The sequence below is a fragment of the Streptomyces sp. SDT5-1 genome (assembly GCF_052245995.1).
Classification (GTDB): domain Bacteria; phylum Actinomycetota; class Actinomycetes; order Streptomycetales; family Streptomycetaceae; genus Streptomyces.
Genome location: NZ_CM125963.1, coordinates 2,569,129 through 2,682,485 on the forward strand (window position 1 = coordinate 2,569,129; position 113,357 = coordinate 2,682,485).

Below are 113,357 nucleotides of genomic sequence, written 5' to 3' on the forward strand. Positions count from 1 at the left end.
CGCGCTGCGAGAACGCGGTCAGCATCAGGACAGGGGCGATCGACTCACCGGCGATCTTCTCCGCCGCGCTGATGCCGTCCATCTTCGGCATCTTCACGTCGAGGATCACCAGGTCGGGCTTGTGCTCACGGGCCAGCTCGACGGCCTGCTCCCCGTCGCCGGCCTCGCCCACGACGGAGTAGCCCTCTTCCTCGAGCATCTCTTTGAGGTCGAGGCGGATCAGGGCCTCGTCCTCGGCGATGACGACACGGGTCGTCAGCGGCGGGACGTGCGACTTGTCGTCGTCGACTGCGTCGGGCTGGGGCGACTCGGGGGCGGTCATCGCGGGGCGCTCCTTGGTGAGGCAGGGCGGGGGTACTGCTCCCAAGAGCCTACCTACCTGCGATATGGTGGTCGGGCGGCGGGTCGAGGTAAACCTTCGATTCTGCGGGCCCCGGTAGCCCAATTGGCAGCAGGCAATGGATTCAAAACCCATACAGTGTCGGTTCGAGTCCGACCCGGGGCACTTTTCCTTCGATTCGAAGGTTACCAGCCAGAGGCGGATGCTCACGTTCTCGTGAACATCCGCTTTTTGCTGCGTGTCGCGGCCCCCGGTCACACAGAGTGCCCACATGTACGACATGGGCACACGCAAGCGGGCGCTGGATCTGGTGGCGCAGGGGCGCAGCCTCAACTCGGTGAGCAAGGAGACCGGAGTCTCCAGAGCCGCACTCCGCGCCTGGCAGACCCGTATCGAGCCACTCCCCCGCATGCTGTCCCAGGCCGCGCCGTGCGTCCGATGCGGACCGGAGCCCGGGCCGCCTGCCGACGCGGCGGCGTACAGCTACCTGCTGGGGCTCTACCTCGGCGACGGCTGCATCAGCGCCGGGGCGCGCTCCGGATATTTCCTCCGGATCGCATGTGCGGACGCCTACCCCGGGCTCATCGAGCTGTGCTGCACCGCCATGCGATCCATCAACCCGAGCGGCCGGTGCGCCCGGGTCCAGGCCGTCGGATACACCTCCGTCGTCGGCTACAGCCGGCACTGGCCCTGCCTCTTTCCCCAGCACGGGCCCGGCAAGAAACACGAGCGGGCGATCGACCTCGAACCCTGGCAGCAAGAAATCGTCGACGCTCATCCGTGGGAGTTCGTCCGAGGGCTCGTCCACTCCGACGGATGCCGGGTCACCAACTGGACGACCCGGATCATCGGCGGAGAGCGCAAGCGCTACGAGTACCCGCGGTACTTCTTCACCAACACGTCCGCCGACATCATCCGGCTCTACACCAGCACCCTCGACCGGCTCGGCATCGAGTGGAAGAGCCTCGGCCAGAGCCGGGCCGCGGTCACCATCTCGGTCGCCCGCAAGGGATCGGTCGTCCTCATGGACGCCCACGTCGGGCCCAAGGACTGACGGTTACTTCGGGCTGTCGTCCTCGCCGATGTGGTGGACGCGGACCAGGTTCGTGGAGCCGGGGACGCCCGGAGGGGAGCCGGCCGTGATGACGACCGTGTCGCCCTTCTTGCAGCGGCCGATCTTCAGGAGTTCTTCGTCGACCTGCGCCACCATCGCGTCGGTGGACTCGACGTGCGGTCCGAGGAAGGTCTCGACGCCCCACGTGAGGTTGAGCTGCGAGCGTGTCGCCGGGTCCGGGGTGAAGGCGAGGAGCGGGATCGGCGAGCGGTAGCGGGAGAGGCGGCGGACGGTGTCGCCGGACTGCGTGAAGGCGACGAGGAACTTGGCGCCGAGGAAGTCGCCCATTTCGGCGGCGGCGCGGGCGACGGCGCCGCCCTGGGTGCGGGGTTTGCTGCGTTCGGTGAGCGGCGGGAGGCCCTTGGCGAGGATGTCCTCTTCCGCGGCTTCCACGATGCGGCCCATGACCTTGACCGTTTCGATGGCGTATTTGCCGACGCTGGTTTCACCGGAAAGCATGACGGCGTCCGTACCGTCGATGACGGCATTGGCGACATCGCTGGCTTCGGCGCGCGTGGGCCGGGAGTTGTCGATCATCGAGTCGAGCATTTGGGTCGCGACGATGACGGGCTTCGCGTTGCGCTTGGCGAGTTTGATGGCGCGCTTTTGGACGATCGGGACCTGTTCGAGGGGCATTTCGACGCCGAGGTCGCCGCGGGCGACCATGATTCCGTCGAATGCGGCGACGATGTCCTCGATGTTGTCGACGGCCTGGGGTTTTTCGACCTTGGCGATGACGGGGAGGTGGCGGCCCTCTTCGCGCATGATGCGGTGGACGTCTTCGATGTCGCGGCCGCTGCGGACGAAGGAGAGGGCGATGACGTCGGCGCCGGTGCGCAGGGCCCAGCGGAGGTCGTCCTGGTCCTTTTCGGAGAGGGCGGGGACGGAGACGGCGACGCCGGGGAGGTTGAGTCCCTTGTGGTCGGAGACCATGCCGCCTTCGACGACGCGGGTGTGGACGCGGGGTCCGTCGACTCCGGTGACTTCGAGGGTGACCTTGCCGTCGTCGACGAGGATGCGTTCGCCGGTGGTGACGTCTTCGGCGAGGCCGTCGTAGGTGGTGCCGCAGGTCTGGCGGTCGCCTTGGACGCCGCTTTCGACGGTGATGGTGAACTCGTCGCCGCGTTCGAGTAGTACGGGTCCTTCGCTGAATCGGCCGAGTCGGATCTTCGGGCCTTGAAGGTCGGCGAGGATTCCGACGCTGCGGCCGGTCTCGTCGGAGGCCTTTCGCACGCGCTGGTAGCGCTCCTCGTGTTCGGCGTAGGTGCCGTGGCTGAGGTTGAAGCGGGCGACGTCCATTCCGGCTTCTACGAGTGCCTTGATCTGCTCGTACGAGTCGGTGGCTGGGCCCAGGGTGCAGACGATCTTTGCTCGGCGCATGCTTTCGACCCTAGACCTTACCGGCGGGTAGAGAATTGGTCGGTCATGACTACTCAACAACCTTTGCGTGAAGGGCTATTGACAAGGGTTGAATTTGGGCGACGTTGCGCTCTGATGAGCGGCCGGGGTGGTTCACAGAGTGGGTGGGTGCATCGTAAAGCGGGCGTTGACCTCGGCTCGTACGCGCTGTCGTTGGGGTTCGAGGTCGAGTGCGGGGGCGGGTTCGGCGCCGGCTCCGGCGTAGGCGGCCATGCGGGCGCCGGGTGGTGGCGGGAAGCGGTCGGCCGTGGTGGGGGCGTCGGCGCCGATGTCGGCGATCTCGATGAGGGCGGCGAGGGTGGTGTCGAGGGCCTCGGCGTATTCGCGGGCGCGTTGCACTGCTTCGCGGACGGCCTGTTGCCTGGCCTGGGCGTGGACGGGTGAGGTGGGGCGCAGGGACCACCAGGGTCCGTCGACGCTGGTGAGGTCGAGGTCGGCGAGGCGGGTGGTGAGTTCGCCGAGTGCGGTGAAGTCGGTGAGGTGGGCGGTGATGTGGACGCGGCCGTGGTAGGTGCGGACGCGTTCGCCGCGGCCGCGTTTGGTGAGTTCGGGGGTGATGGAGAGGGCGCCGGTGGCGATTTTGTCGATGGCGTCGCCGTAGCTCTTGATGAGGTCGAGTACGTGGGTGTTGCGGCGGGTGAGGTCTTCGAGGGCGGTGCGGCGGTCGGTGCCGCGGGCGGAGACGGTGATGCCGATGCGGGCGAGTTCGGGTTCGGCTTCGATGTGGGCTTCGCCGCGGACGGCGATGCGTGGGGCGTCGGGGGTGGCGGTGTGCTGGTGGTCGTTGGCCATGCGCCCACCTTGTCATCATCGAAACGAAACCTTGTGAGGCTGTTGCGAGTTGGGGTTGGTGAGCAAGAATCTACGCGCGTCGCTATGGCGTACACGTAGACGAGGAGACGTCGATGTCGTTGGACCGTAGATCCTTTCTCGCCCGTTCGGCCGCGTCCGGTGCCGGGGTGGCCCTGACGGGTGCGGTGGCCGCGCCTGCTTCCGCGGCGGGGGCGAAGCCGGAGAAGCCGAAGAAGCGGTACGCGTTCACGGTGATGGGGACGACGGATCTGCACGGTCACGTCTTCAACTGGGACTACTTCAAGAACGCGGACTACGCGGACGCGGCGGGCAACGCGCAGGGGCTTGCCCGGGTGTCGACGCTGGTGGACCGGGTGCGTGAGGAGAAGGGTCGGGGGAACACCCTGCTCATCGACGCCGGGGACACGATTCAGGGCACCCCGCTGACGTACTACTACGCGAAGGTGGATCCGATCACGGCGTCGGGTGGTCCGGTGCATCCGATGGCGCGGGCGATGAACGCGATCGGGTACGACGCGGTGGCGCTGGGCAACCACGAGTTCAACTACGGCATCGAGACGCTGCGGAAGTTCGAGTCGCAGTGCGACTTCCCGCTGCTCGGGGCCAACGCGGTGGACGCGAGGACGGAGAAGCCGGCGTTCCCGCCGTACTTCATGAAGCGGCTGCGCACCCCGCACGGCAAGGACGTGAAGGTGGCGGTCCTGGGTCTGACCAACCCGGGGATCGCGATCTGGGACAAGGCGTACGTGCAGGGTGTGCTGAAGTTCCCCGGTCTGGAGGAGCAGGCGGCGAAGTGGGTGCCGAAGCTGCGGTCGATGGGCGCGGACGTGGTGATCGTGTCGGCGCATTCGGGGGCTTCGGGGCAGTCGTCGTACGGGGATCAGGTGCCGTACGTGGAGAACGCGGCGGCGAATGTCGCGAAGCAGGTGCCCGGCATCGACGCGATCCTGGTGGGCCACGCGCATGTCGAGATCGAGCAGCAGCTGGTCACGAACGAGAAGACGGGCAGGACGGTCGTCCTCTCCGAACCCCTCTGCTACGCCGAGCGGTTGACGCTGCTCGACTTCGAACTGGTGTGGGACAAGGGCCGTTGGACGGTCGAGTCGGTGAAGGCGTCGCTGCGGAACACGAACACGGTGGCGGACGACCCGGAGATCTCGAAGCTGCTGGGTGAGCAGCACGAGGCGGTGGTGGCGTACGTCAATCAGGTCGTGGGGACGGCGAAGCAGACGCTGACGACGGTGGACGCCCGGTACAAGGACGCGCCGATCATCGATCTGATCAACAAGGTGCAGGCGGACGTGGTGGCGAAGGCGCTGGAGGGGACGGAGTACGCGTCGCTTCCGGTGCTGTCGCAGGCGTCGCCGTTCTCGCGGACGTCGGAGATTCCGGCGGGCGATGTGACGATCCGGGATCTGTCGAGCCTGTACGTGTACGACAACACGCTGGTGGCGAAGGAGATGACGGGTGCGCAGGTGCGGGCGTACCTGGAGTACTCGGCGGAGTACTTCGTGCGGACGGCGGCGGGGGCGCCGGTCGACGTCGACAAGCTGACGAACGCGAACAACCGCCCGGACTACAACTACGACTACGTGTCGGGGTTGTCGTACGACATCGACATCGCGCAGGCGCCGGGGTCGCGGATCAAGAACGTGACGTTCGACGGGAAGCCGCTGGACGACGCCGCGCGGTTCGTGTTCGCGGTGAACAACTATCGGGCGAACGGCGGCGGCGCGTTCCCGCATGTGGCGGGGGCGAAGGAGCTGTGGTCGGAGTCGACGGAGATCCGGACGCGGATCGCGGAGTGGGTGACGGCGAAGGGCGTCCTCGACCCGGCCGATTTCGCGTCGGTGGACTGGCGGTTGACGCGGGACGGGACGCCGGTGTTCGCGCAGTAGGTGGCGGGTCAGTCCTGGAGCCTGACCATGGTGCCGCGCTCTCCTGTCTGCTGTCCGGGCAGGGGGGCGCGGCGGTCGGGTGCGGTGAGGCCGAAGGTGGTGAAGGCGGTGCGCCGCGGCTGGGGGTAGGGGTTCTTGCCGGTGAGGCTGTTGAGGATGGTGGCGCTGCGCCAGGCGGCGAGGCCGAGGTCGGGGGCGCCGACGCCGTGGGTGTGGCGTTCGGCGTTCTGTACGTAGACGGCGCCCTGGACGCGGGTGTCGAGGACGAGGCGGAAGTGATCGTCGATGCGGGGGCGTTCGGAGGCGTCGCGGCGGAGGTAGGGGTCGAGTCCCGCGAGCATGCCGCTGAGGGGGCGTTCCTTGTAGCCGGTGGCGAGGACGACGGCGTCGGTGGTGAGGCGGGAGCGGGTGGCCTGCTGGCGGTGTTCGAGGTGGAGTTCGATCTTGGTGGCGGCGACGCGGCCCGCGGTGCGGACGCTGACGCCGGGGGTGAGGGTGGCGTCGGGCCAGCCGCCGCCGAGGGTGCGCTGGTAGAGCTCTTCGTGGATGGCGGCGATGGTGTCGGCGTCGATGCCCTTGTGGAGTTGCCACTGTGCGGGGACGAGGCGGTCGCGTTCGGCTTCGGGGAGGTGGTGGAAGTAGTGGCTGTAGTCGGGGGTGAAGTGTTCGAGGCCGAGTTTGCTGTACTCCATGGGCGCGAAGGCCTCGCTGCGGGCGAGCCAGTGGATCTTCTCGCGGCCCGCGGGGCGGGCGCGGAGCAGGTCGAGGAAGATCTCGGCGCCTGATTGTCCGCTGCCGATGACGGTGACGTGGTCGGCAGCGAGGAGCCGGTCGCGGTGGGCGAGGTAGTCGGCGGAGTGGATGACGGGGAGGTTGGGCGAGTCGACGAGCGGCTTGAGCGGGTCGGGGACGTAGGGGGCGGTTCCGACGCCGATGGCGACGTTCTTGGTGTAGGTGCGGCCGAGGGCCTCGGCTTCGCCTTCGGCGTCGAGCTGGGTGTAGTCGACTTCGAAGAGGGAGCGTTCGGTGTTCCAGCGGACGGCGTCGACCTGGTGGGAGAAGTGCAGTCCGGGGAGGTTCTCGCTGACCCAGCGGCAGTAGGCGTCGTATTCGGCGCGCTGGATGTGGAAGCGCTCGGCGAAGTAGAAGGGGAAGAGGCGCTCGCGGGTCTTGAGGTAGTTGAGGAAGGTCCAGTGGCTGGCGGGGTCGGCGAGGGTCACCAGGTCGGCGAGGAACGGGACTTGGAGGGTGGCGCCCTCGATGAGGAGGCCGGGGTGCCAGTGGAAGTCGGGGCGCTGTTCGTAGAACGCGGTGTCGAGCTCGGTGAGGGGGTGGGCGAGCGCGGCGAGCGAGAGGTTGAACGGGCCGATGCCGATGCCGACGAGGTCGCGGGGTGCTTCGTTGCGCGGTGTGGAGGGCTTGCGGGCGGGCGCGGCTGTCATCGGGGGGTGTGTCCTTCCACCAGGTCCAGGAGGGCGGTGAGGTCTTCGGGGGTGGCGTGCGGGTTGAGCAGGGTGGCTTTCAGGTACAGCCGGCCGTCCATGCGAGCGCGGCCGAGCACGGCGCGCCCTTCGGTGAGGAGGCCGCGGCGGATCGCGGCGACGGTCTCGTCGTTCGCGTCGCTGGGCCGGAAGAGGACGGTGGTGAGGGTAGGAGTGTCATACAGCTCGAACCGCGGGTCGGCGTCGACGAGTCGGGCCAGGTGGTGGGCGAGCGCGGTGACGTCGTCGACGAGGGCGGCGAGTCCGGTGCGGCCGAGGGCCTTGAGGGTGACGGCCGTCTTGAGGACGTCGGGGCGGCGGGTGGTGCGCAGGGAGCGGCCGAGGAGGTCGGGGAGGCCGGCTTCGGTGTCGTCGTCGGCGTTGAGGTAGTCGGCCTGGTGTCCGAGTGCGGTGGTCTCGGTGGTGTCGCGTACGGCGAGGATGCCGGCGGCGACGGGCTGCCAGCCCAGCTTGTGCAGGTCGAGGGCGACGGTGTGGGCGCGGGCCAGGCCGTGCAGCTTGGGGGCTTCGCGGGGGCTGAAGAGGGCGCCTCCGCCGTACGCGGCGTCGATGTGGAGGCGGGCGCCGTGCCGTTCGGTGACGTCGGCGATCTCGGGGAGCGGGTCGATGAGCCCGGCGTCGGTGGTGCCGGCGGTGGCGGCGACGAGTTTCGGCCCCGGTACGTCGGTGAGCGCCTCGTCGAGGGCGGCCGGGTCGAGGGTCCCGGCGGGGGCGGGCACGACGACCGGTTCGGGCAGCCCGAGCAGCCAGGCGGCGCGGACGAGGCTGTGGTGGGCGTTGGCCCCGACGAAGAGGTGCACGGGTTCGCCGGGGGCGGCGGCCTCCCGGGCGAGCAGCACGGCGAGCTGATTGGCTTCGGTGCCGCCGGTGGTGATGAGGGCGTCGGGGGTGGGGCGGGCCTGGTCGGGGCGGCCGGCGTCGGGGGCGGGGTGGGCCCGGTCGGGCGTGGGGCGGGCCCGGTCGGGGCGGCCGGCGTCGGGGGCGGGGTGGGCCCGGTCGGGCGTGGGGTGGGCCCGGTCGGGGTGGTCGGTGTCGGGTGTGGGGGTGGGGTGGCCGTGGGGCCCGAGTGTGAGGCCGGACCGGGCGAGGCCGTCGTGGGGTTCGGGTGTGGGGGTGGCTGGCTGGGTGCTGTCGTCGCCGCCCGCGGGGGCGTGTCGGCCGTAGACCTCGTGGGCGAGGGTCGTGGTGACCAGGGTTTCGAGGGCGGAGGCGGCGGGGGCCTGGTCCCAGGAGTCCATCGACGGGTTGAGGGCGCTCGCGGCGAGGTCCGCGGCGGTGGCGACGGCCAGCGGCGGGCAGTGCAGGTGCGCCGCGCAGAGCGGGTCGGCGGGGTCGGCGGCGCCTTCGGCGAGGGCCGTGACGAGGGTGCGCAGCGCCTCTTCGGGGCCCGTGCCGTGGGTGGGCAGCAACTCTCCTACGTGATGGTGGAGTTGCGCCGTCACGGTGGCGGGGCCCCCGGCGGGGAGGGGGCCGCCTCGGTGGGTGGCGCCCTTGTGCAGGGCGTCGAGGACTGTGGCGAGCAACGGCCGCAGGGCGTCGGGGCCTTGTACTCCTCCGGCGAGGGGCGGCGTGTTGCGCATACGGGTCCTTCTGGTCGCGGACGTACGTGGGGCATCAGCTTTGCGTTTTGGGTGGTGGTACGTCGCCGGTACGGCGGAAGCTGACCCGAAAGGGGTATGGGGTGGTCGGGTGGGTTCTGGTGGAGCGGGGGCGGGTTGGCCGGGGCGGGGTGCGGGTGTGGTGGCGGTTCGCCGGGGCGGGGCGAGGGTCGGTGTGGGGTGGCGGTCCGCCGGGGGTGGGGTGGGTTCGCGGCGACGGGGTGGGGTGTCGTCAGGTGTCGGGTGGTTCGGGGGCTGGCCTGTTCCTGGCCCATCCCCTCCGGGGGGTTTCGGCCGCCCGGGGCTCGGCCGTTCCTCGGCCCGTGCCGTGGTCGGCCCCTGGGGCTTCGCCCCAGTTCCCCCCGGGCGTCCTTCGGGCTGGTCCTCAATCGCCGGACGGGCTTGGGCAGTCCACCGTCGGGTCGACTGTGCGCCGGGGCGGAACTGCTCCTCCTCCCCCGCCCCCGTGTGGACGAGCGCGATGGTCCGGTTCGGTGCGGCGAGTGGCCCTGGTTGGCCGGTGCCGCCTGCCTCGGCTTCCGCCGCCTACTCCCCACCCACCCGCCCCCTCCAGGGGCTTAGGCCCACGGGGCCCCGGCATCGAGGTCGCTTGTCGTTCTCCTCGCCCCCTCCCGGGTCGCGAACGCAGGGCCATGGCCCCGGCCCGTGTCACGTGTTGCGCGGGGAAGGGAGTGTGGGGGGGCGTGCCGTGGTGGGGGCAGCCCCGGGGGCCGAAGCTCCCGGAGGGGCAGGCGGTGGAGAAGTGGGCGGAAGCCGGGGCAGGTAGCGGCGGCAACCGGGGCGGGCGGCGCCGGACATCCGGGACGCCGACCACGGCGCCGTACCGAAGCGCCGGGTCCGTGTGGGGTCCAGGGAGGGCATCGCCACGGTGGCCGCGTTCGCTGCCCGGTGCAGCGTGAGAGGGACGGCGAGGTTTGGCACGGGGCAGCCCCCCCCCCGAACCCGAAGCTCCCGGTGGAGGCGGGCGGGTGGGAGAAGGGCGGCGGAACCGGGACAGGCGGCGCCGGGCAACCAGGCCGGGGGACGCCGGGTATCCAGGACGGGCCCCGACAAGTGCGCTACACCGGAACCCCCGCTCCCACGCAGGGCCCGGGCCATCACCACGGTGCCGCGTCCAGGTCCCGGTGCAGCGCGAGAGAACGTGCGAGTTGCGGGACAGGCGCAACCTCGTGGGGCCGAAGCCCCCGGAGCGGGCGGGCGGGCGGGAGATGAGCGGCGGAAGCCGGGGCGGGCGGCGCCGGGCAACCAGGGCAGGCACCGGCCACCGCGGCGTACCGGAACCCCGGGCCCGTGCAGGGCCCGGGGGCATGAGCCACGCTGCCTCGCCCCGGCGCCGCCGGACCGTGGAACCGGTGGCCCCCGGAGGAGGCCCCTACCGGTTGCGGACCCGGAGGGCTCGGGTGAGGTCGTCGAGCTGGTCGATGAGTTTGCGGCGCAGGGACGGGGGCGCCGTCGGGACGTGGGACTCGGCCTCCCGGAGCGTCTCCGGAGTGATGGCGTAGACGGGGAACGCGTCGCGGCCCGCCGCGACGGCGATCGCGGGGCCCCGGCGCGCGGCGAGCGCGGTGGCGTCGGTGAAGTAGCGGGGGACGTAGTCCCGCAGGAGGTCGGTCTGTTCGGGCTGCCAGAAGCCCTGGGCGGTGGCGGTGAAGAGGTAGTTGGAGAGGTCGTGGGCGGGGTCCGTGGTGAACATGGCCGCCCAGGCCTCCGCCTTGGTCTGCGGGTCCGGCAGGGACGCGCGGCAACGGGCCGCGCCCTCCTGCCCCGTGGCGCTGGGGTCGTGGGCGAGCTCCGCCTCGATGACGGCCTCGTCGACGGCGCCGAGGACGCTGAGCCGGCCGAGGATGCGCCAGCGCAGCTCGGGGTCGAGTTCGGGCCCGCCGGGCACGGCCCCGGAGTCGTACCAGTCGCGGATGACGTCGGCGTGCCGTGCGGCGTCGATGAGGTGTCGTACGGCGGTGAGACGCAGTCCGGGGTGGCCGCCGTCCTCGGTGCGGCGGATGAAGTCCTCGCAGAGGGCGGTGATGAGGTCGAGGGCCTCGGGCCGCTCGGCTGGGTCGGTGTAGCGGTCGGCGACCTGGGTGTGGGCGAAGGTGAGGACGCCCTGGACGAGGGCGAGGTCGCTCTCCTCGGGGAGGTGGGCCGCGACGGTCGCCAGGTGGTCGGCGGGGGCGAGTTCGCCGTCGCGGACCATGTCGCGCAGCGCGTTCCACACGACGGTGCGGGTGAGGGCGTCGGGGATGCCGGAGAGTCCGCGGAGGGCGGCTTCCTCGGAGGCGGCGTCGAGGCGGATCTTGGCGTAGGTGAGGTCCTGGTCGTTGGGGACGATCAGGGCGGGGCGGGGGCCGTGGAACGTGAGGCTCTCCCCGGGGATCTCGACGTGGAGGCGTTCGCGGAGGACGAAGGCGCGGGGGTCGGTGGGGGCGCGGTCGTAGAGGGCGACGGCGATGCGGTGCGGGCGGCTGCCCGTGCGGTCGACGGTGAGCGTCCAGGTGTCGTCGGTCTCGGTGACGTACGTGGTGAGGGTGTCGACGCCGGTGGTGCGCAGCCAGGCGTCGGCCCAGGCGTGGACGTCGCGGTCGGTGCCGGAGGCGAGGGAGTCGATGAAGTCGGCGAGGGTGGCGTTGCCGAACCTGTGGCGCTTGAAGTGGGTGTTGATGCCGGCGAGGAAGTCCTTCTCGCCGAGCCAGGTGACGAGCTGGCGGAGCGCGGAGGCGCCCTTGGCGTAGGAGATGCCGTCGAAGTTGAGGAGCGCGGAGGCCGTGTCGGGCACGGCCTCGGGGGCGACGGGGTGGGTGGAGGGGCGCTGGTCGGCGTCGTATCCCCAGGTCTTGCGGGCGACGCCGAAGTCGATCCAGGTGTCGGTGTACCGGGTGGCTTCGGTGAGGGTCTGGTAGCCCATGTACTCGGCGAACGACTCGTTGAGCCAGATGTCGTCCCACCACTTGAGGGTGACGAGGTCGCCGAACCACATGTGGGCCATCTCGTGGGCGATGACCATGGCGCGGGTCTGGCGTTCGGTGTCGGTGACGGCGGAGCGGTAGACGAATTCGTCGCGGAAGGTGACGAGCCCGGGGTTCTCCATGGCGCCGGCGTTGAATTCGGGGACGAACGCCTGGTCGTAGGAGTCGAAGGGGTAGGGCTCCTCGAACTTCTCGTGGTAGCGGTCGAAGCACGCGCGCGTGGCGTCGAGGATCTCGTCGGCGTCGGCGTCGAGGTACGGCGCGAGGGAGCGGCGGCAGTGCAGGCCGAAGGGGAGGCCGCGGTGTTCGGTGCGGATGGAGTGCCAGGGGCCCGCGGCGACGGCGACGAGGTAGGTGGACAGGAGGGGCGTCGTGGCGGCGCGCCACGTGCCCTCCCCCAGGTGTTCGGTGACGCCGTTGGCGAGGACGGTCCAGCCTTCGGGGGCGGTGACGGTGAGGTCGAAGCGCGCCTTGAGGTCGGGCTGGTCGAAGGCGGCGAAGACGCGCTGCACGTCCTCCATGAACAGCTGCGTGTACGTGTACGTCTCGCCGTCGGTGGGGTCGGTGAAGCGGTGCATGCCCTCGCCGGTGTGCGAGTAGTGCATGGCGGTGTCGACGCGGAGCTCGTGGGGGCCGGGGGTGAGGCCCGTGAGCGGGAGCCGGTTGTCGGTGAGGGTGGCCGGGTCGAGGGGCTGCCCGTCGAGGGTGACGGAGCGGAGCTCGGCGGGCTTGAGCTCGACGAAGGTGTCGCCTTCGGCGCGCGCGGTGAACCGGATCGCGGTGCGGGAGTCGAAGGTGTCGGCGCCGGTCGTCAGGTCCAGGGCGACGGTGTAGCTCTGGACGTCGATGAGCCGGGCTCGGGTCTGCGCTTCGCTGCGCGTCAGTACGGGCATGCGGTCATGCTGCCGTACGCCTCCGGCGGGGGCCAGGGTGGATCATTTCGGGTCACCGTGGTTGCGGTCGCGGGGCGCTGCCCCGGACCCCGCTCCTCAATCGCCGGAGGGGCTTGATTTGCCGAACCGGGCCTAACTTGCCGGACCGTCGGTGGAGCTGGACTCAGCTGCGATCTGCTCGTGGTGGCGGATGACCTCGCTGATGATGAAGTTGAGGAACTTCTCGGCGAAGGCGGGGTCGAGTTTGGCGTTCTCCGCGAGTTGGCGGAGGCGTTCGATCTGGCGGGACTCGCGGGCGGGGTCCGCAGGGGGGAGGTCGTGTTCGGCCTTGAGGTGGCCGACCTGCTGGGTGCACTTGAAGCGCTCGGCGAGCATGTGGACGACGGCGGCGTCGATGTTGTCGATGCTGTCGCGCAGGCGGCCGAGCTCGGCGCGCACGGCCGGGTCGACTGCCGACTTGTCGTGGGGCTTGCTGGTGGTCATGACGGGTCAGCCTACGTGGAGCATGGGTGGGTCGTCGGGGTCGGGGATCTTGTCGGACCAGCCGCCGGGGACGGCGCGGCCCTGTTGTTCGCGGAAGCGGACGGGTGCGGTGCCGACGCGGCGGGTGAAGAGGCGGGAGAAGTAGGCGGGGTCGTCGTAGCCGACGCGGCGGGCGACGGCGGCGACGGGGAGTTCGGTGGCGGCGAGGAGTTCCTTGGCGCGGCCGAGGCGGATGCCGAGGAGGTAGTCCTTGGGGCTGCATCCGGCGCCGCGGCGGACGGCGGTGCGCAGTTCGGCGGGGGTCATGCCGTGCCGGGCGGCGTGGGCGGCGACGGACAGCGGTTGGAAGGCGTCGCGGGCGAGGGCCTGGAGGACGGGGTCGCCGTCGGGGGCGAGGTCGGCGCGGGCGCGGCGCAGGGCGACGAGGAGTTCGTGGACGGCGGCGCCGGTCTCGACCTCCAGCAACGGATTTCCGCGGCGGGCGGCGCGGGCGATGCGGCCGACGGCGGCGCGGGCCTGGGCGGCGTCGGAGAGCGGGACGACGGGGCGCTCGGGTTCGATGTAGCCGAGTTCGGTGTACGTGGTGGTGGCGGGGCCCGTGAAGTCGACGAAGCACTCGTCCCAGCCGGTGTCGGGGTCGGCGCCGTAGTGGTGGGGTCGTCCTGGGGTGAGCCAGATGAGGGCGGGGGCGGTGACGGTGCGGCGGTGGCCTTCGGGGTCCTGGTACCAGCCGCTGCCTGCGGTGACGACGACGGCGACGTGGTGGTCGAGGGTGCGCGGTCCGACGGTCGGCAGGAGGCCGTGCTGGAGGCCGACGCCGAGGCAGACGAGGCCGAGGCGGTGGTGGGCCGGGCTGGGCGTGAAGTACCGCATCCAGGTGTGGTACGTGGGCATTTTTCCCCTCCCGTGGTGGTGCGTGCGGGCGTCCCCGTCCAACACCGGCCGATCTTTGTCCATGGACCCCGTCGGCCGCCAGAGGTGAGGGTGGCGGCCGGTGGGTGATGCGGCCCATCTGGCACGGAGGAGCACGTGATGACGGATTTCTGGGTGGGCGAGGACGCGTTCGAGGTGGACGGGCGGCCGGTGCGGCTGCTGTCGGGGGCGCTGCACTACTTCCGGGTGCACGAGGAGCAGTGGGGGCACCGGCTGCGGATGCTGCGGGCGATGGGCCTGAACTGTGTGGAGACGTACGTGCCGTGGAATCTGCACGAGCCGCGCCCGGGTGAGGTGCACGACGTGGGGGCGTTGGGGCGCTTTCTGGACGCCGCCCGGAGCGAGGGGCTGTGGGCGATCGTGCGGCCGGGGCCCTACATCTGCGCGGAGTGGGAGAACGGGGGGCTTCCGCACTGGCTGACGGGTCGGCTGGGGGCACGCGCGCGTACCAGCGATCCGGCGTTCCTGGCGGCGGTGGAGCGCTGGTTCGGGGTGTTGTTGCCGCAGATCGTGGAGCGGCAGGTGGACCGGGGTGGTCCGGTGCTGATGGTGCAGGTGGAGAACGAGTACGGCAGTTACGGCTCGGACCGGCGCTATCTGCGGGCGCTGGCCGATCTTCTGGTGGGGCTCGGGGTGAGTGTGCCGCTGTTCACGTCGGACGGGCCCGAGGACCACATGCTGACCGGGGGTTCGGTGCCGGGGGTGCTGGCGACGGTGAATTTCGGGTCCCGCGCGCGTGAGGCGTTCGAGACGCTTCGTGGGCACCAGCCGTCGGGGCCGTTGATGTGCATGGAGTTCTGGTGCGGCTGGTTCGACCACTGGGGTGCGGAGCGCGTCGGGCGGGATCCGCGGGAGGCGGCGCAGGCGCTGCGGGAGATCCTGGAGTGCGGGGCGTCGGTGAATCTGTACATGGCGCACGGCGGGACGAGTTTCGGTGGCTGGGCGGGTGCGAATCGGGGTGGTGGCGCGCTGCACGACGGGCCTCTCGAGCCGGATGTGACGTCGTACGACTACGACGCGCCGATCGACGAGTTCGGCCGGCCCACGGAGAAGTTCTGGCTGTTCCGTGAGGTGCTCGCCGGATACGCGGAGGGGCCGCTGCCGGACGTGCCGCCCCAGCCGGCGGCGCTCGCGGGGCCGGTCGCGGCGGAGCTGACGGCGTTCACGGCCCTGGGCGGCGTACTGGAGGCGCTGGGCGGCCCGGAGGCGGAGTACGCGGTGCCGCCGTCGTTCGAGGACCTGGACGTGGACCGTGGCCTGGTGCGGTACGAGGTCGTGGTGCCGGGGCCCCGGCAGCCGTATCCGCTGCTTGCGCGCGGGCTGCGGGACCTGGCGGTCGTGTACGTCGACGGGGTGCGGGCCGGGATGCTCACGGAGGAGGAGCCGATGCTCGCCGAGCCGGTGCCCGGGCACGCGCGCGTGGAGTTGTGGGTGGAGTCCCTGGGGCGCGTCAACTATGGGCCGCGCACGGGTGAGCCGAAGGGCGTCACGCGCGGGCTGCTGCACGAGCGGCAGTTCCTGCACGGCGTACGGGCACAGGGGCTGCGCCTCGACGCCGTCACGGCCTCCGCGGTGGCCGCGCTGCCGTCCGATGTGCCGGACGGGGAGGGCCGGGGCCTGCACCGGGGGTCGTTCGAGGTGTCGGCGCCCGGTGACGCGGCGCTCGAACTGCCGGGCTGGGGGCGGGGGTTCGTGTGGGTGAACGGGTTCTGCCTGGGCCGCTACTGGTCGGCGGGCCCGCAGCAGTCCCTGTACGTGCCGGGGCCGGTGCTGCGGGAGGGCGTGAACGAGGTGTGGGTCCTGGAGCTGGACGGGGCCGGGGAGCGGCGGCTTCTGCTCCGGTGAGGTCGCCCGAGGGCCCGGGGCGCTCCCCCGGGCCCTCGGGATCCGCTCAGTCGGCCTCGGTCACCTCGAAGGCGTCCAGCGTGAACTCCGCCGTGCCGTCGTCGCCCGTCTTGCGCAGGCCCACCCATGCCTCGCCCTTGTCCGGAGCCGTGAACTCGTAGGTCAGCGCGGCGGGTTCGGTGGCCACCGGCAGCGCCTCGCGGGACAGTTCCTTGGCCGCCGGCTCGTCGACCGCCGTGATCCAGGCGTACTGTCCTGCCTTCTCGTTCTCGTAGCGGAAGGACACCCGGTACCGCTTTCCCGGCTCGAAGCGGGCCGTGTGCGGGACCGTGCGGTAGACCAGGCCGGTGTTCTCGCCGCGGGACTTGAGGGACTGGGTGCCGTCGACGACGTCGTCGATCGCCTTCCCGTTCCAGCCGCGCTGGGTGTACGGGGCGTGCCGCTGGGCGATGTGGGTGCGGGGGTCGGTGGAGCCGCCCGCGTCGCCCTTCACGAACGGGCCCCAGCCCTGGGGGACGTGCTCGAAGTCCTCGTGAACCACGGTTCCGGCGGGCGGCTTCGGTGCGGGCGATGCCACGATACGTACATTGTCGAAGCGGACGCGGGCCGAACCGGCGGCGGTGCGCAGGGCGAGGGTGACCGGGCCGCCGCCTTCGGGGACGGTGAAGTACGTCGTCATGCGCTGGAAGCGGGTGCCGTGCTTGCGGTCGGCGGCCACGTAGTTGCCCGCCGTGGAGGTGTCGGTGCGGTTCGTGGCGGTCACGCCGTCGGCCGTACGGACCTCCAGGGTCGCCGTGCGCCGCTCCCCCGCCTTGGCGCCGACCTCGACCTGCACCGACGCGGCGTAGGAGCCGGGGGCAAGCCTGGCCAGGCGCTGGGAGACCGTGGCGGCGGCGCCGGGGCCCACGACGAGTTCGTAGTCGCCGAGGTCACTGAGCTCGACCGTGGCGGGCCCGGAGACCGTCCAGCCCTTCAGGGAGCCGGAGTTGAAGCCGGGGTCGTGCAGCGGCGTGCCCTGACCCCAGTCGGGCGCGCGGTCGAGGTCGGTGCGGGTCCGATAGAGGACGTAGGGCTGGTCGGCGTCGGCCTTCAGCGTCACCTTGCCGCCGGACACGGTGACGTACGAGACGAAGACGCGGCCCTGGTCGGTGAGCCGGTACAGGGCGACCCGGCCGCTGCTCTCCCACGCGCGCGGGAGGCGCCAACTCGTGCTGCCGCCCTTGGGGTTGTAGTGGTACAGCTTCGCCGGGTCGGTGGCGCGGCGCGGTTCCCACGGCAGCAGGTAGGTGCCGTCGTCGTAGACGAGGCGGTCGTCGGTGGTGATGCGGCGGGCGCCGGACGTGTCGGTGACGCTCGTGCGGGTGGCGCCGGAGAACGTGATCTCGTGCGCGCCCCACGTCCTGATCGGCTGCGCCTGGAGGTACTTGGCGGGCAGCGAGTGCGTCCAGATCAGGCGGTAGAAGTCGGCCCAGTCGGTCTTTCCGGTCCAGCCCTCGAAGTTGCCCATGCGGGCGATGCCGAGGAGGGTCGGCCACTTGTCGGCGAAGACGTCCTTCTGGTGGTTGCGGATGAAGCGGATGAGCTGCGAGTTGATGCCGCGCGAGGTGTCGGGGCCGTAGTCGGTCTCGGTCGCCCAGTGGGACCACAGGGACGATCTCTCGAAGCCGTGGCCCCATTCGGAGGTGACGTTCCAGCCCTGCTCGCGGAAGGTGCGCTGGAGGCGGTCGGAGGTCCAGCCGGACTCGCGGAACACGTCGATGTAGAGGGTGTTGAGCGCCGGGTCGGCGTCGCGGCGCAGGTCGGCGAAGCGCTTGACGATGTCGCCGGAGACGAGGTCGCGGCGCTGGTCGATGCGGTAGCTCTGGTCGAGCCAGTCCCACTGCTCGTTCGTCTTGTCGACGAGGGTCTCGGAGAAGGCGTTGGCGACGGGGTACGACTCGGTGGCGTTGACGTGGACGCCGAAGTCGCTGTTCCACTTCTTGCCCTCGCGGACCAGGGTGTTGAGGTCGTCGAGGCCGCCCGCGCGCGTGTTGTAGTTGCCCGCGTAGTCGGGGTGCGCGGAGTCGTGGCCCTCGGACTGGTAGCCCTTGAGGAGCGTGTACTGGCGCAGCCCGTCGGTGGCGAGGTGGATGCGCTTGACGTTGTCGAGGGTCGCGAGGAACGGGTTGGTGGCCTGCGAGGCGAAGTTGAACGGGATGTGCGGGACGACCCGCAGGTGCTGCTCGTCTGCGCCGCGCGGCGTCACGGCGATGTCGCGGAAGGCGATGGCGGCGTCCTGCCAGTCGACCTTCCCGTCACCATTGCGGTCGCCGGTGATGACGACGGTCGCGTACGGGAGGGGTTCGGTGGCGTCGACCGGGGAGGTGGCGGCGCGGTGGGTCCACTGGCCCGGGGCGATGCGGGCGGCGGTGTGGCCCTCGCGGCGGACGGTCTCGCGCCAGAGGCGGCCGTTCTCCCAGGTGGTTCCGGCGGCGCTGGTCGGCTTGTCGTAGCTGGTGTTGGTCTCGACGGCGCCGGCCAGCTTGTCGTGGGCGACGACGGCGTACGCGCATCCTGTGGGCGCCTGGGCGGGGCTGTCGGCGGTGGGGGTGACGAGGGTGTCGCCGCTCTTGGCCTTGTCGAGCTGCACGGTGGCGGCGAGGAGGGCGGCGCCGGGCTGGTCGCTGCGGACGGACAGCAGGGCGAGGCCGGGGATCTGGAGAGTGCCGACGCGCAGTTGCGCCGTGTCGCTAATCTTCGTGACGCGCCAGTCGACCTGCTTGCCGTCGACGGCGATGCGGATGTCGATGGTCGTGCCGCCCGACAGCGCGAGGCGGTAGTCGGCGTGGTCGGCGGCGGGCGCGCACGTCACCTTCGGGGTGTGCTCGGTGCCGTCGATCAGGAGCGTGGTGACCGGGTCCGGCTGGGCGTGCAGCACGGCGCCGGTGGCGCGGTCGGTGTAGGAGACGACGACGGGGAAGGCGGTGCTGACGCGGACGTCGAGGTCCTTGGACCGGAGCACGGCGACACCGTCCGCGGCGGGTGCGGTGGTCGCGGCGCGGGCCGTGCCGGTGAGGCCGAGGCCGAGCGCGGCGGCCGCGCCGCCGACCGCGCCCGCCGCGACGAGGGTCCTGCGGGTGGGTCCTTGCGACACCTCCCCGTACCCCGAGTCCTCCGCGTTCTCCCGGTTCTCCGACGGCTGGCCTTGGGGCTGCTCGGGCACGGCGCACTCCTTCTCACGGCGGCTTGGCGTGCCGATCACGATGCGCCGGGCGGGGTGCGGCGGCCCATGGACAAAGGGGCGGCAGGTCTTGGATTAATGGCCGTACTCTGGAGTCGCCGGGTCCCGGCCCGGCCGACCCTGGGGGTGCGCGCGTGGTGGACGGCGGACCGGTGGTGCACGGCTATCCGCATCTGGAGACGGTGCGGACGGCGATCACGGCTCTCTACCGACGGATCTCGTACGACGCGGTGCACTCGTTCGCGCCGAGCGTGGCCCCCGCGGACGTGGCGTTCGCCGACGACGACGATCTGTATCTGGGTGTGCAGCGGGTGGCGCGCGAGCTGGTGCGGCACTATCGGCTGCCCGACGCGCGGATGATCGTGAGCTTCCGGGAGATGCGGCACGCGGCGAGCGTCGAACTGGCGGCGGGGCCCGAGTACTTCATCGAGCTGAACGACCGGTTCCGTACGCATCGCCGGGACATCGGCGCGGCGCTCGCGCACGAGATCATGCATGTGTATCTGCACCGCCTCGACCTGTCGCTGCCGGGGACGCGGGACAACGAGATCCTGACCGACACGGCGGCCACCTATCTGGGGGCGGGCTGGCTGCTCCTCGACGCGTACCGGGAGGACGCGGCGTCGTCGCAGAAGCTGGGGTATCTGACGCCGGAGGAGTTCGGGTACGTCCTGGCGAAGCGGTCGCTGGCCTTCGGCGAGGCGCCCGAGACGTGGTTCACGAGCCCGCAGGCGTACACGGCGTACGAGAAGGGGCTCGCACAGGCTCGGCGCGACGAGCGGCAGCCGCCACTGTCGGCCGCGGGCTGGGCGGGGCGGCGGCGGTACGCGAAGGACCGCAGGTACGCGCAGGACCACGGCCCGCGCGGCCTCGCCCCCGGAGGCCCCTACGCCTTCTCGGCGGGGGAAGGACCGCAGGGGCGGGGCGGCGGGCTGCGGGTGGCGTTCGCGTGCCCGACGTGCCATCAGCGGATCCGGGTGCCGGTGCGGGGCCGGGTGCGGGCGCGGTGCGGGCTGTGCCGGACGGTCCTGGAGTGCGACACGTAGGCATCCCGCGACCGCCCGGTTCGGCGGGAGAGCGCGGCCGGGCCCCGCTGCCATTCGGTCCCGGCGTCAGGACGCCCCGTACACCGCTCCCGGCACCTCCGCCCTCGCCAGCAGTTCGCGGGCGGCCTCCCCCGCGCCCGCCGGGGTCCACCGCTCCTCCTTGTCGACGGTCGGTCCCGGGCGCCAGCCCTCCATCACCGTGATCCGCCCGGCCTCCACCTCGAAGACCCGGCCGGTCACCCCGTCGGCCGGGGCGCCGGAGCCGAGCCAGACGACGAGCGGCGACACGTTCTCCGGAGCCATCGCGTCGAAGGTCCCGGCGCCGGGTGCCGCCATGGTGTCGGCGAACGTGGCCTCGGTCATCCGGGTGCGGGCGGCCGGCGCTATCGCGTTGACCTGCACGCCGTAGCGTCCCATCTCGGCCGCCGCGACCAGGGTCAGGCCGAGGATGCCGGCCTTCGCCGCGCTGTAGTTGCCCTGCCCGACCGAGCCCAACAGGCCCGCCCCGGAAGAGGTGTTGACGACCCGGGCCGTCGGGGTGCGGCCCGCCTTCGACTCGGCGCGCCAGTACGCGGCGGCGTGCTTGAGCGGAAGGAAGTGGCCCTTGAGGTGGACGCGCATGACGGCGTCCCAGTCGTCCTCGTCGAGGTTGACGAGCATCCGGTCGCGCAGGAACCCCGCGTTGTTCACCAGCGTGTCCAGGCGGCCGAAGGTGTCGACGGCCGCAGCGACGAGCGAGGCGGCGCCCTCGGCCGTGGCGATGTCGCCGCCGTGCGCGATCGCGTCGCCGCCGGACCTCCGTATCTCCTCGACCACGTGGGCCGCGGGGCTGTCCGGTGCGGGGGCGCCGTCCAGGCCGACCCCCAGATCGTTCACGACGACCTTCGCGCCCTCGGCCGCGTACGCGAGGGCGTGTGCGCGGCCGAGGCCGCGTCCGGCCCCCGTGACGGCGACGACCCGTCCCGCGCACAGTCCCTCGCCTGTCGGCTGTCCGCCCGGTCCGCTCGACGTACCGTTCGTCATCTCACGCCTCCTTGTTGACCGTTGCCGCGTTCAGGAACGCGGGGAGTTCGCCACCGCCGTGCATCAGCAGGCTCGCCCCCGTGATGTACGAGGCGGCGTCCGACGCCAGGAACACGGCGGCGTCGCCGACCTCGCGGGGCTCGGCGAGGCGGCCCATCGGCACCGTCGCCCCGACCGCCGCGATGCCGTCCTCGTCCCCGTAGTGCAGTGCGCTCAGCTCCGTGCGGACCATGCCGAGCACCAGCGTGTTCACCCGGATCTCGGGCGCCCACTCCACCGCCATGGACCGCGCGAGATGTTCGAGCCCCGCCTTCGCCGCCCCGTACGCGGCGCTGCCCGGCGAGGGGCGGCTGCCGCTGACGCTGCCGATCATGACGATGGATCCGCGGGCTGCGGCGAGCTTCTCGCGGGCGGCGAGCGATGCGGTGAGCGCCGCCGTCAGGTTCAGCTCGAGCACGCGCGCGTGCCGGGCCGCGTCGGCCTCCGCGAGCGGCCGGTACGGCGTGCCCCCCGCGTTGTTCACCAGCACGTCGACCCGGTCGAGGCCCGCGAACAGCTCCTCCACGGCCGCCGCGTCCCGCAGGTCGACGGGGAGGAACTCGCAGCCGTCCACCGGCTGTTCGGGAGGTCTGCGGGCGCAGGTGATCACCCGTGCACCGGCCTTCGCGAAGGCGCTCGCGATGCCCGCGCCCACTCCCCTCGTACCGCCCGTGACGACGGCGACCCGGCCGCTCAGGCCCATCCCGATCCCCTCTCCGACCCCTTCGGGTCCACGTGCCCCGACCGCTGCCCGCACCATTCCGCTGCTTCCCGCCGCCTGCTACCGTCATCGACGTACCAAACAAACGTTAGGTGGAAAGGTAGCTGAACGCCATGGGTGTCTCCACCTCCTCACCCGAAAAGGGCATCGCCGTCGTCACGGTGGACTTCCCTCCCGTCAACGCGCTGCCGGTGCGCGGCTGGTACGAGCTGGCCGACGCCGTGCGCGCGGCGGGCCGCGACCCCGATGTGCGCTGCGTCGTGCTGACCGCGGCCGAGGGCTCCCGTGGGTTCAACGCGGGGGTGGACATCAAGGAGATGCAGCGCGAGACGGCCGCGGCGGGCGGCGGGCACAGCGCCCTGATCGGGGCCAACCGCGGCTGCTACGAGGCCTTTTCGGCGGTGTACCAGTGCGAGGTTCCGGTCGTCGCGGCGGTCGGCGGCTTCTGCCTGGGCGGCGGCATCGGGCTCGTGGGGAACGCGGACGCGATCGTGGCGAGCGACGACGCGACGTTCGGACTGCCCGAGCTGGACAGGGGCGCGCTCGGCGCGGCCACGCACCTGGCCCGCCTCGTCCCCCAGCACCTGATGCGGGCGCTGTTCTACACGTCGCGCACGGCGACGGCCGCCGAGCTGCACGCGCACGGCTCGGTGTGGCGGGTCGTACCGCGCGCGGAACTGCGCGGGGCCGCGCTCGAACTCGCCCGCGACATCGCCCGCAAGGACGGCTGTCTGCTCCGCCTCGCCAAGTCCGCGCTGAACGGGATCGACCCCGTCGACGTGCACCGCAGCTACCGCTTCGAGCAGGGCTTCACCTTCGAGGCGAACCTCAGCGGCGTCGCCGACCGGGTCCGCGACACCTTCGGACAGGAGACCGACCGATGAGCACACCGGACACGACCGACAAGACACTTTCGCCCGACGAGGTGGTCGGGCGGCTGCGCAGCGGCATGACGATCGGCATCGGCGGCTGGGGCTCGCGCCGCAAACCAATGGCGCTCGTGAGGGCGTTGCTGCGCAGCGACGTCACGGACCTCACCGTCGTCTCGTACGGCGGTCCGGACGTCGGGATGCTCGCGGCGGCCGGGAAGATCCGCAAGCTGGTCGCGGCGTTCGCGACGCTCGACTCGATCCCGCTGGAGCCGAACTTCAGGGCGGCGCGCCAGAAGGGCGCGTTCGAGCTCATGGAGATCGACGAGGCGATGTTCATGTGGGGGCTGCACGCGGCGGCGAACCGGCTGCCGTTCCTGCCCGTGCGCGCCGGGATCGGCTCGGACGTCATGCGGGTCAATCCGGGGCTGCGGACGGTGACGTCGCCGTACGAGGACGGGGAGACGTTCGTCGCGATGCCCGCGCTGCGGATGGACGCGGCGCTCGTGCACGTGAACCGGGCGGACCGCGCGGGCAACGGCCAGTACCTGGGCCCGGACCCGTACTTCGACGACCTGTTCTGCGAGGCGGCGGACAGCGCGTACGTGTCGTGCGAGCAGCTGGTCGACGGCTTCGGGGCGGACACGGTGCCGCAGACGCTGCTGGTCAAGCGGCACTCCGTGACGGGGGTCGTGGAGACGCCGCACGGGGCGCACTTCACGTCGTGCGTGCCGGACTACGACCGGGACGAGGCCTTCCAGAAGCTGTACGCGAGCACGCCCTGGGAGGAGTTCGCCGAGCGGTTCCTGCCGCCCGGCGGTGACGAGAAGCAGTACCAGTCCGCCGTTCAGGCCTGGCACGAGGAGCAGAAGTGAGCGTCACGACGACAGAGGTGACCCGCGCCGAGTACTGCGTGATCGCGTGCGCCGAGGCCTGGCGGGACAACGGGGAGGTGCTGGCCAGCCCGATGGGCCTGATCCCGTCGGTGGGGGCGCGGCTCGCCAAGCGCACCTTCTCCCCCGGGCTGCTGCTGACCGACGGTGAGGCGCGGATCGTCGGGCTCGACGGCGAGGCGGAGGGCTGGCTCCCGTACCGGCAGCATCTGACGATGGTGACCGGCGGGAAGCGGCACGTGATGATGGGGGCGAGCCAGCTCGACCGGTTCGGCAACCAGAACATCTCCTGCATCGGCGACTGGGAGCGGCCCGACCGGCAGCTCCTCGGGGTGCGCGGCGCGCCCGTCAACACGCTGAACAATCCGGTGAGTTACTGGGTGCCCAGGCACAGCCGTCGCGTGTTCGTCGAGAAGGTCGACATGATCAGCGGTGTCGGCTACGACAGCGCGGCGGCGGCCGGCCCGTCGGCGACGCGGTTCCATCGCATCCCGCGCGTGGTGACGAATCTGGCGGTCCTCGACTTCGACACCGCGGACCACGCGATGCGGCTCGTGTCCGTGCACCCGGGCGTCACGGTGGCGGAGGTCCAGGAGGCGACCGGGTTCCCGCTCGTCCTCCCGGAGGGCGGCGAGGTGCCGGCCACGCGGGAGCCGACGGCCGAGGAGCTGCGGCTGATCCGGGAGGTCGTCGACCCCGGCTCCCGGCGGGACCTGGAGGTCGAGCCGGTATGACGCCGCCCTCCGAACCGGCCCCCGACTCGGGCGCGTTCACCCTCCCCACGGCGCTGACCCGGCTGACCGGTGTGCGCCATCCCATCGTGCAGACCGGCATGGGCTGGGTCGCCGGGCCGCGCCTGGTGTCGGCGGCGGCGAACGCGGGGGCGCTCGGCATCCTCGCGTCCGCGACCATGACGCTCGATCAGCTCCGGTCCGCCGTACGGGAGGTGAAGGAGCGCACGGACCGGCCGTTCGGCGTGAACCTGCGGGCCGACGCCGGGGACGCCCGCGAGCGGGTCGAGGTGATCGTCGACGAGGGCGTGAAGGTCGCCTCGTTCGCGCTCGCGCCGTCGAAGGAGCTGATCGCCGAGCTGAAGGACGCGGGCGCCGTCGTCATCCCGTCCATCGGGGCGCGCCGGCACGCCGAGAAGGTCGCGGCGTGGGGCGCGGACGCGGTGATCGTGCAGGGCGGGGAGGGCGGCGGGCACACCGGCGAGGTGGCCACGTCGGTGCTGCTTCCGCAGGTCGTGGACGCCGTGGACATACCGGTGGTCGGGGCGGGCGGCTTCCGCGACGGACGCGGACTGGTCGCCGCGCTCGCCTACGGGGCGGCGGGGGTCGCCATGGGGACGCGGTTCCTCCTCACGTCCGACTCGACCGTGCCGGACGCCGTGAAGGCGAAGTACCTCGCGGCGGGCGTCAAGGACGTCACGGTGACGACCGCCGTCGACGGGCTTCCGCACCGCATGCTGCGTACGGATCTCGTGGACTCGCTGGAGAACGCGGGGCGCACGCGCGCGCTGCTGCAGGCCGTGCGGCGCGCCGCCGGGTTCCGGAAGCTGTCCGGGCTGAGCTGGCCGCAGATGGTGCGGGACGGGCTCGCCATGAAGCACGGCAAGGACCTCACCTGGAGCCAGGTGCTGCTGGCCGCGAACACCCCGATGCTGCTGAAGGCGTCCATGGTCGAGGGCCGCACCGATCTGGGCGTCATGGCGTCCGGGCAGGTCGCGGGCCTCATCGAGGACCTGCCTTCCTGCGCGGAGCTGGTCGACCGGGTGATGGCGGAGGCGCGCAAGACGTTGGAGGCGCTGCCCACGCCCGCCTGAGCGACACCGGACACCGGCACTCCGTTCCTCGACAACTGTCCATCCCCGACCGGAGGTTCACGTATGTCGCACGCGTACAGAACGGGGCTCACCCGACGCCGCGCACTCGGCGGGGCGCTCGGCGCGGTCACGGCGCTCGCCGCGGCCCCCGTCTCCGTGGCCGCGCCGGGCGCGCCCGCCGCCGGGGGCATCCGGCGCGTGCCGCTCGACGGCGCGGTGAACGTCCGGGACATCGGCGGGTACCGCGCGCGGGGGCACGGCCGGGTCCGGTACGGGGCCGTGTACCGGGCCGACGCGCTGTGCGACCTGAGCGACGCGGACGTGGCGCGGCTCGGCGGGCTGCGGCTGTCCGAAGTAGTCGATCTCCGGGTGCCGTTCGAGGTGCGGACCGACGGGGCCGACCGGCTGCCGTCGGGGCTCGCGGTGACCTCGCGGGCCGTGTCGGACGGGGGCCAGTACGAGCAGTTGACGGCCGCGATCGGGTCCAAGGATCCGGTGGTGCAGCGGGAGGTGCTCGGGGACGGGAGGGCGGCCGCCGGGATGCGGGCCACGTACCGGATGTTCGTCACGGACGCGGACAACCGCGCGCGGTTCGGGGCGACGCTGCGGGACGTGGCGTGCGGCAGGCCGGTGGCGCTGCTGTACCACTGCACGTCCGGCAAGGATCGGACGGGCTGGCTGACGTATGTGACGTTGCGTCTGCTCGGTGTGTCCGAACGGGACGCGGAGGCGGACTACTTGGCGTCGAACACATTTCGCGCGGCCCACGACGCGCGGGTCCGTGAGGGGTTGCGGCAGGCCGGGCTGATGCGGGAGCCGGAGTTGTTGATACCCGTGCAGGAGGTGCGGATGGAGTATCTGGACGCCGCGCGGGGGCTGGTGCGCAGGGAGTTCGGGGGGCTGGGGCGGTATGTGGGTGAGGGGCTCGGGGTGGGGCGGGGCGTCGTGGGGGCGCTTCGGCGACGCCTCTTGGTGTGACGTGTCCCCGTTGCGCCCCACCGTGATCGGCGTCGCGGGGCTCCGCCCCGGACCCCGCGCCTCAAACGCCGACGGGGCTGGATTTGCCTGCCCCGCTACGCCGCCTGGCGAGGCCCCCTGGGGCCGCCTCGGCCGCGGCCGCCGCGGCGGCGGGGGGTGCCCGAGGAGGAGCCGGAGGGCTGGGCGTTGCCGGTGCCGCGGGAGCGGCGCGGGCGGCGGGGCTTGGACGGGGCCGCGGGGGTGGGTTCGGGGACGGCGATGGTGACCGCGACGCCGGACGGTTCGCGGGCGCCCGTGATGGTCGTCAGGGCCTCGTCCGTGGAGCGGACCTGCGTCGTGCGCGGCTTGATCTTCGCGTCGCGCATCAGACGCTGCACGTCGCGCTTCTGGTCCGGGAGGACGAGCGTGACGACGCTGCCGGACTCGCCGGCGCGGGCGGTGCGGCCGCCGCGGTGCAGGTAGTCCTTGTGTTCGGTGGGCGGGTCGACGTTGACGACGAGGTCGAGGTCGTCGACGTGGATGCCGCGCGCCGCGACGTTCGTGGCGACGAGGGCGGTGACCCGGCCGTCCTTGAACTGCTCCAGGGTGCGGTTGCGCTGCGGCTGGCTGCGGCCGCCGTGCAGCGGCGCCGCGTACACGCCGTTGGCGAGGAGCCGCTTGGCGAGCCGGTCGGCGGAGCGCTTGGTGTCGACGAAGAGGATGACCCGGCCGTCGCGCGCGGCGATGCGGGCGGTGACGGCCTTCTTGTCGGTCTCGTCCTGGACGTGCAGGACGTGGTGCTCCATCGTCGTCACCGCGCCCGCCGACGGGTCGACGGAGTGCACCACCGGGTCGTTGAGGAACTGCTTGACCAGGCGGTCGACGTTCTTGTCGAGGGTCGCGGAGAAGAGCATCGTCTGGCCGCCCGGCTCGACCTGCTTCAGGAGCGCCGTGACCTGCGGCATGAAGCCCATGTCGGCCATCTGGTCGGCCTCGTCGAGCACCGTGGTGCGCACGGAGCCGAGCTCGACGTCGCCGCGCTCGATGAGGTCCTTGAGGCGTCCGGGCGTCGCGACGACGACCTCGGCGCCGCGGCGCAGCGCGCCCGCCTGCCGGGAGATCGACATTCCGCCGACGACGGTCGCGAGCCGCAGCTTGAGCGCGGCGGCGTACGGGGTGAGGGCGTCGGTGACCTGCTGGGCCAGCTCACGCGTGGGGACGAGGACGAGCGCGAGGGGGGACTTCGGCTCGGCCTTGGCGCCGTACGTGTGGGTGAGCAGCGGCAGGCCGAAGGCGAGGGTCTTGCCGGAGCCGGTGCGGCCGCGGCCGAGGAGATCGCGTCCGGCGAGGGAGTTGGGGAGCGTCGCGGCCTGGATGGGGAACGGGTCGGTGACGCCCTGTTCGCCGAGGGTCTTCAGGAGGGCTTCCGGCATGTCCAGGTCCGCGAAGTCGGCGACCGGCGGCAGCGCGGGAGTGGTGTTCTCCGGCATGGTGAACTCGGCCGGCGGCGTCGGCTGCTGCCTGCGGCGCTGCTCGGGCGCGCGGCGCTGCCCTGCGGCTGCGGGGCGGGGGCTGCGGCGGCGGGACGGGCGGGCGGGACTGGCCATGCGGCGATGCCTTCCGGGACGGGACAGCAGGAACCGGGGCCCGCACCGTCGCGGTGCGGGCCCCGGCCCGGTGATGCTCGATCCGACGCCTGCCGGGTGGGACCGGCGGCGTCGGTGAATCTACGAGCGGAGATTGGTCAGGCGGGGACGATGTTCTCCGCCTGCGGGCCCTTCTGGCCCTGCGTGACGTCGAACGTCACCTTCTGGCCCTCCTGCAGCTCACGGAAGCCGGAGGCGTTGATGTTCGAGTAGTGGGCGAAGACGTCGGCGCCGCCGCCGTCCTGCTCGATGAAGCCGAAGCCCTTTTCCGAGTTGAACCACTTCACGGTACCGGTGGCCATGTTGTTCTCCTTGAACAGGTAGCAGCTCCCATTCCGAGAACACCTCGGTAAAACAATAATGCGCCTGAGGAACATTCCCGTCAGGCGCACATAAAGTCTATGGGTACCAAAACTGCAACGCTGCCACTCTAGCACGCACCATCAACGCGCGGCGATTCCGTCCAGAACCATGGACAGATACTGGCGCGCGATCTCCTCGGGGCTGTGCCGGCCGCCGGGCCTGTACCAGGACGCGGCGACCCACACGGTGTCGCGGACGAACCGGTACGTGAGCCGGATGTCGAGGTCGGCGCGGAACACGCCGTCGGCGACGCCCCGCTCCAGGGTGGTCAGCCAGCTCTCCTCGAAGCGCCGCTGGGACTCGGTGAGGAACGCGAAGCGGTCCTGGGCGCCGAGCACCTTCGCCTCCCGCTGGTAGATGGCGACGGCGGGGCGGTGCCGGTCGATCTCCCTGAAGGACTCGGTGACCAGTGCCTCCAGCGTCTCGCGGGGGCCGAGGTCGGCGTCGAGCACGGCGTCGTAGCCGGTCCACAGCTCGTCGAGGAAGCCGCGCAGGATCTCCTCCAGCATCGATTCCTTGGAGTCGAAGTGGTAGTAGAGGCTGCCGGCGAGCATGCCCGCGTGGTCGGCGATCTTGCGGACGGTGGTGGCGTTGTAGCCCTGCTCGGCGAAGACCTCGGCCGCGGTGTGGAGCAGTTCGCTGCGGCGCTCGGGGGCGGCGTTGGTCGAAGGGGACTTCTTCTTGGCGGGCTTCGTGGACTTCGTAGGCACGGGCCCATTGTCGCGGGCGTCACAGCCACTGGGCGAAGTGGTCCACGGTTTCCCCCGGCGCGGTCCCCGACGTGCCGCCGCAGGACGCGGCGGTGCTACGCGCCCGGGTGCCACGCCTTCGGCCAGTCCGTGCCGCGCAGGCGGGCGTCGAGGCCGCCGTCGGCGCAGAAGACGGAGCCGACGCAGTACGCGGACTTCGGGGAGAGCAGGAACTCGACGAGTTCGGCGATCTCCTCGGGGCGTCCCGCTCGGCCCGCCGGGATCGAGGCGAGGAATTGGCGGATGCCCTCGGCGGTCGCCGGGTCGTCGGCGGCGGCGCGGGTCATCGGGGTGTCGATGTAGCCGGGCGCGACCGCGTTCAGGCGGATGCCGTCGGCCTGGAAGTCGGCGGCGCGGGTGCGGGCGTACCAGGCGAGGGCGGCCTTCGTGGCGGGGTAGGCGCCGAGGCCGCCGTCGCCCGCGCCCGCCTCGTCGGCGACACGGCGGGCCTCGGTCTCGTCGCCCGCGAGACAGGCGTGGGCGACGTGTTCCGGCCAGTCGGGCTGGGTGGTCGTCGAGTTGGAGGACGCGAGCACGACGGACGAGGTCCCGGCGGCGCCGAGTGCCGGGCGCAGGCCCTCCACCAGGCGGATCGCGCCGAAATAGTTGACCGACACCAGCAGGCTCGACGGGCGGCCCGCGCCGCCCGCGAGCCCGGCGAAGGGCAGCAGCCCGTCGAGCCGGCCGTCGCAGAGCCGGGTGATCTCGGCGACGGCGTGCTCACGCCCTTCGGGGGTGCCGAGGTCGGCGGTGACGTCGGCGTTCTTGAGGTCGACGCCGATGACCGTGTGGCCCTGGGCGCGCAACCGCTCGGTGAGCGTGGCGCCCATGCCGGATCCGGCTCCGGTGACGGCGATCGTGGGCATGTGCTCCTCCAGGTGTCCGAAGTCGTCGGTGCTCGCCGGTACTCGTCAGTACTCGACCTGCACATGATCCGTCGTCGGCAGCGGGACGAGGGAAACGGCCTCCCGGGCGACGGAGTTGACGAGCTACCAGCGCGGCGCCGACCGGCAGGGGGGCGGTTCACTTCTCGTCGGCTCCCTCGCCCCTGCCGCCTCCGCCGCTCGGCGTCGACACGGGCATGCGGCCGGCCGACGCGCCCCCGTCCGCTGCGACCTCGGCGCCGGTGAGGTACGAGGCGTCATCGGAGGCCAGGAAGGCGACCAGCCGCGCGACCTCCTCCGGCCGTCCGATACGTCCGAGCGCGGCGGCGGGGTGCTCGCTCGTCCCCAGGTGCGCGGTCATGGCGGTGTCGATGGCGCCGGGGAGCACGGCGTTCACGCGGATGCCGTCGCCGCCCAGCTCCAGCGCGGCGGTCCGGCTCAGCCCCCGCAGCCCCCACTTCGCGGCGCCGTACGCCCCGTGCGCCCAGATCCCCTGCACCCCGGCCTGCGACGAGATGTTCACGATGGCCCCGCCCCGCGCCCCGGCCTTCATGGCGGGCACGGCGGCCTGTATCCCGAGGAACGGCCCGACGAGATCCACCTTGAGGATCCGCTCCAGCTGAGCGGGGTCCTCGTCGAGGATCGGTGAGGTGGTGTAGATGGCGGCGTTGTTGACGAGGACGTCGAGGGTTCCGTAGGTGTCGAGGGTGAGGGTGACGGCGTGGGCCCAGGAGTCGGGGTCGGTGACGTCGAGCGGCACGAACCGGGCGTGCTCGCCGAGATCTTCGGCGACCTTCCGCCCTTCGTCGACGAGAACGTCACCGAGCACGACACGGGCCCCGCGCCGCACGAACTCCCGGGCGATGGCCTCCCCCATTCCACGGGCGGCCCCGGTCACCAGGGCGACCGTCCCTGCCAGTTGCCCTCGCGGCGTCTCAGTCATCGCGGCGCACCTCCCACTCCGTCGCTGTTTCGGACTGTTCTCCGGCCGGGCGGTGCGCTCAGAGCCGCTCGATGATCGTGACGTTGGCCTGGCCGCCGCCTTCGCACATGGTCTGGAGGCCGAACCGGCCGCCGGTGCGCTCCAGTTCGTGCAGCAGGGTCGTCATCAGCCTGGTGCCGGTGGCGCCGAGCGGGTGGCCGAGGGCTATCGCGCCGCCGTTGACGTTGACCTTCTCGGGGTCGGTGCCGGTCTCCTTGAGCCAGGCGAGGACGACGGGCGCGAACGCCTCGTTGATCTCGACGAGGTCGATGTCGTCCATGCTCAGCCCGGTCTTCTTGAGCGCGTAGGCGGTCGCCGGGATGGGCGCGGACAGCATCCGGATGGGGTCCTCGCCGCGTACGGAGAGGTGGTGGACGCGGGCCCGGGGCGTGAGTCCGTGCTCCCGTACGGCCTGTTCGGAGGCGAGCAGCATGGCGGCGGCGCCGTCGGAGACCTGCGAGGAGCAGGCGGCGGTGATGGTGCCGCCCTCGACGACCGGGGTCAGGCCCGCCATCTTCTCCAGGGTCGTGTCCCGGCGCGGCCCCTCGTCGACGGTGACGTCCCCGTAGGCGACGGTCTCCTTGGCGAAGCGGCCCTCGTCGATGGCGCGCAGGGCCCGCTGGTGCGAGCGGAGCGCCCACTGCTCCTGGTCCTGCCGTGTGATGCCCCACTTCTCGGCGATGAGTTCGGCGCCGTGGAACTGGTTGACGGGCGCGTCGCCGTAGCGGGCGCGCCAGCCCTCGCTGCCCAGGTAGGGGCCTTCGGTGAGGCCGAGGGGTTCGGCGGCCTGCCGGGAGGCGAAGGCGATGGGGATCATCGACATGTTCTGCGTGCCGCCCGCGACGACGAGGTCCTGGGTGCCGGAGAGCACGCCCTGCGCGGCGAAGTGGACCGCCTGCTGGGAGGAGCCGCACTGCCGGTCGACGGTGACTCCGGGCACCTCTTCGGGGAGCCCCGCGGCGAGCCAGCAGGTGCGGGCGATGTCGCCGGCCTGCGGCCCCACCGTGTCGAGGCAGCCGAAGACGACGTCCTCGACGGCGGCGGGATCGACGCCGCTGCGCGCGACGAGCTCCTTCAGGACGTGGGCGCCCAGGTCGGCGGGGTGGACGGCGCTGAGCCCGCCCCTGCGCCGCCCGACGGGGGTGCGGACCGCGTCGACGATGTAGGCCTCGGCCATGGCACTTCAACTCCTGTCTTGTTGAGCATGGTTGGGTCGGGCTATGCCGTCGAGCACCATCGCCAGGTACTCGCGGGCGATCTCCTCGGGGCTGTGCCGGCCGCCGGGCCGGTACCAGGACGCGGCGACCCACACGGTGTCGCGGACGAACCGGTACGTGAGCCGGATGTCGAGGTCGGCGCGGAACGCCCCGGCGGCCACGCCTTCCTGGAGCGTGGTCAGCCAGGTCTGCTCGAGCTTGCGCTGCGACGCGGCGAGGAACGCGAACCGCTCCCGTGCGGCCAGCGCCTTGGACTCCTTCTGGTAGATGACGACGGCGGGCCCGTGCCGGTCGATCTCCCGGAACGACTCGGTGACCAGGGCGCGCACCGTCTCCCGCGGACCGTGTCCGGCGGCGAGCACGGTGTCGTAGCGGTCCCACAGCTCGTCGAGGAAGCCGCGCAGGATCTCCTCGACGATGGAGTCCTTGGAGTCGAAGTGGTAGTAGAGGCTGCCCGCGAGCATCCCGGCGGCGTCGGCGATCCGGCGCACGGTGGTGGCGTCGTAGCCGTGCGCGGCGAACACCTCGGCCGCCGTGGCGAGGAGTTCGCGACGCCGCTCGGGCGAGGGGCTCATGCGCGCTGGCTGCTGACGGAGACGGTCTCGCCGGTCATGTACGAGGAGTAGCCGGAGGCGAGGAAGACCATCACGTTGGCCACCTCCCAGGGTTCCGCGTAGCGGCCGAAGGCCTCCTTCTCGGTCAGCTCGGCGAGGAGTTCCTCGGAGGTGACCTTGACGAGGTGGGGGTGCATGGCGAGGCTCGGCGCCACCGCGTTGACCCGCACGCCGTACTCGGCGCCCTCTATCGCGGCGGTCCTGGTCAGGGCCATCACTCCGGCCTTGGCCGCGGCGTAGTGCGCCTGTCCCGCCTGGGCGCGCCAGCCGATGACGGACGCGTTGTTGACGATCACGCCGGTGCGGCCGGTGTCGCGGAAGGCGCGCAGGGCGGCCCGTACGCAGCGGAACGTCCCGTTCAGCGTGACGTCGAGGACCTTCGTCCACTGCTCGTCGGTCATGTCGACGAGCGCCGAAGTGCCGCCGAGTCCCGCGTTGTTGACGACGATGTCGAGGCCGCCGTGCCGCTCCGCGGTGTGCGCGAAGAGGGCGCGCACCTGCTCCTCGTCGGTGACGTCGCAGGCCGGCGCGGAAACCCGGTCGGCGCCGAACTCCTCGGCGAGCGCCTGCTCGCTCTCCTTGAGGCGGCGGGCGTGCGCGTCGCTGATGACGACGCGGGCGCCCTCCTCCAGGAAGCGGCGCGCGGTGGCGCCGCCGATGCCCGCGCCGGCCGCGGCGGTGATGACTGCGGTGCGCCCCGCGAGCAGCTGGTGCCCTGGCACGTAGTCGGGAGCCGCTGAACTCATACCCGCACCTCTTTCGGGAGGCCTCGACGCTGTCCACGCCCATAAGCTAACCTACCAAACACTTGTTAGGGAAGGGTGTCCGATGCCAACAGTCCTTTACGAGCTCAGGGGCCGGGTCGTGTACGTGACGACGAACCGGCCGAGGTGCCGCAACGCGCAGAACTCCGTGACGAAGGAGGCGGGCACGCGGTGAACCTGGACTTCACGCCGGATCAGGACGCGTTCCGGGAGGAGGCGCGGGCGTGGCTGGCCGCCCATGTGCCCGCCGATCCGCTGCCGTCGCTGGAGACCGCCGAGGGCTTCGCGGCCCACCGCGCGTGGGAGGCGGAGATGTACGCCGACCGCTGGTCCGTGGTGTCGTGGCCCGAGGAGTTCGGCGGCCGGGGCGTCGACATCGTCAAGTGGCTGATCTTCGAGGAGGAGTACTACGCGGCGGGGGCGCCGGGCCGCGTCTCGCAGAACGGCATCAACCTCCTCGCCCCGACCCTCTTCGACCACGCCACCGACGAGCAGCGGGCGCGGGTGCTGCCGTCGATGGCGAGCGGCGGGACGATCTGGGCTCAGGCGTGGTCGGAGCCGGAGGCCGGCTCGGACCTGGCGTCACTGCGCTCCCGGGCGGTCCGCACGGACGGCGGCTGGCTGCTGCGCGGCCAGAAGACGTGGTCGTCGCGGGCCGCGTTCGCGGACCGCGCCTTCGGCATCTTCCGCACGGACCCGGAGGCGGCGAAACCGCACCACGGGCTCACGTACCTGATGTTCGACCTGCGCGCCCCGGGGGTCACGGTCCGGCCGATCGGCCGCATCGACGGCAAGCCCGCCTTCGCGGAGCTGTTCCTGGACGACGTGTTCGTGCCGGACGAGGACGTGATCGGCGAGGTCGGCAACGGCTGGCGGATCGCCATGTCGACGACGGGCAACGAGCGGGGCCTGATGCTCCGCTCCCCCGGCCGCTTCCTCGCGTCGGCGGACCGGTTGCGCGCGCTGTGGCGGGAGCGGGGCGCGGATCCGGCGCTGCGGGACCGGGTGGCGGACGCGGTGGTCGGGGCGCGGGCGTACCAGCTGTTCACGTACGGCAACGCGTCGCGGTTCGCGGCGGGCGAGAGGATCGGGGCGGAGTCGAGCCTGAACAAGGTGTTCTGGTCGGAGTACGACATCGCGCTGCACGAGACGGCGCTCGAACTGCTCGGCCCGGACGGGGAGTTGGCGGACGGCGAGTGGGCCGAGGGGTATGTGTTCTCGCTCGCCGGTCCGATCTACGCGGGCACGAACGAGATCCAGCGCGACATCATCGCCGAGCGGCTGCTCGGCCTGCCGAAGGGACGCCGCTGATGAGGTTCCTCCTGGACGCGGAGCAGGCGGAGTTCGGCCGCACGCTCGACCGGATGCTGGGCGCGGCGGACACGCCCGCGGCGATCCGGGCGTGGGCGGGCGGCGACGCGGGGCCCGGACGGGCGCTGTGGGGGCGGCTCGCGGAGGCGGGCGTCTTCGCGCTGGCCGTCCCGGAACCGTACGAGGGGGTGGGCCCGCTGCCCGTCGAGCTGGCGGTGTCGTACGTGGAGCTGGGCCGGCACGCGGTGCCGGGGCCCGTAGTCGAGACGGCGGCGGTGGCGGCGCTGCTCGACGGGACGGAGGCGGCGAAGGAGTGGCTGCCGCGGATCGCGGCGGGGGACGTGGTGGTGACGCTGGCCTCGGGTCCGTACGCCCTGGACGCGGACACGGCGGACGCGGTGTTCGTGACGGACGGCGACGGCACGGTGCGGCTGGCCGCCGGGCACGGTCCGCTTCGCGGGTCGGCGGATCCGGCGCGTCGGCTGTTCGTGCCGGACGGGGGCGGGGAGGTGGTGGCGCGGGGCGCGAAGGTACGGGAGGCGGCGGACCTGGCGTCGCTGCTCACGGCGGCGCAGTCGCTCGGGGTCGGCCTGGAACTCCTCCGCCGCACGGTCGAATACGTACGTCAGCGCGAACAGTTCGGCGTCCCGGTCGGCACGTTCCAGGCGGTGAAGCACCGCCTGGCGGACGCGCTGGTGGGGTTGGAGTTCGCCCGCCCGCTGCTCTTCGGCGCGGCGCTGTCGATGACGTCGTCGGACATCGCGGCGGCGAAGCTGGCGGCGGGCGAGGCGGCCTACGCTACGGCGCGCGCCGCGCTCCAACTCCACGGCGCGGTCGGCTACACGGAGGAGCTCGACCTGTCCCTGTGGCTCCGCAAGGCACGCCCTCTGCGGGACGCGTGGGGCACCCCGTCGGCGTGCCGCGACCGGGTCCTCGGGTAGCGGCCACGGGGCCGGAATTCCAGCCCCTGCGGCGTTTGAGCAGCGGGGTCCGGGGCGGAGCCCCGAGGGCGTGACGCCGGTTCCGCGCAACAAGGACACCGGTCGCCCAGTCGCACAGACGCTCGCTTAATCTGTGCCGCATGAAACGCGCGGGCTGCCTGCTCCTCTCCTTCGTCGCCGTGGCCCCACTCGCCACGGCCGCCGTCTACTTCCTGTCGCCGGACGACAAGCAGGACGACGGGGCGGGCACCCGCCCCACCGCCTCCGCCCCGGCCCACCCCGGCAACCAGTCGGAAGCGGAGCGCGAGGCCGACGACAAGGTGATCGCGAGCCTCCCGCCCGGCCTCGCCGCCCCTGCCAAGAAGGAGCTGGCCCAGCGCATCGTGGCGAGCGCAGAGAACTCGACGCTCAACTGGCGGGACCAGTACGGCTACATCGAGGACATCGGCGACGGCCAGGGCTACACCGCCGGCATCATCGGCTTCTGCACCGGCACCCACGACCTCCTCACCCTGGTCGAGCGCTACACGAAGTCCCACCCGGACAACGGACTGGCCCGCTACCTCCCCGCCCTCCGCAAGGTCGACGGCACCGACTCCCACAAGGGCCTCGACCCCGGTTTCACGACGGCGTGGAAGCAGGAGGCGAAGCGGAAGGCGTTCCGCGACGTCCAGGAGAAGGAGCGCGACCGCGGCTACTTCGACCCGGCGGTCCGCCTCGCCAAGCTCGACGGCCTGGGCACGCTCGGCCAGTTCATCTACTACGACGCGATGGTGCTGCACGGCCCCGGCACGGGCCCGAACGGCTTCTACGGTCTGCGCGAGGCCGCGATGAAGGAGGCGGACACCCCGTCCCAGGGCGGCGACGAGAAGGCGTACCTCGACATCTTCCTCGACCTGCGCCGCAAGGCGATGAAGTCGAAGAACGCGGACCGCGACACCACCCGCATCGACACGGCGCAGCGTCAGTTCCTCTACGACGGCAACCTGTCGCTCAAGACGCCACTGACGTGGAAGGTCTACGGCGAGACCTTCCACATCCCGGCTTGAACGGGCCGAACGCACCGCGACGCCCGCCCAGGCGTCCGGTCGGGGACTGTAGGGCGAGCGTCGCGCTCTGTTCCGTACGCCGTTGTACGGGACGTCTCTAGCGGCGGACCGTCACACGGCCAGCGCGCGGTCCGTCGGGCGGATCGGAGCCGGGAGCTCGGAGGCGCCGGTCAGGTAGCGGTCCACACCGCGGGCGGCCGAGCGGCCCTCCGCGATGGCCCACACGATGAGGGACTGGCCGCGGCCCGCGTCACCGGCGACGAAGACACCGGGGACGTTGGTCTGGAACTCGTCGTCGCGGGCGACGTTGCCGCGCACGTCGAGCTCGAGGCCGAACTGGGAGACGAGGCCGTTCTCCTGGTCGGTGCCGGTGAAGCCCATCGCGAGGGTGACCAGCTGCGCCGGGATCTTCCGCTCGGTGCCGGGCTTGTTGACGAGCTTGCCGTCGACGAACTCGACCTCGGAGAGGTGCAGCCACTGGACGTTGCCGTCCTCGTCGCCCTCGAAGTGGGTGGTGCCCGCCGAGTAGATGCGCTCGCCGCCCTCCTCGTGCGCGGAGGTGACCTTGTAGAGCATCGGGAACGTCGGCCACGGCTGCGTGGTCGTGTCCCGCTCCTCGTTGGGCCGCGGCATGATCTCCAGCTGCGTCACCGAGGCGGCGCCCTGGCGGTGGGCGGTGCCCACGCAGTCGGCGCCGGTGTCGCCGCCGCCGATCACGACGACGTGCTTGCCCTCGGCGGTGATGGGCGGCTGGACGTAGTCGCCCTCCTGCACCTTGTTGGAGAGCGGCAGGTACTCCATGGCGAAGTGGATGCCGTTCAGCTCGCGGCCCGGGACCGGGAGATCACGGGACACGGTCGCGCCCGCGGCCACGACCACGGCGTCGTACCGCTTGCGCAGGCCCGCCGCGTCGATGTCGCGGCCGACCTCGACGCCGGTGCGGAACTTGGTGCCCTCCGCGCGCATCTGCTCGATGCGGCGGTTGATGTGGCGCTTCTCCATCTTGAACTCGGGGATGCCGTAGCGGAGCAGGCCGCCGATGCGGTCGGCACGCTCGTAGACGGCGACCGTGTGGCCGGCCCGCGTCAGCTGCTGGGCGGCGGCCAGACCGGCCGGGCCCGAGCCGATGACGGCGACGGTCTTGCCCGAGAGGCGCTCGGGGACCTGCGGGGCGACGTCGCCCGTGTCCCACGCCTTGTCGATGATCGAGACCTCGACGTTCTTGATGGTGACCGGCGGCTGGTTGATGCCGAGCACACACGCCGACTCGCAGGGAGCGGGGCACAGGCGGCCCGTGAACTCCGGGAAGTTGTTCGTGGCGTGCAGCCGCTCGGAGGCGGCGGCCCAGTCCTCGCGGTACGCGTAGTCGTTCCACTCGGGGATCAGGTTCCCGAGCGGGCAGCCGTTGTGGCAGAACGGGATGCCGCAGTCCATGCAGCGGGACGCCTGCTTGCTGATGATGGGCAGCAGGGACCCGGGAACGTAGACCTCGTTCCAGTCCTTGACGCGCTCCTCGACCGGGCGGGTCTCGGCGACCTCGCGCCCGTGGTTCAGAAAGCCCTTGGGATCAGCCATTGGTCGCCGCCTCCATCATCTTCTCGGTGATCTCGGTCTCGGAGAGACCGGCTCGCTCGGCGGCGTCCTTGGCGGCGAGCACTGCCTTGTACGTGCTGGGGATGATCTTCGTGAACCGGGTCAGCGAGGTGTCCCAGTCGGCCAGGAGCTTCTCGGCGACGGTGGAGCCGGTCTCCTCCTGGTGGCGGCGCACGACGTCGTGCAGCCACTGCTTGTCGGTGTCGTCGAGGGGCTCGACGGCCGACTTGTTCCCGGCGTTGAGGTTGTCCGGGTCCATGTCGATGACGTACGCGATGCCGCCGGACATGCCCGCCGCGAAGTTGCGGCCCGTCTCGCCGAGGATCACCGCGTGGCCGCCGGTCATGTACTCGCAGCCGTGGTCGCCCACGCCCTCCGAGACCACCGTGGCACCGGAGTTGCGGACGCAGAAGCGCTCGCCGGTGCGGCCCCGCAGGAACAGCTCGCCGCCCGTCGCGCCGTACGCGATGGTGTTGCCGGCGATCGTCGAGTACTCGGCGAGGTGGTCGGCGCCGCGGTCCGGGCGGACGATGATCCGGCCGCCGGAGAGGCCCTTGCCGACGTAGTCGTTGGCGTCGCCCTCCAGGCGCAGCGTCACACCGCGCGGCACGAACGCGCCGAAGGACTGGCCCGCGGAGCCGGTGAAGGTGATGTCGATGGTGTCGTCGGGCAGGCCCGCGCCACCGAACTTCTTCGTCACCTCGTGGCCGAGCATGGTGCCGACCGTGCGGTTGATGTTGCGGATCGCGACCTGGGCGCGCACCGGCTGGGCGTCCGTCTGGTCGTCCGCGGCCAGGGCGTCGGCGGCGAGCTTGATCAGCTCGTTGTCGAGCGCCTTCTCCAGGCCGTGGTCCTGCTCGACGATCCGGTGACGGACGGCGCCGTCGGGCAGGTCCGGCACGTGGAACAGCGGCTCGAGGTCGAGGCCCTGCGCCTTCCAGTGGTTCACGGCCCGCTCGGTGTCGAGGAGTTCGGCGTGGCCGACGGCCTCCTCGATGGAGCGGAAGCCCAGCTCGGCGAGGAGCTCGCGGACCTCCTCGGCGATGAACTGGAAGAAGTTGACGACGTACTCGGCCTTGCCGGAGAACCGCTCGCGCAGCGTCGGGTTCTGGGTGGCGATGCCGACCGGGCAGGTGTCGAGGTGGCAGACGCGCATCATGACGCAGCCGGAGACGACGAGCGGCGCGGTCGCGAAACCGAACTCCTCGGCGCCGAGCAGCGCGGCGATCAGCACGTCGCGGCCGGTCTTCAGCTGGCCGTCGGTCTGCACGACGATGCGGTCGCGCAGGCCGTTGAGCAGCAGCGTCTGCTGGGTCTCGGCGAGGCCGAGCTCCCAGGGGCCACCGGCGTGCTTCAGCGACGTGAGCGGCGAGGCGCCCGTGCCGCCGTCGTGGCCGGAGATCAGGACGACGTCCGCGTGCGCCTTGGACACACCGGCCGCGACCGTGCCCACGCCGACCTCGGAGACCAGCTTCACGTGGATGCGGGCCTGCGGGTTGGCGTTCTTGAGGTCGTGGATCAGCTGAGCCAGGTCCTCGATGGAGTAGATGTCGTGGTGCGGCGGCGGGGAGATGAGGCCCACGCCCGGCGTCGAGTGACGCGTCTTGGCGACCCACGGGTAGACCTTGTGTCCCGGCAGCTGGCCGCCCTCGCCGGGCTTGGCGCCCTGGGCCATCTTGATCTGGATGTCGTCGGAGTTGACCAGGTACTCCGAGGTCACGCCGAAGCGGCCGGAGGCGACCTGCTTGATCGACGAGCGGCGCGCCGGGTCGTACAGGCGCTCCGGGTCCTCGCCGCCCTCACCGGTGTTGGACTTGCCGCCCAGCTGGTTCATGGCGATGGCGAGGGTCTCGTGGGCCTCGCGCGAGATGGAGCCGTACGACATGGCTCCGGTCGAGAACCGCTTGACGATCTCGGACGCGGGCTCGACCTCGTCGATGGAGATCGGGGTGCGGCCCTCGGACTTGAAGCCGAACAGTCCGCGCAGCGTCATCAGGCGCTCGGACTGCTCGTTCACGCGGTCCGTGTACTTCTTGAAGATGTCGTAGCGGCGCGAGCGGGTCGCGTGCTGGAGGCGGAAGACCGTCTCCGGGTCGAACAGGTGCGGCTCGCCCTCGCGGCGCCACTGGTACTCGCCACCGATGTCGAGCGCGCGGTGCGCGGGCGCGATGCCGGAGGCGGGGTACGCCTTGGCGTGCCGGGCGGCGACCTCCTCGGCGATGACGCGCAGGTCGGCGCCGCCGATCTTGGTGGTGGTGCCGTTGAAGTACTTCTCGACGAAGGCCTCGTCGAGGCCGACGGCCTCGAAGACCTGGGCGCCGCGGTAGGAGGCGACGGTCGAGATGCCCATCTTGGACATGACCTTGAGGACGCCCTTGCCGAGCGCGTAGATCAGGTTGCGGATCGCCTGCTCGGGCTCGATGTCCTGGAGGAAGGTGCCGGCGCGGACCAGGTCCTCGACGGACTCCATCGCGAGGTACGGGTTGACCGCCGCGGCGCCGAAGCCGATGAGCAGGGCGACGTGGTGGACCTCGCGGACGTCACCGGCCTCGACGAGCAGACCCACCTTGGTGCGCTGCTTCGTACGGATGAGGTGGTGGTGGACGGCCGCGGTGAGCAGCAGCGACGGGATCGGCGCGTGCTCGGCGTCGGAGTGCCGGTCGGAGAGCACGATGAGGCGGGCGCCGGCCTCGATGGCGGCGTCGGCCTCGGCGCAGATCTCGTCGATCCGGGCGGCGAGTGCCTCGCCGTCGCCGTGCACCCGGTAGAGGCCGGACAGGGTCACGGCCTTCATGCCGGGCATGTCGCCGTCGGCGTTGATGTGGATGAGCTTGGCCAGCTCGTCGTTGTCGATCACCGGGAACGGCAGGGTGACCGCGCGGCACGTGGCGGCCGTGGGCTCCAGGAGGTTGCTGCCGGGGCCGAGCGGCGAGCGCAGCGAGGTGACGAGCTCCTCGCGGATGGCGTCCAGCGGCGGGTTGGTGACCTGCGCGAACAGCTGCGTGAAGTAGTCGAAGAGCAGCCGCGGGCGGGCGGACAGCGCCGCGATCGGGGTGTCCGTGCCCATCGAGCCGATCGGCTCGGCGCCGGCCTTGGCCATCGGCGCGAGGAGGATGCGGAGCTCTTCCTCGGTGTAGCCGAAGGTCTGCTGGCGGCGCGTGACGGAGGCGTGCGTGTGCACGATGTGCTCGCGCTCGGGGAGGTCGGAGAGCTCGATCTCGCCGGCCTCGAGCCACTCCTCGTAGGGGTGCTCGGCGGCGAGGGCGGACTTGATCTCGTCGTCCTCGATGATGCGGTGCTCGGCGGTGTCCACGAGGAACATCCGGCCAGGCTGGAGGCGGCCCTTCTTGACGACCTTGGCCGGGTCGATGTCGAGGACGCCGACCTCGGAGCCGAGGACGACGAGGCCGTCGTCGGTCACCCAGTAACGCCCTGGACGCAGACCGTTGCGGTCGAGAACGGCGCCGACCTGGGTGCCGTCGGTGAAGGTGACGCAGGCCGGGCCGTCCCAGGGCTCCATGAGGTTGGAGTGGTACTGGTAGAAGGCGCGCCGGGCCGGGTCCATGGAGGCGTGGTTCTCCCAGGCCTCCGGGATCATCATCAGGACGCTGTGCGGCAGCGAACGGCCGCCGAGGTGCAGCAGCTCGAGGACCTCGTCGAAGGACGCGGAGTCGGAGGCGTCCGGCGTACAGACCGGGAAGATCCGCTCGAGGTTGTCCGCGCCGCCGAAGAGGTCGGAGGCGAGCTGGGACTCGCGGGCGCGCATCCAGTTGCGGTTGCCCTTGACGGTGTTGATCTCACCGTTGTGGGCGACGAAGCGGTACGGGTGCGCGAGCGGCCACGACGGGAAGGTGTTCGTGGAGAACCGGGAGTGCACGAGCGCGATCGCGGACGCGAAGCGGCGGTCGGACAGGTCCGGGAAGAAGGGCTCGAGCTGGCCGGTGGTCAGCATGCCCTTGTAGACGATCGTGCGGGCGGAGAGCGACGGGAAGTACACGTCGGCCTCGCGCTCGGCGCGCTTGCGCAGCACGAACGCCTTGCGGTCGAGCGCGATGTCCCGACAAGCAGCAGTGCTGCCGTCCGCGACGAAGAGCTGGCGGAAGGCCGGCATCGTCGAGCGGGCCATGGAGCCGAGCATCTGCGGAGCGACCGGGACCTCGCGCCAGCCGAGGACGTTCAGGCCCTCCTCGGACGCGATCGTCTCGATCTTCGAGACGTAGTCCTCCGTGCCCTCCTCGGGCAGGAAGGCGATACCGACGGCGTACGCACCGGCCTCGGGGAGGTCGAAGTCGACCACCTCGCGCAGGAAGGCGTCCGGAACCTGGGACAGGATGCCCGCGCCGTCGCCCGAGTCGGGCTCGGAGCCGGTGGCACCGCGGTGTTCCAGGTTTCGCAGAACGGTCAGCGCCTGCTCGACCAGCGTGTGGCTCGCCTCGCCGGTGAGGGTGGCCACGAAACCGACGCCGCAGGCGTCGTGTTCGTTACGCGGGTCGTACATGCCCTGGGCAGCAGGGCGAGCATCCATGTGCGACCAGGTCTGGCCGCTGTTGGAATGCTGGGACGGCTGGCGCGAGGTACGCATCGGCTCTCCCGTCGTCGTCGTGGCAAGGTACGTGCCGAGGGACGACGTTGGCCCTCTGCGGAGAAGTGCAGCTCAAAAAATTTCGTGCAGATTACATGATGGGGCGGTTCTCGGGAACCGGATACTTCGTTCCAACATGCGGACACCGCGGGTGGCGGCGGGAGAGGCCTCGCCGGGCAGATCGTTGACCGAGGGCCGGGGTGGTGCAGGGTGCGCCGCGGGCCTCATTGCCCCCAGCGCTTACGGCTCATGCCCCGTGGTCAAGTAATCGAAACCGCGCGGTAACGACTACTTATGCAAGGCGCTGTATAGGCATCTTCAGGCCACGGCCCCGACCCGTCAACCAGCAAAAGTCCCGAAAACCGTTCCCAGGAGATACGTCACACCCGCCGCGGCACCACCGAGAGCCAGCTGACGCAGCCCGCTGAACCACCAGGAGCGCGCCGTCACCTTGGCCACGACGGCCCCGCAGGCGAACAGGCCGAGGAGCGCGAGCACCACGGCGGGCCACAGCGCGCTCGCCCCGAGCAGATAGGGCAGCACCGGGATCAGCGCGCCGAGCGCGAACGATCCGAAGGACGAGACGGCCGCGACCATCGGCGAGGGCAGATCGCCCGGGTCGATGCCCAGCTCCTCGCGGGCGTGTATCTCCAGGGCCTGCTCGGGGTCGCGGGAGAGCTGCATGGCGACCTCGTGCGCGAGCTTCGGCTCCACACCGCGGGAGACGTACAGCTCGGCGAGCTCCTTCTCCTCGTCGGCCGGGTGCTTGCGCAGCTCGCGGCGCTCCACGTCCAGTTCGGCCTCGACCAGCTCGCGCTGGGAGGCCACCGACGTGTACTCGCCGGCCGCCATGGAGAAGGCTCCGGCGGCGAGGCCCGAGAGGCCGGTGATGATGATCGTCTGCTGCGAGACGGCGCCGCCCGCGACACCGGCCATCAGCGCGAAGTTGGAGACGAGCCCGTCCATCGCGCCGAAGACCGCGGGGCGCAGCCAGCCACCGTTGACGTCGCGGTGGGTGTGGTTGTCCCGGTGGGCGTCGTGCAGATCCGCCCCGGTCTCGATGATGGCCATGCTCGTGTACCCCGCTCCCCTTCGACTGCTGTTCTACGCATCCGAAAGTACGCGCGGAAAATCTTCGCTGCCAGCAAGGAAGGCCGTACTTACCTGCGGTTTTGCACCCTGCGCAACGCTCTGACCTCCCTCTTCCCGAAGCGGCCAGTGACCTGGATCACATGAAACGCGCGTTGACGGGCGGGTGACGAGGGAGCACCATCCGTAAACGTTTCCAGCTACGGAAAACGTTTACAGCAGAGGGGGTGGAGCGCGGTGCCGAAGGCGACCACGGGGGCCGGACAGCCGACGATCATCTCCATCGCCGAGCGCGCGGGCGTCTCCATCGCGTCCGTGTCCCGCGTCCTCAACGGGATCGGCGCCCGCCCCGCGACCGTCGAGAAGGTCGAGCGCGCCGCCGCCGAACTCGGCTACGTGCCCAACGCGGTGGCCCGCTCCCTCAAGGACGGCCGCACGCGCCAGCTCACCTTCGCGATGCCCGACATCGGCAACCCGGTGTACGTGGCGATGGTCCGCGCCATCCAGTCCGTCGCGAAGGCCGCCGGGTACCGCCTCCTGCTGCACTCCACGGACGCCGTCGCCGAGGACGAACTCGCGGTCCTGCGCAGCCTCGGCGACCGCACGAGCGACGGCCTGATCCTGTGCCCCATCCGCATCACGGACGCCCACGTGGAGGCGCTGCGCACGGCGTCAGGACCGGTCGTCGTCATCGGCTCGCTGCCCAACGGCGTGCCGGTGGACAGCGTGCGCGCCGACTCCGTCGCGGGCGTCGCGCTCGCCGTACGGCACCTGTACGAGACGGGCCGCCGCCGCATCGCCTTCGTCAACGGCCCCGCCGACACGGTCCCCGGACGCAAGCGCGGCGAGGGGTTCCGCAAGGCGCTCGCCGCCTGCGGACTCGACCTCGACCCGGACCTCGTGGTGCACACCGACTTCGGCATCGAGTCGGGGGCCGCCGCCACCGAGGCGCTCCTCGACCTGAAGCCCGACGCGGTGTTCGGCGCCAACGACCAGCTGGCGCTCGGCGCGGCCCGCGCCCTGCACGCGCGCGGGCTGCGGATCCCCGAGGATGTCGCCGTCGCCGGCATGGACGACAGCGTGCTCGCGCAGGCCGGCTGGCCGCCGCTGACCAGCGTCGACCTCGGCTCCACCGAGCGCGGCCTGCGCGCTGCCGAACTGCTCCTGCACCGCCTCGAATCCGCCGCGTCACCCGACTCCCCCGCCTCCCGCACGGCCCGCACCACCACCGCCCCTCCCCGCCTCGTCGTCCGCGCCTCCACGGGCCCGGCGGCGACCGACCGTTGAGACATCGAGGACTGCCATGAGTCTCACCGCGCCCCGGGACAGCGCCGTCCCCGGCAGCCGCGGCACCCCACCGCCCCGTACACCGGGACAGCGCAAGCGCGCGCTGGGCCTGGACAGGGGCGCGTGGTTCCTGCTGATGCCCGCGCTGATCCCGATCCTGATCCTCAGCGTGGTCCCGCTCCTGTACGGCCTGTCGCTCGCGTTCACCGACTCGCAGGCCGGGCGGACCTCCCCCACACAGTTCATCGGCCTGGACAACTTCCTCGACCTGCGCCACGACGCGCTGTTCTGGGAGTCGTTCCGCATCGGCCTGGTGTGGGCGGTGAGCGTCACGGCCCTCCAGTTCGTGCTGGCGCTCGGCCTGGCGCTGCTCCTCGACCAGGACCTGCGTTTCCGGTGGCTGGCCCGGACCCTGGCGCTCGTCCCGTGGGCGATGCCCGAGGTCGTCGTCGGCATCATGTGGCGGCTCGTCTACCACGCGGACGCGGGCGTCCTGAACAAGACGCTGACTCAGCTCGGCCTCATCCACGAGAACGTGGACTGGCTCGCCGACCTCTCCTACGCGCTGCCCGCCGTGATCGTGGTCGGCGTGTGGGCGGGCATGCCGCAGACGACGGTGGTGCTGCTCGCCGGGCTCCAGAACGTGCCGGTCGAACTGCGGGAGGCCGCGCAGCTGGACGGCGCGGGCCTGTGGCGCCGCTTCACGGCCGTCACCTGGCCGGCCATCAGGCCGGTGGTCGTCGCGATCACCGCGCTCAACTTCATCTGGAACTTCAACTCCTTCGGCCTGGTCTACGTGCTGACGCAGGGCGGGCCCGGCGGCCAGACCCGGCTCCCGATGCTGTTCGCGTACGAAGAGGCCTTCAAGTACGGGCAGTTCGGGTACGCCGCCGCGATGGGCCTCGCGATGGTCGCGGTCATCGCGGTCCTGCTCACGCTGTTCCTCCGGAAGAAGCTCAAGGAAGACGCAGAGGGTGCGGAGGCGACGGCATGAGCGCGAGCACGACACTCCCCCGCGCGGCGGGCCGAGCGGGCCAGTACGTGGCACTGCTCTGCTACATGGTCTTCCTCGCCTTCCCGTTCCTGTGGCTGCTCTCCACGTCCTTCAAGTCGCCGCAGGAGCTGGGCTCGATCGACCCGAGCTGGCTGCCCCGGCATCCGAGCCTGGACAACTACCGGTCCGCGTTCGACGCGCAGCCGCTGCTCCGCTCGGCGCTGAACAGCCTGGTCGTCGCGGTGAGCGCCTCCGTGATCTCGGTGGCGATCGCGGTCCCGGCGTCGTACGTGATGGTCCGCTACCGGACCCGTGTGAGCCAGGCGGGCACCGGCTGGATCCTGGTCAGCCAGATGTTCCCGTTCGTGCTGGTGATCATCCCGCTGTTCCTCGTCCTGAAGAACCTGCGCCTGATCGACAGCATCCTCGGCCTGATCATCGTCTACGTCGTCTGGAACCTGCCCTTCTCGCTGTGGATGCTCCAGGGCTACGTGAAGGCGGTGCCGCGCTCCCTCGAAGAGGCCGCGGCGGTGGACGGCGCGGGCCGCCTGCGCACGCTGACCAGCGTGGTGCTGCCGCTCCTCGCCCCCGGCCTCGTGGCGACGCTGATGTTCAGCTTCGTGACGGCCTGGAACGAGTTCTTCTTCGCCCTCGTCCTCCTCAAGTCCCCGGAGAACCAGACGATGTCGGTCATCCTCACCCGCTTCCTCGGCGCCGAGGGCGTCGCCGACCTGGGGCCGCTCGCCGCGGCCTCGGTCCTCGCCACGATCCCCAGCCTCGTCTTCTTCGCACTGCTCCAACGCAGGCTCGTCGGCGGCATGCTCAGCGGGGCGGTGAAGGGCTGATGCGCGTACGGAAGCCCACCGCGGCGGCCGCGTCCGCCCTCTGCCTCGCCCTCCTCGCGGGCTGCTCGGGCTCCGGCTCGGACACGGAGTCGGCCGACGGCACGGTCACCCTGGAATTCCTCAGCCTCGCCTGGCAGAAGGAGTCGATCGAGGCGAACAAGGCCCTGGTCAAGCGGTGGAACGACACCCACACCAAGGTCAAGGTGAAGTATGTCCAGGGCGTCTGGGACAGCATCCACGACCAGCTGCTGACCTCCTTCGAGGGCGGCAAGGCGCCCGACATCTTCCACGACGACGCCTCCGACCTCACCGACTTCGGGCACGGCGGCTACCTCGCCGACCTGAGCCCCTATCTGCCGAAGTCACTGCGCACCGACATCCCGCGGGCGTCCTGGGCCACCACGACGTACGGGAAGAAGATCTACGGCATCCCGTTCCTCCAGGAGCCGCGCGTGCTCGTCGTGAACACCGAGCTCCTGAAGCGGTCGGGGGTGCGGCTGCCCACCGTCCAACACCCGTGGTCCTGGGCCGAGTTCGAGCGCGCGAGCAAGAAGCTCACGCACGACGGGAACGACGACGGGAAACCCGAGCGGTACGGGGTCGCCTGGTCGATGAAGGAGCCCGTCACCCAGTCCGTGAACCTCGCCCGGTCCACCGGCGGCAAGATCTTCTACAAGGACGCCGACGGCAGGAACGAGATCCGCTACGACGCCGCCGACTCGGCCGTCGCCCGCGTGATCAACCGGCAGGTCGACCGGGCGCACACCGCGCCCAGGTCGGCGCTCGGCATGGCGGGCTCCGACACCCTGCCCGGCTTCTTCGCCGGAAAGTACGCGATGCTGCCGCTGAACTTCTCGTTCCGGCAGCAGGTCCAGCAGCAAGCCCCGAAGGGCTTCGACTGGTCCGTCCTGCCGATGCCCGCGGGCTCCGGCGGCCTCGCCCAGGGCGTCGCCCCGCAGACCCTCTCCGTGTCCCAGGACAGCCGGCACAAGAAGGCCGCCACCGCGTTCATCGCCTACCTCACGCGGGCCGACCATCAGGTCCAACTCGCGCGCGGCGACTGGCTGTTGCCGACCAGCCGCGAGGCCCTGAAGGACCCGTCCCTCACCACCGAGAAGTACGGCTGGCGGACCGGCTCCGAGCTGGCCGCCGCGCTGCGCCCCTCGCCGGTGCTCGGGGTCCGCGGCTACGCCGAGTGGAAGGACAAGATCGCCACCCCGGCCTTCCAGGAGTACTACAACGGCGCGTTCGGCGTAACAGAGCTACGCAAACGCCTCGCGGACGACGGCAATCTGATCCTGAACCGCTACCAACGATGAGCACCTGAGGTACCACCAGCACCAGCACGACCCCAGAGATGAGCACGAACACACCATGAGCGTCAGCGTCGAACCGGACCCTCCTTCGGGAGGCCCGGCACAGCCGCGCAGACTCCGCACCGTTCCGCACCCGCAGCCCGCGGCCGCGATCTCCCTGCGGGACCGCGCCCGCGGGGCGCTCCTCGGGCTCGCCGTCGGCGACGCGCTCGGGGCGCCCGCGGAGAACATGAAGCCGTCCCAGATCCGCGAACGCTGGGGCCGCATCGAAGGCTTCGTCTCCGCCGACCCCGCGGGCACGGACGACACCGAGTACGCGATCTTCTCCGGCCTGCTCCTCGCCGAGCACGGCGCGGGCCTCACCATCGCGCACGTCGAGGCGGCCTGGCACACGTGGATCGCCGACCGCGACGAGGGCCCCTTCAAGGGCGCCGGGTTCAGCGAACGCGGCACCCTCGAGAACCTCCGCCGCGGGCTCGCCGCCCCCATCTCGGCCCAGCACCGGCACGCCTGGAGCGACGGCCTCGCCATGCGCGCGGCGCCCTTCGGGGTCTACGCGGCGGGCCGCCCCGCGGAGGCGGCCCGCCTGGTGTCCATCGACGGCACGGTGTCGCACGACGGGGAGGGCATCCACGGCGGCCGCGCGGTCGCCGCGGGCGTGGCGGCGGCGATGGTGAGCCACAACCCGGACGCGGTGGTGCAGGCGGCGCTCTCCGTGGTCCCTGAGGACTCCTGGACGGGCCGCTCCCTGCACCGCGCGGTCGCGGCGGCGCGCCGGGCCCGCAGGGACCCGGACGGCACGCAGCTCTCGATGGAGCGGGCCGTGCGCAAGGCCGTCGTCATCGGCGGCTATCCGTGGACGGACCTCGCGCCCGAGGCGGTCGGCCTGGCCTTCGGCGCGTTCGCGGTGGCCCGCGGGGACTTCCGCGAGTCCGTCCTCACGGCCGTCAACATGGGCCGCGACGCGGACACGACGGCGGCGGTGGCGGGGGCGTTGGCAGGTGCCCTGTGCGGCGAGTCGTCGATTCCCTCGCCCTGGGCGTCGGCGATCGGGCCGGTCCGCGGCAGTTGCCTCCCGTCGATGGCCGGCCGCCACGTCCTCGACGTGGCAGACCGCCTGACGCCTCCGCCGCCGGACCGTGAGGGGGCGGTGGCATGAATCCCGATCACGCCACGGGGCTCCGCCCCGGCCCCCGCGCCTCAAACGCCGGCGAGGCTGAAAATGCCCACTCTTCGAGCGCAGGCCCGGCAAATCAAGCCCCTCCCGGACACTCAAGCGCAGGTCCGGATATTCAAGCCCCTGCGGCGATCGAGCAGCGGGGTCCGGGGCAGAGCCCCGAGAGCGCAACGCCGGTTCGGCAAGATCAAGCCCCGCCGGCGATTGAGGCGCGGGGTCCGGGGCAGAGCCCCGCGGGCGCAACCGCATCCGCCGCCACGAACATCGGCCGCATCGAGGGCCTCCTCCTCGGGATCGCCGCGGGGGACGCCGCCGGGTGGCCGTCGGGACGACACCGCGCCGCCCGGCTCCCGGACTGGACCCGCCGCCTCACCCGCGAACTCGACACCTTCGCCGAGCAGAACGCCACCACCACCCTCCCCGTCCCCATCGCCCTCAACCAACCCCCCGAACCCCTCCGCCTCGGCCCCTCCGACGACGCCGAATGGGCCGCCTTCACCGCGTACGCCGTCCTCGCCGCCCACGCCGACGGCCTCACCGACCTGGACCCCACCCACCGCGTCCGCTCCTCCCTCGCCCTCGCCTGGAACACCCTCGCCGACGAGATCGCCGCCGCCGCGGCCCACGCCGACGAGATCGAGTCCGCCGACATCCCGCTGCGCGCCCGCATCTCCGTCCGCGCCGGCCTCGGCAACCTCGCCGCCGGCCTGCGCCCGCCCGCCACCGGCCACGACAACCCGCACTACTTCGACGACGCCGCCTGCGTCCGCGCCGCCGTCCTCGCCACCGTCCACCCGGGCAACCCCCAACAGGCCGCGGAACTCGCCGAGTTCGACGCCCGCTACACCCAGGACGGCGACGGCGTGCACGGCGCCCGCGCGATGGCCGCCGCCGTCGCCACCGCCCTCACCGGCGCCCCCGTCGACGCCTGCGTGGACGCCGCCCTCGCCCAGCTCCCCGCCGGCACCGAGATCCACCGCAACGCCCACCGCGCCGTCGAACTCGGCCGCGCCGCCGCCGCGGCCCGCCCCGGGCAGCCCGGCAACGCGTTCGCCCTGGTCCCCGTCCTGGAACACGAGATCGTCGACCACGTCTACAGCTACGGCATCGCCGCGGCCGAGACCGTCCCCGTCGCCCTCGCCGTGGCGACGGCCGCCGCGGGCTCGGTCACCGAGGCCGTGCCCACCGCCGCCTGCCTGTCCCGCGTCGCGGACTCGGCGCCCGCCCTGACCGGCGCCCTCACCGGAGCCGTCGGCGGCGCAGCGGCACTGCCCGACACCTGGCGGAACGCCTGCGACATCCTCGCGGGCTGCGCGCTGCCGCAACTCGCGGGGACCCGTCTGACGACCCTCGCCGGACGCCTCGCCCGCGCCACCTCCAACTCCCCTGCAGTGGAAGGAACTTCACCATCATGAGCGTCTCACTGGAGGACCGCACCACCGGCGCCCTCGTCGGCGCGGCCGTGGGCGACGCGCTCGGCGGCCCGGTCGAGGGCTGGACCCCGGAGGCCATCGCGGAACGGCACGGGGGCCGCGTCCGCGGCATCGTGGAGCCCTTCCACAAGGACGACTGGCGGACGGCACGGCCCATCGCGCCGTACCACAAGGGCGACGGCCACGTCACCGACGACACCTTGATGACGCACGCCCTCGTCCGCGTCTACGAGAAGGTCCGCGACCACCTCGACGCGTACGCGGTCGCCGACCACCTCGTCCCCGACCTGATCACCACCCCCCGCTGGATCCCGGAGCTCGAGGCCGAGGCCCTCCCCCTCCAGCGCATCTTCCTCGCCGAGAAGTGGATCGTCGCGCGCATCCACTACGGGCACGTGGACCCGCGCGAGGCGGGTGTCGGCAACATCGTGAACTGCGGCGCCGCGATGTACATGGCGCCGGTCGGCGCGGTCAACGCGGGCAATCCGCTCAAGGCCTACGAGGAGGCCCTCGACGTCGCGGGCGCGCACCAGTCCTCGTACGGCAGGGAGGCGGCGGGCGTCTTCGCGGCGGCGGTCGCGGCGGCGTACAAACCGGACGCCACCCCCGAATCCGTCGTCGAGGACGCCCTCGCCCTCGCCAAGGACGGCACCCGCTCGGCGATCGAGGCGGTCTGCGAAGTGGCCTCCCGCTACGACGACTTCGAGGACGCCCTGGCCCCGCTGCGCGAGGCGGTCACCCCCTTCGACACGGTCGGCCCCGACTACCGCAAGCCGTCGCTCGGCGCCCGCCGCCCCTCCCGGCTGCACGCCATCGAGGAACTCCCCATCGCCCTCGGCATGCTCCTCGTCGGCCGCGGCGACTACCGCCACACCGTGCTCGGCTCCGTCAACTACGGCCGCGACTGCGACTCGATCGCCACGATGAGCGGGGCGATCGTCGGGGCGCTGTACGGGGAGGGGGCGGTGCCCAAGGAGTGGAGCGCGGAGGTGGCGCAGGCCAGCAGACTGGACCTGCACGGTCCCGCGGCCTCGCTCTCCCGGGTCGCCCGCGAGGTCCACGCGAAGGACCTCGACCGGCGCCGCGCCCACGAAGCCGCGTTCGCGGCGATCGCGGGCCTCTGATGCTGCGCCTCACCTGGACCCAGCCCGAGGACCTCATCACCCACGAGCTGCGCCAGGCGGAACAGGACGGCCGCGACGCCTCCGCGATCGCGTCCCGCTGGCTGGCGGCGGGCGGCCACCCGTCCCCGGCCCGGGCGGGCGCGTCCACCGTCCCGGCGTCACCCGAACTCCGCGCGTTGGCCGAGCGCCTCCTCGACGAACTCGCCGCGATCCCCTCACCGTTGCCCGAACCGACAGACCTCGCGTCGATCGAGTCGACGACAAACACGCCTCCCCCACCCCACCCCCTCCAGCCGTCAAGGAGCGCAGACGCGGGAGCGGAAGGGCCGGGATTTCAGCCCCTCCGGCGTTTGAGGAGCGGGGTCCGGGGCGGAGCCCCGGGGGCGGGAGGCAGGCGGGGTCCAGGGGCGGAGGCCCCGGTTTCGGGAAGGGGTGGGGTGGGGGAGGAAAACGCCCCGGTCGACCGGCTGCACGCCGCCTGGCTCGGCCGCGCCGCCGGCTGCCTGCTCGGGAAGCCCGTCGAGAAGGTGACGCTCGACGGGATCAGGGCCATCGCCCGGTCCACCGGCAACTGGCCGCTGAGCGGATGGTGGACCGCACGGAACCTGGACCCGGAGGTCGCCGCCGCCCACCCCTGGAACCGCCGCAGCGCCCCCACCTCCCTCGCCGAGAACATCGACGGCATGCCGGAGGACGACGACCTCAACTACCCCCTCCTCGCCCTCCTCCTGATCCAACGTCACGGCACGGACTTCACCACCGACGACGTCGCACGACTCTGGCTCGACGAACTCCCCGCAGGCCGCACCTTCACCGCCGAACGCATCGCCTACCGCAACCTCCTCACCGGCCTGGCCCCCCCGCACACGGCGACGTACAGAAACCCCTTCCGTGAATGGATCGGCGCCCAGATCCGCGCCGACGTCTTCGGCTGGATCAGCCCCGGCGACCCACGACACGCGGCCCGTCTCGCCCACCGGGACGCCGTTCTCACCCACACCGCGAACGGCGTCTACGGCGCGATGTTCACGGCCGCCGCCATCGCCACGGCCGCCGACGGCACGTCCGACGTGCACGACGCACTCCGCGCCGGCCTGTCCGTCGTACCCCCGCGCTCCCGCTACGCCGCCGCCGTCCACCGCGGCATCGAACTCGCCCACACCCACGCCGACTTCGACACCGTCGTCGACGAACTGCACGCCGCCTACTCCGACCACCACTGGGTCCACGTGCTGCCCAACGCCGCCCTCCTCGCCGCCGCCCTCACCCACGCAGACGGCGACTTCGAGGGCTCCATCTGCCGCGCGGTGTCCGGTGGCTGGGACACCGATTCCAACGGCGCGACCGCGGGCTCGGTCACGGGCCTGCTCGCCGGGCACCCGGACGCGCTCGGCGACCGCTGGACCGCCCCGCTGAAGAACCGGCTCGCCACCTCGGTCGCCGGCTTCGACGGCATCGGCTTCGACGAACTGGCCCGGCTCACCCTGGAGGCCCGCGCATGACACCCCCCACCGCCCACGACGAAACCACCGAAACAGCCCGAGGACCCCTCACCGGCCTGCGCGTCCTCGACCTCGCCACCCTCTTCGCCGGACCGATCTGCGCCACGATGCTCGGCGACTTCGGCGCCGAGGTCATCAAGGTGGAGCATCCGCGCAGGCCCGACCCGTCCCGAGGCCACGGCCCGTCGAAGGACGGCGTCGGCCTGTGGTGGAAGACCCTCGGCCGCAACAAGAAGAACCTCACCCTCGACCTCTCCTCCCCCGGCGGCCGCGAGATCCTCCTCAAGCTCGTCGCGGACGCGGACGTCGTCGTCGAGAACTTCCGCCCCGGCACCCTGGAGAAGTGGCACCTCGGCTGGGACGAGCTGAGCGCCGCCAACCCGCGCCTGGTCCTCGCCCGCGTCACCGGCTTCGGCCAGTTCGGCCCGTACGCCCGCCGCCCCGGATTCGGCACGCTCGCCGAGGCCATGTCCGGCTTCGCCGCGATCACCGGCCAGCCCGACGGACCGCCCACGCTCCCCCCGTTCGGCCTCGCCGACTCCGTCGCCGCGCTCGCCACGTCGTACGCGATCATGACGGCGCTCCACGCACGGGAGACGACGGGCCGCGGCCAGGTCGTCGACATGGCGATCATCGAGCCGATGCTGGCGATCCTCGGCCCGCAGGCCACCTGGTACGACCAGCTCGGCTACGTACAGCCGCGCACCGGCAACCGCTCCACCAACAACGCGCCGCGCAACACCTACCGCACCAGCGACGACAAGTGGGTCGCCGTCTCCACCTCGGCGCAGTCGATCGCCGAGCGGGTGCTGCACCTCGTGGGACACCCCGAGTTCATCGGCGAGGAGTGGTTCGCGACGGGCTCGGGACGCGCGCGGCACGCCGACGAGCTGGACGCGGCGGTCGGCGCGTGGATCGGCGCCCATACGCGCGACGAGGTCGTGGCCGCCTTCGAGAAGGCCGAGGCCGCCATCGCCCCGGTCTACGACGTCCGCGACGTCCTGGCCGACGAGCAGTACCGGGCCCTGGACTCCGTCACCGAACTCCCCGACCCCGACCTCGGGACGGTCAAGATGCAGAACGTGCTGTTCCGGCTCTCCGAGACCCCCGGCGGCATCCGCTGGACGGGCCGGCCGCACGGCGCGGACACCGACGAGATCCTGGGCGGCCTCGGCCTGTCGGAGGCGGACGTGGCGTCCCTGCGGGAGGCGGGATCGGTATGAGCGAGCGGCTGGACAAGGTGTTCCTGACCTGGCTCTACGTCCCCGGGGACCGCCCGGACGTGGTCGCCAAGGCGCTCGGCTCGGGCGCGGACGTGGTCCTCGTCGACCTGGAGGACGCGGTCGCCCCCGACCGCAAGGCGTACGCCCTCGACGCGACCGCGGAACTCCTCGCCGACAAGCACCGGGTGCCGGTGCACGTCCGCGTCAACGCGCTGGACGGGCCGCTCGCCGAGCACGAGGTGCGCCGCCTCACCCCGCTCCCCGGCCTGGACGCGCTGCGGCTCCCGAAGGTGGCGGGGCCAGCGGATCTGACCCGCGTACAGGAGTGGGCGGTGGAGGTCCCGCCGCTGTACGCGCTCCTGGAGTCGGCGGTCGGCGTCGAGCACGCCTACGACATCGCGGCGCACCACGCCGTGCACGGCATCGCGCTCGGCGAGGCGGATCTCCGTGCCGACCTCGGTGTCACGGACGCGGCGGGCCTCGCGTGGGTGCGCGGCCGTGCGGTCGTCGCGGCGCGCGCGGCCCTGCTGCCGCCACCGCCGCAGTCCGTGTACCCGGACGTCCGCGACACGGCGGGCCTAGCCCGCTCCTGCGCGGAGGGCCGGGCGCTCGGTTTCCTGGGCCGCACGGCGATCCATCCGCGTCAGCTCCCGGTGATCGAGGAGGCGTTCCGTCCGACGGAGGCGGAGGTGGCGGCGGCCCAGGAGATCGTGTGCGCGGCGGCCACGGACGCCGGAGCGCTCGCGCTCCCGGACGGCCGCTTCGTCGACGCGGCGGTGGTGGCGGCAGCGCGCCGAACGCTGCGGCTGGCCGCGACCGGCACGTAACGGCAAAGGGCGCCGAACCATCCGGTCCGGCGCCCTCGGGACGGAAGTCCGTCAGCTCTTCTTGAGCTCCACCTCGTCCTTGGCCTCGTCGTCCGTCTCGGCGGCGTCGTCCCCGGCGCCCGGCTCGACGACCTCCTCGCGGCCGGGGCGCTTGCGCGCCGACAGCACCATGTAGAGCACGGCCAGCAGGAAGACGCCGAGCGCCGTCCAGCAGTTGAGCCGCAGACCGAGGATGTGGTGCGCGTCGTCCACGCGCATGTACTCGATCCAGAACCGGCCGACGCAGTACGAGGCGACGTACAGCGCGAACGCCCGCCCGTGCCCGAGCTTGAACTTCCGGTCCGCCCAGATGACGAGCAGCGCGACGCCGATGCACCACAGCGACTCGTACAGGAACGTCGGATGGTAGGTGCCCGGCACGCGGCCGTCCGTGTCCGAGGTGATCTTCAGGGCCCACGGCACGTCGGTGGCCCGGCCGTACAGCTCCTGGTTGAACCAGTTGCCCCAGCGGCCGATGGCCTGGGCGAGAGCGATGCCGGGCGCGATGGCGTCGGCGTACGCCGGGAGCGGGATGCCACGGCGGCGGGCCCCGATCCAGGCGCCGACCGCGCCGAGCGCGATGGCGCCCCAGATGCCGAGGCCGCCCTCCCAGACCTTGAAGGCGTCGACCCAGTCACGGCCCTCGCTGAAGTACAGCTCGTAGTCCGTGATCACGTGGTACAGACGCCCGCCGACCAGGCCGAAGGGCACCGCCCAGACGGCGATGTCGGCGACGGTGCCGGGGCGCCCGCCGCGGGCGATCCAGCGCCGGTTGCCGAGCCAGACGGCCACGAAGACGCCGATGATGATGCAGAACGCGTAGCCGCGCAGCGGAATGGGTCCGAGATAGACCACTCCGCGCTCGGGGCTGGGGATGAAGGCAAGTTCCATGGCAGGTCCGACGCTACCGTGCCGGGCCGCGGGCACGACGGGCAGCCCGGCAACGGCTGCGTAACAGCTCCGACTACTTGTTCGCGTCCTCGACCATCTTCTTGAACTTGGCCGGGGTCAGGGTCTGGTCGCTCAGGATGTCCTTGCCGTTCAGCCGGACGGTCGGCGTCCCGTTGTACTTCGCGTCCTGGAACGCCTTGTACGTCTTGTTCACCCAGCTGTCGTGCGTCCCCTTGTTCACACAGGACTTGAACGTGCCGGTGTCGAGTCCGCCGACCTTCCCCGCGAGCTCGATCAGCTTGTCGTTGCTCGCGTACGCGTCGTCGGTCTCCTCCGGCTGGTTCTCGAACAGCACGTCGTGGTAGTCGCGGAACTTGCCGGCGTCCTGCGCGCACGCCGCCGCGTTGGCCGCGCGGAGCGAGCCGCTGCCCTTCAGGTTCGAGTCGATCAACGTCACCAGGTGGTAGTTGACCTTCAGCTCGCCCGCGTCGGCGAGCTCGTGGATCGTCGAGCGGTATCCGTCCTCGAAGGACTTGCACGCGGGGCAGCGGAAGTCCTCCCAGACCTCCAGGGTCGACTTCGCGCCCGCCTTGCCGACGGGGATCGCCAGCTCGTCCTTGCCGGTGGCCCCCTTCGGCGCGACCACGGGACCCGACGCGGCATCGCTCGAATCGTCGTCGCCCGAATTCGCGGCGACCACCCCGATCACCGCGGCCAGGCCGAGGACGCACACCACGGCCGCGCCCACGATCAACGTCCTGCGCCGCTTCTCGGCGGCCTTCTGCTTCTCGCGCTCGGCGGCCAGGCGCTCGCGGGCCGCGCGCTTTCCCTCTCGATTCTTCTCGCTCACACCCGCGCCAACGAACCGGGGAGGCACGAGCGTCCCTCCCCGGTCCGGTTTCCACCCATATGGGTGACGTAACTCGCTGTTACGTCGGGTGGTTCCTACGCCTTGTCGCGTACGCCGGCGGCGAGTTCACCGGCGAGGGCGCGGACCGCGTCGAGCCCGGCCTTCTCGTCGGGGGCGTCCAGCATCCGCTTCACGAACGCCGAGCCGACGATGACGCCGTCGGCGAAGCCCGCGACCTCCTTGGCCTGCGCCGCGTTCGAGACGCCGAGGCCCACGCAGACCGGCAGGTCGGTGGTGGCCCTGGTGCGCTCGACGAGCTCCTTGGCCTGGTTGCCGACGGACTCGCGGGTGCCGGTGACGCCCATCAGGGACGCCGCGTACACGAAGCCCGAACCGGCCGCCGTGATGGTGGCGAGGCGCTCGTCCTTGCTGCTGGGCGCGACGACGAAGACGGTCGCGAGACCGTGCTTGTCGGCATGCTCGCGCCACACCGCGGACTCCTGCACCGGCAGGTCGGGCAGGATGCAGCCCGCGCCGCCCGCCTCGGCGAGCTCGGCGGTGAACCGCTCGATGCCGTAGCGGTCGATGGGGTTCCAGTACGTCATGACGAGGACCGGCTTGCCGGTGGCCTCGTGGGCCTCCCGGACCGTGCGCATGACGTCCTTGATCTTGAGGCCGCCGCGCAGCGCGATGTCGTCGGCGGTCTGGATGACCGGGCCGTCGAGCACCGGGTCGGAGTGCGGCAGGCCCACCTCGACCACGTCGGCGCCGCCGTCGAAGGCGGCCTTGACGGCCTCGATGCCGCCGTCGACGGTCGGGAAGCCCGCGGGCAGGTAGGCGATGAGGGCGGAGCGGCCCTCGGCCTTGGCGCCGGCCAGGGTGTCGTTCAGCAGTTGGACGTTCCCGCTCACTTGGCGTCTCCCTCAATCTCGGCCACCTCGGTGTCGGCGTTCGCGGCCACGGCGCCGTCCGTGTCGTACAGGCCGAAGTAGCGGGCCGCGGTGTCCATGTCCTTGTCGCCGCGCCCGGACAGGTTGACGATGATCAGCCCGTCCTTGCCCAGCTCCTTGCCGACGTCGAGGGCGCCCGCGAGGGCGTGCGCCGACTCGATGGCCGGGATGATGCCCTCGGTCCGCGACAGCAGGCGCAGCGCCTGCATCGCGGCGTCGTCGGTGACCGCGCGGTACTCGCCGCGCCCCGAGTCCTTGAGGTAGGCGTGCTCGGGGCCGATGCCCGGGTAGTCGAGGCCCGCCGAGATCGAGTACGGCTCGGTGATCTGGCCCTCCTCGTCCTGGAGGACGTACGAGCGGGAGCCGTGCAGGATGCCGGGCTCGCCCGCGCTGAGGGTCGCCGCGTGCTCGCCGGTCTCGATGCCGTGGCCCGCCGGCTCGCAGCCGATCAGGCGGACGTCGGTGTCCGGGATGAAGGCGTGGAACAGGCCGATGGCGTTGGAGCCGCCGCCGACGCAGGCGATCGCGGCGTCCGGGAGGCGGCCGGCGCGCTCCAGGATCTGGCGGCGCGCCTCGACGCCGATGACCCGGTGGAAGTCGCGGACCATGGCGGGGAACGGGTGCGGGCCCGCGACCGTGCCGAACAGGTAGTGCGTGTTGTCGACGTTGGCGACCCAGTCGCGGAACGCCTCGTTGATGGCGTCCTTGAGGGTGCGGGAGCCGGACTTCACGGCCTCGACCTCGGCGCCGAGCATGCGCATGCGGGCCACGTTGAGGGCCTGGCGCTCGGTGTCGATCTCGCCCATGTAGATCTTGCACTCGAGGCCGAGCAGCGCGCAGGCGGTGGCCGTCGCGACGCCGTGCTGACCGGCGCCGGTCTCGGCGATGACGCGGGTCTTGCCCATCCGCTTGGTGAGCAGGGCCTGGCCCAGCACGTTGTTGATCTTGTGCGAGCCGGTGTGGTTCAGGTCCTCGCGCTTGAGGAAGACGCGGGCGCCCCCGGCGTGCTCGGCGAACCGGGGCACCTCGGTGAGGGCGCTCGGGCGGCCGGTGTAGTGGACGAGCAGCTCGTCGAGCTCGGCGGCGAACGCCGGATCGTTCTTGGCCTTGTCGTACTCGACGGCGACCTCGTCCACGGCGGCGACGAGGGCCTCCGGGATGAACTTGCCGCCGAACGCGCCGAAGTAGCCCTCCGCGCTCGGGATCCGACCCTCCGGGTCAGGGATGAAGTAGTCGCTGGACATGCGTGTGCCTCACGGTTTCAGGTGTGTGATCACTAAAGGCCGTGGGGCGTCAGGGACTGCGTGCGACGGTTGTCCGTGGTGACCTGCGCCCACGCGACGGAGTCGCAAATCAATACAGTCCCGCGCCCCTTACAGGGGCGCTCTGCCATCGCATTCCGTTGATCTGCCCGGGTTCCGCGCCGATGTGGTAGCGGACGCGGCGGCCGCGGACACGCCTCGCCGGCGCGCGGCAGCCGCGGGGGCGGCAGCCGGGGGCGAGGCGGGCGGCAATGGGCATGGGCGTGAGTTTAGCGTCCGTGGCGCAGGGCCGGGTGCGCGCCCGCCGCGACGAGGTCGGCGACCGCGGACTTCGGGTCGCGGCCGGTCACCAGGGACTCGCCGACGAGGACGGCGTCCGCGCCCGCGTTGGCGTACGCGATCAGGTCGTGCGGGCCGCGCACGCCGGACTCGGCGACCTTGACGATGTGGTCGGGGATGTCCGGGGCGACGCGCTCGAAGGTGCCGCGGTCGACCGAGAGGTCCTTGAGGTTGCGCGTGTTGATGCCGATGACCTTGGCCCCGGCGTCGACCGCGCGCTCCACCTCGTCCTCGTCGTGGGCCTCGACGAGCGGCGTGAGGCCGATGGACTCGGCGCGCTCGATGAGGGACTCCAGGGCGGGCTGCTCCAGGGCCGCGACGATCAGCAGCGCGAGGTCGGCGCCGTACGCGCGGGCCTCCCACAGCTGGTACGAGGTGACGATGAAGTCCTTGCGCAGGACCGGGATGTCGACCTTGGCGCGGACGGCCTCCAGGTCGGCGAGCGAGCCGCCGAACCGGCGCTGCTCGGTGAGGACGGAGATGACGGCCGCGCCGCCCGCCTCGTAGTCGGCGGCGAGTGCGGCCGGGTCGGCGATCGCGGCGAGCGCACCCTTGGAGGGGCTGGACCGCTTGACCTCGCAGATCACCTTGACGCCGTCGCCCTTGAGCGCGGCCACGCCGTCCTTCGCCGGGCGAGCCTTCGCCGCGCGCTCCTTGAGCTCGTCGAGGCTGACGCGCGCCTGCCGCTCCGCAAGGTCGGCACGGACTCCGTCGATGATCTCGTCGAGCACACTCACGCGAGCGGACTCCTTTCCGGGCATCCCCTGGGTGTTCATCTGGTCCTTGTGAATGGTATCCGGCGCGGGGCCTTGGTCCCGCATCCGGTTGACGTCGGTCCCACTACCTGGACACCTGCCGTTGATCAAGGTGCCAGGAAGCCACCGAAGGGCAGGTTCCGGACAACCGTGAACGCGAGCACCACCGCGCCCACGGCCCACAGCTGGGCGCGGCCGAGCGCGAGGCTCACCGCCCTGCCGCGCGCCGCCCGGGCGGCCCACACGGTCCACACCACGGCGAACAGGGCGTAGCCGACGACGGCGAGGGCGTTGGCACCGAGCGCGCCCGCGAGGTCTCCGTGGACGATCGCGTGGGCGCTGCGCAGGCCGCCGCAGCCGGGGCAGAAGGCGCCGGTGAGCTGGAGGAACGGGCAGGCCGGGTAGTGGCCCGGCTCGTTCGGGTCGACGGTGCCGACGTACGCGAAGGCGAGCGCGACGCCGCCGAGCACGCCGAACGGGACGGCGAGGCGGCGCAGGGCGCCGGGGCGGGCGGCGGGTTCGGTCGTCTCGACGGTCACTCGTGCATTCTGCATCCGTGTCCGCGCGGCCGCTCCCCGGGAAACGCGAAAGGGGTGGTGCGGCCGGTCGGCCGCTCCACCCCTTTCGCGCTGGTACGACGAGGGCTCAGGCCTCCGAGCCCGCGGCCTGCGTCGCCCCGGTGGACTTGAGCTGCAGCTCGGCACGCTTCGGCTTGCCCATGCCGGCCGCGCTCATCGCGCCGCCGACGATCGCGGCGACCGCGAGCAGGGCGATGCCGGCCCAGAACCCGGCGACGCTGCCCATCACCATGAAGGCGCCCGCGACACAGAAACCGATGAAGGCGATGATGACACCGGTCCAGGCGGCCGGGGTGTGTCCGTGGCTGCTGTCCGCCATGGCTTGCTCCTCGTTGCTTATGGCCTATGCGTACGTATGACGTACGACGTTCCTACCCATTGTCCCGCACGCGCGCGGAACGTCGTACGCGGGGGTCAGGCGCCCGTCGGGTCCTCGCCGCGGTCGATGGCCTTCCACAGCTCCTCGGGGCGGTCGGGGTCGACGGCCTTGCGGCGGGTCTTCGGGGCGCCGGAGCGCTCGTAGCGGCCGCCCATCGACGGCCAGGCGGCACCGTAGATCACGGCGAGGATGCCGGCGATCAGGATGAGCGCGCCGCCCGCCGCGGAGACGTAGGGCCAGGCGGTGCTGCTGAGGGCGTGGATGGTCGCGGAGGCGTCGCCCGCGGCCTGCGCGGCCTTCTCGTCGAGCGCGGCGCTGTCGCCCGCGCCGAGCACGGCGGCGGCGACGGCGCCCGCGCCGCTGAGCGTGAGCAGGACGGCGACCAGGAGGCGGCCGACCTTGCGGACCGCGAAGACGGCGACGAGCGCGGCGAGGCCCACTATGGCGAGGGCGGCGGGGACGCCCGTGACGTCGCTGCCCTTCGCGGTCAGCGGCAGCTTGCCGCCCGCGACGGCGGCGACGCCCGAGCACCACTCCTGCCGGGACGCGAGCAGGGCGACCGCGGCCCCGGCGGCCCCGCAGAGCAGGGCGACGGCGAGGCTGCGCCGGCCGTTCGACGAGGAAGCGGCCTGATCGGCCGACTCGGCGGCATCGGTACGGGGGTGCGGTACAGCAGTCACGTACTCCACTATCGCCTGCCTGTCCCGGTTTACGTGACCCGGGGGCCGGAGTCGTGCGTCACTTCACAGCGTCCGCCACCTCACATCCGGTTCGCGGTGTGCACGGCGCGCAGTACGGCCGCCGCCTTGTTGCGGCATTCGGTGTCCTCGGCGACCGGGTCGGAGTCCGCGACGACGCCCGCTCCCGCCTGCACGTACGCGGTGCCGTCGCGGAGCAGCGCGGTCCGGATCGCGATGGCGGTGTCGGAGTCGCCCGCGAAGTCGAGGTAGCCGACGCAGCCGCCGTACACACCGCGCCGGGACGGCTCCAGCTCGTCGATGATCTGGAGGGCGCGGGGCTTGGGGGCGCCGGAGAGGGTGCCGGCGGGGAAGCAGGAGGTGAGGACGTCGAAGGCGGTGCGGCCCTCGGCGACGGTGCCCGTCACGGTCGACACGATGTGCATGACGTGGCTGTACTTCTCGATGCTCATGAAGTCGACGACCTCGACGGAGCCGGGCTCGCAGACCCGCCCCAGGTCGTTGCGCCCGAGGTCGACGAGCATCAGGTGCTCGGCCCGCTCCTTGGGGTCGCCGAGCAGCTCCTCGGCGAGGTCGTGGTCCTCCTGCGGCGTCGCGCCGCGCGGCCGGGTCCCGGCGATGGGGTGCACCATGGCGCGCCCGTCCTCGACCTTGACCAGGGCCTCGGGCGAGGAGCCGACGACGTCGAATCCGTCGAAGCGGAACAGGTACATGTACGGGGACGGGTTCGTGGCCCGCAGCACCCGGTACACGTCCAACGCGCTTGCGGTGCACGGGGTTTCGAAGCGCTGCGAGGGGACGACCTGGAAGGCCTCGCCGGCCCGGATGCGCTCCTTGATGTCCTCGACGGCGGCCTGGTACTGCTTGCCGCCCCACAGCGCCGTGACTGTGCCATTTTCAAACGGGGGCAGCTCCGACGCCGGGAGCGCGGTCGGGGCCGTCTGGACCGGCTTGGCGAGGTCGGCCTCCATGGCGTCGAGGCGGGCGACGGCGTCGGCGTAGGCCTCGTCGACGCCGGTCTCCAGGTCGTTGTGGTTGATCGCGTTGGCGATGAGGAGGACCGAACCGTCCCAGTGGTCGAGCACGGCCAGGTCGCTGGTGAGCAGCATCGTCAGCTCGGGCAGCTTGAGGTCGTCGCGCTCCCCCGGGCCGACCTTCTCCAGGCGGCGCACGATGTCGTAGCCGAGATAGCCGACCATGCCGCCGGTGAACGGGGGCAGGCCCTCGTAGCGCGGGGTGTGCAGGGTCTGCACGGTGGCGCGCAGGGCGGCGAGCGGATCGCCGTCGACGGGGACGCCGACGGGCGCTGTGCCGAGCCAGTGGGCCTGCCCGTCCCGCTCGGTCAGGGTGCCGGCGGAGCGCACGCCGACGAACGAATAGCGGGACCAGGAGCGGCCGTTCTCCGCGGACTCCAGGAGGAACGTGCCGGGCCGCTCGGCGGCGAGCTTGCGGTACAGACCGACGGGCGTGTCACCGTCCGCGAGGAGCTTGCGGCTGACAGGAATCACTCGGCGGTCGGTCGCGAGCTTGCGGAAGGTCTCCAGATCCATGGCACGAGCCTACTTCCGTCGGGCCCCCGCCCCGCGCGCCTGCCCAGGTGGTGGAACGCGCCCCGCTAGAAGTGAACGGTGACGACCACCAAGACCCGTAAGAACCCGGCGGTCCGGCGCGCCCTGCCCGGCATCGCACTCGCCGCCGTCGCCGTGACCGCGCTGACCGGCGCCGCTCCCGCCCCCTCCGCCGACGACTGGGCGGCGCCCGCGCCGCGGGAGGTCGAGGGGCGGGTGCACGCGGCGGGCCTGGAGATGCTGGACACCGAGAAGCTGACCATGCACATCCACCCGCACCTCACCGTGTACGCGGGCGGGCGACAGGTGACCGTGCCCGCGGACATCGGCATCGACCGGTCGGGCGCGAAGCCCCGCTACAGCCCGCTGCACACCCACGACACCAGCGGCACCGTGCACGTGGAGTCGGCCCGGTGGCGGGACTTCACGCTCGGCCAGTTCCTCACGGAGTGGGGCGTGCGCCCGACGTGCCGGGCCGAGGTCGACGGGGCGGCGGTGCCGGGCGACCCGGCGGGGATCGTCTTCCGGGACGGTCAGCGGATCACGCTGCGGTGTCGCTGACCGGGAGTTCGTCGCGGTCGAAGCAGGTGCGGGCGCCGGTGTGACAGGCGGCGCCCACCTGGTCGACCTTCACGAGGACGGTGTCCGCGTCGCAGTCGAGGGCGACCGACTTCACGTGCTGGAAGTGGCCCGAGGTGTCGCCCTTGACCCAGTACTCCTGGCGGCTGCGCGACCAGTACGTGCAGCGTCCGGTGGTCAGGGTGCGGTGCAGCGCCTCGTCGTCCATCCAGCCGAGCATGAGCACCTCGCCGGTGTCGTACTGCTGGGCGATGGCGGGCACCAGGCCGTCGGCGCTGCGCTTGAGGCGTGCGGCGATGGCCGGGTCGAGGCTGCTGCTGGGTGCGGGCTCGCTGGTCATACGGACCATTGTGCCGCGCCGGGCGCGTCGACCACTGTCCGGTGCGGCGCGGCCGGTCGTAGGCTGACGGCATGTCGACCCATGCCAAGCGTGAACGACTTCTGCTCGCCGATCTGTTGGAGGCCTCGGGCCCGGACGCCCCCACGCTCTGTGAGGGCTGGAACACCCGGGACCTCGCCGCGCACGTGGTGGTGCGCGAGCGCCGGCCCGACGCCGCGGGCGGCATCCTCGTGAAACAGCTCGCCTCGCGCCTCGAGCGGGTGCAGGCCGAGTTCGCGGAGAAGCCGTACGAGGAGCTGATCCAGCTGATCAGGACGGGGCCGCCGCGCTTCTCGCCCTTCTCGCTCAAGCAGATCGACGAGGCGTCGAACGCGATCGAGTTCTACGTCCACACCGAGGACGTGCGCCGCGCGCAGCCCGACTGGACGCCCCGCGAGCTGGACCCGGTCTTCTCCGACGTCCTGTGGTCGCGCCTGGAGCGGATGGCGCGGGTGATGGGCCGCAAGGCGCCGGTCGGCCTCGTGCTGCGCCGCCCGGACGGCCAGACGGCGGTGGCGCACCGCGGCGCCCCCGTGGTCACGGTCACGGGCGCGCCGTCGGAGCTGGTGATGTTCGCGTTCGGGCGACAGGAGTCGGCGGACGTGGAGCTGGACGGCGAGAAGTCGGCGATCGAGCGGCTCACGGAGACGAAGGCGCTGGGCCTGTGACGGGCTGCGGCTCCAGCCGGTAGGCGCTGAGCGCGAGCCCCAGTTCGACGAGGTCGGCGGGGCGGGCGAGGCTGCGCCCGGTGAGCTGTTCGCAGCGGCGGAGCCGGTTGAGGACCGTGTTGCGGTGGCAGTAGAGGCGGGCGGCGGCGCGCTGCGCGGAGCCGTCGCAGTCCAGCCAGGCCGTGAGCGTGTCGAGCAGCAGCGTCCGGTCGGCGGGCGGCAGGGCGAGCAGCGGGCCGAGCACCCGGTCGGTGAGGAGCCTGCCGAGCGCGGGCGCGGCGGCGACGAGGGCGGCGGGCAGCTGTTCGTCGAGGAGTACGGTGCCGCCGCCCGCGGGGCAGATGCGCAGCGCGGTCTCGGCGAGCCGCCGGGCGCCGCCGACCGCGGCGAGTCCCTCGACGGCGGGGCTGACGCCGAGGCGGCGGCCGGGCCGCTCCCCGAGGGCGGCGGCGAGCCGGGCCGCGTCGAGGTCGCCGAGCAGGACGACGCCGCGCCGGGTCCCGGCGTCGGGGACGGTGTGCCAGACGGCGCGGAGCCCGGCCGGAAGCTCGGTCCTGTCCCTTCCGGTGCCGGCCGCGACGACGACGGCGTACCGCCCGCGTTCGGGCAGGTCGAGGGCGGTGGCGGCGTCGGGCAGATCGGCGATGCGCAGGGCGCCGTCGAGGAGGGCGGCGGTGAGGATGCGGCGCCGGTTCTCGCGCCGCCAGGTGAGCTCGCGCTCGGCGCGCCGGTAGGAGTCGGCGACGTGGGTGCAGTGCTCGTCCACGAAGTTCCACACGTCGACGGCGAGGTGCACCAGCAGGTGGGCGTCCTCGGGGTGGCGCAGGGTGACCTCGTCGACGAGCGCCTGCCAGACGAGGGCTCCGCCGAGCCGGAAGGCGTGCGAGACGGCGTCGAGCGGGAAGCCGTGGGCCGCGCGGTCGGCGCCGATCCGGGCGGAGCAGGCGCGGGCGGCGTCCCGGTGGCGCGCGGGGTCGAGCAGCGAGGCGACGCTGTGCCGCAGCGAGCGCTGGATCTCCTCGCGTACGACGCCGGGCTCGGCGTCGATGGCGGCGCGGTAGGCGGGCTCCTGCTCGTACAGCTGCCACGTCAACCGGTCGGTGAGCGCGGGGAGTTGGTCGAGCAGCGGCCGTGCGGCGCGGCGCAGCACGGCGACGGCGTCGGCGGCCTGGGCGCGAGGTCGGGGACGTACGAGATGCGCGGGCATGACGGTCCTCCACGGCTCTGCTCACGAGCCCGCAGAATGACATACCGTCCGGTCGGTCTCCACCCCTCGGGACGAACACGCAGGTGGCGACCCGTGGGCCGCGGCGGGTCACGAGGAATGGTCCGCCGGTTCCGTCGGGGCCAGGAGGCGGGCGAGTTCGACGCGGGAGCGGATGCCGAGGTGGGCGAAGACGTTGCGCAGGTGGTGGTCGACCGTGCGGGGGCTCACCGAGAGGCGGCGGGCCACCTCGCGGTTGGTGTCGCCGCGCGCGACGTGCCGGGCGATGCGGAGCTGCTGGGGTGTCAGGCCGACCAGGTCTCCCGTCGCCTCGGTCTCGGGCGACTGCTCGCCGGTGGCCCGCAGCTCGGCCGCCGTCTGCGCCGCCCAGACCGTCGCGCCGCACCGTTCGAACGCCACCAGCGCGTCGCGCAGCACCGCGCGGGCGCGCGCCGGGCGCCTGGCCCTGCGCAGCCACTTCCCGTAGAGGGCGGCGGTGCGGGCCCGTTCGAAGTCGCCGCCCGCCCGCTCGTGCCGGGCGAGGGCCTCCTCGAAGCTGCATTCGGCGGCGGCCGGGTCGGACGACGCCAACAGGGCCTGGCAGCGTGCCAGTTGGGCCGGGGCCAGCGGGTCGTGGCCGCGCTCCACCCACACCGTGAACTCGCCGACGGCCGCCTGCGCCCCCGCGGGCTCGCCCGCGAGCACGGCCGCCTCCACCAGGCACGGCACGGCCAGCATCCGGACGCCGAAGTGCCCGCGGCGCGGTCCACCGACGAGCGGGCCGAGCCGGGCGGCGGCCCGTGCCGCGTCGCCGCGCGCCAGGTCGGCGCGGGCCAGCGCCCACTGGGCGAGGGTCGCGGCCTGGACGAGACCGTGCCGGTCGGCGGTCTCCTGCGCGGCCGCGGCGTGCCGGGCGACGGTGTCGACGTCCCGGTCGAGCGAGGCGACCAGGGCGAGGACGGCGTGCTGGTGGGCGAGGACGTTGCGCTGCCCCGCAGCGAGCGCGGCCCGCACCCCCTCCTCGGCGTGCGCGCGGGCCCGTGCGTGCCGCCCCGAGCGCAGCTCACCGTAGGCGAGCAGTTCGAGGGCGCGCGGGAGTTCGGCGCCCGCGTCCCGGTCGCGCGCGGCGGCGAGCGCGCGGCTGCCCATGCGGCACGCGGCGTCGACGTCCCCCGCGACCAGGGCGGCGGCCCCGGCCCGCAGCAGCGCGGCCGGCTCCCGCTCCCCCGCGGACCGCGCCACGACCCGCCGCAGCACGACCCGGCCGACACCGGCCCGCTCTCCCAGGGACGCGGCCATGCCGACCCGGTAGTCGAACTCCGCCGCCCGCCCGCTCCCGCCGTGCTCGACGGCCTCCCGGTACCCCGCCGCGTCCCCCAGCGCCCAGGACGCCTCCGCCGCGCCGAGCCTGGCCTCGACCGCGTCGGATCCCGCGCACAGCCGGGCCGCGAGCAGCAGGGACTCGCGGGCGTCGGCCACCGGCCCGTCGCGCAGCGCCAGCAGTCCGCGGACCAGCGCGGCACGGCCCCGTACGGGCTCCGCCACGTCCCCTGCCCCGCCCAGGAGTTCGCGGGCCAGGTGCGGGCGGCCCGCGAGGCGCGCGTGGTCGGCCGCCGCGATCAGCCGCTCGGCCCGTACGGCGGGGTCGTCGGCGAGCCGCGCGGCGTGCGCGAGGGCGGTGGCCCGCTCCCCGTGCGGGGCGCCGTCGGCCGCCGCGAGCTCCGCGCCGAGTCGCGCGTCCGGGTAGACGGCGCCGAGCAGCCGGTGCAGCAGCCCCGCGGCGCGCTGTCGCTCGCCCGTCGCGGCGGCGGCGAGCGCCCGGTGCGCGGCCCTGCGCCGCTCCGGAGCCGCGGCCTCGTACACCCCGCGCCGCCCGGGCAGCCGCAACAGGCCGTCCGTGCCGCGCCGCAGCCCCGCGCGTTCGGCCGCGTCCAGGGCGTCCGCGCCGAACCCGGCCGCGGCGGCGGCCCGCAGCACGAGGGCCGCGTCGACGCCGGGCCCCTCGGGGTCGGCCTCGTACGCGGCGGCGGCGAGCAACAGCACGGTTCTTCCGCTCACTCGCAGCACGGTAGGCCCGAATCGGCGCACGCGCAGCGCCGGTTGGTCGAAAACCCAACCGGTGCCGTCACGCACTGGTCCCGTGCACAAGGCCTCAGGACCTCACGAGGTGTGCGGGCAGTTCCCCCGGTACTCCGCGATCGTCAGGCTCGAACTCGGCAGCGGGCAGAGGAACTGCTCGTACCGGGTGTCGTTGTCGATGAAGCGCTTCAGCCATGAAATGCTGTACTTCGCGATCGTGGTGTTGGAGGTGTTCGGCGTGAAGTGCGTGGCGCCGCGCAGCTCCAGGTACGCCTTGTCCAGCGAGCCAGGCAGGCTCTGGTAGAAGGGCTCGGAGTGCGTCGCGACCGGCGCGATGGTGTCGCCGTCGGCGCCCACGACGAGCGTCGGGGTCTTCACCTCGGGCCAGGTCTTGTCGAGGTTCCAGCCGGTCAGCGGGATCGCCGCCTGGAGCGAGGGACGGCTCTTGGCGGCCTCCAGCGTGCCGCCGCCGCCCATGGAGTGGCCCATGACGCCGAGCCGGCTCGTGTCGATGCGGGTGCGCACCGAGCTCTTCTCGGTCAAGTAGTCGAGCGCGGACAGGAGTTGGCGGCCCCGGCTGTCGGGCTGGTCGAGCGTGGTGTTGGTGTCGATGGTGAAGACGACGAAGCCCTGCGAGGCGAGGCGCGGGCCCAGCCAGGCGATGGACGACTGGTACGCCGTGTAGCCCGGCGAGATAGCGACGGCGCCGAACGTGCCGTCGGCCGTGGACGTCGGGTAGTAGATGGTGCCGCCGCCGAAGCCGCTGACGCTCAGCGAGGAGACGCTGGTCTGGGAGACGGCGTAGGGGCCGCGCGAGGCCTCGATGCTGGAGACGGTGGGGGCGGGGCCGCGCTCGTACGGGTTCTCCGCGGCGTGCGCGGTGAGGGACTGCTGGGTGGCGAGCCCGCCGACGGCCAGCAGGGCGGCGAGGCCCGTGCGGATCAGCCGGGTGCGGAGTCTGCTCGCGGCTCGCCTGCCGTGCACGGGGGGCGCCGCACTGGTGTGCTGCTGCACGATGACGCGTTCCTCTCGGGAGGGCGGAGCCCGTCCCGGGGCGCCGCCGTGGTCTCTGACTGCGACCACGGTGGCGCCGGAGTCACCTCACCCGCATCGGCGAAATCACCGGTCTCGTGGGGACGTCAGCGGACGGGGTGGCCCGCCTCGCGGAGCGTGTCCTTGACCTGCCCGATGCGCAGGTCCCCGAAGTGGAAGACGGAGGCGGCGAGCACGGCGTCCGCGCCCGCGGCGACGGCGGGCGGGAAGTCGGTCAGCCGTCCGGCGCCGCCGGAGGCGATGACGGGCACCGACACGTGCTTGCGGACGGCCTCGATCATCTCGATGTCGTAGCCGTCCTTGGTGCCGTCGGCGTCCATCGAGTTGAGCAGGATCTCGCCCGCGCCCAGCTCTGCCGCCTGGTGGGCCCATTCGACGGCGTCGATGCCCGCGGACCTGCGGCCGCCGTGCGTCGTCACCTCGAAGGAGCCCGACTCGGTGCGGCGCGCGTCCACGGAGAGGACGAGCACCTGGCGGCCGAAGCGCTCGGCGATCTCGCGGATCAGGTCGGGGCGGGCGATGGCGGCCGTGTTGACGCCCACCTTGTCGGCGCCCGCGCGCAGCAGCTTGTCGACGTCCTCTGCGGTGCGCACGCCGCCGCCGACGGTGAGCGGGATGAAGACCTGCTCGGCGGTGCGGCGCACCACGTCGTACGTGGTCTCGCGGTTGCCGGAGGACGCGGTGATGTCCAGGAACGTCAGCTCGTCGGCGCCCTCGGCGTCGTACACCTTCGCCATCTCGACGGGGTCGCCCGCGTCACGCAGGTTCTGGAAGTTGACGCCCTTGACGACGCGGCCGTTGTCCACGTCGAGGCAGGGGATGACTCGGACGGCGAGCGTCACGGGGTGGCTCCTCGGAATGCTTCGAGTTCTACTTCGACCAGGATGCGCGGGTCGACGAAGCCCGTGACGACCACCAGGGTCGTCGCGGGGCGCACCTGTCCGAACACGTCGTTGTGGGCGCGGCCGACCTCGTCGACGTCCCGCGCGTGGGTGAGGTACATCCGGGTGCGGATCACGGACTCGGGGCCGAGCCCGAACTCCGCGATCGCGTCGAGGGCGTTGGCGAAGGCGACGCGCGCCTGCTCGTACGGGTCGCCCTCCCCGTACAGGACGTCCTGCTTGAAGGCGGTCGTCCCGCCCACGATCACCCGGTCCCCGGCGGCGACGGCGCGCGCGAAGCCGAAGGACTCCTCCCAGGGAGAACCGCTCTGCACACGCCGCACGCCGTCGGACGAGGTCATCGGGACACGGCCTCCAGGGCCTCTTCCAGCGTGAACGCCTTGGCGTACAGCGCCTTGCCGACGATGGAGCCCTCGACGCCGAGCGGCACGAGCTCGGCGATGGCGCGCAGGTCGTCGAGGGAGGAGACGCCGCCGGAGGCGACGACCGGGCGGTCGGTGGCCGAGCAGACGTTGCGCAGCAGCTCCAGGTTCGGGCCCTGGAGCGTGCCGTCCTTGGCGATGTCGGTGACGACGTACCGGGAGCAGCCCTCGGCGTTCAGGCGCTCCAGGGTCTCGTAGAGGTCGCCGCCGTCGCGGGTCCAGCCGCGGCCGCGCAGCGTCGTGCCGCGCACGTCGAGACCGACCGCGATCTTGTCACCGTGCTCGGCGATGATCTTGGCGACCCACTCGGGGTCCTCCAGAGCGGCGGTGCCGATGTTGACGCGGGTGGCGCCCGTGGCGAGGGCGGCGGCGAGCGAGTCGTCGTCGCGGATGCCGCCGGACAGCTCCACCTTGATGTCCATGGCCTTGGCGACCTCGGAGATCAGGGCGCGGTTGTCGCCGGTGCCGAACGCGGCGTCCAGGTCGACCAGGTGCAGCCACTCGGCGCCCGAGTTCTGCCAGGCGAGGGCGGCCTCCAGCGGGGAGCCGTAGGAGGTCTCGGTGCCGGACTCGCCGTGCACGAGGCGGACGGCCTGGCCGTCGCGGACGTCGACGGCGGGGAGGAGTTCGAGCTTGTTGCTCTGGGAAGCGGTCACAGTACGGAGATCCAGTTCTTCAGCAGCTGCGCTCCGGCGTCGCCGGACTTCTCGGGGTGGAACTGCGTCGCCCACAGCGCGCCGTTCTCGACGGCGGCCACGAACGGGCCGCCGTGCGTGGACCAAGTCACCTTGGGCGCGCGGATGGACGGGTTGTGGACTTCCAGCTCCCAGTTCTGCACGGCGTACGAGTGCACGAAGTAGAAGCGCTCGTCGGTGTTCACGCCGGCGAACAGCTGGGAGTCCTGCGGGGCGTCCACGGTGTTCCAGCCCATGTGCGGCACGACGTCGGCCTTCAGCGGCTCGACGACGCCGGGCCACTCGTCGAGGCCCTCGGCCTCCTCGCCGTGCTCGATGCCGCGCGCGAAGAGGATCTGCATGCCGACGCAGATGCCCATCACGGGGCGGCCACCGGCGAGCCGGCGGCCCACGATCCAGTCGCCGCGCGCCTCCTTCAGGCCCTTCATGCAGGCGGCGAACGCGCCGACGCCGGGCACGAGCAGGCCGTCCGCGTTCATGGCCCTGTCGTAGTCGCGGGTGATCTCGACGTCGGCGCCCGCGCGGGCCAGGGCGCGCTCGGCGGAGCGCACGTTCCCGAAGCCGTAGTCGAAGACGACGACGCTCTTGGTCTTGTCGGCCGACATCAGTAGAGCCACTCCAACCGCAGGATTCCGGCGACGAGGCACATCGCGGAACCGATGCCCATCAGCACCACGACGCTCTTGGGGAGTTCTTGCTTGTGGAAGGACCACGCCCCGCCGGCCAGGAAGAGGCCGACGAAGATCAGCACCGCGGAGAGGCCGCTCACAGCGCGCCCTTCGTGGACGGGAGGACGCCCGCGGCGGCGGCGCGCGGGTCGATCTCGCTGGCGTAGCGCAGGGCCCGCGCGAGGGCCTTGAACTGGCACTCGACGATGTGGTGCGCGTTGCGCCCGTACGGGACGTGCACGTGCAGCGCGATCTGCGCCTGCGCGACGAAGGACTCCAGGATGTGCCGGGTCATCGTCGTGTCGTACTCGCCGATCATCGGCGCCATCTTCTCGGGCTCGGTGTGCACGAGGTACGGGCGGCCCGACAGGTCGACCGTCACCTGGGCGAGCGACTCGTCGAGCGGCACCGTGCAGTTGCCGAACCGGTAGATGCCGACCTTGTCGCCGAGCGCCTGCTTGAAGGCGGCGCCGAGGGCGAGGGCGGTGTCCTCGATGGTGTGGTGCGAGTCGATGTGCAGATCGCCCTCGGTCTTCACCGTCAGGTCGAACAGACCGTGCTTGCCGAGCTGGTCGAGCATGTGGTCGTAGAACCCGACCCCCGTCGCGACGTCGACCTTGCCGGTGCCGTCGAGGTCGATCTCGACGAGGACCGAGGTCTCCTTGGTCGTACGCTCCACGCGTCCGATGCGGCTCATGCGCCGCCCCCTTGATTGTTCATTTGGGCCTTCTTCACTTCGCGGGCCGCGTCCAGGAACGCGTCGTTCTCTTCGGGGGTCCCTACGGTGACGCGCAGGCGGCCGGGCACGCCGTTGTCCCGGATCAGGACGCCGCGGTCGAGGATGAACTGCCAGACGGCGTGCGGGTCTTCGAAGACGCCGAACTGGATGAAGTTGGCGTCCGCGACGGTGACCTCGAAGCCGAGGGCCTCCAGCTCGGCGACCACGCGGTCGCGCTCGGCCTTCAGCTGCTCCACGTACTGGAGGAGCGTGTCGGTGTACTCCAGGGCGGCCAGCGCCGTCGCCTGGTTCACGGCCGACAGGTGGTACGGCAGGCGCACCAGCTGGACGGCGTCGACCACGGCCGGGTCTGCGGCCAGGTAGCCGAGGCGCAGCCCCGCCGCGCCGAAGGCCTTGGACATCGTCCGCGAGATGACGAGGTTCGGGCGGCCCTCGATCAGCCGGAGCAGCGAGGAGCCGTGGCTGAACTCGGTGTACGCCTCGTCGACGATCACGAGCGCGTCCCGGCCCGCGGCCTCGTACAGCGCGAGGACGTCCTCGGCCGCCACCGCGTTGCCCGTCGGGTTGTTGGGGCTGGTGATGAAGACGACGTGCGGCCGGTGCGTCCGGATCGCCTCGACGGCGGCCGGGACGTCCAGCGAGAAGTCGTCGCGGCGCGGGGCGCTCACCCAGCCGGTGTTGGTGCCGCGGGCGAGCAGCGGGTGCATCGAGTACGAGGGCTCGAAGCCCAGCGCGATGCGGCCGGGGCCGCCGAAGGCCTGGAGGAGCTGCTGGAGCACCTCGTTCGACCCGTTGGCCGCCCACACCTGCTCGTACGTGACCTCGTGGCCGGTCGTCCGGGTCAGGTACTTCGCCAGCTCGGTGCGCAGCTCGACCGCGTCCCGGTCCGGGTAGCGGTTCAGCTCGCGGGCGGCGTCGGCGACCCGCTCGGCGATCCGCTGCACGAGCGGCTCGGGCAGCGGGTACGGGTTCTCGTTCGTGTTCAGCCGTACGGCGACGTCCAACTGCGGTGCGCCGTAAGGGGACTTGCCGCGCAGTTCCTCGCGTACGGGAAGGTCGTCGATCCTGGTCACTTGCTGTTGGGCACCTTCCATCCGAAACGGGCCTTGATCGCCGCGCCGTGCGCGGGCAGGTCCTCGGCGTCGGCGAGCGTCACCACGGTGGCCGCGACCTCGGCGAGGGCGTCCTTCGTGTAGTCGACGATGTGGATGCCGCGCAGGAAGGACTGGACGGACAGACCGGAGGAGTGGCAGGCACAGCCGCCGGTCGGCAGCACGTGGTTCGACCCGGCCGCGTAGTCGCCGAGCGAGACCGGCGCCCACGGGCCGACGAAGATCGCGCCCGCGTTCTTGACGCGCTGGGCCACGGCCGAGGCGTCGGCGGTCTGGATCTCCAGGTGCTCGGCGCCGTACGCGTCGACGACCTTGAGGCCGTCGTCGAGCGAGTCGACGAGGACGATCGCGGACTGCTCGCCCTTGAGGGCGGGCACGATCCGGTCCTCGACGTGCTTGGTGGCCGCGACCTGCGGCTCCAGCTCCTTCTCCACGGCGTCGGCGAGCTCGGCCGAGTCCGTCACGAGGACGGCGGCGGCCATCGGGTCGTGCTCGGCCTGACTGATCAGGTCGGAGGCGACGTGCGCCGGGTCGGCCGTGGAGTCGGCCAGGACGGCGATCTCGGTCGGGCCCGCCTCGGCGTCGATGCCGATACGGCCCGTGAAGTAGCGCTTGGCGGCGGCCACCCAGATGTTGCCGGGGCCCGTCACCATGTTCGCCGGAGGGCAGGACTCGGTGCCGTACGCGTACATGGCGACGGCCTGGGCGCCGCCCACCGCGTACACCTCGTCGACACCGAGCAGCGCGCACGCGGCGAGGATCGTCGGGTGCGGAAGCCCGCCGAACTCCTTCTGCGGCGGCGACGCGAGCGCGATCGACTCGACGCCCGCCTCCTGCGCCGGCACCGCGTTCATGATCACGGACGACGGGTAGACCGACCGGCCGCCGGGCGCGTACAGGCCGACGCGCTCGACCGGCACCCACTTCTCGGTGACCGAGCCGCCCGGCACGACCTGCGTGGTGTGGGTGGAGCGGCGCTGCTCGCGGTGGACGATGCGGGCCCGGCGGATCGACTCCTCCAGGGCGGCCCGCACGGCGGGATCGAGGTCGGCGAGCGCCTTGGCCAGGGCCTCGGCGGGAACCCGCACGGACTCCAGCTTCACTCCGTCGAATTTCTCCCCGTACTCGATCAGCGCCGCGTCGCCACGATGATGCACGTCCTCGCAGATCGGACGCACCTTCTCCAGGGCGGCCGAGACGTCGAAGTCGGCTCGGGGCAGCAGCGAGCGCAGGGCCTGACCCTCGGGGAGGGCGGCGCCGCGCAGATCGATTCGAGAGATCACAGAACAATTCTCTCAGATGCGGGTTTACGCTCGGCGCCCCGTATCAGTGGCTGATACCGGCGTCGAGACGCAGCGGATTCCGACCGTCACGCAGCGGGCATGAACGGTTGTACGAACCAGGCATACACACAGGTCGTACGGGACGTACGACCGTCACGGGGGAAGGCAGAACAGTCGTGGTCGAGGGGACGACCGGCAACGGCAACGGGGACGTGCCGGACGGGCTGACCGCAACCGAGGTCGGGATGTGGCAGGCGTTCCGCAACGGCAGCGTCTACGACCTGCGCACCGGGGACGCCGAGCGGGACGACCCGCACGGCGGGCACCCCTGGGGGCCGGGGCGCAGCGTGCGGGCCCGTATCGTGGCGTGGCTGCTGCTCGACGGGCCGCCCGCGCTCGACGGCCGGGTCTCCTCGCTGAAGCTCCAGGGCGTGCAGATCACCGACGCGTTCGACCTCGCCGGCGGCTCGGTCGTGCCGTACGTGGAGATGAAGGGCTGCCGCTTCGAGAAGGAGGTACGGCTGCCCGAGGCGCACTTCACGACTGTGCGGCTCATCGACTGCTCCGTGCCACGCCTCGAAGGCGCCCGGGTGCACACCGAGGGCGATCTGCACCTCGCGCGCTGCCGCTTCCACAACGGGGTGCGGCTCACCGACGCGCACATCGGCACCGACCTGCTGCTCAACCAGGCCGTCGTGTTCCGCGACCGGCTCGGAAAATCGATCATGGCGGACGGGCTCACCGTCGGCCAGGACCTCCAGGCCGAGCAGCTCGAGACGCACGGCGAGCTGAGCCTGCGCGGCGCCACGGTCGGCGTCTCGCTGTCGCTGCGCGGCAGCCGGCTGCGGAACACGCGCGGGGCGCGGGCCCTCAACGCGCCGCAGCTGTCGGTCGAGCGGACCCTGTACCTCGGGCCGGCCGCGATCGGCGGGCCGCTCCAGAACGGGGGCGGGACGCCCGCCCGCGGCACCCGCGTGCAGAACTTCGAGTGCGTGGGCGGGGTGCGGCTCGACGACGGGCGGTTCGGCGACGCGGTCGACATGGAGTCGGCGCGCTTCCTCATGGAGAACGAGCAGGAGGTCTCCATGCGGCGCGTCCAGACGCCGGAACTCCGCTTCCTGTGCGAGCGGCCGCGGCGCGGCCGGATCGTCCTGTCCGGGGCGCGGGCCACCAACCTCGTCGACCGGTCGACCAGCTGGCCGGGCCCCGGGCAGCTCCGCCTCGGCGGCTTCCAGTACGAGAACCTCATCCCGACGGGGTCCTTCCCGCTGGCCCGCCGCCTCGACTGGCTCGCCGCGGCGACACCCGAGTACAACCCGGAGCCGTACGAGCGGCTGGCCACGGTGCTGCGCAACAGCGGGGAGGACTCCGAGGCCCGCGAGGTGCTGCTCGCCAAGCAGCGGCGGCGCCGCGAGACGCTGCCGCTGGCGGCCAAGGTGTGGGGGTACGTCCAGGACTGGACGGTGGCGTACGGGTACCGGCCCGGGCGGGCCGCGCTGTGGATGATCGTCCTCTGGGCGCTGAGCGCGGTCGCCTTCTCGCAGGCGCCGCACCCGCGCATCAAGCCCGGCGAGGGCCCCGTCTGGGACCCCGCCCTCTTCACCCTCGACCTCCTCCTCCCCGTCATCGACCTCGGCCAGGCCGCCAGCTGGCAACTCCACGGCGCCTGGCAGTGGGCCTCGGTGGCCCTGGTCCTCCTGGGCTGGATCCTGGCGACGACGGTGGCGGCGGGCGCGACGCGGCTGCTCCGCAGGAGTTAGGGGGCGGGGGTGCGGTGGGGGTCTCGGTGGGGCTCGGCCCCCCGGTCACCTCCCACCCACCCGCCCCCTCCGGGGGCTACGGCCCCACGGGGGTGCGGCCCACGTCGACGGGTCCCACGCCTGCCGCGGCTTCGACGCCGGGGCCCGAGCACCGCACCGCCGCGGGCCGAGACAGACACGCCGCCGGCGCCCACCGAGGCCGCCACCTCCACGCGCACTGCCGCCTGCCCGGTCATCTCCCGCCCGCCCCCCACGGGGTCCCGGACCAGGGCGACGGCTCCCCCGCCTGCCGTGGCTTCGACGCCGGGACCCGAGCGCCGCTCTGCCGTGGGTCGGCAGTGGCGCCCACCAGGGCCGCCGCTTCCACGTCTTCGCCCCCCTCTCCGGGGGCTACGGCCCCACGGGGTCCCTGCCCAGGCCGACGCCCCCTGGTGCCTTTGACCCTGCGCTTCTACTGGGCCCCGGACCGGACCCGAGCTGAGCCCGGCAGCGCGAGGTCTTGTGGTTCGGGCGCCAGGGAGCCGGGAGCAGCTGTACCGAACCGCGCAGGGGGCTGTCGGGCTGCCGGGGCGTTCTGCCGTGGGCCGAGAAGGGCGTAACGGTGCGGGTGTCGGCGGCAGGATCGGGGCATGGAGCCGACCTTCGTTCTGGTGCACAGCCCCTCCGTGGGGCCGGCGAGCTGGCTCCCGGTGGCCGAACGCCTGACGGCGGCCGGGTACCGGGCACGGGTGCCCTCCCTGTCGCGCGTGGCCACCACCGAACCGCCCTTCTGGCCTCACGTGGTCGCCGCGGTCCGCGACGACCTGCGGGCCGTCCCCCACGACACCCCGCTCGTCCTGGTCGCCCACAGCAACGCTGGCCTCTTCCTCCCGGCGATCCGCGCGGCCCTCGACCAGCCGGTGTCCGGCTCCGTCTTCGTCGACGCGGCGCTGCCGGCACGTTCCGGGTCGACACCGGTCGCCCCGCCGGAGCTGCTTGACTTCCTCCGCCCGAAGGCGGTGAACGGGGTGCTGCCGCGATGGACGGACTGGTGGGACGAGGCGGACGTCGCGCCGATGTTCCCCGATCCGGCGGTGCGGCGGGCCGTGGTCGCGGAGCAGCCCACGCTGCCGCTGTCGTACTACGAGCAACGGATCCCGGTCCCCGACGGCTGGGACGACCACCCGTGCGCATACGTCCTGTTCGGCACGCCGTACGACACCGTGGCCGCGGAGGCGCACGCCCGCGGTTGGCCGGTGGCCCACATCCCCGGCCACCACTTCCACCACCTGGTGGCCCCGCAGACAACCACGACCCACCTCCTCGCACTCACCGTCGCCTCCCGCTGACCCCGGCCACGGCGGCCGCGGCACAACCGGAACGAGCAACGGGGCCAAGGCCGGCGACACCCCGGAGCCCGTCGCGGCTCGGCTCGGCCCGCCCGGCCCGGCAGCCCAGCGCGGCGACACCCTGACGCCACCGCATAACCCGTCCCGTCAGGCCCGTCCCTCGCCCACGCCGCACCTCGCCGACGCGAAACCGCCTCCACGGCCCAGGTCCGGTACGGACCGAAAGGCCGACCGCGACGAACGGACGCTCCGGCCGAACACCGGCCCGACCCACGGGGGCCGAAGCCCCCGGAGGGGGCGGGTGGGTGGGAGATGACCGGGCGTCGGGGGGTGCCGGGACGGGCGCGGGGCCGGGAACCGGCGCCGCACGCCCGAAACCACACGCACAACCCCGCACCCCGCCCACCCGTGACCAACGCCCCCGGCCACGACACGGCAAAAAACGGTGCGGCGCGTGCAACCTTCCGGCCACCTCGACCGTCATCCCAGCGCAACCACGTCCCCACGGCGCAGAAGGAGGCCCCGTGCCATTTCTGCGCGCCCTCGTCCGGACCGCCCGCATGCTCCGGCACACCGCCACCCTCGGCACCGACCTCCCGCCGGACGAGGAGCTGCTGCTCGACGCCCCGGACGACCGCCTCGCCCCTGCCCTCGTCGCCGCCGGCCGCGGCGACCACGGCCCCGCCGCGAAGGCCCTCGCCCAGACCCGGGAGGCCGCCGAGTGGGAGAACCGGGACCGCGGCGTGCAGCGCCTCGCCGCGTTCGCCGCCGCCCGCCCCGAGTGGTTCGAGTCCTGGCAGCAGGCCTCGCCGCACGACCCCGACCTGCTCCTGGTGAAGGCCGAGCTCGCCGTCACCCGCGCCCTCGCCGCCCCCGCCCACGCCGAACTCCTGCGCGAGGTCACCCCGCTGATCCTGGCCGCCGCCGAGTCCGACCCCCGCGACCCGGTCCCCTGGCGGATAGCCCTGGACCACGCCCGCGGCACGAACGCCCCGCACACCGAGTTCGAGCAGCTGTGGGCCCGCGCGGTGCGCCGCTCCCCGCACCACTACGGCTGCCACGTCGCGGCCCTGCGCTATCTCTCCGCCGCCTGGTACGGCTCGCACCGCGAGTGCTTCGACTTCGCGGAGCGCGCCGCGCAGGACGCCCTGCCGGGCTCGCTGCTCCAGGCGCTGCCGGCCCGCGCGGCCCTCGCGTATCTGACGTCGGGCGCCCCGATGACCGGCATCTCCCGCGCCCGCCTCGACGCCGCCGCCGACCTCGCCGTGGACCTCTCCCGCTCGTACGAGGCCGCCGATCCCTGGCCCGCGGAGGTGCGCAACCTGTTGACCTGCGTACTGGTGGAGCTGAAGCGCTGGGACGACGCGCTCGAGCAGCTGCGGCTCATCGGCCCGTACGCCACGTCGTTCCCGTGGGACCGGCTGACGGACGACCCGCTGGGCCACTTCATGGAGCTGCGCGGGCAGGTCCGGTTGGAGGTCGCGGCGACGATGCCGCTGCGCGGCGGACCGCCCAGGTCCGACGACCATTACGCTTGACCGACGTGACCACCGTCCGACTTCCGCTGTTCCCGCTCAACTCGGTGCTGTTCCCGGGACTCGTGCTCCCGCTGAACGTGTTCGAGGAGCGCTATCGCGCCATGATGCGCGACCTGTTGAAGGCCTCGCCCGACGATCCGTCGGAGCCCGACACGGAGCCGTCCACCTCGGACGAGCCGCGCCAGTTCGTGGTCGTGGCGATCCGCGACGGCCACGAGGTCGCCCCGAGCGCGCCCGGCATGCCCGACAAGGCGGCGACGAAGGAGGCCGGCGCGGGCCCCGCCGCGGGCTTCGGCGACGATCCGATCACGTCCTTCCACGCCGTCGGCTGCATCGCGGACGCCGCCACGATCAGGGAGCGCGCGGACGGCAGCTTCGAGGTGCTCGCCACGGGCACACGCCGGGTGCGGCTGCACTCGGTCGACGCCTCGGGCCCGTATCTGACGGCCGAGGTGGAGGAGCTCGACGAGCCGGACGGCGAGGAGGCGGGCGCCCTCGCGGAGGGTGTGCTGCGCGCGTTCCGCTCGTACCAGAAGCGGCTCGCGGGCGCCCGTGAGCGTTCGCTGACGACGGGCGCCGAGCTGCCGGACGAGCCGTCGGTGGTGTCGTATCTCGTCGCGGCGGCCGCGGTCCTCGACGTACCGACGAAGCAGCGGCTGCTTCAGGCGGACGACGTGGCGTCCCGGCTGCGCGAGGAGCTGACGCTGCTGCGCGCGGAGACCGCGATCATCCGTCATCTGCCGTCGCTGCCGGCCACGGATCTGACCCGGCAGACCACCAGCCTCAACTGACGTTCACTCAACTCACGTAGAGGATCGACGCGTTGGCGAAGAAGAGCAAGAAGCAGCAGGGGCAGTCCGGCGGCACCCCGGCCACCGTCGCGCTCGGCGCGGCCGGCACCCCGTTCACGGTCCACTCCTACGAGCACGATCCCGCGCACCCCTCGTACGGCGAGGAGGCGGCGGAGGCGATGGGCGTCTCCCCCGACCGGGTGTTCAAGACGCTCGTCGCGGACGTGGACGGCCGGCTGACGGTCGGGGTGGTGCCGGTGGCGGGACAGCTCGACCTGAAGGCGCTGGCGGCGGCGGTCGGCGGGAAGCGCGCCACGATGGCCGACCCGGCGCTCGCGGAGCGCACGACCGGGTACGTGCGGGGCGGTATCTCGCCGCTCGGGCAGCGCAAGAAGCTGCCGACGGTCATCGACTCGTCCGCCGAGAAGCACGAGACGATCTGCGTCTCGGCGGGGCGCCGCGGCCTCGAGGTGGAGCTGGCCCCCGCGGACCTGGCGGCCCTCACGGACGCGGTGCTCGCGCCCGTCGGGCGTGCGTGACCCCTCGACGTACGCCGTGTCCTCGGCTAAGCACCAAGGACATGTCGAAGAAGACGCGCAAGCGCAAGTGGCGGATCAAGAAGGGCAAGGCCAACCACGGGAGCCGGCCCGCCTGACGATCGGCGCGACCGGCGCGATCGACCCGATGTGATCAGTGCGCCGTGGGCGCGGCCCCGCCGTCACCGTGCTGGGCCGCGTACGGCGTCGCGAAGTACGGGTCCGGGTCGCGGGGGCCGAAGAGGCCCGTGAGGCCGAGGTGGACGACGAGCGCGGCGAGCGGCCACGCGAGCAGCGCGCCCTTCGCGTTCAGCTCGAGCGGCGCGTCGAACACCACACCCTTGCCGAGCTCCTTGGCGTGCGCCGCGACGTTCTGCGTCGGGCCGAGCCAGACGCCGAACCGCCAGGCGAGCACGCCGCCGAGGAGGCTGCCGAGCGCGAGCCCGACGACGAGCGGTACGCCGCCGCGCCTGCGCCACAGGAAGGCGGCGAGGCCCGTGACGGCGCCGAACGCGAGGCCGAGCAGCGCGAACGTGCCGTCGATGCCGATGGCCTGCTCGCCCTCGGTGTCCTTGAGGTAGACCGCCGAGGCGTCCGAGACCAGCGGGACGCGGGGCGCGAGCCACAGCCAGAGAGCGCCGAGCGCGAGCCCCACCACCGCGACGCCGATCGCCACGACGGCGGCCTCGCGCAGTTCGGTGCGGAGCCCCGGCCCGTCGTCGTACGGCTGCGGGGCGGCGGGCGCGGGAGGCAGGTGTCCTGTCATGGGGTCGGGGGCCTGCCAGGGGTCGCTGTGCCCGTTGTTGTGCGGGGGCTGATGGGGTGGCGGTGTCAGCGGTGCGGTCACCCTGCCATCGTGCCAGGCGTCGCTGTGCGGCGCGTCACCGGACGGCGGCCCGCCGGTACGCCCATGTGGCCACGGCGAGCGAGGCGACGCCGACGGCCGCGCAGACGCCCAGGTCGAGCAGGACGGTGGCCCAGTCGGGGTGCGCGGAGAAGGTCCGCGCGAAGGCCTCGACCCCGTACGTGGAGGGCAGCAGGTCGCGTGCCCACTGCACGAACTCCGGCATCCGGTCGGCGGGCAGCACGCCGAGCAGCAGCGCGGCGGACATGCCGAGCTGGCCGAGCAGCGTGGCCAGCTCGGGGCGCGGGGCGAGCAGCCCGAGCGCGGCGCCGAGCCCGGCGAGGGCGGCCCCGGCCAGCGGGATCACGGCGGCGAGCACCCACAGGTGGGCGAGCGGCAGCTGGAACATGAGGCAGCCGACGACCGCGGTGACCACGGTGCCGGGCACGGTGAACGAGGCGTACGCTCCGGCGGCGCCGAGCACCACGGATGCGGGGGGCACCGGCAGCGTCGCGTAGTGGTCGAGGCCGCCTGCGGCCCGCAGCTGCCCGAAGTACTGGGCGAGCAGGTTGAGCGCGACGAACGCGACGACGAGCACGGCGGATCCGGCGACGACGGCCTGCGCCTCGCGGCCGCCCTGGTCGACGACGCCGCGCATCAGGATCATGATGCCGATGCTCTGGAACGTCGCCACGAACAGCAGCGGGATACGGGCCACGCGGGCGCGGCTGAGCTGCGCCCGGTAGACGGCGGCGAGCGACGGCAGGAAGCGGGCGCGCGGCGCGAGCGGTTCGTCGACCGCTGCGGGAATCGAAGCGGGGCGCGCGGGCGCCGCCTCCACGGGAACGACACTCATGCCTTCACCAGGCCCTTCACGCCGCTGCGGCTGCCGCCGAGGGCCACGTACACGTCTTCCAGGCTCGGCGTCGCGAGCGTGAAGTCGTCGAGGAAGTCGAAGGCCGGGCCGCCGGTGACGGCGGCGACGGCGGCGCGGGCCGCGTCCGGTTCGAGCCGCAGCGACCAGCGGCGGCCCGCCTCCACGGCGTGCGCGCGCAGGCGCGCCACCTCGTCGAGCTCCATCGGAGCCTCCTGGCGCCACACGAGTTCCACGCGTACCTCTCCGGCGACGCGATCCTTGAGTCCGGCCGGGGTGTCGCAGGCGATCACGCGGCCCTGGTCGAGCACGGCCACGCGGTCGAGCACGGTCTCGGCCTCGATCACGTTGTGGGTGACGAGCAGCACGGTGGCGCCGTGTTCGGCCCGGCGGCGGTCCACGGCGGACCATACGGCGCGGCGGGCCACGGGGTCCATGCCGGTGGTCGGCTCGTCGAGCACGAGCAGCGGGCGTTCGCCGACGAGGGCGGCGGCGAAGCAGGCGAGTCGGCGCTGCCCGCCGGACAGCTTCTTGATCGGGCGGGAGGCCAGGGCGGTGAGGCCGAGTTCGTCGAGGACGTCGTCGCGGGCGGCGCGGGCGTCCTTCAGAGGGAGGCCGCGGAGGCGTCCCGTGGTCTCGGCGGCCAGCGCGACGGTCAGCTCGTCGAGGGCGGTCGACTCCTGGCCGAGGTAGGCGAGGATGCGGGAGGCGCGCTCGGGGTGGCGGACGATGTCGTGGCCGAGGATCTCCACGCTTCCTGCGTCGGGGCGCATGAGACCGGTGAGCTGGCGTACGAGGGTGGACTTGCCTGCGCCGTTGGGGCCGAGGAGGCCGAAGATCTCGCCGCGGCGGATGTCGAGCCGTACGTCGTCGGTGGCGCGCAGTTCCGGGGTGGCGGGGGCGCCGCGGCGGCCGCGGGTGGCGGGGTAGGTCTTCGTGAGGCCCCGCACCGCGCACACGACATCACGCGTCGGGACGGCGGTATCGGTGCGCATACTCACGAGGGACGAGCCTACGGGGTCCGGCCTTCACGATTGCACGCGGGGCCGGACATTTCCCACGCACGCCGTACGCTCCGCAGCCGACCGGGTCCCTGTCGTCTACGTCCGGGGCCCGCTAATCCGCCGCAGCGGCGTGTTCCGTCGTGCGGATGTCGATTTCGCGCCAGAAGCCGGCGCGGATGGCGTACCGGTCGTGTTCGTCGATCTGGTCGTCCTTGTGGGCGAGAAGCCCGAACCTCGCGGCGTAGCGGAGCAGCTCACCGTCGATGCGGTGCGGCACCCGCGGGTACATGGTCGACAGCTTCTGGAGCTGCGCCGGGTCCCCCAGCCGCTCCCGCCACCGCCGCGCGAACACCTGCCCGACCTCGTACGGATCCCCGCCGATCGCGGTGATGTCCTCCTCGCGGTCGGCCCATCGCTGCTCCGCCGTGGTGAGCTGCGCGAGCGTGGGCAGCGAGGCCACCTCCGCGGGCTCGCCCCCGCCGGACCGCTCGACCCACCCCTTGTCGGACGACCACCGCAGCGTGGCGCTCGCGGGATGCTGGGCGACCGGCGCCCCGGGCCCGCGCAGCGCGGCGAGGTCCTTGGGGGTGGGGACGTTCTTGCCGCCGCCGCTCCGTTCCTCCTCATCGGAGGACGCTGCGGGGGCCGCGGGCGCGTGCTGCACGGGCGCCGTGTCCCCGGGCTCCTCCGCGGTCCGCCCCGCCGCGGCCAGCGCCGACTCCGGCAGCGGCGCGGAGAGGATCGCCGCGATCTCGGGCCGCGGCACGGGCGGCGGCGCGCAGATCCCGCCGAGCTCCTTGGCCCGTACGGCCTTGGTGATCCAGGCCCGGTCGAGCACCCGCCGCTCGTCGGCCTCGGCGACGAGGTCCTCGGACTGGTTGTAGTCCCCGTCGGCGGCCTGCACGGCCCACAGGTGGACGGCGACGCCGTGCTCCTTGGCGGCCATCATGCCGGGCAGCAGGTCCCCGTCGCCGGTCACGAGGACCACGTCGGAGCAGGCCCTGTTGCGCGCCAGCTCGGTGAGCTCCGCGTGCATCGCCGCGTCGACGCCCTTCTGCGCCCACCGCCCGTCGGACCGCGTCAGCGCGCCGAGCCGCACGGTGACCCGCGGCATCACGCGCAGCCGCCGGTGCTCGGGCTGCGGCACCCTGTCGGGCGCCCCGTCGAACCAGTAGATGCGCAGGAGCTCGCGCCCGGTCTCGGTCTCGGCGCGCTCGCGCAGGCCCTGGATGAGGGCGGCGTGGTCGACATGAATCCGGGAGCGGGACGGCTCGCCCGCGAGCAGGCTCGCGGCGGCCCCCAGCAGATACCCGGCATCCACCAGAACGATGCAACGGTCCACGCGATCCACCCTCTTTCCGCCGACTTGCCAGAGTCCGGACACGCTCCACGGGGCGGCTCCCGCGGCTTCGCTTCGGGTTTCCTTCGAGTCTGCCCGACCGCGCGGGGGTTAACGGCCCGAACTGGATCTTCGGCGTGGCGGAAGCCGTGAACCCGGATCGGGTCCGCCCGATCCCATGCCCGTTACGAACGGTAATACCCCGAAATGCGGTCTTCGTCCGCCTGTGTGAATCTGAATCCGGCCCTGGCCCCTAGATCCCCTTCAGGAGGCAGATCACCATGGCCAAGAACCGTAGTAAGCAGAACCGCCAGCAGCAGAAGGCGGCGCAGGCCGCTCAGCCCCAGGAGCAGGCCAAGTCCTCGGCCATGGAGGCCCAGGCCAAGTCGGCCGTGGAGGCCACTCCCGGCGACGTGGCCCGCAAGCACCGCGAGCGCCGCTTCGGCCACAACTGAGGCGCCTCACAGGGCGGTTGGCACACCGCGAGGGGCGCACCCGGAGTTCCCGGGTGCGCCCCTCGCGCACGTGCGGCCGGGCTCAGCCCGTCAGGCAGGACGGGCCGAGCAGCACCTTGAGGTCGCCGTAGAGCGACGGGTCGGGCTTGACCCGGTGCCGGTCGAGCCGGAGCACCGTGGTCTTGCGCGGTCCCTGGAGCTTGATCCGGACCTCGCTGTCGCCCCGGTGGTTGGTGAGGATCTCGCCGAGCCGGTTGATCATCGGCGGGGTCACCTTGAGGGCGGGGATGGTGAGGATCACCGGCGCGTTCGTGCCCGCGTTCGACAGGTCGGGGACCTGCATCTCCATGGCGACCAGGCGCGGCACGTCCTCGCGCTTGTCGAGGCGGCCCTTCACGAACACCACGGCGTCCTCGACGAGCTGCGTGGACACCAGCTGGTACGTCGCCGGGAAGAACATGCACTCGATGGAACCGGCGAGGTCCTCGACGGTGGCGATCGCCCACGCGTTGCCCTGCTTGGTCATCTTGCGCTGGAGGCCCGAGATGATGCCGCCCACGGTGACGACCGCGCCGTCGCCGAAGTCGCCTCCGGTGAGCTGGCCGATGCCCGCGTCCGCCTTGTCGGACAGCACGTGCTCCAGGCCGAAGAGCGGGTGGTCGGAGACGTAGAGGCCGAGCATCTCGCGCTCCTGGGCGAGCAGGTACGTCTTGTCCCACTCGTCCTCGGAGAACTCGACGTCGAGACCGAAGCCCGGCTCGTCGCTCTCCCCCTCGCCCATGCCGCCGAAGAGGTCGAACTGTCCCTCGGCCTCCTTGCGCTTCACCGCCACGACGTTGTCGATCATCGGCTCGTACTGGGCGGTGAGCCCCTTGCGGGTGTGCCCCATCGCGTCGAAGGCGCCGGCCTTGATCAGGGATTCCGTCGTCCGCTTGTTGCAGGCGGCGGCCTCGATCTTGTCCAGGTAGTCGGGGAAGGAGGTGAACTTCCCCTTCGCCTTGCGGGCCCGGATGATCGACTCCACCACGTTGGCACCGACGTTGCGGACCGCTTCGAGGCCGAAGAGGATCACGTCGTCGCCCTGGGCGGCGAAGTTGTGCACCGACTCGTTCACGTCCGGCGGCAGGACCTTGATCTTCATGCGCCGGCACTCGTTGAGATAGACGGCCGACTTGTCCTTGTCGTCCTTCACCGAGGTGAGCAGCGCGGCCATGTACTCGGCCGGGTAGTTCGCCTTCAGGTACGCGGTCCAGTAGGTGACCAGTCCGTACGCGGAGGAGTGCGCCTTGTTGAACGCGTAGCCGGCGAACGGCACCAGGACGTCCCACAGGGCTTGGATCGCCTCGTCGGAGAAGCCCTTCTTCTTGGCGCCCTCCTGGAAGAGCACGAAGTTCTTCGCCAGTTCCTCGGGCTTCTTCTTGCCCATCACGCGGCGGAGCACGTCGGCCTCGCCGAGCGAGTACCCGGCGACGATCTGCGCGGCCTTCTGCACCTGCTCCTGGTACACGATCAGGCCGTAGGTGAGGCCCAGCGTCTCCTTCAGGGGCTCCTCGAGCTCCTTGTGGATCGGCGTGATCTCCTGCCGGCCGTTCTTGCGCTCGGCGTAGTTGATGTGCGAGTTCATGCCCATCGGGCCCGGCCGGTACAGGGCCGAGACGGCGGAAATGTCCTCGAAGTTGTCGGGCTGCATCTGGCGCAGCAGCGAACGCATCGGGCCGCCGTCGAACTGGAACACGCCGAGCGTGTCACCGCGGCAGAGCAGCTCGTACGTCTTCGGGTCGTCGAGCGGGACGTCGAGCATCTCCAGCTTGATGCCCTTGTTGCGCTCCACCATCTTGACGGCGTCGTCCATGATGGTGAGGTTGCGAAGGCCCAGGAAGTCCATCTTCAGGAGGCCGAGCGATTCGCACTGCGGGTAGTCCCACTGCGTGATCGTCACGCCGTCGGTGTGGCGGGTCCACAGCGGGGCGTGGTCGACGATGGGCTCGCTGGACATGATGACGCCGGCCGCGTGCACGCCCATCTGCCGGACCAGGCCCTCGACGCCCTTGGCGGTGTCGATGACCTTCTTGACGTCCGGCTCGTTCTCGTACATCCCCCGGATCTCGCCCGCCTCCGAGTAGCGCGGGTGCTCGGGGTTGGTGATGCCGTCGAGGTCGATGCCCTTGCCGAGGACGTCGGCGGGCATCGCCTTGGTGAGGCGGTCGCCCATCGCGTACGGGTAGCCGAGCACGCGCGCGGAGTCCTTGATCGCGTTCTTGGCCTTGATCTTGCCGTAGGTGCCGATCATGGCGACCTTGTCGGCGCCGTACTTCTCGGTCACGTACCTGATCACTTCGACGCGCCTGCGCTCGTCGAAGTCGATGTCGACATCGGGCATGGAGACGCGCTCCGGGTTGAGGAAGCGCTCGAAGATCAGTCCGTGGGTGATCGGGTCGAGGTCGGTGATGCCCATGGCGTACGCGACGATCGAGCCTGCCGCGGAGCCTCGGCCGGGGCCCACCGCGATCCCGTTGTTCTTGGCCCACATGATGAAGTCCGCGACGACCAGGAAGTATCCCGGGAACCCCATCTGGATGATGATGTCCATCTCGTACTCGGCCTGCTTCTGGCGGTCCTCGGGGACGCCGCCCGGGTAGCGGCGGGCCATGCCGCGGCGGACCTCCTCCTGGAACCAGGTGACCTCCGTGAAGCCTTCCGGGATCTCGAACTTCGGCATGAGGTCGCGCTTCTCGAACATGCCGGTCGTGTCGATCTGCTCGGCCACGAGCAGCGTGTTCCGGCAGCCCTCCTGCCAGGCGTCCGAGGAGTCGATGGCGTACATCTCCTCCGTGGACTTCAGGTAGTAGCCCGTGCCGTCGAAGCGGAAGCGGTCGGGGTCCGAGAGGTTCTTGCCGGTCTGGATGCACAGCAGCGCGTCGTGCGCCGTCGCCTCGTGCGCATACGTGTAGTGCGAGTCGTTCGTCACCAGGGGCGGGATGCCGAGCTTCTTGCCGACCCGCAGCAGGTCCTCACGGACCCGGTGCTCGATGTCGATCCCGTGGTCCATCAGCTCCAGGAAGTACCGGTCCTTGCCGAAGATGTCCTGGTACTCGGCGGCGGCCTTGACCGCCTCGTCGAACTGGCCGAGGCGCAGCCGGGTCTGGAGCTCGCCGGAGGGGCAGCCGGTGGAGGCGATGATGCCCTCGCTCCACTGGGAGAGCGTCTCCTTGTCCATGCGGGGCCACTTCTGGAGCCAGCCCTCGGCGTACGCGTCCGACGACAGCTTGAACAGGTTGTGCAGGCCCGTCTTGTTCGCCGCCCACATCGTCTTGTGGGTGTAACCACCGGAACCGGAGACGTCGTCGCGCTTCTGGTGCGGCTGGCCCCACTGGATCTTCCGCTTGTTCCGCCGGGACTCCGGGGCGACGTACGCCTCGATGCCGATGATCGGCGTGATGCCGGCCTTCTCGGCCGTGTGGAAGAAGTCGTATGCCCCGTGCAGGTTGCCGTGGTCGGACATCGCGATGTGCGTCATGCCCATGTCGCCGGCGGCCTTGAACATGTCCTTCAACCGCGCCGCACCGTCCAGCAGCGAGTACTGGGTGTGCACGTGCAGGTGCGTGAAGGGCGGCTTTGACACGGTTGGGGCCTCCAATGGCGAACACCGGGCGACGGATGAGGGACAGCTTGGAAGTCTACGACCGGCCACTGACAACCGTCGGGCACTCCGGAGTACGGTCGTGCGTTGGACCGGACAGAACATCTGTCCCACTTGTCAGCATCGCGTACCGCACGATCCGTACCAGGAGGCACCCAGCGATGTCGGAACCCCAGCCCACCGCTGAACAGCGCGGCGAGCAGATCCTCTCCGTCTTCGACGCCGCGTTCGGCGAGCTCCTCGCCGCCGACCCCGCGGCGTTCCGGGTGAAGTTCCGCAAGATGGCGGCCTCGGCCTTCGCCTTCTACCGGGGCACGGCCAGCCTGTTCTACCGGGACGTGCAGCGCGAGCAGCACGGCGGGCCCTACCTGGACGACCGCACCAGCCGCGTGTGGATCCACGGCGACCTGCACGCGGAGAACTTCGGCACGTACATGGACTCCACGGGCCGCCTGATCTTCAACGTGAACGATTTCGACGAGGCGTACGTCGGCCCCTTCACGTGGGACCTGAAGCGGTTCGCCGCCTCCGTGGCCCTGATCGGCTACTCGAAGGCGCTCAGCGACGAGCAGATCACCGACCTCGTGCGCACCTACGCGGGCGCGTACCGCGAGCGCATCCACGCGCTGGCGACGGGCGCCAAGAGCGACGAGGTGCCGCCCTTCACGCTTGACACGGCCGAGGGCCCGCTCCTGGAGGCGCTGCGCGACGCGCGCTCGCTGACCCGCTTCGGGCTGCTCGAGACGATGACGGAGATCCGCGACTTCGAGCGCCGCTTCGCGGAGGGCGGCGGCTCCATCGAGCTGGACGCGGCGACGCGGTACAAGGTGCTCGCCGCGTTCGACGGCTACCTGGAGACGCTCCCCGAGGCCTCCCTCGCGCGCCCGGACTCGTACCGGGTGAAGGACGTCGTCGGGCGGCGCGGCATCGGCATCGGGTCCGCGGGCCTGCCCTCGTACAACATCCTTCTGGAGGGCAACAGCGACGCCCTCGAGAACGATGTCGTGATCTACATGAAGCAGGCGCAGACGCCCGCCGTGTCGCGGCACATCACCGACCCGGCGATCGGCGACTACTTCCAGCACGAGGGCCACCGCACGGTGATCTCGCAGCGCGCCCTCCAGGCGCACGCGGACCCGTGGCTCGGCTGGACGGAGCTGGACGGCGCCGGGCAGCTGGTCGCGGAGATCTCGCCGTACGCGGTGGACCTGGACTGGAGCGACATCGACGACGTCGAGGAGATCGCGGCGGTCGTCGCCGACCTCGGGCGGGCCACGGCGACGATGCATGCGGCGGCGGACGACCAGTCCGGCGAGTCGCTCGTCCCGTTCTCCACGGAGCGGGCCATCGACGCGGCGATCGCCGCCGACGAGGACGGTTTCGCGCCCCTTCTGGTCGACTTCGCGCACTCCTACGGGGCACGCGCGCGTGCGGACCACCAGATCTTCGTGGACCTGTTCCGCAACGGCCGGATCCCGGGCCTGTGAAGACCTCCGTACGGACCCGGCTTTTGAGCCCCCTTTAGGCATCGCTTACAGGAACCCATGGCACACTCTGCCGCGATGGACGACATATCCGGGACCCAGCTACGAGTGACGCGCGCGGCGCTGTTCACGGCATGCGTCGTGACGCTGTCCGTGGCGTCGCACGTGCTGCTGTCCCGGGCCCCGCTGCCGCTCACGACGGTCGCCGCGATCTCCGCGGCCGTGTTCGTGATCGCGTACGCGCTGGCGGGACGCGAGCGCGGCTTCGGCCGGATCGCCGCCCTGCTCGTCCCGCTCGAACTGGCGGCGGACACGGTCTTCACGACCGGCCAGCACGTCTGTTACGGCGAGGCGGGCGGCCCCGTCGCGGGCCCGCTGCGCCAGTTCGGTTTCGACGTGCTGTGCGCGGGCGACGTGGGCACTCCGCTGGCCCGGATGACGGGCGGCGGCTCGGAGCGGGCCGCGGCCCTCTTCGCGCACACCGACCCCGCGGCCTCCTGGCTGCTGCTCGGCGCGCACGTCGCCGTCGGGCTGCTGGCGGCCGCCTGGCTGCGGCGCGGCGAGCAGGCCCTGGCCCAGCTGCTGCGCGCGGTGGCCGCCTTCGCGTTCCGGCCGCTCCTGATCGCGTTCGCCGCGGTGACCGCCCGGGGCGAGCCCGGTGTGCGGCTGCCGCGCCCCGCCACGCGCGTACCGGCCTCCCGCACCCGCCTGTGGGTGCACTCCGTAGGACGGCGCGGACCGCCGTGCCCGGCCGCCTGAGCCGCTTCCCGGCTCGGGCTCCGGCACGGCAGTCCCCCATCCGCACGTCACTCATCTACGGAGCACCACCATGAGCAAGCGCAACACCCAGCAGGCGAAGACCGCGGCCCGCGAGCGGCTGCGCGCCGAGCGCGAGCGCCAGGCCAAGCGGGAGAAGACCAAGCGGCAGGCGGTCGTCGGCGTCTCCATCGTCGCGGTCCTGGCGATCGCGGGCGGCGTCGGCTACGCGGTGATGCAGGCCAACAAGCCCTCGCACTGGCAGGAGGTGATGGACGCCAAGCCCGCCAAGGTGAAGGCGCCCGCGAACACCTCCGGCAAGGACGGCACGACCGTCGTCCTCGGCAAGAGCAGCGCCAAGAAGACGCTGAAGATCTACGAGGACGCGCGCTGCCCGGTCTGCGCCGCGTTCGAGCAGACGGTCGGCCCGACGCTCCACAAGGACCTCGACGCCGGCAAGTTCAAGCTCCAGTACATCGGCGCCACGTTCCTCGACGGCGACAGCGCCAGCGAGGGCAAGGTCGGCAACCGCGGCGAGGGTTCGAAGAACGCGCTGAGCGCGCTCGGCGCGGCCCTCAACGTCAGCCAGGACGCCTTCCTCGACTACAAGGCCGCGCTCTACTCCTCGAAGTTCCACCCCGAGGAGAGCGAGGACAAGTTCAAGGACGACGACTACCTGATCAAGGTCGCCGACACCGTGGACGGCCTCAAGGGCAACAAGGCGTTCCAGAAGGACGTCACGAACGGCACGTACGACGACTGGGCGCTGAAGATGTCGAAGAAGTTCGACTCGAACAAGGACCAGGTCACCGGCACGCCCAGCCTCGTCATGGACGGCAAGAAGCTGACCGGTTCGGACGGCCAGAACGCGCCGATGACCGTGGCCGAGTACAAGACGGCGCTGACCAAGGCCCTGAAGGGCTGACGCCGGCTGAAGGTCCGCGGAAAAGCGGGCGAACCTTTCGGGTTCGCCCGCTTTCTGTATGTACCAGTCAGTAGTCTGACCGGCTGTGACCAGTCGACTTCATGAATCCGTCCCGAGATCCGCTCCCACCCGCCGGACGGTCGTCAAGGCCGCGGCCGCCGGTGCCGCGCTCGCCGCGCCGCTCGCCTCGGCGGTCCCCGCGCAGGCCGCCGCGACCCCGGTCTTCCTGCACGGCGTGGCCTCCGGCGACCCGCTGCCCGACGGGATCCTGCTGTGGACGCGCGTGACCCCGATCGCCGCCGCGGAGCCGGGCTCGGGCATCGGCCCCGATGTGCCGGTGAGCTGGGAGATAGCCGAGGACAAGGCGTTCGGCCGGGTCGTGGGCCGCGGCACCGTGACGGCGAGCGCCGCGTCCGACCACACGGTCAAGGCCGATGTAAGGGGCCTGCGCCCGGCGACCGCCTATTACTTCCGCTTCTCCGTGGACGGCACCCACTCCCCCGTCGGCCGCACCCGCACCACTCCCGCGGCCGACGCCTCCCCCGACGGCCTGCGCTTCGGCGTCGTCTCCTGCGCCAACTGGGAGGCCGGCTACTTCTCCCCGTACCGGCACCTGGCCGCCCGCGCCGACCTGGACGCGGTGCTGCACCTGGGCGACTACCTCTACGAGTACAAGACGGGCGAGTACCCGACCGCCGACTACACGGTCCGGCAGCACCGGCCCACCCACGAGATCGTCACGCTCGCCGACTACCGCACCCGGCACGGCCAGACCAAGACCGACCCGGACGTGCAGGCGATGCAGGCCGCGCACCCGATCGTCGCGATCTGGGACGACCACGAGTTCGCCAACGACGCCTGGTCGGGCGGCGCCGAGAACCACACGCCGGGCGCCGAGGGCGACTGGGCGGCCCGTCAGCAGGCCGCCAAGCAGGCCTACTTCGAGTGGATGCCGGTCCGCCCGTCCACCGCGGGCACGGTCTTCCGCCGGCTGCGCTTCGGCTCGCTGGCCGATCTGCACCTGCTCGACCTGCGCTCGTTCCGCTCGGAGCAGTCGACCGTCGGCAACGGCGCCGTCGACTCCCCGGAGCGTACGATCACGGGCCGCGCCCAGCTCGACTGGCTGAAGTCGGGGCTCTCCGCGTCCGACGCGCGCTGGAAGCTGGTCGGCACCTCGGTGATGATCTCGCCGGTCGCCTTCGGTTCGCTGCCGGCCCACATCGCGGGCCCGCTCGCCGAGCTGCTCGGCCTGCCGAAAGAGGGCCTGGCGATCAACGTCGACCAGTGGGACGGCTACACGCACGACCGCGCCGAGCTCATCTCCCACCTGCGCGACAACGCCATCCGCGACACCGTCTTCCTGACCGGCGACATCCACATGGCGTGGGCCAACGACGTACCGGTCAAGGCCGCCACGTACCCGCTGTCGCCCTCGGCCGCGACGGAGTTCGTGGTCACGTCGGTGACGTCCGACAACCTGGACGACATCCTGCACGTCGCCCCGGACACGCTCTCCACGGTCGCCGAGGGCGCCATCAAGGCGGCCAACCGGCACGTGCGCTGGCTGGACATGGACCGGCACGGCTACGGCGTCCTGGACGTCACGGCCGAGCGCGCGCAGATGGACTACTACGTGGTCTCCGACCGCGCGGACAGGAACGCCACGTCCGCCTGGCAGCGCTCGTACCGCACCCTGACCGGCACCCAGAAGGTCCAGCGGGCCGACGCCCCGGTCGCGTAGAGCGGGGTCCTACAGCGTCTCGAGGAAGCCGAGCGCCACCCGCCAGGTGGCCTCGGCGGCCTCCTCGTCGTAGTCGGGCAGGTCCGGGTCGGTGTAGAGGTGGCCCGCCCCGGCGTACCGGTAGACCTCCACGTCGGCCCCGGCGCGCCCCATCTGCAGGTACCAGGCGGTCAGCCAGTCGTCCGTCTCGAACGGGTCGGGCTCGGCGACGTGCAGCTGGACCGGGAGCTCGTCGACGGTGACGCCCTCGGAGATGTCGGACGTGCCGTGCAGGAGCAGCAGCCCCTTCGCCTTCTCGTCGCCGAGCGCGAGGGTCTGCGCGGTGGCGGCGCCCATCGAGAACCCGGCGTAGACGAGGCCACGGTCGGAGTACGGGGCGGCGGCCAGGACGGCGCGCTTGAGCAGCTCGTCCTTGCCGATCTCGTCCTTGAAGGCCATGCCTTCCTCGACGGTGTCGAAGGTGTTGCCCTCGAAGAGGTCGGGGGTCCACACCTCGTGTCCGGCGGCGCGCAGCCGGTCGGCCGCGGCCTCCACTGCGGGCCGCAGACCGAACGCCGAATGGAAAAGCATGATGTTCATGGGCTCCATGGTGCCAGGCCCCCCGCAGGTTAGGTCCGCCCGATGCCGGATACCGTCGTGGCATGGAGAACGTACTGCGCCCACTGATCGTCATTGGTGGCTCGGTCGTGCTCACACTGCTCGTGGGGTGGGCCGTCGACCGGTTGCTGCTGCGCACCGATCAGCGCCACCACGAAACGCCGCTGTGGGGACTGCTGCGCCGGTGCAGACTGCCCCTCCAGGTCGTGCTCTGCGCGGCGCTCCTGAAGGGGTCGTACGACCAGTCGGGCATCGCCGAGGACCATTACAGCGGCATTGGAGAAACGCTCAGCCTGGTGCTGATCGGGGCCACCGCCTGGCTGGCCGTGCGGATCTCGTCGGCCGTCGTCGAGTCGTCGTACGCCCGCTACGCCGCCGCCCAGCGCGACCCGGCGCGGGTCCGGCGGGTGCGCACGCAGGTCACCCTGATCCAGCGCGTCGTCATCGCGGTCGTCGGTGTGGTCGCGGTGGCCGCGATGCTCCTCACGTTCCCGTCCTTCAGAGCGGCGGGGGCCTCGCTGCTCGCCTCGGCCGGTCTGCTGGGCATCGTCGCCGGTGTCGCCGCGCAGTCCACGCTCGGGAACCTCTTCGCGGGCCTGCAGATCGCGTTCGGCGACATGGTGCGGATAGGGGACACCGTGGTCGTGGACGGCGAGTGGGGGACGGTCGAGGAGATCACCCTCACGTTCCTCGCCGTGCGCACCTGGGACGAGCGCCGCATCACGATGCCGGTGTCGTACTTCACGTCGAAGCCGTTCGAGAACTGGTCGCGCGGCGGCGCCCAGATGACCGGCACCGTCTTCTTCCACCTCGACCACAGCGCGCCGGTGCCGGAGATGCGCGAGAAGCTGCACGACATCCTGCGCGAGTGCGCCGCCTGGGACGGCCGCGACTGGGGCCTCGCCGTCACCGACACCACGCCCAGCACCCTCCAGGTCCGCGCCCTGGTCACCGCCAAGGACGCGGACGACATCTGGACGGTGCGGGTCACGGTCCGCGAGCAGCTGGTCCGCTGGCTGACCGAGCAGCACCCCTACGCGCTGCCGCGGATCAACACGGCGACGGCCCTGATCGCCCCGGACGAGACGGCCCCGCTCCCCGACCACGTGATCAGCCGCAACGGCCGGGCGCCGCAGACCGGTCGGGGCTAACGCCCCGGCAGCTCCCCGCCGTTGACCTGGATGATCTGGCCGCTCACATGGCCGCCGCCCGGCGACGCCAGCCACAGCGCCGTGGCCGCGATGTCGTCGGGCGTGCCCGCGCGCCCGGTCGGGATGGCGTCGACGCGGCGCCGGTACTCGGCCTCCGGCATCGAGGGGCCGAAGAAGTCGGTGTCCTCGATGTAGCCGGGCGCGATCGCGTTGACGGTGATGCCGCGCGGCCCGAGGGCCCGGGCGAGATCGTACGTGTACGGATGCAGGGCCGCCTTGGCCGCGCCGTACGAGCCCTGGTTCGAGCCGCGCAGGGCCGCGATCGAGGACACGAAGACGATCCGGCCGCCGGGCGCCGCCAGGTGCTCGCGCAGCGCCTCGGTCAGCAGCACCGAAGTGAGCGTGTTGACCCGGAAATTGGTGTTCCAGTCGTGGGCCACGGCGTCGAGCGGATCGCCGCCCTCCGGGGCGGGGTGCATCCGGCCGCCGAAGCCGCCCGCACTGTGCACGAGCACGTCGACCGTGCCCTCGAACGCCTCCAGGGCGAAGTCGGCGGCGCCGCGCGCGCCCTCGACCGTACCGAGGTCGGCCGGGTACCTCAGCGCGCCGGGCACATCGGCCTTCTCCAGGACCTCGATCCGCCGCCCGACGATCAGCACCCGGTCCCCCTCGGCCGCGAAGGCCTTGGCCGTCGCGAGTCCGATTCCCGTGCCGCCTCCGGTGATCATCACGTTGCGTGCCATACCCACGAGCGTAGAGCGTGGAGCGCGCTCGAACCCCTCGCGCACCTCAGCGCAGGCTGCGCACGTCCAGTTTCCTCAGCACCCGGTCGACGATCTCCGGGTCGGAGCCCGGTTCGCTGCGGGCGGCGAGGACCTCGTGGCGGGCCGCCGACATCATCTCCGCCTGGATGCGGCGGATCCGCTTGATCCGGGCGACGCGCTTGGCCTGCTTCTCGCGCCGTTCGTCCGCGCCGATCTCCGGGTTGATGCGCAGCCCGATGTCGTAGGCGCGGCGCAGCATCTGCTCCTGCACCTCCTCGGGGAGCTCCTCGACCTCCTCGATCTCCTTGAGGCGCATCCTGGCCGCCTTCGCGGCGCGCACCGCGAGCTCCCGCTCGTACTCGCGCTCGGCGGTGTCGTCGGCGCGCACCCCGAGCTTCCTCACGAGCCACGGCAGGCTGAGTCCCTGGAGCACGAGGGTCGCCATGATCACCCCGAACGCGATGAAGACGATCTCGTCCCTGTCGGGGAACGGCGAACCGTCGTCCATGGTCAGCGGCACCGCAAGGGCCAGCGCCACGGACGCCACCCCGCGCATCCCGGCCCACCACATGACGACCGTCTCCCGCCAGCTCACCGGGATGTCCTCGTCGACGTCGCGCCGCAGATGCATCCGCCGCGTCACCCACGTCATCGGCAGCAGCCACAGCAGCCGTACGACGATCACGACGGCCACGACCGCGCCCGCCCAGCCCAGCATCTCGCCCCAGCGGCCCTCCGCGGTCCGCACCACGTTGTGCACCTCGAGACCGATGAGGCCGAAGGCGACGCCCGTGACGAGGGTGTCCACGACGTCCCAGAAGGCCCGCCCCGTGAGCCGCGTCAACACGTCGTCGGCGTCGAAGGCGTGCTCGGCCAGGAACAGAGCCGAGGTGAGGACCGCGAGCACGCCCGAGCCCTTGAGCTCCTCGGCGAGCACGTACGAGGCGTACGGGATGAGCAGCGTGAGGCCGATCTGGAGGGTGGCGTCGCCGAGGTAGCCGATGAGCTTGTTGGCGATCCAGCCGAGCCCCCAGCCGACGGCGACCGCGACGACCGCGGAGAGCACCAGGTCGAGCCCGGCGTGCGGCAGCGAGAAGGTGCCGCTGACGGCCGCGGCGATCGCGACGTGGTACAGCACGATCGCCGTCACGTCGTTGAACAGGCCCTCGCCCTCCAGGATCGACACCATGCGGCGGGGAAGCCCGAGTTGGCCGGCGACGGCGGTCGCGGCGACCGGGTCGGGCGGCGCCACGAGGGCGCCGAGCGCGACGGCCGCGGCGACCGGCAGGCCCGGCACGATGGCGTCGGCGGTGAAGGCGACCGCGGCCGTGGTGACGAACACCAGGGCGACGGCCAGCAGGAAGATCGGTCTCTTGTTGGCCGCGAACTGCCGCCAGGACGTGCGGTGCACGGCCGCGTACAGCAGCGGTGGCAGCACCAGCGGCAGGATCAGATCCGGGTTGATGTCGACGTTCGGCACCGCCTGGATCAGCGCGAGCGCGATGCCGAGCAGGGTCATCAGGACCGGGGAGGGAAGTCCGAGCCGGTCCCCGAGCGGGACGGTCAGCACGGCCCCGAGCAACAGCACGAACAGCAGGGCCAATTGATCCACCGGGGACTCCGACCAGACTCGACGATCATGTGCGTTCCGGCCTCAAGAGTGCCACGCGCTTCACATCAAATCGGTCTTTTGGGCGCCCGGAGGGCGTGATGCGACCGTCGTCACGGCCGCCCGCCGCGTCAGTCCAGCGTCTTGCGCATCGCCCGGTGGTCGATGCCGGCGTCGAGGAACTCCGGCCCGTACGCCACGTATCCGAGCCGCTCGTAGAAGCCCAGCGCGTGCGTCTGCGCGTGCAGGTCCACGGCGGTCAGTCCGCGCTCCCTGGCCGCTTCCTCGATGGCGCGCACCAGCGCGGCGCCGACGCCGAGGCCGCGCGCCGCCTTCGTCACGGCGAGCCGCCCGAGGGCGCCGACGTGCGCCGCCCCGCCGTTCTTCACGGCGGCCGCCTCGCCGGTCAGGAGCCGGCCCGTGCCGAGCGGCTCCCCGTCGTCCCGCACCGCGAGGACGTGCACGGCCCCCGCGTCGTACGCGTCGTACTCGATGTCCTCGGGCACGCGCTGCTCGAGGACGAAGACCTCCTTGCGCACGGCGAAGCAGGCCTGCCGGTCGAGGTCCGACGCGGCGACCCGCGTCACGTACCCGGCGCTCACGAGCTCTCCGCGCGCACCCGGTCGAGTGCCGTCTGGAGGTCCTCCGGGTAGGCGCTCTCGAACTCGACCCAGCGGCCGTCCGCCGGGTGCTCGAAGCCGAGCCGCACCGCGTGCAGCCACTGCCGGGTGAGGCCGAGGCGCTTGGCGAGCGTGGGGTCCGCGCCGTACGTCATGTCGCCTACGCACGGGTGCCGGTGCGCGGACATGTGAACGCGGATCTGGTGGGTGCGCCCCGTCTCCAGCTTGATGTCGAGGAGCGAGGCGGCACGGAAGGCCTCGATCAGGTCGTAGTGCGTGACGGACGGCTTGCCCTCGGCGGTCACGGCCCACTTGTAGTCGTGGTTCGGGTGCCGGCCGATGGGGGCGTCGATGGTGCCGCTCATCGGGTCGGGGTGGCCCTGCACCAGCGCGTTGTACCGCTTGTCCGGGATGCGCTCCTTGAACTGGCGCTTCAGCGACGTGTACGCCCGCTCCGACTTGGCGACGACCATGAGGCCCGACGTGCCCACGTCGAGGCGGTGCACGATGCCCTGGCGCTCGGCGGCGCCCGACGTCGAGATCCGGTACCCGGCGGCGGCGAGGCCACCGATCACGGTCGTGCCGGTCCAGCCGGGGCTGGGGTGCGCGGCGACGCCGACCGGCTTCATGATCACGACGATGTCCTCGTCGTCGTGCACGATCTCCATGCCCTCCACGGGCTCGGCGACGATCTGCACGGGAGCGGGCGCCTGCGGCATCTCCACTTCCATCCAGGCGCCGCCGTGCACCCGCTCGGACTTGCCCACGACCGAGCCGTCGACCGAGACCTTCCCGGCGGCGGCGAGCTCGGCGGCCTTGGTGCGGGAGAAGCCGAACATGCGGGAGATGGCGGCGTCGACGCGCTCGCCCTCCAGGCCGTCGGGCACGGGCAGGGTTCGGATCTCGGGAATCGTGCTCACGCATCGAGTATGCAGGAGCCCACCGACACTCCCGAACCCGAGCCCCGTGACCCCGGGACCCGATCCCCGTACTCAGTCCTTGTGGACCGAGCCGTCCGGGTCGATGCCGCGGAAGGACAGCAGCACGATCAGGATGCCGCCGCACACGATCGCCGAGTCGGCGAGGTTGAACACCGGGTAGTGCTTCGGCGCGATGAAGTCCACCACGGCGCCCTCGAAGACGCCCGGCGCCCGGAAGATCCGGTCCGTGAGGTTGCCGAGCGCACCGCCGAGCAGCAGACCGAGGGCGATCGCCCAGGGCGTGCTGTAGAGCTTGCGGGCGAGCCGCGCGATCACCACGATCACGGCGGCCGCGATCAGGGTGAAGATGATCGTGAAGGCCTCGCCGATGCCCCAGGCGGCGCCGGGGTTCCTGATCACCTCGAGCTGGAGCCAGTCGCCGATGATGTGGATGGCGTCACGGTGCTCGAGCTTCGCCACCACGAGCAGTTTGCTGCCCAGGTCCAGGACGTACGCCAGCGCGGCCACGGCGAACAGCACGGCGATCCGCCGCCTGCCCCTGGGGCGCTCCTGGGCCTGCTCCTCGGCCTGCTCCGGCTCGGTTGCCCCCGCGTCCGGGGAATCCGGCGTACCGATGATGCGCTCCGCCTCTGCCACGTGAGTCCCTCAACCTAGTACCTGACTGAGGACGAGAGTACGGCACGCACGGCCGCACCCCCATGGGCCGGGGCCCGCGGGGGCTCGGCGTCCGCCCGGCGGCGGCGCTGCGCGCTCGTCAGTAGCGGCGCTCCTGCTTCTGCTTGCACTCCACGCACAGCGTCGCGCGCGGGAACGCCTGCATGCGGGCCTTGCCGATCGGGTTCCCGCAGTTCTCGCAGAGCCCGTACGTGCCCGCGTCGAGGCGCTCCAGGGCGCGCTCGGTCTGGAGCAGCATCTCCCGCGCGTTGGCGGCCAGCGCCATCTCGTGCTCGCGGGTGATGTTCTTGGTGCCGGTGTCGGCGTCGTCCTCGCCCGCCCCGTCCCCGGAGTCGCGCATCAGGCCCGCGAGCCCCTCCTCCGCGGTGGCGATCTCGCTGCCGAGGCGGAGCGCCTCGCTCTGCAGCTCGGCGCGCGCCTCCTGGACCTCTTCCGGGGTCCAGGGATCCTCGCCGGGCCGGACCGCCAGCTCGCCGGGCTCGGCGGTGCCGCGCGCCTTGGGTACCGCGCCCGGCTTCTTGGTGGCCGTGGCCGTGCCCTGAGTCTTCTTCGCAACCACTGTCGTGGCTCCCGTCGTCTTCGCGGCCTCGGCCGCGTCCTCGGCCGCGGAGGCGACCGTCTTCTTCGCGCCCTTGCGCCCGCCGGTCCGGCCGGCGCCGTCCCCCTTCTCCGCCGACGCCGTCGCGGCCGCGGACTTCTTCCTGGTGGCGGTCTTCGGGGTCTCCGTGTCCTCGGCCGCCGCCCCGGCCGCGGTCGTCTTCTTGGCGGTGCTCTTCGCCGCGGCCGTCTTCTTGGTCGTGCTTTTCGCCGCTGTCGTCTTCTTGGTCGTGCTCTTCGCCGCTGTCGCCTTCTTGGCCGCGGTCTTCTTCGGTGCCGGCTTCGTCTCCCCCGCGTCCGAGGACGCCTCCTGCGCGGCCGTCGCCTTCGTGGACGTCGCCTTCTTCTTTCCGGTGGGCGTCTCCTTCGGCTTCGCCGTCGTCGACGCCTTCGCTCCCGCCGCGTCCTTCCCGGCACCGCCGGAGGCCGCCGCGCCCGTGGTTCTGCTGGACGTCGACTGCTGAACGGCGGTCTTCTTCGCCACCATGGTCGCGGCCCCTTCACAATTTGTGATCTTGCTCGCGAATCGTGCTGGGACGATAAATCGACTCCAGGCCCGCGGCAACGGGGCGCACCACCGGATCCGGCCCCGAACGAAGGCCCCGCCGCCACCCCGCGACGAGCTTGCAAGCGTTGTGCCCAGCTCCCCGCCCGGTAATCCGCCGTCACCCCGCCCGCCCCCGCACCGCCCGGCGGCCGTCCAGGATCGGTCACTCGGCGTATGCCCATTCGGGTCACCCGGCGCGCCCGCCCCGCGCCCGCCCCGGCCCCCGCGAAAACCGGTCGGCCGCCCCCTCACGGGCGCCGTACACTGGGCGGAGCGAAAAGCGTGGATGGGGCCGAGTAGCGGCGTACGCAGCCAAGAGCGAACCGGGGACGGTGGAAGCCCGGTGGCGAGCGCGACGCGAAGATCACCCCGGAGCCGCCGGAAGAACACCGCAGCGCCCAGCGAGCGGCCAGTAGAACCGGCATCGCGACCCCAATGAGGGGGCTCACCGGAGCGCACCACGCCCCGGCGGGCCAAGGAGGGTGGTACCGCGGGAGCGCGCCGCACACGGCGCGGAAGCCTCTCGTCCCTCCGACGGAAGAAGGCAGATCCGCCGGAGGAAGACTGATGACGCAGTACCGCCAGGTGCCCGCCCAGGTCGACCTGCCCGCCCTCGAGCACGCGGTGCTCGACTTCTGGCGCGAGCAGAAGATCTTCGCCAAGACCCTGGAGCAGTCCGAGGGGCGCCCCGAGTGGGTGTTCTACGAGGGCCCGCCCACGGCCAACGGCATGCCGGGCGCCCACCACATCGAGGCCCGCGTCTTCAAGGACGTGTTCCCCCGCTTCCGCACGATGCGCGGCTACCACGTGGCCCGCAAGGCGGGCTGGGACTGCCACGGCCTCCCGGTGGAGCTGGCGGTCGAGAAGGAGCTCGGCTTCAGCGGCAAGAAGGACATCGAGGCGTACGGCATCGCCGAGTTCAACGCCAAGTGCCGCGAGTCCGTGACCCGGCACACCGACGCCTTCTCCGACCTGACGACCCGCATGGGCTACTGGGTCGACCTCGACGACGCGTACCGGACGATGAACCCGGAGTACGTCGACTCGGTCTGGTGGTCGCTGAAGGAGATCTTCAACAAGGGCCTCCTGGTCCAGGACCACCGCGTCGCCCCCTGGTGCCCGCGCTGCGGCACCGGCCTCTCGGACCACGAGCTGGCGCAGGGCTACGAGACGGTCGTGGACCCCTCGGTCTATGTCCGTTTCCCCCTCACCTCCGGTCCGCTGGCGGGCCAGGCCTCGCTCCTGATCTGGACGACGACCCCGTGGACCCTGGTGTCCAACACGGCGGTCGCCGCGCACCCGGACGTCACGTACGTCGTCGCCACGAACGGCGAGGAGAAGCTCGTCGTCGCCGAGCCGCTCGTCGAGAAGGCGCTCGGCGAGGGCTGGGAGACGACCGGCGAGTCCTTCACCGGCGCCGAGATGGAGCGCTGGAAGTACCAACGCCCGTTCGAGCTGGTGGAGTTCCCGGCGGACGCGGCCGAGGCGCACTATGTCGTCAACGCCGAGTACGTGACGACCGAGGACGGTACGGGTCTCGTCCACCAGTCCCCCGCCTTCGGTGAGGACGACCTCAAGGTCTGCCGTTCGTACGGCATGCCGGTCGTCAACCCGGTCCGCCCGGACGGCACCTTCGAGGAGGACCTCGACCTGGTCGGCGGCGTCTTCTTCAAGAAGGCCGACGAACAGCTGACCGAGGACCTCCAGAACCGCGGTCTGCTCTTCAAGCACATCCCGTACGAGCACAGCTACCCGCACTGCTGGCGCTGTCACACGGCGCTGCTCTACTACGCGCAGCCGTCCTGGTACATCCGCACCACGGCCATCAAGGACCGGCTCCTCCAGGAGAACGAGAACACCAACTGGTTCCCGGAGACCGTCAAGCACGGCCGCTTCGGCGACTGGCTGAACAACAACATCGACTGGGCGCTGTCCCGCAACCGCTACTGGGGCACCCCGCTGCCCATCTGGCGCTGCGAGGAGGGCCACCTCACGTGCATCGGCTCGCGCGCCGAGCTGACCGAGCTGACCGGCTCGGACCAGTCCTCGCTCGACCCGCACCGCCCGTACATCGACGACGTGACCTTCACCTGCACCCACGAGGGCTGCTCCCTCGAAGCGGTGCGCGTGCCCGAGGTCATCGACGCCTGGTACGACTCGGGTTCCATGCCGTTCGCGCAGTGGGGCTACCCGTACAAGAACAAGGAACTGTTCGAGTCCCGGTACCCGGCGCAGTTCATCTCCGAGGCGATCGACCAGACCCGCGGCTGGTTCTACACACTGATGGCGGTCGGCACGCTCGTCTTCGACAAGTCGTCCTACGAGAACGTGGTGTGCCTCGGCCACATCCTCGCCGAGGACGGCCGCAAGATGTCCAAGCACCTGGGCAACACGCTGGAGCCGATCCCGCTCATGGACCGGCACGGCGCGGACGCGGTGCGCTGGTTCATGGCGGCCGGCGGCTCCCCGTGGGCGGCCCGCCGCGTCGGCCACGGCACGATCCAGGAGGTCGTCCGCAAGACGCTCCTCACGTACTGGAACACGGTCGCCTTCCAGGCCCTGTACGCCCGTACGTCGGAGTGGGCGCCCAGCGAGGCGGACCCGGCGCCCGCCGACCGCACCGTCCTGGACCGCTGGCTCCTGTCCGAGCTGCACCTGCTGACGGACGAGGTCACGAAGGCCCTGGAGGCCTACGACACCCAGCGTGCGGGCAAGCTGCTCTCCGCGTTCGTCGACGATCTGTCGAACTGGTACGTGCGTCGCTCGCGCCGCCGCTTCTGGCAGGGCGACAAGGCCGCGCTGCGCACCCTGCACGACGTGGTGGTCACCGTCACCCAGCTGATGGCGCCGCTCACGCCGTTCATCGCCGAGCGGGTGTGGCAGGACCTGGTCGTGCCGGTCACCCCGGACGCCCCGGAGTCGGTGCACCTGTCGTCGTGGCCGGAGGCCGACCGCGCGGCGATCGACCCGCAGCTGTCGACGCAGATGGCGCTGGTCCGGCGGCTCGTCGAGCTGGGCCGTGCCACGCGCGCGGAGTCGGGCGTCAAGACCCGTCAGCCGCTGTCCCGCGCGCTGGTCGCGGCATCCGGCTTCGCCGACCTCTCCGACGAGCTGCGGGCGCAGATCACGGAGGAGCTGAACGTCTCGTCGCTCGCCTCGCTGTCCGACGTCGGCGGCAGCCTCGTCGACACGACGGCGAAGGCGAACTTCCGGGCGCTCGGCAAGCGGTTCGGCAAGCGGGTCCAGGACGTGGCCAAGGCGGTGGCTAACGCGGACGCGGCGGCGCTGTCCCTGGCCCTGCGCGAGGGCAACGCCTCGGTCGAGGTCGACGGCGAGAAGATCGACCTCGCGCCCGATGAGGTCATCATCACGGAGACCCCGCGCGAGGGCTGGTCGGTCGCGTCCGACTCCGGCGCGACGGTCGCGCTCGACCTGGAGCTCACGGAGGAGCTGCGGCAGGCGGGCCTGGCCCGTGACGCGATCCGCCTGATCCAGGAGGCCCGCAAGAACAGCGGCCTGGACGTGGCGGACCGGATCGCCCTGCGCTGGACGTCGACGGACCCGGCGGTGATCTCGGCGCTGTCCGAGCACACGGAGCTGATCTCCGACGAGGTCCTGGCGACGGACTTCGTCCAGGCCGAGCCGGACGACACGTACGGCTCCGCCTTCACGGACGAGGGCCTGAGCCTGTCCTTCGCCCTCCGCAAGGTCTAGCCGACGCTCCGCCGCCTTGGGCAATCTGCCGCCTTGGGCGGCAGGGTGGGCAAGGCGGCCCCCGGTGCCGCGCACCAGGACACGGGGTCCAGCCACGGCGCAGTACACCCGAAGGGGCGGGCGGCCAGAAACGTTTTTCTGGCCGCCCGCCCCTTCGGCGTTTCGTACCCGCGACGTACACCTGAACGCCCACGCCAAAACGGAGCGCAAAGACCTCGGCCCGGATCGCAGAAACGATCCGGGCCGAGGTCTGAATGAATGCCGACGCCTAGCTACTACCAGGCGCTACGCACACGCGCCGCTCAGTTGTCGTCCTCGTCGATGAGGAAGCCGCGCATCGGAGACGGAGCCTGACCCATCGGCGACGGGCCCTGCGGCCGCACCGGAGCCATCGGCTGCGTCATCGCGGGCGACATCTGCTGCTGACCGCCGTAGGACGGGCCGCCCTGCGACTGGTTGCCGCCACCCATCGACTGGTTGCCGCCGTAGGACGGCGCACCCGCACCGGCCGGAGCCATCGACGGCGCCGGGGACGGGGGCAGCGAGGCGGTGGCCGGCGTGCGCGGCGGGGCCAGCGAGTCGTCGGCCTGGGTCTCCAGCTGGCGCAGCTGCGACTCCAGGTAGGACTTCAGACGCGTGCGGTACTCGCGCTCGAAGCCACGCAGGTCCTCGACCTTGCGCTCCAGCGTGGCGCGGGCGGACTCCAGGGAGCCCATCGCGACGCGGTGCTTCTCCTGCGCGTCCCGCTCCAGGGCGTCGGCCTTGGCACGGGCGTCACGCTCGAGACCCTCGGCACGGCTGCGCGCCTCGCCGACGATCTTGTTCGCCTCGGAGCGGGCCTCGGCGATCGCCTGGTCGGCGGTCTGCTGGGCCAGCGAGAGGACACGGGCGGCGCTGTCGCCACCGGGGCCCTGACCGGGCTGCGGCAGCTGCGGGCCACCGTGGCCGCCCATGGGACCGCCCATCGGGCCACCCATCGGACCCTGGCCCATGGGGCCGGGACCCTGCGGGCCACCCTGCGGACCGTGCCCACCGGGACCGGCCGGCAGCTGCGGGGCACCGCTCGGCAGCTGGGGCGGGCCACCCATGGGGCCACCCATCTGCTGCTGCGGCGGGCCCGATATACCGGCGGGCACCGGGGCGCCGGGGCCTCGCATGCCCTGCGGCGGACCCTGCTGCTGGTCCTGCGGACCCTCGGGTCCACCGGGACCACCGGGGCCGCCAGGACCACCGGGTCCGCCGGGGCCCTTGCGCATGCCGCCCTGCTGCTGGTTCTGGGCAGCGGCACGAGTGGCTGCGGCGAGTTTCGCCCGCAGATCCTCGTTCTCACGTAGGAGTCGGGTCAGTTCGGCTTCGACCTCATCGAGGAAGGCATCGACCTCGTCCTCGTCATAGCCTTCTCGGAGGCGGACGGTCGTGAACTGCTTGTTCCGCACGTCCTCGGGGGTCAACGGCATCTCTTCACCTCAACGTTGTCGTCGGCATTCGGCAAGACCGTATCGTTCACAGTCGCATCCCGACGTTCTGCACGATCGAGATCAGGACCCAGACGATGATCATCAGTACGAAGAAGGACAGGTCGAGCGCCACGCCCCCGAGACGCAGCGGCGGAATGAACCGCCGCAGAAGCTTGAGCGGTGGATCAGTGACAGTGTAAGTGGCCTCCAGAACGACCACCATCGCCTTGCCGGGTTGCCACGAGCGGGCGAACTGGAAGACGTAGTCCATGACCAACCGGAAGATCAGCACGATGAGGAAACACATCAGCGCGACGTAGAGCACCTGCATAACCACGCCCATCTCGGTGGTTCCCTCTCCCCTGTGTCTCGTGCCTGCGCGACTGGCGAGCCAGTCGTTGAACTAGTGCTGCGTCTCAGCTCTGGTTGAAGAACCCGCCCTCTGCGATACGGGCCTTGTCCTCCGCCGTGACATCGACGTTAGCAGGCGACAACAGGAACACCTTCTGTGTCACTCGCTCGATGCTCCCGTGAAGACCGAACACAAGACCTGCCGCAAAGTCGACAAGTCGCTTCGCGTCGGTGTCGTCCATCTCCGTCAGATTCATGATCACCGGAGTGCCCTCACGGAAGTGTTCCCCGATGGTACGGGCCTCGTTGTAGGTCCGGGGGTGCAAAGTGGTGATGCGGTAGGGCTCCCGCTCGGACACGACCTTGGGCATGATCACCGGTGCGTTCTTCTCCAGGCTCTGACGTTCAGGTGTGATGGATGCCACGGGGGCGATTCGTGCCGGACGTCCGGATTCAGCGGGGAGCGAAGCGGGTTGGCGCACCGGCTCGCGCTGAGCCGGAGGCTGCACCACTCTGACCGATTCCTCCACATCCGTGGCGGCATGGGAGCTGTGTGACTGATGCGACGGCTCGTGCCGCCGCCGGTCACGCTCGGGCTCCGGGTCGAGTTCGGGCTCGAAGTCGTCATCGGGGTCGAACCCCCGGCCGTCGTACCCATCGTCCTCCACGAGGCCGAGGTAGACCGCCATCTTGCGCATCGCGCCGGCCATTCTCTGAGTCCTCCGCTCTGTGGTGGATCGGCTGACGTCAACCAAAGTGCCCGCGATCCACGTGGTCTCCCCGCCCATCAGCGAGAATGACCATATTTTCTGCTGTGGTCCGACTTCTTCGCGACGTTACCCGAGCCGGGGTCGGACTCCGAGGACCGCCGTACCGACGCGCACATGTGTCGCCCCGGCCGCCACGGCCTGCTCAAGGTCCGAACTCATCCCTGCCGAGACCATGTTCGCAGCCGGATGGGCCGCGCGCAGGGCAGTCGACAAATCCATGAGCCGCTCGAACGCCGCTTGTTGCCGCCCCGCGTAGTCCCCGGTGAGCGGCGCCACGGTCATCAGACCGTCGAGCCGCAACCCCGGAGCCTCGGCCACGCGTGCGGCCAACTCCTCTACTCCACCGGGGCCGACGCCCCCGCGCTCCCCCCGGCCGTCCGCGTCGGCGTCGAGCGCGACCTGGATCAGACAGCCCAGCTCGCGTTCGGCCCGCACGGCTTCCTTGGAGAGCGCCGTGACGAGCTTCGCGCGATCGACGGACTGCACCAGATCGGCATAACCCACCACGGAACGAACCTTGTTGGTCTGAAGCTGACCGACAAAGTGCCATGTGAGCGGAAGATCCGAGCATTCCGCGGCCTTGGGCGCCGCGTCCTGGTCCCGGTTCTCCGCCACGTGCCGCACACCGAGCCCGGACAGGATCCGCACATCGCTCGCGGGGTAGGTCTTCGTGACCACGATGAGGGTCACGTCCTCCCGCTTGCGACCGGCCGCGTCGCAGGCCGCGGTGATACGTTCCTCCACCGCTGCCAGGTTCGCGGCGATCTCCGCCGTACGGTCCTGAAGGTTCGTCATGTCGTCTCAGTCCAGCCAGACATAGCCGCCGAGTCGGCCGGTGGCCTTGTCGCGGCGGTACGAGAAGTGATCGTGCGACTCAAGTGTGCACACCGTCGACCGCTCCCGGTCACGCACCCCGAGCCGCTCCAGCTGCGCGTGCACTCCGGCGGTCACATCGACGGCCGGGGTGCCCCAGCTGGTCTCGGCGTACGCCGCCGGTTCCACCGCCGCGACCTCGTCCCGCATCGCGGCCGGCACCTCGTAGCAGCGCCCGCAGACCGCGGGCCCCGTACGGGCGATGATCCGCCCGGGCTCCGCGCCCCGCTCCACCATGGCCCGCACCGCTGCGGGCACCACCCCGGCGACCATGCCGGGGCGACCCGCGTGCGCGGCGGCGGCGACCCCGGCGACCGGGTCGGCGAGAAGTACGGGGGTGCAGTCGGCGGTGAGCACGGCGAGCGCGAGGCCGCGCCGCGTGGTGACGAGGGCGTCGACGCACGGAATGTCCGCTTCGGTGGCCCAGGGCCCGTCCACCACCGCCACGTCGGGGCCGTGCACCTGGTTCATCCACACCACGCGCGACGCGTCGAGGCCGAGTGCCCGCGCGGCCAGCTCCCGGTTGCGCAGGACGGCTTCGGGCTCGTCACCGACCGCGCCCCCGAGGTTGAGCTCCTCATACGGAGCGGCGCTCACTCCGCCCCACCGGTCGGTGAAGGCGAAGTGGGCGCCACTCGTAGCAGACACAGTGTGATGTTGTCCTATCACTGTCGCGTGGTTACTTGAGGAAGTCCGGTACGTCGAGCTCCTCGGCCTGGCTGTCCGGGTAGGACGGCCGGGGAACCTGCGGCGGGGCCGGCGGAGCGGCCGGTGCCTCGTTCACCGGGGTCGGCGCCTCGGCCGGCGGGGCCGGGGTCGGCGTCTGCGGCTGGGACTCCTCGCGCTGGGTGACGCTGCCGAGGTTGCCGAAGCTCGAACGCGCGGGCTCGGGGGCCGGCGTCGAGGGCCGCGGCGGCGTCGCCGGTTCCTCCCGCTTGGCGGTGGAGGAACCCACCACGTTCTCCCGCTTGTTCGGCGGCTGCCCGCCGTCGAAGCCGGCGGCGATGACGGTGACCCGCACCTCGTCGCCGAGCGCGTCGTCGATGACGGCGCCGAAGATGATGTTCGCCTCGGGGTGGGCCGCCTCGCTGACCAGCTGCGCGGCCTCGTTGATCTCGAAGAGACCGAGGTCGGAGCCGCCGGAGATGGAGAGCAGCACGCCGCGGGCGCCGTCGATGGACGCCTCGAGGAGCGGCGAGGAGATCGCCATCTCGGCCGCGGCCACCGCGCGGTCGTCGCCGCGGGCGGAGCCGATGCCCATCAGGGCCGAACCCGCCTCGGACATCACGGACTTCACGTCCGCGAAGTCGAGGTTGATGAGGCCCGGGGTGGTGATGAGGTCGGTGATGCCCTGGACACCGGAGAGCAGGACCTGGTCCGCCGACTTGAAGGCGTCGAGGACCGAGACCTGGCGGTCCGAGATGGACAGGAGCCGGTCGTTCGGGATGACGATGAGGGTGTCGACCTCTTCGCGGAGCTCGGCGATGCCGTCCTCCGCCTGGTTGGCCCGGCGCCGGCCCTCGAAGGTGAACGGCCGTGTGACCACACCGATCGTGAGGGCGCCGAGCGAGCGCGCGATGTTGGCCACGACGGGTGCGCCGCCGGTGCCGGTGCCGCCACCTTCACCGGCGGTGACGAAGACCATGTCGGCCCCCTTGAGGACCTCCTCGATCTCCTCGCGGTGGTCCTCGGCCGCCTTGCGTCCGACGCCCGGATTGGCTCCGGCGCCGAGTCCGCGGGTGAGTTCACGGCCGACGTCGAGCTTGACGTCCGCGTCGCTCATCAACAGGGCTTGCGCATCGGTGTTGATGGCGATGAACTCGACGCCCTTGAGACCGACCTCGATCATCCGGTTGATGGCATTGACACCACCGCCGCCGACACCGATGACTTTGATGACTGCGAGGTAGTTCTGCGGTGCTGCCACGTCGAAGGCCTCTCGCCTCGAGTTACGTGTCGCCGCCTCGCGTTCTACGGTGCGACGACTGATGCCGAATTGGGACGGTCCGGACTACTAGTTGACTACTAGTCGACTGCCGACCCGAACCCTAACGCTGAAGTTTAGGGTTACCAGTGTGTCTGTTTCCTGGACTCTTCCGAACCTGACACTAAGTCGACAAGTGGCGCCCGTTCAACGAACACGCCGAACCTCCCGTTTTTCTTTTCACCCTATGTGATCAGCCGTGTCGATGCCCAACCAGGGTGCTGGCCTGCATCGATGTGCGTCAACTCCCGGACGCGGCAGGGGCCGTGGGAACACTCACGTCCAAGTGCCTGGCCTTCGGGGCGGCTTTCATGAGAGCGGTGAGAGTACGCGCCTTGGTGGCGCCCTGCTCGGCACTTCCCCACTCGACGGTCCGGCCACCGGACAGCTCCAGGGAGATGGCATCGTACGAACGGACCTTGAGGGTCCGCGCGTCCCGCGCGACCGGCTTCGGGAGCTGCCGGGCGACCCGCACCGCTTCCCGTACGAGCCGATTCGGGTCGAATCGGCGCAGACTCGCCTCTGCGCTCGACCGATCCGGCGTCAATTCGAGGCGGGGGACGCTCTTCAGGGGCTTGTCGACGGTGGCGAAACGGACGCCTTCCCGGTCGACTTCAGCGAACTTGCCCGAATTTCCGCCGTCTTCAACAATCAGGACCGGTTTGCGTTCCGTCACTTTCAGCCCGATTCCGTGCGGCCAGGAACGGACCACATCAACCGAGTCGATTCGGGGCAATTTCCGGCGCAGCCGGTCCGCGATGGCTCCCTTGTCGACGGAGATCAGCGGGGCGCCGACCGGCACGGCGGCCGCCTCGCGCACCTGATCCGACGTCAGGACCCGGGTGCCGGAGGTCTTCACACGCTCGACACGCAGCCACGGCGAGCCGTACAGGAGCCAGCTGCCGCCCGCGCCGATCAGCACGAGCAGCACGCCGGTCACGACGAGGGTGCGCATGCTCGGCATGCGCACCCAGCGGGCGGCGAGGGGCGGTGGCTCGGACGCCTCGGACGTGTCCCGTTCGCGATCCTGCGTGGTGGGTCCGGCCACTGTCCCCTGCCTTACCTTCGTCTGCTCATTAACGACGCGAGTTGATCGCCTCGTACACCATCCCGACGAGCAGGTCGTCGGCGTCCCTGCGGCCGAACTCGGAGGCCGCGCGGGACATCTCGTACAGCCGGTGCGGGTCGGCGAGCACGGGCAGGACGTTGTCCTGGACCCACTCGGGGGTCAGCTCCGCGTCGTCGACCAGCAGGCCGCCGCCGGCCTTGACCACCGGCTGGGCGTTGAGCCGCTGTTCGCCGTTGCCGATGGGCAGCGGGACGTAGGCGGCGGGGAGCCCGACGGCGGAGAGTTCGGCGACGGTCATCGCGCCCGCGCGGCAGAGCATCATGTCGGCCGCCGCGTACGCGAGGTCCATCCGGTCCACGTACGGTACCGGGATGTACGGGGGCATTCCCGGCATCTGCTGGACCTGCGGCAGTTCGTTCTTGGGGCCGACCACGTGCAGCACCTGGATGCCGGACTGCTGGAGCCGCGGCACGACCCGGGTCACGACCTCGTTCAGGTGCCGGGCGCCCTGCGAGCCGCCGGAGACGAGCAGCGTCGGCAGGTTCGGGTCGAGCCCGAACGCGGCGCGCGCCTCGGGCCGCATCTGCGCCCGGTCGAGCATGGC

99 protein-coding genes, 1 tRNA gene and 1 pseudogene (2 of these 101 only partly in view) are annotated in these 113,357 nt (G+C 71.8%); 37 read left to right on the forward strand and 64 right to left on the reverse strand.

Annotated features, from left to right (window positions below):
• On the reverse strand, window positions 1–322 hold the start of the coding sequence (locus ACTWJ8_RS12045) for an ANTAR domain-containing response regulator (RefSeq protein ID WP_356388147.1). The gene continues 332 nt to the left of window position 1, outside the view; the window shows 322 of its 654 coding nt (coding positions 1–322); it begins with the start codon at window positions 320–322; its stop codon lies off the left edge, out of view.
• Window positions 323–430: 108 nt separating this feature from the next.
• Here ACTWJ8_RS12045 and ACTWJ8_RS12050 point away from each other — a divergent pair.
• Together ACTWJ8_RS12050 and ACTWJ8_RS12055 are read left to right on the forward strand one after the other, a co-directional pair.
• Window positions 431–505, forward strand: a tRNA-Leu gene (locus tag ACTWJ8_RS12050).
• A 106-nt stretch (window positions 506–611) separates the two neighbouring features.
• Entirely contained in the window at window positions 612–1,394 is a 783-nt protein-coding gene (locus ACTWJ8_RS12055; RefSeq protein WP_443263792.1) for a transcriptional regulator, read from the forward strand.
• Window positions 1,395–1,397: 3 nt separating this feature from the next.
• Here the strand turns inward: ACTWJ8_RS12055 and pyk are convergent, their stop codons facing one another.
• A complete protein-coding gene (gene pyk, locus ACTWJ8_RS12060) occupies window positions 1,398–2,834 on the reverse strand; it encodes a pyruvate kinase (RefSeq protein ID WP_356388144.1) in 1,437 nt (478 codons plus the stop codon).
• Window positions 2,835–2,966: 132 nt separating this feature from the next.
• Entirely contained in the window at window positions 2,967–3,665 is a 699-nt protein-coding gene (locus tag ACTWJ8_RS12065) for an SIMPL domain-containing protein (RefSeq protein WP_356388142.1), read from the reverse strand.
• A 113-nt stretch (window positions 3,666–3,778) separates the two neighbouring features.
• On the opposite strand from ACTWJ8_RS12065, the gene ACTWJ8_RS12070 reads away from it, so the two are divergent.
• The gene (locus ACTWJ8_RS12070) at window positions 3,779–5,584 is read left to right on the forward strand and encodes a bifunctional metallophosphatase/5'-nucleotidase (RefSeq protein WP_443263793.1); all 1,806 of its coding nucleotides are present in this window, start codon (window positions 3,779–3,781) and stop codon (window positions 5,582–5,584) included.
• Between the two features lie 8 nt (window positions 5,585–5,592).
• On the opposite strand, the gene ACTWJ8_RS12075 is transcribed toward ACTWJ8_RS12070, so the two are convergent.
• From ACTWJ8_RS12075 to ACTWJ8_RS12095, 5 genes are all read right to left on the reverse strand, one after another.
• The gene (locus tag ACTWJ8_RS12075) at window positions 5,593–7,026 is read right to left on the reverse strand and encodes a lysine N(6)-hydroxylase/L-ornithine N(5)-oxygenase family protein (RefSeq protein WP_356388138.1); all 1,434 of its coding nucleotides are present in this window, start codon (window positions 7,024–7,026) and stop codon (window positions 5,593–5,595) included.
• Window positions 7,023–8,666 carry an aminotransferase class V-fold PLP-dependent enzyme gene (locus tag ACTWJ8_RS12080; protein ID WP_443263794.1) on the reverse strand — a complete coding sequence of 548 codons (1,644 nt, stop codon included), beginning with the start codon at window positions 8,664–8,666 and terminating at the stop codon, window positions 7,023–7,025. The genes ACTWJ8_RS12075 and ACTWJ8_RS12080 overlap by 4 nt, the downstream gene beginning before the upstream one ends.
• 1,411 nt (window positions 8,667–10,077) lie before the next feature.
• Complete coding sequence (gene pepN, locus ACTWJ8_RS12085; protein ID WP_443263795.1) at window positions 10,078–12,561, reverse strand: aminopeptidase N; 2,484 nt, start codon at window positions 12,559–12,561, stop codon at window positions 10,078–10,080.
• 132 nt (window positions 12,562–12,693) lie between these two features.
• A complete protein-coding gene (locus ACTWJ8_RS12090) occupies window positions 12,694–13,044 on the reverse strand; it encodes a chorismate mutase (protein ID WP_443263796.1) in 351 nt (116 codons plus the stop codon).
• 6 nt (window positions 13,045–13,050) lie between these two features.
• Entirely contained in the window at window positions 13,051–13,938 is an 888-nt protein-coding gene (locus ACTWJ8_RS12095; RefSeq protein ID WP_443263797.1) for a helix-turn-helix domain-containing protein, read from the reverse strand.
• Window positions 13,939–14,076: 138 nt separating this feature from the next.
• Here ACTWJ8_RS12095 and ACTWJ8_RS12100 point away from each other — a divergent pair, with 138 nt between their 5' ends.
• Entirely contained in the window at window positions 14,077–15,822 is a 1,746-nt protein-coding gene (locus ACTWJ8_RS12100; protein WP_443263798.1) for a glycoside hydrolase family 35 protein, read from the forward strand.
• A 46-nt stretch (window positions 15,823–15,868) separates the two neighbouring features.
• On the opposite strand, the gene ACTWJ8_RS12105 is transcribed toward ACTWJ8_RS12100, so the two are convergent.
• A complete protein-coding gene (locus tag ACTWJ8_RS12105) occupies window positions 15,869–18,955 on the reverse strand; it encodes an endo-alpha-N-acetylgalactosaminidase family protein (protein WP_443264876.1) in 3,087 nt (1,028 codons plus the stop codon).
• Window positions 18,956–19,176: 221 nt separating this feature from the next.
• On the opposite strand from ACTWJ8_RS12105, the gene ACTWJ8_RS12110 reads away from it, so the two are divergent.
• Window positions 19,177–20,088, forward strand: coding sequence for a hypothetical protein (locus ACTWJ8_RS12110; RefSeq protein WP_356388128.1), 912 nt, complete (start codon window positions 19,177–19,179; stop codon window positions 20,086–20,088).
• A gap of 66 nt (window positions 20,089–20,154) precedes the next feature.
• Here the strand turns inward: ACTWJ8_RS12110 and ACTWJ8_RS12115 are convergent, their stop codons facing one another.
• Both ACTWJ8_RS12115 and ACTWJ8_RS12120 read right to left on the reverse strand, forming a co-directional pair.
• Window positions 20,155–21,111, reverse strand: coding sequence for an SDR family oxidoreductase (locus ACTWJ8_RS12115; RefSeq protein ID WP_443263799.1), 957 nt, complete (start codon window positions 21,109–21,111; stop codon window positions 20,155–20,157).
• Between the two features lies 1 nt (window position 21,112).
• On the reverse strand, window positions 21,113–21,853 hold the full coding sequence (locus ACTWJ8_RS12120; RefSeq protein WP_443263800.1) for an SDR family oxidoreductase: 741 nt from the start codon (window positions 21,851–21,853) through the stop codon (window positions 21,113–21,115).
• A gap of 131 nt (window positions 21,854–21,984) precedes the next feature.
• Between ACTWJ8_RS12120 and ACTWJ8_RS12125 the strand changes: the two genes are divergently transcribed.
• The 5 genes from ACTWJ8_RS12125 (at window position 21,985) to ACTWJ8_RS12145 (ending at window position 26,436) form a co-directional block, all read left to right on the forward strand.
• Window positions 21,985–22,755 (forward strand): enoyl-CoA hydratase family protein, encoded by a 771-nt coding sequence (locus tag ACTWJ8_RS12125; RefSeq protein WP_356388122.1) that lies wholly within the window; start codon window positions 21,985–21,987, stop codon window positions 22,753–22,755.
• The gene (locus ACTWJ8_RS12130; RefSeq protein ID WP_443263801.1) at window positions 22,752–23,615 is read left to right on the forward strand and encodes a CoA transferase subunit A; all 864 of its coding nucleotides are present in this window, start codon (window positions 22,752–22,754) and stop codon (window positions 23,613–23,615) included. The genes ACTWJ8_RS12125 and ACTWJ8_RS12130 overlap by 4 nt, the downstream gene beginning before the upstream one ends.
• Entirely contained in the window at window positions 23,612–24,367 is a 756-nt protein-coding gene (locus tag ACTWJ8_RS12135) for a CoA-transferase subunit beta (protein ID WP_443263802.1), read from the forward strand. The genes ACTWJ8_RS12130 and ACTWJ8_RS12135 overlap by 4 nt, the downstream gene beginning before the upstream one ends.
• The gene (locus ACTWJ8_RS12140; RefSeq protein ID WP_443263803.1) at window positions 24,364–25,458 is read left to right on the forward strand and encodes an NAD(P)H-dependent flavin oxidoreductase; all 1,095 of its coding nucleotides are present in this window, start codon (window positions 24,364–24,366) and stop codon (window positions 25,456–25,458) included. The genes ACTWJ8_RS12135 and ACTWJ8_RS12140 overlap by 4 nt, the downstream gene beginning before the upstream one ends.
• A 63-nt stretch (window positions 25,459–25,521) precedes the next feature.
• On the forward strand, window positions 25,522–26,436 hold the full coding sequence (locus ACTWJ8_RS12145; RefSeq protein WP_443263804.1) for a tyrosine-protein phosphatase: 915 nt from the start codon (window positions 25,522–25,524) through the stop codon (window positions 26,434–26,436).
• A 95-nt stretch (window positions 26,437–26,531) separates the two neighbouring features.
• Here ACTWJ8_RS12145 and ACTWJ8_RS12150 read toward each other — a convergent pair whose 3' ends face one another.
• The 8 genes from ACTWJ8_RS12150 to ACTWJ8_RS12185 form a co-directional block, all read right to left on the reverse strand.
• Window positions 26,532–28,022, reverse strand: a complete 1,491-nt coding sequence (locus tag ACTWJ8_RS12150; protein WP_443263805.1) for a DEAD/DEAH box helicase — start codon at window positions 28,020–28,022, stop codon at window positions 26,532–26,534.
• Between the two features lie 137 nt (window positions 28,023–28,159).
• Window positions 28,160–28,363, reverse strand: a complete 204-nt coding sequence (locus ACTWJ8_RS12155; protein ID WP_306322230.1) for a cold-shock protein — start codon at window positions 28,361–28,363, stop codon at window positions 28,160–28,162.
• A gap of 141 nt (window positions 28,364–28,504) precedes the next feature.
• Window positions 28,505–29,134, reverse strand: coding sequence for a TetR/AcrR family transcriptional regulator (locus ACTWJ8_RS12160; RefSeq protein WP_356388112.1), 630 nt, complete (start codon window positions 29,132–29,134; stop codon window positions 28,505–28,507).
• 95 nt (window positions 29,135–29,229) lie between these two features.
• Entirely contained in the window at window positions 29,230–30,039 is an 810-nt protein-coding gene (locus ACTWJ8_RS12165) for an SDR family oxidoreductase (RefSeq protein ID WP_443263806.1), read from the reverse strand.
• Between the two features lie 157 nt (window positions 30,040–30,196).
• A complete protein-coding gene (locus ACTWJ8_RS12170; protein WP_443263807.1) occupies window positions 30,197–31,000 on the reverse strand; it encodes an SDR family NAD(P)-dependent oxidoreductase in 804 nt (267 codons plus the stop codon).
• 58 nt (window positions 31,001–31,058) lie between these two features.
• A complete protein-coding gene (locus ACTWJ8_RS12175) occupies window positions 31,059–32,216 on the reverse strand; it encodes an acetyl-CoA C-acetyltransferase (protein ID WP_443263808.1) in 1,158 nt (385 codons plus the stop codon).
• Between the two features lie 6 nt (window positions 32,217–32,222).
• On the reverse strand, window positions 32,223–32,831 hold the full coding sequence (locus ACTWJ8_RS12180) for a TetR/AcrR family transcriptional regulator (protein WP_356388104.1): 609 nt from the start codon (window positions 32,829–32,831) through the stop codon (window positions 32,223–32,225).
• Entirely contained in the window at window positions 32,828–33,616 is a 789-nt protein-coding gene (locus tag ACTWJ8_RS12185; protein WP_356388102.1) for an SDR family oxidoreductase, read from the reverse strand. Before ACTWJ8_RS12185 ends, ACTWJ8_RS12180 begins: the two co-directional genes overlap by 4 nt.
• A gap of 189 nt (window positions 33,617–33,805) precedes the next feature.
• On the opposite strand from ACTWJ8_RS12185, the gene ACTWJ8_RS12190 reads away from it, so the two are divergent.
• From ACTWJ8_RS12190 to ACTWJ8_RS12200, 3 genes are all read left to right on the forward strand, one after another.
• Window positions 33,806–34,945, forward strand: a complete 1,140-nt coding sequence (locus tag ACTWJ8_RS12190) for an acyl-CoA dehydrogenase family protein (protein ID WP_443263809.1) — start codon at window positions 33,806–33,808, stop codon at window positions 34,943–34,945.
• Window positions 34,945–35,886 (forward strand): acyl-CoA dehydrogenase family protein, encoded by a 942-nt coding sequence (locus tag ACTWJ8_RS12195; RefSeq protein WP_443263810.1) that lies wholly within the window; start codon window positions 34,945–34,947, stop codon window positions 35,884–35,886. Before ACTWJ8_RS12190 ends, ACTWJ8_RS12195 begins: the two co-directional genes overlap by 1 nt.
• 140 nt (window positions 35,887–36,026) lie before the next feature.
• On the forward strand, window positions 36,027–36,935 hold the full coding sequence (locus ACTWJ8_RS12200; RefSeq protein ID WP_443263811.1) for a chitosanase: 909 nt from the start codon (window positions 36,027–36,029) through the stop codon (window positions 36,933–36,935).
• Window positions 36,936–37,046: 111 nt separating this feature from the next.
• On the opposite strand, the gene ACTWJ8_RS12205 is transcribed toward ACTWJ8_RS12200, so the two are convergent.
• The 3 genes from ACTWJ8_RS12205 to ACTWJ8_RS12215 form a co-directional block, all read right to left on the reverse strand.
• Window positions 37,047–38,510: a glutamate synthase subunit beta gene (locus ACTWJ8_RS12205; RefSeq protein ID WP_443263812.1), complete on the reverse strand. Its 1,464-nt coding sequence runs from the start codon at window positions 38,508–38,510 to the stop codon at window positions 37,047–37,049.
• On the reverse strand, window positions 38,503–43,110 hold the full coding sequence (gltB, locus tag ACTWJ8_RS12210; protein WP_356388094.1) for a glutamate synthase large subunit: 4,608 nt from the start codon (window positions 43,108–43,110) through the stop codon (window positions 38,503–38,505). Before gltB ends, ACTWJ8_RS12205 begins: the two co-directional genes overlap by 8 nt.
• A 339-nt stretch (window positions 43,111–43,449) precedes the next feature.
• On the reverse strand, window positions 43,450–44,181 hold the full coding sequence (locus ACTWJ8_RS12215) for a VIT1/CCC1 transporter family protein (RefSeq protein ID WP_443263813.1): 732 nt from the start codon (window positions 44,179–44,181) through the stop codon (window positions 43,450–43,452).
• A 255-nt stretch (window positions 44,182–44,436) separates the two neighbouring features.
• Here ACTWJ8_RS12215 and ACTWJ8_RS12220 point away from each other — a divergent pair, with 255 nt between their 5' ends.
• Genes ACTWJ8_RS12220 through ACTWJ8_RS12265 form a run of 10 tightly spaced genes read left to right on the forward strand, consistent with a single transcriptional unit; the run spans window position 44,437 to window position 55,927 of the window.
• A complete protein-coding gene (locus ACTWJ8_RS12220; RefSeq protein WP_443263814.1) occupies window positions 44,437–45,486 on the forward strand; it encodes a LacI family DNA-binding transcriptional regulator in 1,050 nt (349 codons plus the stop codon).
• A gap of 16 nt (window positions 45,487–45,502) precedes the next feature.
• Window positions 45,503–46,480, forward strand: a complete 978-nt coding sequence (locus ACTWJ8_RS12225) for a carbohydrate ABC transporter permease (protein ID WP_443263815.1) — start codon at window positions 45,503–45,505, stop codon at window positions 46,478–46,480.
• Complete coding sequence (locus ACTWJ8_RS12230) at window positions 46,477–47,325, forward strand: carbohydrate ABC transporter permease (RefSeq protein WP_356388086.1); 849 nt, start codon at window positions 46,477–46,479, stop codon at window positions 47,323–47,325. The genes ACTWJ8_RS12225 and ACTWJ8_RS12230 overlap by 4 nt, the downstream gene beginning before the upstream one ends.
• Entirely contained in the window at window positions 47,325–48,644 is a 1,320-nt protein-coding gene (locus tag ACTWJ8_RS12235; RefSeq protein WP_356388084.1) for an ABC transporter substrate-binding protein, read from the forward strand. Before ACTWJ8_RS12230 ends, ACTWJ8_RS12235 begins: the two co-directional genes overlap by 1 nt.
• A 55-nt stretch (window positions 48,645–48,699) precedes the next feature.
• Window positions 48,700–49,800 carry an ADP-ribosylglycohydrolase family protein gene (locus tag ACTWJ8_RS12240; RefSeq protein WP_356388082.1) on the forward strand — a complete coding sequence of 367 codons (1,101 nt, stop codon included), beginning with the start codon at window positions 48,700–48,702 and terminating at the stop codon, window positions 49,798–49,800.
• A complete protein-coding gene (locus ACTWJ8_RS12245) occupies window positions 49,797–51,233 on the forward strand; it encodes an ADP-ribosylglycohydrolase family protein (RefSeq protein WP_443263816.1) in 1,437 nt (478 codons plus the stop codon). The genes ACTWJ8_RS12240 and ACTWJ8_RS12245 overlap by 4 nt, the downstream gene beginning before the upstream one ends.
• Entirely contained in the window at window positions 51,230–52,375 is a 1,146-nt protein-coding gene (locus ACTWJ8_RS12250) for an ADP-ribosylglycohydrolase family protein (RefSeq protein WP_443263817.1), read from the forward strand. The genes ACTWJ8_RS12245 and ACTWJ8_RS12250 overlap by 4 nt, the downstream gene beginning before the upstream one ends.
• Window positions 52,375–53,877, forward strand: coding sequence for an ADP-ribosylglycohydrolase family protein (locus tag ACTWJ8_RS12255; RefSeq protein ID WP_443263818.1), 1,503 nt, complete (start codon window positions 52,375–52,377; stop codon window positions 53,875–53,877). The genes ACTWJ8_RS12250 and ACTWJ8_RS12255 overlap by 1 nt, the downstream gene beginning before the upstream one ends.
• A complete protein-coding gene (locus tag ACTWJ8_RS12260; RefSeq protein WP_443263819.1) occupies window positions 53,874–55,100 on the forward strand; it encodes a CaiB/BaiF CoA transferase family protein in 1,227 nt (408 codons plus the stop codon). Before ACTWJ8_RS12255 ends, ACTWJ8_RS12260 begins: the two co-directional genes overlap by 4 nt.
• Window positions 55,097–55,927, forward strand: coding sequence for an HpcH/HpaI aldolase/citrate lyase family protein (locus ACTWJ8_RS12265; RefSeq protein WP_356388072.1), 831 nt, complete (start codon window positions 55,097–55,099; stop codon window positions 55,925–55,927). The genes ACTWJ8_RS12260 and ACTWJ8_RS12265 overlap by 4 nt, the downstream gene beginning before the upstream one ends.
• Before the next feature lie 78 nt (window positions 55,928–56,005).
• Here the strand turns inward: ACTWJ8_RS12265 and lgt are convergent.
• From lgt to ACTWJ8_RS12315, 10 genes and pseudogenes are all read right to left on the reverse strand, one after another.
• Window positions 56,006–56,857, reverse strand: a pseudogene (lgt, locus tag ACTWJ8_RS12270) (prolipoprotein diacylglyceryl transferase); the annotation flags it as partial.
• 73 nt (window positions 56,858–56,930) lie between these two features.
• Window positions 56,931–57,707, reverse strand: coding sequence for a thioredoxin domain-containing protein (locus ACTWJ8_RS12275; protein ID WP_356388070.1), 777 nt, complete (start codon window positions 57,705–57,707; stop codon window positions 56,931–56,933).
• A 95-nt stretch (window positions 57,708–57,802) separates the two neighbouring features.
• Complete coding sequence (trpA, locus tag ACTWJ8_RS12280; RefSeq protein WP_356388068.1) at window positions 57,803–58,618, reverse strand: tryptophan synthase subunit alpha; 816 nt, start codon at window positions 58,616–58,618, stop codon at window positions 57,803–57,805.
• Complete coding sequence (gene trpB, locus ACTWJ8_RS12285) at window positions 58,615–59,901, reverse strand: tryptophan synthase subunit beta (protein ID WP_356388066.1); 1,287 nt, start codon at window positions 59,899–59,901, stop codon at window positions 58,615–58,617. The genes trpA and trpB overlap by 4 nt, the downstream gene beginning before the upstream one ends.
• Window positions 59,902–60,010: 109 nt before the next feature.
• Window positions 60,011–60,178, reverse strand: coding sequence for a tryptophan biosynthesis modulator TrpM (gene trpM, locus ACTWJ8_RS12290; protein WP_443263820.1), 168 nt, complete (start codon window positions 60,176–60,178; stop codon window positions 60,011–60,013).
• A 10-nt stretch (window positions 60,179–60,188) separates the two neighbouring features.
• Window positions 60,189–60,995 (reverse strand): indole-3-glycerol phosphate synthase TrpC, encoded by an 807-nt coding sequence (gene trpC / locus ACTWJ8_RS12295; protein ID WP_356388064.1) that lies wholly within the window; start codon window positions 60,993–60,995, stop codon window positions 60,189–60,191.
• Between the two features lie 125 nt (window positions 60,996–61,120).
• On the reverse strand, window positions 61,121–61,567 hold the full coding sequence (locus ACTWJ8_RS12300) for a DUF2752 domain-containing protein (protein ID WP_356388062.1): 447 nt from the start codon (window positions 61,565–61,567) through the stop codon (window positions 61,121–61,123).
• A 91-nt stretch (window positions 61,568–61,658) separates the two neighbouring features.
• On the reverse strand, window positions 61,659–61,910 hold the full coding sequence (locus ACTWJ8_RS12305) for an HGxxPAAW family protein (protein ID WP_356388060.1): 252 nt from the start codon (window positions 61,908–61,910) through the stop codon (window positions 61,659–61,661).
• A 95-nt stretch (window positions 61,911–62,005) separates the two neighbouring features.
• A complete protein-coding gene (locus ACTWJ8_RS12310; protein ID WP_356388058.1) occupies window positions 62,006–62,659 on the reverse strand; it encodes a TIGR02234 family membrane protein in 654 nt (217 codons plus the stop codon).
• 71 nt (window positions 62,660–62,730) lie between these two features.
• Window positions 62,731–64,218: an anthranilate synthase component I gene (locus ACTWJ8_RS12315; RefSeq protein WP_443263821.1), complete on the reverse strand. Its 1,488-nt coding sequence runs from the start codon at window positions 64,216–64,218 to the stop codon at window positions 62,731–62,733.
• A 78-nt stretch (window positions 64,219–64,296) separates the two neighbouring features.
• On the opposite strand from ACTWJ8_RS12315, the gene ACTWJ8_RS12320 reads away from it, so the two are divergent.
• A complete protein-coding gene (locus ACTWJ8_RS12320) occupies window positions 64,297–64,797 on the forward strand; it encodes a hypothetical protein (protein ID WP_356388054.1) in 501 nt (166 codons plus the stop codon).
• Here ACTWJ8_RS12320 and hisI read toward each other — a convergent pair.
• Window positions 64,778–65,155, reverse strand: coding sequence for a phosphoribosyl-AMP cyclohydrolase (hisI, locus tag ACTWJ8_RS12325; protein ID WP_356388052.1), 378 nt, complete (start codon window positions 65,153–65,155; stop codon window positions 64,778–64,780). The two genes, ACTWJ8_RS12320 and hisI, sit on opposite strands and share 20 nt — an antisense overlap.
• A 71-nt stretch (window positions 65,156–65,226) precedes the next feature.
• Between hisI and ACTWJ8_RS12330 the strand changes: the two genes are divergently transcribed.
• Window positions 65,227–65,862, forward strand: a complete 636-nt coding sequence (locus ACTWJ8_RS12330) for a TIGR03085 family metal-binding protein (protein WP_356388050.1) — start codon at window positions 65,227–65,229, stop codon at window positions 65,860–65,862.
• On the opposite strand, the gene ACTWJ8_RS12335 is transcribed toward ACTWJ8_RS12330, so the two are convergent.
• From ACTWJ8_RS12335 to hisD, 11 genes are all read right to left on the reverse strand, one after another.
• A complete protein-coding gene (locus ACTWJ8_RS12335; protein WP_443263822.1) occupies window positions 65,834–67,069 on the reverse strand; it encodes a PucR family transcriptional regulator in 1,236 nt (411 codons plus the stop codon). The two genes, ACTWJ8_RS12330 and ACTWJ8_RS12335, sit on opposite strands and share 29 nt — an antisense overlap.
• Window positions 67,070–67,177: 108 nt before the next feature.
• On the reverse strand, window positions 67,178–69,124 hold the full coding sequence (locus ACTWJ8_RS12340) for a LuxR C-terminal-related transcriptional regulator (protein WP_443263823.1): 1,947 nt from the start codon (window positions 69,122–69,124) through the stop codon (window positions 67,178–67,180).
• A 102-nt stretch (window positions 69,125–69,226) separates the two neighbouring features.
• Window positions 69,227–70,159, reverse strand: a complete 933-nt coding sequence (bdeA, locus tag ACTWJ8_RS12345; RefSeq protein ID WP_443263824.1) for a bis(hydroxyethyl) terephthalate hydrolase — start codon at window positions 70,157–70,159, stop codon at window positions 69,227–69,229.
• Window positions 70,160–70,284: 125 nt separating this feature from the next.
• Window positions 70,285–71,040, reverse strand: coding sequence for an imidazole glycerol phosphate synthase subunit HisF (hisF, locus tag ACTWJ8_RS12350; protein WP_356388044.1), 756 nt, complete (start codon window positions 71,038–71,040; stop codon window positions 70,285–70,287).
• Window positions 71,037–71,441 carry a RidA family protein gene (locus tag ACTWJ8_RS12355; protein ID WP_356388042.1) on the reverse strand — a complete coding sequence of 135 codons (405 nt, stop codon included), beginning with the start codon at window positions 71,439–71,441 and terminating at the stop codon, window positions 71,037–71,039. Before ACTWJ8_RS12355 ends, hisF begins: the two co-directional genes overlap by 4 nt.
• Entirely contained in the window at window positions 71,438–72,178 is a 741-nt protein-coding gene (priA, locus tag ACTWJ8_RS12360) for a bifunctional 1-(5-phosphoribosyl)-5-((5-phosphoribosylamino)methylideneamino)imidazole-4-carboxamide isomerase/phosphoribosylanthranilate isomerase PriA (protein WP_356388040.1), read from the reverse strand. The genes ACTWJ8_RS12355 and priA overlap by 4 nt, the downstream gene beginning before the upstream one ends.
• Entirely contained in the window at window positions 72,175–72,822 is a 648-nt protein-coding gene (hisH, locus tag ACTWJ8_RS12365) for an imidazole glycerol phosphate synthase subunit HisH (protein WP_356388038.1), read from the reverse strand. Before hisH ends, priA begins: the two co-directional genes overlap by 4 nt.
• Entirely contained in the window at window positions 72,822–72,986 is a 165-nt protein-coding gene (locus ACTWJ8_RS12370; protein WP_356388036.1) for a hypothetical protein, read from the reverse strand. Before ACTWJ8_RS12370 ends, hisH begins: the two co-directional genes overlap by 1 nt.
• A complete protein-coding gene (gene hisB, locus ACTWJ8_RS12375; protein WP_356388034.1) occupies window positions 72,983–73,582 on the reverse strand; it encodes an imidazoleglycerol-phosphate dehydratase HisB in 600 nt (199 codons plus the stop codon). Before hisB ends, ACTWJ8_RS12370 begins: the two co-directional genes overlap by 4 nt.
• Window positions 73,579–74,718 carry a histidinol-phosphate transaminase gene (locus ACTWJ8_RS12380; protein ID WP_443263825.1) on the reverse strand — a complete coding sequence of 380 codons (1,140 nt, stop codon included), beginning with the start codon at window positions 74,716–74,718 and terminating at the stop codon, window positions 73,579–73,581. Before ACTWJ8_RS12380 ends, hisB begins: the two co-directional genes overlap by 4 nt.
• Window positions 74,694–76,019: a histidinol dehydrogenase gene (gene hisD, locus ACTWJ8_RS12385; RefSeq protein WP_443263826.1), complete on the reverse strand. Its 1,326-nt coding sequence runs from the start codon at window positions 76,017–76,019 to the stop codon at window positions 74,694–74,696. Before hisD ends, ACTWJ8_RS12380 begins: the two co-directional genes overlap by 25 nt.
• Before the next feature lie 245 nt (window positions 76,020–76,264).
• On the opposite strand from hisD, the gene ACTWJ8_RS12390 reads away from it, so the two are divergent.
• From ACTWJ8_RS12390 to ybaK, 5 genes are all read left to right on the forward strand, one after another.
• On the forward strand, window positions 76,265–77,779 hold the full coding sequence (locus ACTWJ8_RS12390; RefSeq protein WP_443264878.1) for an oxidoreductase: 1,515 nt from the start codon (window positions 76,265–76,267) through the stop codon (window positions 77,777–77,779).
• Window positions 77,780–78,408: 629 nt separating this feature from the next.
• Entirely contained in the window at window positions 78,409–79,107 is a 699-nt protein-coding gene (locus ACTWJ8_RS12395; protein ID WP_443263827.1) for an alpha/beta hydrolase, read from the forward strand.
• A gap of 560 nt (window positions 79,108–79,667) precedes the next feature.
• On the forward strand, window positions 79,668–80,645 hold the full coding sequence (locus tag ACTWJ8_RS12400; RefSeq protein WP_356388276.1) for a hypothetical protein: 978 nt from the start codon (window positions 79,668–79,670) through the stop codon (window positions 80,643–80,645).
• A gap of 5 nt (window positions 80,646–80,650) precedes the next feature.
• A complete protein-coding gene (locus ACTWJ8_RS12405) occupies window positions 80,651–81,436 on the forward strand; it encodes an LON peptidase substrate-binding domain-containing protein (RefSeq protein ID WP_443263828.1) in 786 nt (261 codons plus the stop codon).
• Between the two features lie 32 nt (window positions 81,437–81,468).
• Window positions 81,469–81,975: a Cys-tRNA(Pro) deacylase gene (gene ybaK, locus ACTWJ8_RS12410; RefSeq protein ID WP_356388024.1), complete on the forward strand. Its 507-nt coding sequence runs from the start codon at window positions 81,469–81,471 to the stop codon at window positions 81,973–81,975.
• Between the two features lie 151 nt (window positions 81,976–82,126).
• Here the strand turns inward: ybaK and ACTWJ8_RS12415 are convergent, their stop codons facing one another.
• From ACTWJ8_RS12415 to ACTWJ8_RS12430, 4 genes are all read right to left on the reverse strand, one after another.
• Entirely contained in the window at window positions 82,127–82,819 is a 693-nt protein-coding gene (locus ACTWJ8_RS12415; RefSeq protein WP_443263829.1) for a DUF2567 domain-containing protein, read from the reverse strand.
• Between the two features lie 34 nt (window positions 82,820–82,853).
• Window positions 82,854–83,672 (reverse strand): ABC transporter permease, encoded by an 819-nt coding sequence (locus ACTWJ8_RS12420; protein WP_443263830.1) that lies wholly within the window; start codon window positions 83,670–83,672, stop codon window positions 82,854–82,856.
• Window positions 83,669–84,649, reverse strand: coding sequence for an ABC transporter ATP-binding protein (locus ACTWJ8_RS12425; RefSeq protein ID WP_356388274.1), 981 nt, complete (start codon window positions 84,647–84,649; stop codon window positions 83,669–83,671). Before ACTWJ8_RS12425 ends, ACTWJ8_RS12420 begins: the two co-directional genes overlap by 4 nt.
• Before the next feature lie 157 nt (window positions 84,650–84,806).
• Entirely contained in the window at window positions 84,807–86,036 is a 1,230-nt protein-coding gene (locus tag ACTWJ8_RS12430) for an NYN domain-containing protein (protein WP_356388018.1), read from the reverse strand.
• Between the two features lie 278 nt (window positions 86,037–86,314).
• Here ACTWJ8_RS12430 and ACTWJ8_RS12435 point away from each other — a divergent pair, with 278 nt between their 5' ends.
• On the forward strand, window positions 86,315–86,488 hold the full coding sequence (locus tag ACTWJ8_RS12435; protein WP_356388016.1) for a hypothetical protein: 174 nt from the start codon (window positions 86,315–86,317) through the stop codon (window positions 86,486–86,488).
• Between the two features lie 82 nt (window positions 86,489–86,570).
• On the opposite strand, the gene dnaE is transcribed toward ACTWJ8_RS12435, so the two are convergent.
• A complete protein-coding gene (gene dnaE / locus ACTWJ8_RS12440; RefSeq protein ID WP_356388014.1) occupies window positions 86,571–90,110 on the reverse strand; it encodes a DNA polymerase III subunit alpha in 3,540 nt (1,179 codons plus the stop codon).
• A gap of 179 nt (window positions 90,111–90,289) precedes the next feature.
• On the opposite strand from dnaE, the gene ACTWJ8_RS12445 reads away from it, so the two are divergent.
• The 4 genes from ACTWJ8_RS12445 to ACTWJ8_RS12460 all read left to right on the forward strand — a co-directional run bounded on the left by ACTWJ8_RS12445 (window position 90,290) and on the right by ACTWJ8_RS12460 (window position 95,034).
• Window positions 90,290–91,615: a DUF2252 domain-containing protein gene (locus ACTWJ8_RS12445; RefSeq protein ID WP_443263831.1), complete on the forward strand. Its 1,326-nt coding sequence runs from the start codon at window positions 90,290–90,292 to the stop codon at window positions 91,613–91,615.
• Between the two features lie 75 nt (window positions 91,616–91,690).
• On the forward strand, window positions 91,691–92,371 hold the full coding sequence (locus tag ACTWJ8_RS12450) for a hypothetical protein (RefSeq protein ID WP_443263832.1): 681 nt from the start codon (window positions 91,691–91,693) through the stop codon (window positions 92,369–92,371).
• Between the two features lie 70 nt (window positions 92,372–92,441).
• Window positions 92,442–93,293, forward strand: a complete 852-nt coding sequence (locus ACTWJ8_RS12455; protein ID WP_356388008.1) for a thioredoxin domain-containing protein — start codon at window positions 92,442–92,444, stop codon at window positions 93,291–93,293.
• Between the two features lie 85 nt (window positions 93,294–93,378).
• Entirely contained in the window at window positions 93,379–95,034 is a 1,656-nt protein-coding gene (locus ACTWJ8_RS12460; protein ID WP_443263833.1) for an alkaline phosphatase D family protein, read from the forward strand.
• 9 nt (window positions 95,035–95,043) lie between these two features.
• On the opposite strand, the gene ACTWJ8_RS12465 is transcribed toward ACTWJ8_RS12460, so the two are convergent.
• Complete coding sequence (locus ACTWJ8_RS12465; RefSeq protein ID WP_356388004.1) at window positions 95,044–95,613, reverse strand: dienelactone hydrolase family protein; 570 nt, start codon at window positions 95,611–95,613, stop codon at window positions 95,044–95,046.
• 62 nt (window positions 95,614–95,675) lie between these two features.
• Between ACTWJ8_RS12465 and ACTWJ8_RS12470 the strand changes: the two genes are divergently transcribed.
• Entirely contained in the window at window positions 95,676–96,782 is a 1,107-nt protein-coding gene (locus ACTWJ8_RS12470; RefSeq protein WP_356388002.1) for a mechanosensitive ion channel family protein, read from the forward strand.
• On the opposite strand, the gene ACTWJ8_RS12475 is transcribed toward ACTWJ8_RS12470, so the two are convergent.
• From ACTWJ8_RS12475 to ACTWJ8_RS12500, 6 genes are all read right to left on the reverse strand, one after another.
• Window positions 96,779–97,525 (reverse strand): SDR family NAD(P)-dependent oxidoreductase, encoded by a 747-nt coding sequence (locus tag ACTWJ8_RS12475; RefSeq protein WP_443263834.1) that lies wholly within the window; start codon window positions 97,523–97,525, stop codon window positions 96,779–96,781. The genes ACTWJ8_RS12470 and ACTWJ8_RS12475 overlap by 4 nt on opposite strands.
• A gap of 46 nt (window positions 97,526–97,571) precedes the next feature.
• Entirely contained in the window at window positions 97,572–99,158 is a 1,587-nt protein-coding gene (locus ACTWJ8_RS12480; RefSeq protein ID WP_443263835.1) for a Na+/H+ antiporter, read from the reverse strand.
• Window positions 99,159–99,286: 128 nt separating this feature from the next.
• A complete protein-coding gene (locus ACTWJ8_RS12485) occupies window positions 99,287–99,757 on the reverse strand; it encodes a GNAT family N-acetyltransferase (protein ID WP_356387996.1) in 471 nt (156 codons plus the stop codon).
• Window positions 99,754–100,695, reverse strand: a complete 942-nt coding sequence (locus ACTWJ8_RS12490) for an RluA family pseudouridine synthase (RefSeq protein WP_356387994.1) — start codon at window positions 100,693–100,695, stop codon at window positions 99,754–99,756. Before ACTWJ8_RS12490 ends, ACTWJ8_RS12485 begins: the two co-directional genes overlap by 4 nt.
• Before the next feature lie 72 nt (window positions 100,696–100,767).
• Window positions 100,768–101,352: a signal peptidase II gene (gene lspA / locus ACTWJ8_RS12495; protein WP_356387992.1), complete on the reverse strand. Its 585-nt coding sequence runs from the start codon at window positions 101,350–101,352 to the stop codon at window positions 100,768–100,770.
• Between the two features lie 118 nt (window positions 101,353–101,470).
• Window positions 101,471–102,475: a TraR/DksA family transcriptional regulator gene (locus ACTWJ8_RS12500; protein ID WP_356387990.1), complete on the reverse strand. Its 1,005-nt coding sequence runs from the start codon at window positions 102,473–102,475 to the stop codon at window positions 101,471–101,473.
• 627 nt (window positions 102,476–103,102) lie between these two features.
• On the opposite strand from ACTWJ8_RS12500, the gene ileS reads away from it, so the two are divergent.
• Complete coding sequence (gene ileS, locus ACTWJ8_RS12505; RefSeq protein ID WP_443263836.1) at window positions 103,103–106,249, forward strand: isoleucine--tRNA ligase; 3,147 nt, start codon at window positions 103,103–103,105, stop codon at window positions 106,247–106,249.
• Between the two features lie 302 nt (window positions 106,250–106,551).
• Here the strand turns inward: ileS and ACTWJ8_RS12510 are convergent, their stop codons facing one another.
• The 8 genes from ACTWJ8_RS12510 to murG all read right to left on the reverse strand — a co-directional run.
• The gene (locus tag ACTWJ8_RS12510) at window positions 106,552–107,706 is read right to left on the reverse strand and encodes a DivIVA domain-containing protein (protein ID WP_356388839.1); all 1,155 of its coding nucleotides are present in this window, start codon (window positions 107,704–107,706) and stop codon (window positions 106,552–106,554) included.
• A 46-nt stretch (window positions 107,707–107,752) separates the two neighbouring features.
• Window positions 107,753–108,049 carry a YggT family protein gene (locus ACTWJ8_RS12515; RefSeq protein WP_306321272.1) on the reverse strand — a complete coding sequence of 99 codons (297 nt, stop codon included), beginning with the start codon at window positions 108,047–108,049 and terminating at the stop codon, window positions 107,753–107,755.
• 73 nt (window positions 108,050–108,122) lie between these two features.
• Window positions 108,123–108,767 (reverse strand): cell division protein SepF, encoded by a 645-nt coding sequence (locus tag ACTWJ8_RS12520; RefSeq protein ID WP_356388837.1) that lies wholly within the window; start codon window positions 108,765–108,767, stop codon window positions 108,123–108,125.
• A gap of 126 nt (window positions 108,768–108,893) precedes the next feature.
• Window positions 108,894–109,622: a YggS family pyridoxal phosphate-dependent enzyme gene (locus tag ACTWJ8_RS12525; RefSeq protein WP_356388835.1), complete on the reverse strand. Its 729-nt coding sequence runs from the start codon at window positions 109,620–109,622 to the stop codon at window positions 108,894–108,896.
• 6 nt (window positions 109,623–109,628) lie between these two features.
• Window positions 109,629–110,369, reverse strand: coding sequence for a peptidoglycan editing factor PgeF (pgeF, locus tag ACTWJ8_RS12530; RefSeq protein ID WP_443263837.1), 741 nt, complete (start codon window positions 110,367–110,369; stop codon window positions 109,629–109,631).
• Window positions 110,370–110,379: 10 nt separating this feature from the next.
• Window positions 110,380–111,627 (reverse strand): cell division protein FtsZ, encoded by a 1,248-nt coding sequence (ftsZ, locus tag ACTWJ8_RS12535; RefSeq protein WP_356388831.1) that lies wholly within the window; start codon window positions 111,625–111,627, stop codon window positions 110,380–110,382.
• A gap of 298 nt (window positions 111,628–111,925) precedes the next feature.
• On the reverse strand, window positions 111,926–112,732 hold the full coding sequence (locus ACTWJ8_RS12540; RefSeq protein ID WP_356388829.1) for a cell division protein FtsQ/DivIB: 807 nt from the start codon (window positions 112,730–112,732) through the stop codon (window positions 111,926–111,928).
• Window positions 112,733–112,760: 28 nt separating this feature from the next.
• A protein-coding gene (gene murG / locus ACTWJ8_RS12545; protein WP_356388827.1) for an undecaprenyldiphospho-muramoylpentapeptide beta-N-acetylglucosaminyltransferase crosses the window boundary here: on the reverse strand, window positions 112,761–113,357 show its 3' portion. Its footprint extends 492 nt past the window's final position; only the last 597 of its 1,089 coding nucleotides appear in the window; its start codon lies off the right edge, out of view; the stop codon is at window positions 112,761–112,763.

Bases quoted from the DNA above. Each gene is read 5' to 3' on its own strand.
- ACTWJ8_RS12380 (WP_443263825.1), bottom strand. From the start codon at position 74,718: ATGGAAGGTGCCCAACAGCAAGTGACCAGGATCGACGACCTTCCCGTA.
- ACTWJ8_RS12185 (WP_356388102.1), bottom strand. From the start codon at position 33,616: ATGAGTTCAGCGGCTCCCGACTACGTGCCAGGGCACCAGCTGCTCGCG.
- ACTWJ8_RS12465 (WP_356388004.1), bottom strand. From the start codon at position 95,613: ATGAACATCATGCTTTTCCATTCGGCGTTCGGTCTGCGGCCCGCAGTG.
- ACTWJ8_RS12395 (WP_443263827.1), top strand. From the start codon at position 78,409: ATGGAGCCGACCTTCGTTCTGGTGCACAGCCCCTCCGTGGGGCCGGCG.
- trpB (WP_356388066.1), bottom strand. From the start codon at position 59,901: ATGTCCAGCGACTACTTCATCCCTGACCCGGAGGGTCGGATCCCGAGC.
- ACTWJ8_RS12245 (WP_443263816.1), top strand. From the start codon at position 49,797: ATGAATCCCGATCACGCCACGGGGCTCCGCCCCGGCCCCCGCGCCTCA.
- ACTWJ8_RS12335 (WP_443263822.1), bottom strand. From the start codon at position 67,069: ATGCCCGCGCATCTCGTACGTCCCCGACCTCGCGCCCAGGCCGCCGAC.
- ACTWJ8_RS12125 (WP_356388122.1), top strand. From the start codon at position 21,985: ATGGGTGTCTCCACCTCCTCACCCGAAAAGGGCATCGCCGTCGTCACG.
- ACTWJ8_RS12470 (WP_356388002.1), top strand. From the start codon at position 95,676: ATGGAGAACGTACTGCGCCCACTGATCGTCATTGGTGGCTCGGTCGTG.
- ACTWJ8_RS12250 (WP_443263817.1), top strand. From the start codon at position 51,230: ATGAGCGTCTCACTGGAGGACCGCACCACCGGCGCCCTCGTCGGCGCG.
- ACTWJ8_RS12175 (WP_443263808.1), bottom strand. From the start codon at position 32,216: ATGGCCGAGGCCTACATCGTCGACGCGGTCCGCACCCCCGTCGGGCGG.
- ACTWJ8_RS12095 (WP_443263797.1), bottom strand. From the start codon at position 13,938: ATGCCCACGTACCACACCTGGATGCGGTACTTCACGCCCAGCCCGGCC.
- ACTWJ8_RS12390 (WP_443264878.1), top strand. From the start codon at position 76,265: ATGTGGCAGGCGTTCCGCAACGGCAGCGTCTACGACCTGCGCACCGGG.
- ACTWJ8_RS12180 (WP_356388104.1), bottom strand. From the start codon at position 32,831: ATGAGCCCCTCGCCCGAGCGGCGTCGCGAACTCCTCGCCACGGCGGCC.
- ACTWJ8_RS12315 (WP_443263821.1), bottom strand. From the start codon at position 64,218: ATGGATCTGGAGACCTTCCGCAAGCTCGCGACCGACCGCCGAGTGATT.
- ACTWJ8_RS12260 (WP_443263819.1), top strand. From the start codon at position 53,874: ATGACACCCCCCACCGCCCACGACGAAACCACCGAAACAGCCCGAGGA.
- ACTWJ8_RS12070 (WP_443263793.1), top strand. From the start codon at position 3,779: ATGTCGTTGGACCGTAGATCCTTTCTCGCCCGTTCGGCCGCGTCCGGT.
- ACTWJ8_RS12445 (WP_443263831.1), top strand. From the start codon at position 90,290: ATGTCGGAACCCCAGCCCACCGCTGAACAGCGCGGCGAGCAGATCCTC.
- ACTWJ8_RS12510 (WP_356388839.1), bottom strand. From the start codon at position 107,706: ATGCCGTTGACCCCCGAGGACGTGCGGAACAAGCAGTTCACGACCGTC.
- ACTWJ8_RS12230 (WP_356388086.1), top strand. From the start codon at position 46,477: ATGAGCGCGAGCACGACACTCCCCCGCGCGGCGGGCCGAGCGGGCCAG.
- ACTWJ8_RS12170 (WP_443263807.1), bottom strand. From the start codon at position 31,000: ATGACTGAGACGCCGCGAGGGCAACTGGCAGGGACGGTCGCCCTGGTG.
- hisI (WP_356388052.1), bottom strand. From the start codon at position 65,155: ATGACCAGCGAGCCCGCACCCAGCAGCAGCCTCGACCCGGCCATCGCC.
- ACTWJ8_RS12520 (WP_356388837.1), bottom strand. From the start codon at position 108,767: ATGGCCGGCGCGATGCGCAAGATGGCGGTCTACCTCGGCCTCGTGGAG.
- ACTWJ8_RS12500 (WP_356387990.1), bottom strand. From the start codon at position 102,475: ATGGTGGCGAAGAAGACCGCCGTTCAGCAGTCGACGTCCAGCAGAACC.
- ACTWJ8_RS12265 (WP_356388072.1), top strand. From the start codon at position 55,097: ATGAGCGAGCGGCTGGACAAGGTGTTCCTGACCTGGCTCTACGTCCCC.
- ACTWJ8_RS12305 (WP_356388060.1), bottom strand. From the start codon at position 61,910: ATGGCGGACAGCAGCCACGGACACACCCCGGCCGCCTGGACCGGTGTC.
- ACTWJ8_RS12100 (WP_443263798.1), top strand. From the start codon at position 14,077: ATGACGGATTTCTGGGTGGGCGAGGACGCGTTCGAGGTGGACGGGCGG.
- ACTWJ8_RS12115 (WP_443263799.1), bottom strand. From the start codon at position 21,111: ATGACGAACGGTACGTCGAGCGGACCGGGCGGACAGCCGACAGGCGAG.
- ACTWJ8_RS12090 (WP_443263796.1), bottom strand. From the start codon at position 13,044: ATGACCACCAGCAAGCCCCACGACAAGTCGGCAGTCGACCCGGCCGTG.
- ACTWJ8_RS12450 (WP_443263832.1), top strand. From the start codon at position 91,691: ATGGACGACATATCCGGGACCCAGCTACGAGTGACGCGCGCGGCGCTG.
- ACTWJ8_RS12300 (WP_356388062.1), bottom strand. From the start codon at position 61,567: ATGCAGAATGCACGAGTGACCGTCGAGACGACCGAACCCGCCGCCCGC.
- ACTWJ8_RS12165 (WP_443263806.1), bottom strand. From the start codon at position 30,039: ATGCCCACGATCGCCGTCACCGGAGCCGGATCCGGCATGGGCGCCACG.
- hisB (WP_356388034.1), bottom strand. From the start codon at position 73,582: ATGAGCCGCATCGGACGCGTGGAGCGTACGACCAAGGAGACCTCGGTC.
- ACTWJ8_RS12140 (WP_443263803.1), top strand. From the start codon at position 24,364: ATGACGCCGCCCTCCGAACCGGCCCCCGACTCGGGCGCGTTCACCCTC.
- ileS (WP_443263836.1), top strand. From the start codon at position 103,103: ATGACGCAGTACCGCCAGGTGCCCGCCCAGGTCGACCTGCCCGCCCTC.
- ACTWJ8_RS12225 (WP_443263815.1), top strand. From the start codon at position 45,503: ATGAGTCTCACCGCGCCCCGGGACAGCGCCGTCCCCGGCAGCCGCGGC.
- ACTWJ8_RS12205 (WP_443263812.1), bottom strand. From the start codon at position 38,510: ATGGCTGATCCCAAGGGCTTTCTGAACCACGGGCGCGAGGTCGCCGAG.
- ACTWJ8_RS12255 (WP_443263818.1), top strand. From the start codon at position 52,375: ATGCTGCGCCTCACCTGGACCCAGCCCGAGGACCTCATCACCCACGAG.
- hisH (WP_356388038.1), bottom strand. From the start codon at position 72,822: ATGTCGGCCGACAAGACCAAGAGCGTCGTCGTCTTCGACTACGGCTTC.
- ACTWJ8_RS12195 (WP_443263810.1), top strand. From the start codon at position 34,945: ATGAGGTTCCTCCTGGACGCGGAGCAGGCGGAGTTCGGCCGCACGCTC.
- ACTWJ8_RS12155 (WP_306322230.1), bottom strand. From the start codon at position 28,363: ATGGCCACCGGTACCGTGAAGTGGTTCAACTCGGAAAAGGGCTTCGGC.
- ACTWJ8_RS12330 (WP_356388050.1), top strand. From the start codon at position 65,227: ATGTCGACCCATGCCAAGCGTGAACGACTTCTGCTCGCCGATCTGTTG.
- ACTWJ8_RS12240 (WP_356388082.1), top strand. From the start codon at position 48,700: ATGAGCGTCAGCGTCGAACCGGACCCTCCTTCGGGAGGCCCGGCACAG.
- ACTWJ8_RS12475 (WP_443263834.1), bottom strand. From the start codon at position 97,525: ATGGCACGCAACGTGATGATCACCGGAGGCGGCACGGGAATCGGACTC.
- gltB (WP_356388094.1), bottom strand. From the start codon at position 43,110: ATGCGTACCTCGCGCCAGCCGTCCCAGCATTCCAACAGCGGCCAGACC.
- ACTWJ8_RS12120 (WP_443263800.1), bottom strand. From the start codon at position 21,853: ATGGGCCTGAGCGGCCGGGTCGCCGTCGTCACGGGCGGTACGAGGGGA.
- ACTWJ8_RS12355 (WP_356388042.1), bottom strand. From the start codon at position 71,441: ATGACCTCGTCCGACGGCGTGCGGCGTGTGCAGAGCGGTTCTCCCTGG.
- ACTWJ8_RS12525 (WP_356388835.1), bottom strand. From the start codon at position 109,622: ATGACGAACCTTCAGGACCGTACGGCGGAGATCGCCGCGAACCTGGCA.
- trpM (WP_443263820.1), bottom strand. From the start codon at position 60,178: ATGCCCATTGCCGCCCGCCTCGCCCCCGGCTGCCGCCCCCGCGGCTGC.
- ACTWJ8_RS12150 (WP_443263805.1), bottom strand. From the start codon at position 28,022: ATGGCCAGTCCCGCCCGCCCGTCCCGCCGCCGCAGCCCCCGCCCCGCA.
- ACTWJ8_RS12055 (WP_443263792.1), top strand. From the start codon at position 612: ATGTACGACATGGGCACACGCAAGCGGGCGCTGGATCTGGTGGCGCAG.
- ACTWJ8_RS12420 (WP_443263830.1), bottom strand. From the start codon at position 83,672: ATGAGTGTCGTTCCCGTGGAGGCGGCGCCCGCGCGCCCCGCTTCGATT.
- ACTWJ8_RS12065 (WP_356388142.1), bottom strand. From the start codon at position 3,665: ATGGCCAACGACCACCAGCACACCGCCACCCCCGACGCCCCACGCATC.
- ACTWJ8_RS12235 (WP_356388084.1), top strand. From the start codon at position 47,325: ATGCGCGTACGGAAGCCCACCGCGGCGGCCGCGTCCGCCCTCTGCCTC.
- ACTWJ8_RS12080 (WP_443263794.1), bottom strand. From the start codon at position 8,666: ATGCGCAACACGCCGCCCCTCGCCGGAGGAGTACAAGGCCCCGACGCC.
- pyk (WP_356388144.1), bottom strand. From the start codon at position 2,834: ATGCGCCGAGCAAAGATCGTCTGCACCCTGGGCCCAGCCACCGACTCG.
- ACTWJ8_RS12515 (WP_306321272.1), bottom strand. From the start codon at position 108,049: ATGGGCGTGGTTATGCAGGTGCTCTACGTCGCGCTGATGTGTTTCCTC.
- ACTWJ8_RS12075 (WP_356388138.1), bottom strand. From the start codon at position 7,026: ATGACAGCCGCGCCCGCCCGCAAGCCCTCCACACCGCGCAACGAAGCA.
- ACTWJ8_RS12215 (WP_443263813.1), bottom strand. From the start codon at position 44,181: ATGGCCATCATCGAGACCGGGGCGGATCTGCACGACGCCCACCGGGAC.
- ACTWJ8_RS12455 (WP_356388008.1), top strand. From the start codon at position 92,442: ATGAGCAAGCGCAACACCCAGCAGGCGAAGACCGCGGCCCGCGAGCGG.
- ACTWJ8_RS12130 (WP_443263801.1), top strand. From the start codon at position 22,752: ATGAGCACACCGGACACGACCGACAAGACACTTTCGCCCGACGAGGTG.
- ACTWJ8_RS12400 (WP_356388276.1), top strand. From the start codon at position 79,668: ATGCTCCGGCACACCGCCACCCTCGGCACCGACCTCCCGCCGGACGAG.
- pepN (WP_443263795.1), bottom strand. From the start codon at position 12,561: ATGCCCGTACTGACGCGCAGCGAAGCGCAGACCCGAGCCCGGCTCATC.
- ACTWJ8_RS12145 (WP_443263804.1), top strand. From the start codon at position 25,522: ATGTCGCACGCGTACAGAACGGGGCTCACCCGACGCCGCGCACTCGGC.
- ACTWJ8_RS12435 (WP_356388016.1), top strand. From the start codon at position 86,315: ATGGCCAAGAACCGTAGTAAGCAGAACCGCCAGCAGCAGAAGGCGGCG.
- ACTWJ8_RS12200 (WP_443263811.1), top strand. From the start codon at position 36,027: ATGAAACGCGCGGGCTGCCTGCTCCTCTCCTTCGTCGCCGTGGCCCCA.